The organism is Serratia sp. Res13-Sevr-LER1-36-b (assembly GCF_015673035.1).
GTDB lineage: Bacteria > Pseudomonadota > Gammaproteobacteria > Enterobacterales > Enterobacteriaceae > Chania > Chania fonticola_C.
In genome coordinates this window covers 461,373-576,715 of the sequence record NZ_JADACK010000020.1, presented here as the reverse complement: position 1 = coordinate 576,715, position 115,343 = coordinate 461,373, and the positions used below count along the sequence as shown (strand labels likewise).

Here is a 115,343-nt window from a genome sequence, read left to right as displayed (position 1 = left end):
ATGGATGAAGTATCCCGATGCTTCACCGGGGTTGCACTTGAGTTAATGCCCACCGCAAACTTTAAGAAGATCGAAGAAAAACAGACGGTATCCATGCTTACGCTGATTGGTAGCGTAATTGGCATCCGTTCTGCTTTTGCCCAAATCTTTATTTTATCTGTGGCGATGGAACTCTTCGCAATCCTTGGGCCATTCTATATGCAATGGGTCATGGATCAGGTCCTGGTTTCAGCAGACCGTGATTTACTGACTCTGCTGGGAATCGGATTCATATGCGTAGTTGTTATGCAGACCGCAATCTCTGTCATACGCTCCTGGGTGACGACATGGTTTTCGAGTTTACTCAGTGTTCAATGGACTGCTAACGTTTTCTCTCGTTTATTAGGTTTGCCGATGGCGTATTTCGAAACACGGCATGTGGGAGACATCGTTTCCAGGTTTGGGTCAATTGGTACAATTCAAAGCACCTTAACGAGTCGATTTATCAGTACCATACTTGATGGCATCATGGCTTTCGCCACGCTAGCACTGCTGTTTGTTTATAACACCACATTAACGTGGATTGTTATAGGCCTTTTTGTGGCTTATGCAATCATTCGCCTAGTGTCATTTCGTCCGTTCCGACAGGCAAATGAAGACCAAATTATTACCGGTGCACGTGCACAATCAATATTGCTTGAATCTATTCGTGGTGTACAAGCTGTAAAACTTAATAATAAGCAAGAGGTCCGTTTAACATCCTATGCAAACGCCGTCGTTGAAACAACCAACAAAGGGATTGTAATTCAACGTTTATCTATTGGTTTCAGTGCCCTTCAGGGGGTTATCAGTGGGATCGGAAGAGTTGTTTTAATCTGGCTAGCCGCCAGAGAAGTTCTTGATGGCAATTTCTCTGTAGGGATGTTAACCGCATTTGTCAGTTTTGCCGATCAATTCATCGGGCGCGCATCAGGGTTAATCGATGCTCTCATCGACTTTAGAATGCTTCGTCTACATGGTGAGCGATTGGCTGACATTGTACTAACCGATAAAGAAGAGGATATGGAAGCGACAATTGCGGTACCAGCCCAAGATGGTGAATCACCTGGACCTGGGCTTGATATTAAAGCATTGAGCTTCCGTTATGCAGAGACTGAACCTCTGGTGATTGATGAGTGTTCCTTCACTATAAATCCGGGGGAGTCGGTCGCCATCATTGGGCCATCAGGGCAAGGTAAAACCACGTTGGCCAAGTTGTTGCTTGGTTTATTGAAACCCGAGGCTGGTAGTATCGAGGTCGACGGCATTGATATTCGTAAACAAGGTATGCAACTGCACAGAGAGCGTATTGGTTGCGTTATGCAAGATGACATACTTTTTGCGGGTTCTATTGCTGATAATATTTGTTTCTTTGATACTAAACCAGATCAGGCCTTGATTGAAAAAGTTGCACAATTAGCTCAAATTCATGAGGATATCATGGCTATGCCAATGGCATATCAGAGTCTTGTCGGTGATATGGGCTCATCCTTATCTGGTGGCCAGAATCAGCGGGTGTTGCTAGCCAGGGCTCTTTATAGGCAACCTGATTTGTTAGTGCTAGACGAAGCTTCAAGCCATCTTGATGTCGAGCGTGAAAGGTTAATAAATCAGGAAATTAAAGCAATGCCGATAACGCGAGTGATCATTGCGCATAGGCCAGAAACCATTCGCAGTGCGGATCGTGTTTTACTATTAAATAAGGGGAAAGTTAGTGAGTTATTCTATGATAAAAACCATGAGTCATTTATGGATGATTCTCTAGCTAAATAACAGGCAGTATGGATTTTTACTGATATACCTCATGGGAAATACACATATAATGGCGGTCATGGATTACAACTGCTTCAGGTTTTAATCTATTATGGCTTTTTCATAAAGCGACATCGTGTAGTATCAAAATTGTAACTAAAATAACTTAAATATGGAGATTTAAAAATGCGTGAACTTAACATCATGGAAGTCGAAATGGTTTCTGGTGCTGGCTTCTTCTCTCGTATTGCAGCAGCAGCAGTAGGTGCTTTCGGTGTTGCAACTACAGGTATGATGAAAGTAGGTGTTGCGGGTGGTAGTACTGGCGGTATTCTTGGTGTTGGTGTTATCAGTGCATTAGTTGGTGTTGTCCTGGGTGGCGTGTTTGGCGCTATGCAGGGGGCTATCTACGGTTTCACTAATGACTGGGATAAAACAATCTCAGCAGTTAACTCCTCAACTGAAGAATGGCTAGGCCAGGGCTCTATTTTCCCTAAAGTCTAAGTAAATTATAATTAATCTCCTTGATGTGATAGGTATACATCAGGGAGATTTAGAGAATTTAATATGCGAGAACTTAAAACAGCAGAATTAACAACCGTTTCTGGTGGTGCATTTAATTTCTTGGATTCTGCCAAGGGGTTCTATAATTTCCTGCGCAGTGAAAAGAATCCACTAAATGGTACAGTTATAGGTAAAACCATTTCTGGTGCCATCGGAAACATTATGTACCCAATGATTAATTCGGTGATCACGGTATTATCATCATTTATTCGAAAATAAACTCGAGTGATGAAGTTCATTAAGGATCGATTGTAATGCGCGAATTAAGCGTTAACGAAATTGAAGCGGTTGCTGGTGCAGCATGGTGGTCACCGTCTAATATTATGAGTTTTATTAATAAGGTAACACATTCAACAAGCAAACCTAGCGAACCTGGGTCTTGGTTTGTTCCTGATGGTTCTTTATCCGGTAGTAGCCATATTGGGCAAGCTATTGGTATTGGGATGACAGTAGCCGCGGGTATTGTTGCTGCAGTTGCCTTATTTAGTGCCGCATCAGCAGGACTTGCAGGTGTCCTTGGTGTTGCCGCAGTAGCAAATAAACTCAAGTAATAAACGTGTTCTACGTTTAAATAACAGGAATATTAATATTTCTGTTTATATTAAAACTTTAAGGAAAAGGTATTAATTATGAACAAAACAATTATCGCTGCATCATTGACCGCTGCTATGACTTTCTTTGCTTCTACCGCAAATGCATCAGACGGTACCATCACCTTCAAAGGCTTGATTGACAGCTCAACCTGTAATGTAAGCATTAATGGTGCAAATAAAGATGCAACCGTAAACCTGCCAAAAGTCTCTGCTAATCTGCTTGCAGAGAAAAACAAGGTTGCTGGTTCAACTAATTTCAACATGATTTTGAGCAACTGTAGCGGTACTGCTGACTCTGTTCTGGCCTTCTTCGAAGCCGGTACAAACGTGGATTCTATTACCGGTAACCTGAAAAACAACGGTACTGCAGCCAACGTTCAGGTTCAGCTGATGGATGCCGATGGTAAAGTATTGAAAGCGGGTGATACATCCCAGACTACGGGTAAAATGGTAAAACTGACTGCTGGTAATGGCACATTGACTTATGCTGCCCAATACTTTGCTACCGGTAAAGTTGAAGCTGGTGATGTTGATACTTCAGTAACCTATTCTATCAACTACCTGTAATTAGTTTATAATACTTTTGAAACACAAGAGGTTTTATACTTCTTGTGTTTTTATTTAATTGAGTGTAAAAATAGTAAAGTTAATTTCCCCGGCGGATTCCATGAGTAAAACATTCTCCCGTATTAATATATTGTTGTTTGTGACGATTATTCTTCTATCTAAGTCTGTCTTCGCAAACGTAGTTACGCTTGGTACCAGAGTTATTTATCCTCAGGGTGAAAGGGAGGTGACAGTTCAGTTGAAAAATGATGGAGAACTCCCCTCTTTAATACAGGCCTGGATTGATGACGGCAATACTAATACACCAATAAATAAAATCAAGGTGCCTTTTGTTTTGATACCTCCTGTTTTCAGGATTGAACCCAATAAAGGTCAAACCTTACGCATCAGCTATACTGGAGGCACTTTACCAGAGGATAAAGAGTCGGTTTATTTTCTGAATATATTAGACATACCACCTAAGAATGCAAATTCAGGCCAAAATACGCTTCAGATGGCCATACGTTCTCGTATAAAAATATTCTTCAGACCTGGCTCTCTTGATGCTGACGGAGCCAGTGAAGCCTTGAAGAATGTACAATGGTCATTGACTAAAGATAGGCAATTACAGGGTAAAAACCCGTCGGCCTACTATGTCAATATTGCAGGCGTAGAAATTTCAGTTAATGGTAAAAAAATCAATACTACTGAAGGTGAAATGCTAGCCCCTAGGGAAATTAAAGTATTTAAAAGCGCTCCACTTACCGGGGTTTTAGCTGGTAGTAAACTAACCTATAAGGCGATAACCGATTTTGGCGGAGTGGCGGTATCCGATTCTTATATTAATGGGTTTTAGTAGCCATTAAATAATCAAATTGATAACTTTATTTTTATTTTCTTTACCATGGAAATAGGGATTTTTACCGGGTGATAATTATGAGAAGTTTATTAATAATAATACGTGATTGTTTAAGCGTGAGAAAAGTGAATGGCAGCTTTTGGAAGGTTGCTATCACTTCAGCGATTTCTCTTCAATCCCATAATGTTATCGCTCAAGAGGTTCAGGATGGGAGTCGTTCTGCGAAGGCCGTTTTTGACCCTGGTTTCCTTATGCAGGCAGCTGGTAATGAAGTTGATGTGGCGCGTTTTGAGTATGGCAACCAGTTAGAGCCAGGAGAATATCGAGCTGAGACATATCTCAATGAGAAATTTATTGGTCTGGAATCAGTCCCCGTCATTTTAATAGAGGGGAAACCGAAGGTTCTCATCAATAAGGGATTGTTTAATAAAATTGGGATCAAATCGAGTGCATTAAACACTAAGGCTTTCAATGAGTTGAATTCCTCGGATGACTATTATGAGCTGGGAAAGCTAACTACCGCGGCAAAAGTTCATTTTGACAGTACAGAAATGCGTCTTGATATACAAATACCTCAGGCCGACTTGCTGCAAACGGCTCGCGGCTCTGTTGATCCTGCCATGTGGGACGACGGAGCTAATGCACTATTATTAGGCTATAATACGAACTATTATGAATCAGTAGCCAATGGCAAAGAGTCTCAATCATTTTATGGTGGCACTAACGTCGGTTATAACCTGGCTGGTTGGATGTTTCGTCACAGCGGATCCTTAACCTGGCAGAAAAATGATCGTAGGGACTATAACAGCATACGAAATTATGTTGAGCATGATATAACCCCGCTCAAAGCCAGATTAACGGTTGGTGATGCATTTACTTCAGGTGAGCTGTTCGACACATTTGGTTTTCGCGGTGTTGCTCTTAACACCATCGATAAAATGTTGCCCGACTCCCAGCGAGGCTATGCACCCGTGGTGCGTGGAGTTGCACAGACCAACGCACGCGTCACTATCGAACAAAGTGGTGCAGTCCTTTATGATACGACCGTGCCGCCTGGGGCTTTCGTAATTAATGATTTGTACCCAACAGGCTATGGTGGCGATTTAAAGGTTAAAGTCACAGAAGCCGATGGGCGTCAAACTACGTTCAGCGTTCCTTATGCTTCTGTACCGCAGCTACTTCGTCCTGGAATGACACAATACAATGCTGCTATAGGTACTATCAGGGATTTAAATATCTCTTATACGCCAAGAGTTGCACAAGTAACACTCCAACATGGGCTGGCAAATAGCTTAACGGGTTATACGGGCTTTTTAGGAACCGGAGATTATAGCGCTGGTTTAGTCGGTGCAGCGATAGGTACCCAGTTTGGTGCGCTAGCCCTGGATGTTACTCATGCCAGAGCTTCAGCAGGAGGCAATACGAACCAGGGTAGCAGTTATAGAGCGACTTTCAGTAAGATGTTTGCGGAAACCGGCAGTAGCGTATCCATTGCTGCATATCGTTTCTCATCATCTGGCTATCTGGATCTAAAAAATGCGATGCTGTTTAGCGACCATTATCGTTATAATAATGATGACGCGGCTTTAACCCTTCAGCGCCCGCGTAATAGACTATCGCTAACTGCAAGTCAGTCTTTCTCTGAAGGTCTGGGGCAGTTATATGTCAGTGGTTTTAGTCAGAACTATTGGAATCAAAGTGGTAATGATAAGCAGTACCAAATTGGTTACAGCAATAATTTTGGGCGGTTATCTTATTCAATCTCAGCAAACCGCTTAAGAAACGTTGGTGGCGATCAAGAAACTCAGTATTTAGTCACTTTCACTGCTCCATTAGGTTCAGGAGGAAACTCACCAAATCTGAATATGAATCTTGGCCGTACATCTAACGGATTAAATAGCCAGGCAAGTATTAATGGCATGTTGGGGAGTGATGACCAGTTTAACTATAATCTGGCCGCCGGCAGAGATGAAAATAATAATAGCGCCGGGAGTGTTTCAGGGGTTTACCGTTCGCCTTACAGTTCCTTGCAAGGATCCTATGGTCAGGGTAAAAATTATCGTTCAGTCTCAACCGGGGCAACAGGGTCTGTTGTCGTACTTTCAGATAGTATCACTGCAAGCCCATACAGCTCTGATACATTAGCCATTATTAGCGCACCTAATGCCGAAGGTGCTAAAGTTGAAGGGTATTCGGGTGTTATTATCAATAATAGCGGTAATGCTTTGGTACCTTATTTGAACTCTTATCGTTTGAATGAAATCTCTCTGGATCCAAAAGGCTTACCTATGGATGTGGAATTACAAAACACGCGGCAACAGGTGATACCACGTTCCGGATCGGTTGTCCGGTTGAGATATCGCACGTCGGTTGGGCGTCCTGTACTGATAAATATTGGTACAAATGGGAAAGAACTTCCTCTTGGCGCGGCAGTAAGGGACGAAAAAGGAAATACTGTTGGAACTGTTGCTCAGGGGGGCACGATTTATGCCCGCTTACCAGTTGCAGTATCTCAATTAAACGTTGCGTGGGGGAAGGGGAAGCAAGAACGCTGTACATTTAAGGTTAGCGTACCGAAGAGTAATAATGGTGATAAAGCAAAGGTGGCTAATATATTAAGCATTAACAGTAAGTGCTTGTAAGATTTTACTGCGGTTTCTTTTTTAAATTTTAGGATTAAATCTTTAATGAATAATAACGGTGTAAAATAATAATGAAAACGTTAAATTTTAAATTGATATGCGTAAGAGCATCTCTTGTGATTATTTTGTTTTTTTTGGGGAATACTTCTGTCTATGCGGATTTAGTCTGCAGAGCGGCTGACGGGAGGAATGCTCTGTTTTCCCTTGGCATTGATACGCCGGCAATAAAAGTTACGCCAGGAATACCAATTGGTACCGTGCTTTTCAGTAAAACATATGAGTTTACAACATCCTGTAGCTTAAATAAGCTTACGGACAAAGCGCAGGTGATATATTTCAAGAGAAAAGATCTTTCTCAGGCTTTGGGATATGGGTTAACGTTAAATGTTAATTTTAATGGGAGTAATGGTAGTGCTGCCCAAACAATTTCCTCTGGTGTTTCAATTAACGACAAGACAGCCGTCGGAGGAGGGTCAACAAGTGGATATTGGCCTAAAAACACGTTTACTGTTGACGTTCAAATTATCAAAACGTCTAACAGTTCACAATCAGCTATTATTGCAAAAAGTGTAGACCTTTTTTCTATGGGAGGAGCTACGGCATATCCTACAGATAGTGCAATATTCATAATGCAAAATCCTAACAGTGTAGTTTATACAACTGAAACCTGTAAGATCAAAGGTCCAGCATCTTTCACTGTTTCTTTGGATAAAACAACCATAAATAAAAAGAGTGGTTTTGGTTCTGGTGTCGGTTCTAATAGTAAATCTAAGGGGTTTAATATTAGTTTGCTCTGTGATACGGAAATAATGAGTGCTTTTAAAATTATGTTACAATTGGATGGTGCAAGCCCTCAGGGTGGGGGAGTTTCGGGATTGTTGTCATTGTCTCCAAATACCGATAATGCACAAGGTGTGGCATTGCAAATACTATTTGGCGGCACCGAAAATCCAGTTAAGCTTGGGACTCCCTGGCAGATTGGTTCATTCCCAGTAAGTGGATCAGAAATAAGTATCCCTTTTTCAGTAAGATATTATCAAACGCAAGGTAATGTTACTCCAGGCACGGCCAATAGCACGATGGTCTATACGATATCATACATTTAGGTGCGTATTTGATACGCATTTCTATATTCTCGCTTGGTGGTTTTATGAATGCTTTTAATTTATCTAAAAAAAATATTATTTTAACTGACTTGACGCCAGTCAATGCATTTGGTGTGCGTAGTACACTCGAGTCGGTTAATGGGGGGGATTATACGGTAGTTAATATTAATAACGTGTGGGATATTGGCAATGAAACTGACAGAACGATTGCATTAGTTATTCTATCCATTTCGAAAGAGTGTGGTAACACGTTGGACTCTATAAAGAAGGCATGGAAAATATCGAGCTCAGGTATACCTGTTTTATTATTCTCTGATGTTTTAAACGCCAAGTTATACGCACTTATTGCCTCGTTGGGCATCAATGGAGTTATGTTCTATAAAGAGAGTAGTAGCGTTTTTCTTGATATTTTATTTTCTATTATGAATAAAGAAAGAAGATTCGGTCCTTATGTTTTGGAGCAAATGGACTGGAAGGTACCTGCGTTATTGACTCCGGCTGAAACCAACTTGGTTTTCGACTTGCTCGAAGGTAAAAGAGTTACAGATATAGCTAAAAAAAATGGACGTAACATAAAGACCATATCTACTCAAAAAACAAGTATAATGAAACGACTTAATATAAATAATAATAGTGAGTTTTCTGCTCTTGGCGGTGTGTTAAACAGATTTTCATTTTATACGTAATTATATAAATAAGGCCTCGGTGCGAAGCATGACTAGTATAGCTTTAATGAATCATTGTCCAATAACAGTGTTAGGAATTAAATCGGTTCTCGCTGGGTTGGGTGCGAGTGTTAATTACTCTACAAGTACCACTGTGGAGCTGTTAGCTTTTCTTAAAAAAAATACCGTTAGTTCGGTCATTTGTGATATTCCTGTTGTTGATAATTCAGCAACTAATACAACAAGTGATTTCTTATCTGAAGTTAATGAGTTAATTTCAGATGTGATAATTTTTACTTCATGTACTGACCGAAATGAAATATCACCAATTATTCGTGAGTATAGTTGTTCAATAATCTCCTCTCAAGAGGAGTGTGGTATTATTGAATTGCAATTAGATAAGGCATTAAGAGGATATGAAACACTAAGTCCGAAGATACTAACTATATTAAATTCAAAGAACAAGATGGAACTTGATGATCTTAACTTGCTTACCATCAAGGAGAGAGAAACATTATTCCACTTGTTGAGTGGTAGAAGTATTTCGCAAATTGCTATAGATTGTTCTAAGAGCGTAAAAACAATCAGTGCTCATAAAATAAAAATCATGAGAAAGCTAGGCGTAGATAATGTGACTCAGCTTTTCTCCAAGATAGTTAGATTGTAACCTGGTTGCTGTTTGAGTTTTTATTTGGTACAGTTGCGGCGATAGGCGTATTCAAAACATGTACCATTATCTAACCTCATGTTTTAGTAGTCATTTTAAGGTGTGCTTCATATCAATCTCAATCGGGCTTATAGGAACCCCAGGTGTTTATTAGTCTGGGGTTGTAATGATGTGGTATTCAGATATGCAATCAGTGTCTTCGTCCCTAATTTCTTTGTTACATCTTATTATTGATACTCTTTGCGAGAATTGGTGTCTTGTTAAGTAATTAAATTTGTATTCTTTGCAAGATTTATCATTGATTCTTATGTATTTCTCTGACTCATCGACCTTTGTCATCACGTTATCAGTATAAATCCTGCATTCTCCTATATTTTTCGCATACTTATACTTCATGAAGAAGTCACTTTGATTTTTCATGTTGCCTTCAATTATGAAATACATCGTAATAATAGCCGTCAATAATATAAACATCAATGTTAATCTGTTTGTTTTATTAGTCCTCTGTATTGATACCTGATTTTCAATTTTTATTTCAGGTGGTTGCTTTTGGTTGTTATCTTCCTTATCTCCTTCAGTTATTTCTTTAATATCTAGAAACTTGCTCAGTTGCAATCCTTTTCTGGGGATTGTATTAACAACTTCATTTCCCAAGCCTAGTTTTATAAAACCCCTACGGAGAATAGATATATTTTGGTAAAAAGTGTTTGCGGTGACATGTACACCATTTTTGTTCCATACCTCGTTAAAAAAGATGTCTTTATCTAATATTATGTCTCTGTTTTTGAGTAGTAGCATCAAACAACGTGCTGCAGGAACATACAGAAGTACTTTATTACTCGAATCATCAAGTGAGGTTAACGTTCTTTCTTTGGCATTGAATTCTACAGCGTTATTTATGATGTAGATAGTTGGCATCATGATTCTCCTGCTTTCCTTGAGGTAGATCTTTTATTCCCTGACAATAATACTAACATTATAGATGGTATTTTTCTTGGGTTTGAGAATAAAAAGGCACAATATAATTTTATTGATTATGAATATGTTAATGTTTTTTCATTTATGTCATGCTGATACATTATTTGATATTATCCTATTTCACGCGATTTTATAGTTAATCTGAAATTAGATTAACTGGTTTCAGATTTTTAGAGTGCGATTAAAAGGAAGGGTAATTACCTATAGGTTTTATCCTATCTCATTAATTTTGATTGTTATTACTCTACCAGTCATACTTTTCCCTAGTGCCGGTAAGCTATAATTTATCATATTATCAACTACTTATAAGTGATGGTAAATGTTGCACTCGCGTTAGCACTTCCTGCCGTTGGTGAGTCATTAGTTTTTATGTACCTGGCATCAAAATCAAGACTCATACTACCATCTGTGACTCTTTTCATTTTCACACTACGGCCAAGCGTCATCGGGATATTACTTCCTGCCTGTAAGATCTGCACTGCAACACCTTTTGCGGTAGACTTACTATTTAGCCCCAAAATACCTTTGTCTACATCTATGATAGTTGAACCTGAATTTCCACTTAAACTTAGATTGACATAGGACGAGGTGAAGTAATTATTTGAAACGCTAGGGTAACTTCCACTGATGCAATCCGTCAGTGGTATTTGAAAACTTTGCAACGTAGAACCTTCTGTTCCAGCCGGTTTAAGCTTAGAAATAGAAATGTTACCCATATACACAGAGATTTGCTTGCTTGTTACTGGTAGTACACACTCCGAACGAATAATAGTGGCATTCACTTTAAATTTTTCAATGACACCCGTACCGTCAGTAATAATCTGAGAGGAGGCATTAAGCTTCTGTAAACCCATTGATATATCAGCAGTTTTAACCAGTAGTACACTCACTGGAATATTAGGTGTTGTAAGTAGTGACAGGCGTCCTGTTCTAACGGTATAGGGAAAGTAAGGCGGGGTACCTGAAACCGTAGATACATTAATGCTACTGGTTTTAAATGCAATGCCAACACCTGGAATATTTGTGCTGAATAAGCTTCCAGTCGGTACCCTGTTATTTGCAACAGTTATATTGTTTATCACCGTGCCTCCGCTCACCATCGTTGTAATAGCTGCTTTGCTAAAACATGCAAGTTGCTTCATCGACGAGGTATTGATCGGTATATTTACCCAATCCTGTCCGATGATAGAACCTACAGGTGCATCACGTGGAATATATAGCGTTCCTAAATTGATCGTGCCTTCAAAGCTTGTAGCGTAAAATTTACCGTCTTCCGATTCCCAATTACAATTTCCAGGCATGGGAACATCCGCATAAGCTTGTTTATTGCTAAATAACATTATTAAAGTAACTATATATTGCATCCATTTCATATTGGTATTCCCTTATTTTTCGCTAATCAGTTGGCATTGAGCATCTATCATGTAGATACCATCACTCATTATTCCATTTGCCGTATCAATAGTAGTACGACAACGTTGATTTGTTTTTTTTCCCCACTTTATATTCATTGTTAAACGTGTTTGGTCTGAAGAGAAAAGTGCCTGACCGGCCTGACCAACCAAGGTCAAATCGTTGCCATTGCCATCTTTTACGTCTGCACCGAAAGGAACATAGCGTCCATCGGTCAATTTTAGGCTGACTAAAAGCTGCGTTGCTTTTACAACGTTAAATTGTATTTTAGCGATTGCACCACGACGTGGAACCAGTTCTGTTACCCCGCTGGCGATAACGGTATCGTTATCTGTATTACGGGTGTCTAAAATAATCCTATTTGAGCGGTATGGGCGCAAATAAGACACAACTGAGTATCCGCGCTGATTAGTTGGATTACCTGGGTTATTCTGCACTTCTACATTGGGTGTTCCTTCAACATGTATCAGGCCGATCGTTTCACCGAGGTATGGACCGGTTTCAATGCCGTCGGAATGAGCCAATAATGATCCGGACACGCCAATGTTGCCACTTTGTGTGTCCCGGCTTTGGGTCACGCCAGCGCTAAGTTGTGCCCAGGGAGTTCTATACCCGCCTGATGCTGAAATCTGATTTGAGCCTGTTTGATACTGTGATGCATCAACGTTGTAGTTTAGTTGGGTATGGTCGCCAGTTACGCCGCTGATGCCCAGTGTTTTAGCATATTGACCACGATTGTTACGGGCCAGCGTAGTATTTATACTCTTTTGCCCTAGTGGCATTGAGAGTGTGAGTGATACCTCCGCCCCCTGATTACCCGTATTCATACTTTTCAAACTTTTACTGGCATACATACCCACGTTTACCGTGCCCACCATGGTGTTAAAGCCTAGTTGTGCCTGGCTTTCCCTGAAGTTACTGCCCCAGTAATCCTGCTGGCTAATTACGGCATAAATAGAACTCCCCTTGCCGATATTTTGGGTGATGTTAGCCTCTAGTCGGTTACGACGACTTTCAGCGCGGCCATTGAACGCGGGCTGGCTACGTTCACTGATGGATTCTGTAAATGAGCGATAACCACTGGTTGAGTAGCGATAACCCGTAAAGCGTAGGTTAGTGCCACTGCTGAAGGCTTTGCCATAACGAATAGCGTAGCTTTGTCCGCTCTGATCGCTGTTTTCAAATTGTGATGCGGCATGGGTAATATCAACTGAAATAGCCCCCCACCTGCCTAATCCTTTTCCCACTCCTGCTTGTGCGGCACGATAAGTTTCGGCTGCAACTACGCCAACGGAGGCGGTGTAATCCCGTGGTAAGCCAAGGGCACCAACAAGCTGCACAAAATTGGGTTTTTGGCTTTGCTGCGGTGCGTTATAACTCCCGGCAGCTATGCTATAACGCCACGTATCCTGGCGTAGTAAGTTGCCCAACGTTGCATACGGTTGAGTGAAACGACGCTCTTCACCATTGGCCTCAGTGATGAGCAACTCAAGATCGCCATTGCCAGCTGCTGTATTCAAATCTGTAATTTCAAAAGGGCCTGGGGGGACAAAAGTGGTGTAAAGCGAATAGCCATGTTGACGAATTTCGACTTTGGCCTGGCTATTTGCTATGCCACGGATCACTGGAGCATACCCTTGCATTGCATCCGGCAGCATATCCGCATCGGAACTCGCCTGAACACCGCGGAACGGGATACTTTCCATTACGTTCCCCTGGGTAAAGAGTTCCCCCATCATCAGTCGCCCCAATGTGCCCGGCAGATCTCTCTCAATATAAGAATTGTATAGTTGGCTGGGCCTATTTTTCAGATAAGCGATGGATGAACGTGCTCTCCAGCCAGCAATATTGAGACCACTGTGCAGATAGGCGCTAGCCGTATTCGTATTATTTCCATTGGTAGAATGGCTTTGTCCTGCAGAAATCTGGTAATTTAGGCGTGCAGCATTAATGCCCTCATCCCATTCTGTTGGAGGAACATATCCTTTAGCAACAGTATCAATATAAATCTGAGGTATTGATATATTTAATGTCAGGGAGCGAGTTTTAAAAATCGTCTGACTCTCAGGAATGCTTGAGGTGATATCATCACTGATGATACCACTGCTATCTGTTCTTTGAGTAATAAGGCTCTCGGGTTTAACGCCAGCCAGATGTAATAAGGAAATTGGGATGAGTGGTACTAATACATCACCTTTTTGCTTAAATTCAACTTGTACTTGCCCATACTCCCGGTTATTGATAAACAGAAGCACAGGATAACGCCCTTCACCCAGGGTATTTTTTTGCAGGATATTATTTATTTCAGGTTTTATATCCGCACTTTGCCCCTCAGCTCTGTTCATAAAGTCGGTATCAAAGTAAAGATCTGTCTCGGCGGCATAGCCTTTCAGATTAAAAAAGAGGCATGCAGATACGGCGACCCTGAGTGAGTATTTAAACATATTTATGATCTCTAAGGTTCAGTCATTTCTGTATTGGTGTGTTGCTATAGTGTGTAATACCGCCATAGTCATTAATAATTGAAAAGTCGACGCTACCTTCAGCTGAGGAAGCTTTCTGGTTCAGCGGGTAGGATTGTGTGGAGAGTGGAGGTAACATTTCGGGATCGTGTGCATCCACTTTCTGCTTACCATTACGTAATGCCATCTCTGCAAAGGTAATATAATAGGGGGAGGGGTTGGTCACCTGCAGCCAGGTTTTTCCTTCTTTATCTACAGTTTTCCATTGTAAGGTAGCTGCTGCCTTTTGAGGTGCAATCGCTAAGTGACTTGGGCGATAGAACACTTTGATACGAGTGCGGATAGCCATCACCAACTTGTTATTATTATCAGCTTTATTGGTCGCAGGTATCTCTTGAGCATTAAAATAGAATACGGTCTCCCGGTCTTTCGGTAATGACGCCGGTAAACTGAGTATTTTGACAATTTGTTCCTGACCCGGATCAAGACGGAATATCGAAGGAGTCGCAACAAAGGCTGACTTCTCATCTGAACGATCAGATTCACCGTTTATCCACACTTGCACGGCATAGTGACCGTTAGTGACGTTTGTAAGCGTGACATTGGCACTTTTATGCTTTTGGTCGTAAATTATACGAGTGTTATTTATCATAACACCAGCGCTGGTATTTTTAATAACAGCAGTTGAGATAAGTAAAGATAGTATGATAAATAATTTTTTTCTATTGAATGTAAACATAATTTATTGCTCTGGGTAAAATTCTGGCTAGATATTTCTTTGTGTGGTAAATTCAGTTGGTATATATTTTCCTGGGAATATCTGAAGGGTATTCACCCCTCAGATATTATAGATTGCTATTTACTTATAACTAATGATAAAGCCTGCTTTAGCATCAGCTTTACCTGCAACCGCTTCACCAGTTGCAATATAGTTGGCAGTAAACCGAATTGGCTTAGTTAAATCATATTTCTGTGTAGTATCTGAACCGATATCCATGACATTATCATTTTCATCCATGATTCGAATCGCAACATTCTTAGCTACGCCGTCAACCGGCTTCAACGCAAGATATTGCTGTTTATCACCTGCAGTACCGCTCATAGTTGTGAATCGAACGCTACCTGTTTTCCCAGTTAAATCGCATTTGTCATCTTGTACAATACTAAGAACAAATGAAGCACCACCGGCGATGTCATTAGCTTTTTTTAGGCTGGATACCTGTACGGAACCCATATTTACTGTTGTTCCGCCATTACCATCATTAACACTAACGGCACAAGTATTACTGTTAATATCTCCAATGAATTCGATAGTGCCATCAATGGCCATAGAATAGGCAGAGAATAAGCCCAGTGAAATTGCCAAGGCTGCGGATGGGATAGTTTTCATTTCATAGTCCTTTAGATTAACGCTTAAATAAGTGGTCTTTTTAATTGCATAAGAAATGTCTGCATGCCTGGAGCACTAAAATCTCGAGGTGCTTGCTTGACGAGATGAATGATACAGCCACGGCAGCTCAAATCAATATATAGCTATACTCGCGTAATTATAGATTTTTATGCTGAAAAATAAATAAAATAAGATTTTTATTCTGAGCAGCTCTGTGCAGCGTAAGTTTTTTTTATATATTTTGGATGATAATGGGGCTTTTTAAATTCTTCATGCTAGCTTCTACAGATGATTTGAAATGATTTTATGAACATGGAAAGAAATCGTTCTTAAATTCAATGGCCTATAACAATTTTTGCTCAGGCCTGGAAAGTTGTGCTGACTATGATGGTATGGCCGTCATAGTATATTTGGTGGGGTTGGAAAAATCTTGGTTTAAATATTAATGGAAGCCACTGCTACCAGTGGGAAATAGCCTTGACGCTAAGAATGAGATCAATCCGCAGGGCGAGATCGACGACGAATACCGCATCAGCTACTTGCGTGAGCATATCAAAGCTATGGCAGACGCTATCGAGGATGGTATCCCGGTGATGGGTTACACCTCCTGGGGCTGTATCGATCTGGTTTCTGCCTCTACCGGGGAAATGAGTAAGCGCTATGGCTTTGTCTATGTGGACCGCGATGACCAGGGTAATGGCACTTTGGCCAGAACCAGAAAGAACTCGTTTTACTGGTATAAGAAGGTGATTGCCAGCAATGGGGCGGATTTGAGTTAGCAAAATGGGCACCGAAGTGCCCATTTAGACAACTGATAAACCTAAACTTTATGGGCGCTGCATGCAGCGCCCTCTGTTATCAACTCTCACACCTTCTTCTCAGCCATCTCAAAGCGAGGTGAAACCAGCCCATACAACGTCCAACCGAAGAAGGTGGCGATCGCGCCCCACATCATCGCTTCCTCGCCAGAACTGTAAAGCGCATAGAAGCTATACAGTGCACCAATCACGGCAATCACGTTGGCAATACGCGCCTTGTTCTCCGGTACTTTGGCCACTTTCTGGATAATAATCAGCGCGGCCATCGACAGGATATACGGAATGATATTGGTCACCACGGCCAGGTTAACCAGCACGTTAAACTGCTTATTAAGTGACGGGCTGATGGTCATCAGCGACATCACGCTCTGAATAATCACGATGGTCAGCATGCCTTTCACTGGCGCATCTGATTTACTGACTTTAGAGAAGATTTTCGGGAAGAAGCCGCTGTCGGCAGAGGATTTGAATACCTGGGCGATAGTGAACTGCCAGCCCAGCAGCGAACCCACGCAAGACATGATCATCAACGCCATGATGATTTTACCGACCGTTGGGTTGAACATATGTGAGAACGCCAGGCCAAACGGCGCGGTGGAGTTAGCCAGTTCCATATTTGGCACGATACCGGCGATCACGTTGGTGGAAACAATGTAGATCACTGCGGCACCCAGTGTGCCACCGAGTACGGCGATAGGTACGTTACGTTCCGGGTTTTCTACCACATCGGTATTGGCACAGGCAGATTCAAGACCGAGGAAAGCCCACAGAGTCATCGAGATAGAAGACCCGATGGCTTCAAAGGTTGGCACTGCATGCGGGTTCCAGGCCGCGAGATAAGCGGTGCCACTGAACCAATACCAACCGATAATCGAGATACCGACTACCGGAATAATCACCCCCCAGACGGTGATCCCGCTGATCTGCCCGGTGATGCGTGCGCCACCGAAGTTGGCAACCGTAGCCAGCCACAGCACTGCGATAGTGGCAATACAGATGCCCAATGGTGTCAGGGCAACCCCAAACAGCTCGGTGCCATAACCCACGGCAGAAATGGCGATGGCGATATTGGCGATCAGCAGCGAAACGCCATAGGTGTAGTTGGCCATAAAGTTGCCAGATTTACCGAAAGCGTACTCGGCATAGCCGCCCATCCCGCCGGATTTACGGCTGAACATGCCGCATTTGGCAAACGCATAGGCCAAGGCCATCGAGCCTACGGCAGTCACCAACCAGGAAACGATGGAGATTGTCCCCACTTCGGCCAGCTTGGTTGGCAGCATAATTATGCCGGACCCCATCATATTGACCGCTGTCAGGATCGTTAATTGCACAACCCCCATCTTATTATTGGATTTGCTCATGATTATTCTCGCTCTTATATTCCTCAAATTATACCCGTCGTCTTTCAAGCTGCAGCGTTGTTACCTACGCTATCTCACCCCAGTCACGTACAAAAACGTAAGCTCCTGGGGATGAGATAGCTTGTCGCCTAGCTGCAACTTGATATCCATAGGGTATGGATTCTTTTTGAAATTTGGGGAATAGCTAAATATGTCTGGCGGCAAGGAAATATGCCGCCTCCGGTAAAGTTAATTACGCTTTCATGACATAGCCGTAAGCCCGGTTCCAGCCATCTTCATCCTGCTGGATATACACGCCTTGTAATTCAGGGGCGAATCCGGGTAATAAATTAATCCCTTCTTCCAGTGCCAGGAAATAGCGTTGAGCAGAGCCTCCCCAGATTTCGCCCGGGACTACGCACAGCACGCCCGGTGGGTAAGGTAATGCCCCTTCAGCGGCAATGCGGCCTTCGGCTTTAGCGAGAGAAACCAGTTCTACCTTGCCACGTACGAATTCGGTATTGGCGGTTTGTGGATCCATGGCGACGCGTGGGAAATGGCTCTTACGGAACATTTCCTTCTGCAATTCTTTCACATTGTAGCTGACGTAGAGATCGTGCATCTCTTGGCACAGCTGGCGCAGGGTGTAGTTCTGGTAACGTTTTTCGTTGTTCTTGTACACGGTTGGCAGGACTTCACTCAGCAAGGAGTCTTGTTCGACGTGTTTTTCGAAGCGGGCAATCAGCGCCACCAGATGCTGCATTTTGGCGATATCTTCCGCCGGGGTGAGCAGGAACAGGATGGAGTTCAGGTCGCATTTTTCCGGCACAATACCGTTTTCGCGCAGGTAGTTAGCCAGAATGGTGGCTGGGATACCAAAGCTGCTGTACTCGCCGCTGGCGGTATCGATGCCCGGCGTGGTCAACAGCAGTTTGCAGGGATCCACAAAGTATTGTGATTCTTCATAACCTTCGAAGGCATGCCATTTTTCGCCAGGGACAAAGTTGAAGAAGCGCAGATCCTTGGCCATGGCTTCAGTGCTGTAGGATTGCCAAGGTTTACCGTCGATATGCTCCGGTACGAAAGGTTTGATCATGGTGCAGGTGTCCAACAGCATTTTGCGCGACTCAATGCCGATGCGCACACACTCTTTCCACAGGCGTTGGCCACTCTTGCCTTCGTGCATTTTGGCGTTCACATCCAGTGCGGCAAACAGTGGGTAGAACGGGCTGGTGGACGCGTGCAGCATAAAGGCGTTATTGAAACGTTTATGGTTGCAGTAACGATCTTGCCCTTTGATGTGCTTGTCTTTTTTATGGATCTGCGAAGTTTGTGAGAAACCGGCCTGCTGTTTGTGCACCGACTGGGTAACGATGATCCCCGGATCGTTTTCGTTCAGCTCCAGCAGCAGTGGCGAGCAGTCTTTCATCATTGGGATGAACTGCTCATAGCCGACCCAGGCAGAGTCAAACAGGATGTAATCACACAGGTGGCCAATCTTGTCGACGACCTGGCGGGCGTTATAGATTGTGCCGTCGTAGGTGCCCAGTTGGATAATCGCGAGGCGGAATGGGCGAGCGTCGTTAGCGCGTTCAGGTGCAGTTTCACGGATTTGCTGGCGCAGATAGTCTTCTTCAAAGCAGTGAGCATCGATGCCGCCGATAAAGCCGAACGGGTTACGTGCCGTTTCCAGATATACCGGCGTTGCCCCGGCCTGGATCAGCGCGCCATGGTGGTTTGACTTATGGTTGTTACGGTCGAACAGCACCAGATCGCCACGGCTCAGCAGGGCGTTGGTTACTACTTTGTTGGAAGCCGAAGTCCCGTTCAGCACGAAATAGGTTTTATCGGCGTTGAACACCTTGGCGGCGTGTTTTTGTGCATCGCAAGGCGCGCCTTCGTGGATTAGCAGATCGCCCAGCTTAACGTCGGCGTTGCACATATCGGAGCGGAACAGCGTTTCGCCATAGAAATCAAAGAACTGGCGGCCAGCGGGGTGCTTGCGGAAGAACTCACCGCCCTGATGGCCTGGGCAGGCGAAGGTGGCGTTACCCATTTCTACATATTGGGTCAGGGTATTAAAGAACGGCGGTAGCAGCTCGCTTTCATATTTTACCGCTGCGGCTTCCAACTGCTTGCCGTAGAACTGAGTGTTCTTACCACAGAGTTCAAAAACGCCGTTCAGCGCCGGTAATACGGCGTTATCCAGCTCTTCTTCACAGCAGACGGCAACAAAGATCGGAATGTTTAAACCGGTTTCTTCCAGCTGTGCCACCAGGCCTTGCTGTACGTCTTCCACGGAAAGCACGATGGCGGCTACGTCATTAAAGTCGCTGTGGTGCACATCGCTAATTTCACGTGTGGTTTCAAAACAAGAGAGAGTTTTTTGGTTCGCTGCAATTTTTAGTTTGTTCATTTTCATCATTCTTCAGGCGAAAATATCCCGCTGGCAAATAAGGTCTTTGCCAGGAAGTATTTTCGTTAAAATAAAGGTATGCGTGAGCGTAATCATGTTCATCGAACATAATTAGGTTACGAGTTTATTTTGACGAAATATTTTTTGGGTTCTTAAACGAGGTTGCAATTATGCCGGATCCACTCTGTTTTGAACAAAAACATAGCGATACCGTCGCCGTCAGGCGCAGGGAATGATCGTTGGCATAGGTCTGGCTGCAAGACGCAATAAGAACGCAGAGGAGGGAGTTTATCTGAAGTTAAAAAAGGCAAAGCTAAAGCAGCTGCGGTGAGCCATCATCATAATATGTGTAGTTCGTCGGATGTGAGCCATCTTTCTGTTGTTGTTTTCCATTTTCCATCTACCTATGGGTTTCGGACTTGGCGCTATTTTATCCCCTAAATGCGGAAATAAAGTGATGCAGATCACGTTAATCATGGGATTTATACTTAACTATTCAATTTCTATGCATCGAAGTGAATAGCTATGAATTCTGTAGCGAAGGCATATGTGAAGCAATTGCTACAAATGGAGCCAGCGGACTGGATAAATTTGGCTTAGGCTAACTCAACCCCTGAAAACCGCCTTTAATATAAACAGGTAATAGCAGGAATAGGGCTAGGATGTTTTTTATTTGTTATTACTGCGTTCAGGTTTATCTTGCATAAAGATGCATGGATTGCTAATGAATATGCTAGTTTTATGTTGGGCATAATTTGTCGCTAATTGTGACTGCCTTCAAATCTGCGGGTAAGATGGCGGAGGTGAAAAGGAGAACTTACGTTGAATCAGAGCGAAGATCGGCTGCACATTATCCGTTTTCTCAGTAAGCAGCATGTGCTCACGCTGTGTGCCGGTGATGGCACGGCGATGTGGTGCGCCAACTGCTTTTACGTATTCGATGCCGAGCGCATGGCGCTATGGCTGATGACCGAGCCGCATACCCGCCACGGCGAACTGATGCAAAGGAACATCCGGGTGGTTGGCACTATTGCCCCCCAGCCCAAGACCATTGCGTTGATCAAAGGGGTACAATATGCGGGGGAAATCACTCTGTTGGCGGGGGACGAGGCTGAACTTGCCCGAACGCGCTACTGCAAACGCTTCCCGGTGGCCAAGGTGATGAAAGCGCCTATTTGGCAGATCGCGTTGCAGGAAGTGAAGATGACCGATAACACCCTGGGCTTTGGCAAAAAGCTGCACTGGGCGCGTTGATAAACCAGCTAAATATTAAGGATCGATGGCATGAAAAACACCGAGATAGCCGCATTAGCGCTACTGGCGGTATTGGTTTCCCCGGCGATGGCGCAAGACAGCGGCGTTTCCTTTGGCCATAAGAACTGGGAACTTGCCTGTGACAACACCAATACCTGTCGAGCTGCGGGCTACGCTAATGAAGATGAGCCAAGCGATTCGAACGGTTCGGTACTGCTCACGCGCATTGCTGGCCCTGGCACCGTCCCAACGGGGGAAGTGACCTTGGCGGATTACGAAGGGGGCGACTCAGCCCCGGTGGCAAAGCTGACGTTGTGGATCAACGGCAAGGCGGCGGGTGCGCTCAAACCGACCAAGGATGGAAACTGGAACCTGTCAGCAAGCCAGACTCTGGCACTGATCGGCGCAATCAAAGGCAGCGGCTCGGTTGAATTTAAAGGCGGCCCCGCACCTTTCGTGCTGTCAGGCGATGGGGCTTCGGCCACCTTATTGAAGATGGATGATGTGCAGGGGCGTATCGGCACGCCCGGAGCCTTGACTAAAAAAGGCGACAAGCCGGAAAGCAGCGTGCCAGCCGCTATTCCTGCGCCGGTGATCCGGGCAGTGAAGGTGCCCAAGGCGGAAGAACGCCCGCTTACGGCACCCGAGATCGCCGCGCTGACCCCCAAACTGCTGGCGACGCTGAAACCGGATGATTGCGACCGCATGCAGTCCCCACAGGATAATGACGGCGCAAGCGAGGATGGCATCACGCTGACCCCGCTCGGCAATGGTCATGCCCTGATAACAGCCGTGTGTTGGCGGGCGGCCTATAACGAAGGTTACGGTTATTGGGTGATCGACAGTGCCCTGAAGCAGGCCCCGGTATTGGTGACCAATTCCGGCTCTGGCTATGATGAAGGGATAATCTCAATGGGGCAAAAGGGGCGTGGATTGGGCGATTGCTGGGCCACCGCCAGTTGGGTATGGGATGGCACGGCGTTTCGTCAAAGCAACGAGGCCACCACCGGCCTGTGTCGTTTAATCCATGCGGGCGGAACCTGGGATTTACCGACGTACGTCGCCGAGGTGAAAGCGGCGCAGTAAAGGAATTAGAGAGTCTCCACGGGCAGTTCTGTGCCTTGGGCATACAGAGGTGAGGGGGAAAACATATGGCACGGGTACTGATCACAGGCGCCAGCGGGCTGGTGGGGAGTGAACTGCTGCGTCTGCTGTTGGCAGATAGGCAGGTCACTTTAGTTATTGCTCCTACGCGTAAGGCGCTGCCGCCACACGCCAAATTACATAACCCGGTCGGCAGCGATCTGCACGAGTTGTTGACGCAACTGACACAGCCGGTGGATGCGGTATTCTGCTGCCTGGGTACCACGCGCAGTCAGGCTGGTAGCGCAGAGGCATTCCGCCACGTCGACTATCAGTTAGTGGTTGAAACGGCCCTTACCGGGCAGCGCCTTGGTGCACAGCATTGCCTGGTGGTGAGCGCTATTGGGGCTAATCCAGGCTCTGTATTCTTGTATAACCGCACCAAAGGGCAGATGGAGCAGGCGCTGCGTGAGCAGAACTGGCCACGCCTGACGTTGGTACGCCCTTCAATGTTGTTCGGTTCTCGTGCTGAGCCGCGTTTGCTGGAGCGACTCAGTCAACCGTTGTTTGGCCTGCTGCCAGGCAAATGGAAGGGCGTTGCCGCCAAAGACGTGGCGCAAACGTTGCTGACACAGGCCTTCAGCCCAGGCCGCGGGGTCAAGATTTTAGAATCCGACCAGTTACACTGCTCGCACCGTTTATAGCTCAACGCAGAGATTATCGAATGCCAGTTCCATGCCGGGCGGCAGTTCGTTGGCCATCAACCATAAATCGAGGTGATGGCTGATGTGCGTCAGCAGCGTACGCCGTGGTTGCAAGCGTTGCTGGATCTCCTGCGCACGGGGCAGATCGTTGTGATTACGCGGTGTCTGTGGCTGCGGCGGCAGGCTGCAATCCAACACCAGTAAATCGAGAGTGACCTGTTGCAGGTAGCGTGTGGTTTCTGGCGGCAGGCCGACGGTGTCGGTCAGGTATGCCAGGGTTTTGCCTGCCGCCTGGATCAGATAGCCGTGGGTGAGTTTGGAATGGATCAACGGCAGCGGCGTGACGTGCAGCCCGCCTAGTTCCACCGTTTCAAAGGGGCATAGTGGGGGTTGGAACGCCAGAATACCGGGGTGTTTGAACAGGTCGTCACAGCCTTGTTCATCGGCTGGGCCGTAGACCGGGATCGCATTTCCGCACCCCCAGCGCAAAGGAAATAACCCCTGAACGTGATCCATGTGGTAATGTGTCAGTAAAAAACGTTGAATTTCCCCCGCCGCAAAACGCCTTTCCAACGAGCTCAATCCCGCGTCCAACAACGTCGTTTCCCCTTGAAATTTGATCATCGCACTGCACGGTCGCCGCCGAAATGCCGGTTCATGCCGCGCCCGTTGGCACACCAGGCATTCGCAGCCAAAGGCTGGCACCTGTTGTGCCCCGCCGGTACCAAGAAAGGTCAGTTGCATGTTGGTTTCCTCTTGTTGACAGTATGGATCTCCCCTCACCCAAAGGGAGAGGGAGCTGGTACGGTGCCGTTTTGGTGCATTGAGCTCTCCATCAATCCCAACCGATACGGAGCTGAAGACAGGTTCGGAAGTTAATTTGTGGCACGTTCTGTCCCCTCTCCTTTTGGGAGAGGGCTAGGGTGAGGGGCGTCACTGTGCTCAAACTTGACTGCTCACCTCATCACAGCGTGTCCTGTGGTTGTTTTTCAGTTAAGGCCAGCAGGGCGTCGAGGGTATGTCCGAGATCGCCATTGTTATCCAGCAGGTGGCAGCCAATCGGTAGGGTCTGCTGATAGTCAGCCGCCCGCGCCAGCCGTTGCTCGATCTGTATCGCGTTTTCCCGCCCGCGCTGTTCCAGCCTTTTACGCAACACCGGTGGGGATACCTGTAGGCAGACCGGCAGCAGTTGGGCACCGTAGCGTTGTAGCGCCTGTGGCAGATGAGCGCGGGATCCGTTGACCACCACGTCGATCCCTTGCAATAACCACAGATCGACCTCGATACCAAAGGCGTAATGGTGTTCGTGCGCCTGCCAGTCCAGGGCGAATAATCCTTTGGCGCGGCGGCGCAGAAACTCCTGTTCGCTCAGGGCGATATGGTTCTCGCAGCCAGCATTGGCCGGGCGGGTGATGTAACGGTGCGCCACCAGCGGCCCGGCACCGGTGGCGGCCCGTAACCGTTCGAGCAGGCTGTCCTTGCCTGCTCCGGACGGGCCCATCAGGTAGATGAGATAGGCCATCAGAACACCTGCTTGCCCTGTCGCCAGACGTTTTGCACGTAGATATGCTCGCCGTGCGGCCTGGCTAATACCAGATCGGCGCGCAACCCCTCGGCGATCAGGCCACGATCCTTCAAGCCCAACGCCCGTGCAGGGTTGCGGGTGATCAGTTGTACCGCCTGCGGCAGGCTGAACGCGTTGCGATCGTCGTTTGCCAGACGAAACGCCGCATCCAACAGGCTGGCAGGGTAATAATCGGAAGAGAGGATATCCAGCACGCCAAGGGCCGCTAGATGATGTGCCGCAACGTTGCCGGAGTGTGAGCCCCCGCGCACGATATTCGGCGCGCCCATCAGCACCTGCAAACCTTGCTGATGTGAAGCCTGGGCTGCCGCTTCGGTGGTCGGGAATTCGGCAATCACACTGCCTAGCGCACTGGATTCGCTGACGTGTTCGGCGGTGGCGTCGTCGTGGCTGGCCAGGGCGATATTGCGTGCCCGGCAGTGGGCGGCGATCGCCTCGCGGTTCGGTGTTGCCCAGCGTTCGGACAGACCGATCTGCTCCACCTCAAACTCGCTCATCTGCTGGTCATTGAGGTGATATTTTCCCTGGTAGTATTCACGGTATTTCTCACGGGAAGCGAACTGTCGCTGGCCTGGTGAATGGTCCATCAGCGACACCAAGGACACGCCCGGTTTATCCATCAGCTGTTCGAACAGCGGCAGGGTGCTGCTATGGGGCAGCTCGCAGCGCAGGTGGAGCCGGTGTTCGGCCCGGTTCACTCCGGCTCGCTGGCTGTAGATCACCGCGTCGATCATTTTTTGCAGGTTTTCCAGCCGGTGCCCACCGTCGCGCACGTCACCGATCGCCACCGCATCCAGCACCGTGGTGATGCCGTTGGCGACCATCAGCGCGTCGTGGCTGCTCATGGCCGAATGCGCTGGCCAGTCCACGTTGGGGCGCGGAGTGAAAAACTTGTCCAGATTGTCGGTATGCAGTTCAATCAACCCAGGCAGCAACCAGCCGCCTTCACCATCCAGCGCCTGGGGTAGCTGGCTTGGGGTATCGGCAAAGTTGCGGATCACGCCATCGGTCATTTCCAGTGAACCTGCAACGATCTGGTGTTCCAGCACCAGCTTGACGTTATTGATAATCATGGCGTCTCCAGAACCTGTGGGGCCTGCATGGTATGTAAACGGTCTGCCACCTGCTGACGGGTGCTTTCGTCGTGGAAAATACCGACGATGGCTGCGCCACGCTGTTTGGCCTGTTCGATCAGGTTCACCACCGCCGCGCTGTTGCGGCTGTCGAGGGAGGCGGTAGGCTCGTCAAGCAGCAGGATGGGGTAATCCTTGATAAAGCCACGGGCGATATTCACCCGCTGTTGCTCACCACCGGAGAAGGTCGAAGGGGCCAATTGCCAGAGGCGCTGTGGCACGTTGAGCTGGCTGAGTAGGGCTTCGGCGCGTTCACGGCATTCGCTACGCTCAACGCCGGATTCCAGCAGCGGCTGCATCACCACTTCCAGCGCGCTGATGCGGGGTATCACCCGTAGAAACTGGCTGACCCATCCTATGGTGTGGCGGCGCACCGCCAGGATCTGACGAGCCTCGGCCTGAACCAGCTCCAGCCAGTCGTTTTGGTGATGGATCCAGATTTTGCCGCTGTCTGGCAGATAGTTGGCATACAGCGAGCGCAGCAGGGTGGATTTCCCGCTGCCGGAGTGGCCATGCAGCACCACGCATTCGCTGCTGTTGACGGTCAGGTTGGCATCCTGCAAAACCGGCAGGCGGGTGCCGTGCTGTTGGTGCAGGACAAAGGTTTTACTCAGGTGTTCAACCCGGATTTTAATTGTCATTATCTCACCTACGTTACGACAGAACCGAAGAGACCAGCAGTTGGGTGTACGGATGGTGCGGGTCGTCCAGCACCCGATCGGTCAGACCGCTTTCCACCACTTCACCTTCCTTCATCACCAGCAAACGGTGGGCCAGCAGGCGTGCGACCCCCAGATCGTGAGTGACGATCACCGCCGCCAGCTGCATTTCCACCACCAGATTGCGCAGCAGATCCAACAGGCGCGCCTGCACGGAAACGTCCAGCCCGCCGGTCGGCTCATCCATAAACACCAGCTTGGGATGGGTCACCAGATTGCGGGCGATCTGCAAGCGCTGCTGCATACCGCCGGAGAAGGTGGTGGGCAGATCATCCAGACGAGAAACCGGGATCTCCACGTCTTCCAGCCACTGTCTGGCCTGCTGGCGAATATCACCGTAATGGCGCTGGCCGATCGCCATCAGGCGCTCACCGATGTTGCCACCGGCAGACACCTGTGGCCGCAGACCATCGAGCGGATGCTGATGGACCACTCCCCAGTCGGTGCGCAACAGGCGGCGGCGATCGCTTTCTGCCATCGCGTACAGATCCTGCTGTTTCCCAGGTTGTGGGCGGTAAAGGATCTGCCCCTGCTGCGGGGCCAGCCGGGCGGAGATCGACTTGAGCAGCGTGGTTTTACCCGAGCCGGATTCGCCGACGATGCCCAGCACTTCACCGGGATAAATATCGAATGACACGTTGCTGAAACCCTTGCCCGGCGCGTAAAGGTGGGTGAGGTTGTCGACCGTCAGCAACGGCGTGGCACTCAATGGAGCGGAAGTCATCAGTGCGATACCTCTTGGTTGAGTTGTTGCTGGCAGAAATCGGTGTCTGAGCAGACGAACATTCGGCTGCCCTGGTCGTCGAGTACCACCTCATCCAGATAGCTGTGGCGTGAACCGCATAGAGCGCAAGGTTCTTCCCACTGCTGCACGCTGAACGGATGGTCGTCAAAGTCCAGGCTTTCCACCTTGGTAAACGGCGGCAGGGCGTAAATGCGTTTTTCACGCCCGGCCCCGAACAACTGCAATGCGGGCATCATGTGCATCTTCGGGTTATCGAATTTTGGGATCGGCGAAGGGTCCATCACATAGCGATCGTTAACCTTCACCGGATAGGCATAGGTGGTGGCAATATGGCCGTAGCGGGCGATATCTTCATACAGCTTCACCTGCATCACGCCGTACTCTTCCAGCGCGTGCATCTTGCGCGTCTCGGTCTCACGCGGTTCGATAAAGCGCAGTGGCTCGGGGATGGGCACCTGATAAATCAGGATTTGATCCGCCTGTAAGGGTGTTTCCGGAATACGGTGGCGGGTCTGGATCAGCGTGGCCTCTGGCGTGCGCTCGGTGGTAGCAACCCCGGCTACGCGCTGGAAGAAACGGCGGATAGAGACTGCGTTGGTGGTGTCGTCGGCACCCTGGTCGATAACCTTTAGCACGTCGGCACGGCCAATGATGCTGGCGGTGATCTGGATGCCACCGGTGCCCCAACCATAAGGCATCGGCATCTCACGGCCACCAAACGGCACCTGATAGCCGGGGATCGCCACCGCCTTGAGGATGGCGCGGCGGATCATGCGCTTGGTTTGTTCATCCAGATAACCGAGGTTATAGCCGGTCAATACTTCACTCATGGCGGTTCTCCTGAAGAGCGGCAAATTCCTGCTGCAGGCGTTTGAGCAGCTCCAGTTCAGCCTGGAAATCGACGTAGTGCGGCAGCTTGAGGTGGGAGACAAAACCGGCGGCCTCTACGTTATCGGCATGCGCCAGCACAAACTCTTCGTCCTGCGCCGGGCCTGCCACGGCTTCGCCGTACTCGGCGGTTTGCAGGGCGCGATCCACCAGCGCCATCGCCATGGCTTTACGTTCCGAGCGGCCAAACACCAGCCCATAGCCACGGGTGAAGTGCGGTGGGCGGTCCTGCGGGTCGACAAAACCGTTCACCATCTCGCACTCAGTCAGCAGGATCTCGCCGATATCGACGGCGAAACCCAACTCTTCCGGCACGATCTCCACGGTAACGTAACCGCTGCGGATCTCTCCAGCGAACGGATGGTTACGGCCATAGCCGCGCTGGGTGGAGTAGCTCAGTGCCAACAGAAAGCCCTCATCGCCACGCACCAGTTGCTGTAAGCGCGCCGAGCGGGAGCAGGGATAGACCGGCGGGTTGCGGGTAATATCGTCCGGAGTGCTGCCGTCATCTTCTTCTGCCAGCGCCAACCGTTGCTGATTAAGCAGGTCGAACACGTGGGCGCAGCTTTCTGGTAGCGGCTCATCGGCCTGTGGTGCCGGAGGTGTTTCACCGTTGGCCAACAGCGCAAAATCCAGCAGGCGGTGGGTATAGTCGTAGGTCGGGCCGAGCACCTGGCCGCCAGGCAAGTCTTTGTAAACCGCTGAGATGCGCCGCTCAAGCCGCATGTTCTCGCTAGCCAGCGGTTCGCTGACGGCCAGGCGCGGCAGGGTGGTACGATAGGCGCGCAGTAGGAAAATAGCCTCTACCAGATCGCCGCTGGCCTGCTTGATGGCCAGTGCAGCCAGTTGGCGATCGTAAATACCGCCCTCCGTCATTACCCGGTCAACCGCCAGGCCAAGCTGCTCACCGATTTGCTCTGCACTGAGCGCTGGGACAGTTTCGTCACCCCGGCGCAGATTTTCCTGTAGTTGATGGGCAGCCTCGATGGCCTTTTCGCCCCCTTTCACCGCAACGTACATCAGCACTCCTCCACGCGGGTGGTTCTTGGTAGCGCCATCAGGCGCTCACCGCAGGTCAAGATAATGTCCAGACCCAGCGGGAAGCGCTGAGGCCGTTCGAGTAGATAAGCCCGTAGTGCAGCTGGCAACGGCGGGGAGATTTCCCGTTGTTTTTCAATGCCGGGGCCGGAAAGGCGCAGTGTGTGGCTGCCTGCCAATGCGGCAATTTGCACTACCAACGTGGCACCGAACTCCGGTGAGACTTCACTGCCGTGGGGTAAAGCGCTCAGCTCGGCAGGCCGTAACTGGTCATCCCATACCGCCAGATGGATATCTTCCTGCCGGGTAGCCAGTGGAGCACCGGTATGAAAACGGATGTTAGTTAGCACTTGCTCACTTTTGAGGTCGGCACAGAGCTGAAGCGGGGTTTCCTGATCCGCCAGCGTCAGTATCACGGCGGTGCTGGCGGCGTTCAGCGCACCCCATGTCGGGCAACCAGGCAGTTCAACAATCACGCCAGGTTCACTCAACGCCTTTAAAATCAAACGGAAAGCAGACTGGGATTGCTCAATCGGCTGGTCAAAACCGGCTAATAACGTCATGGTTTAATCCCCTCGCACCAGCGTAAAGAAGTCTACCCGGCTGGCAGCTACGGCACGGGCGCGCAGTTGGCGCTGCTCCTGTTGCAGTGCGGCCAGGGGCTCGATCAGTTGAAGCTGTAGCAATTCATGGTTAGCGGGTTGTTGTAGCAAGGCGTCGATCAGCGCACAGAGTTCGGCATGCTCTTTGTCACGCCCGGTTACGTAGCTGTAGCCTTGGGCACCGTTTTCCAACTGCACCACGGCGCGGGTTACGGTCATATCGCCCAACACAAAGCGGCGGCCGGTCGCTCCCATCCGTCCTAGCAGCTGTGTCAGGCCAATCTCAGGGGCGCGCAGGCGCTGGTAGCTTGGGTTGAGGTTCAGCGCCTGCCAGTGGCTGCGCAACTGGGCGGGTTGGCTATGCGCCAGGACCGACATCCAGCGTTGTCTCTGCTGTAAGGATTGCATTCAGTGCTCCATCGTCAGTTCGATCATGTCGGCGCGCGCCAGGCTGACGGAGTATTCCGCCACCAAATCGCTGCCGATACAGGTATTTAGGGTGCGCACGCATAGCAAGGGGGCATGGGTGGCGATCTCCAGCAGGCGGCTCTCTTTGGCCTGGGCACGTCGTGCGCTGATGCGGGTTTGGCGGCGGGTCAGCGGCTGGTGGATCTGCTGTTGGATAAACTCATGCAGCGAACCGCTGTGGAACTGTTGTAAGGCGGGCCACCAGTCCAGATCGGGCAGATAGTGGTCGATCACGCTGAGAGGAACGCCGTTCACCCGGCGCAGGGTGCGTAAGTGGATAATAGTTTCCCCCTCTTCACGGTTGAGCGCGCTGGCGATATGCCCATTACACGGGCGTAAAACAGCAAGTAAGCGCTCACTGGTGGGATGGCTGCCCTGCTCGAACAGGTTCTGGCTGAAGCGGGTGTTGGCGTGCAGCGGATAGTTATACGGGCGTAGCAGCACCAGAATGCCGATGCCGTGGCGGCGCTGCAGCCAACCGCGTTCTACCAGCTCGTCTACGGCGCGGCGCAGCGTGTGGCGATTGACCTCAAAACGCTCGGCAAGCTGTTGTTCTGATGGCAGATAATCTCCACAGCGGTATTGACTGCACAGCTCCTGCTCCAGCTGGGCGGCGATCTGCTGATATCGGGTGGAATAACTGGTCGGATGTCTAGATAAGTGCGTCATAGCTAATACCTCGGCACTTCGGTTGAGGGAGAAAGCGAAAAAGCGGCGATAGCATTCATGATCGGCACTCGGTAACAAAGTTGGGCTAATGTTGCCGGGGGCAGATGACAATCAGGTGACGTGCAGGTGGCGAACTGATGAACTATTTGGGACAGGGAGATGATGGTGTGGGGGGTTAGGACGGGGTGATATTTTGAAAGGGAAGAAGGGGTGCAGCGTACGCTGCACCAAACGGACAAACTAACGCAACTTATGCACCACCTGATTAGCGCTACCGCGCCAGATCAGCGCCGGGTCTTTTAAATCCTGCACAAACTTGCCGTCTATCAACACGTTAATCCGATCGACGATCTGCATCTGCTCGTTATCCAGTTCATCCAGCTTATAACCGGTCCACAGCCAGATATCTTTGCCGGGGCATTCGGCGTGTACTCGCTTGACCAACTGCAATACGGCGGCGACGTTGGCCGGGTGCAGCGGATCGCCACCGGACAGCGACAACCCTTGGCGTGGAATACGCGTGTCGTTGAGATCGGAAATGATTTGGTCTTCCATCTGCTGGGTAAACGGCAGGCCGGAGTTCAACCGCCAGGTGCTTTTGTTATAGCAACCGGGGCATTGGTGCACGCAGCCTGCGACAAACAGCGTGCAGCGGGTGCCGGGGCCGTTGACCACGTCGATAGGATAATACTGGTGAAAATTCATAGTATTGCGTTCTTTTATATTGCCCCTCACCCCAACCCTCTCCCACAGGGAGAGGGAGCTGGTACGGTGCGGTGGTCAGGTATGGAAGTCACCTGTGACGCATCCACTCATCTCAAGCCTCTCCTTTAGTAAGAGGGAACTGGCCCGATGTTGTGCTTAGATGCAGAAGTTAATCTGTAGCTAGACTATGTTGAGGATGAATGCTGTCGTTAAGAGTGGCACATTCGGTCCCCTCTCCCTGTGGGAGAGGGGTAGGGTGAGGGGTCATTCGCTATAGTTAGCCGATCTGCCCATTGCCCAGGTGTTTCACCCGGCGTTTCACCTCTTCCTGCTTACCGGCGTTGAACGGCCGGGCATCCGGGCTGCCCAGATAGCCACACACGCGGCGGGTCACCGACACTTTTGCCGAATCATGGTTGCCACATTTCGGGCAGGTGAAGCCCTTGCTGGTGCAGGAGAACTCACCGGTGTAGCCACACTCGTAGCATTCATCGATCGGCGTGTTGGTGCCGTAATAAGGCACGCGGGTGTAGCTGTAATCCCACACGTCTTCCAGCGCCTTCAGGTTGTGCTGCAGGTTTGGGTATTCGCCGTAACAGATGAAACCGCCGTTGGCCAAAGGTGGATACGGTGCCTCGAAGTCCAGCTTGTCGTACGGGTTAACCTTTTTCTCCACGTCGAGGTGGAAACTGTTGGTGTAATAACCCTTGTCTGTCACCCCAGCGACTACGCCAAACTCGCTGGTATCCAGGCGGCAGAAGCGATCGCACAGGTTCTCACTTGGTGTGCTGTATAGGCTGAAGCCGTAGCCGGTTTCTTCTTTCCAGCTTTCGGTGGCGTTTTTCAGGCGCTCAACGATGGCGACAGCTTTGGCGCGCAGTTTCTCGTCGTCGTACACGTGTTTTTCTGCGCCAAACAGTGCATTGATGGTTTCATGCACGCCGATGTAGCCCAGCGAAATCGAGGCGCGGCCGTTCTTGAAGATCTCCGCGATATTGTCGTCGGCTTTCAACCTTACGCCGCAGGCTCCTTCCATATACAGGATCGGTGCCACGCGGGCCTTGATGCCTTCCAGGCGGGCAATGCGTGTCATCAGGGCTTTCTTGGCCAGCAGTAGACGCTCATCCAGCAACTGCCAGAAGCGCTCTTCGTTACCCTGAGCTTCCAGAGCAATACGCGGCAGGTTCAGGCTGATCACGCCGATATTGTTGCGGCCATCGTGGATTTGCTCGCCGTTCTCTTCATAGGTGCCAAGGAAGCTGCGGCAACCCATCGGCGTTTTAAACGAACCGGTGACCTTGACCACCTGATCGTAATTGAGAATGTCCGGATACATGCGTTTGCTGGCACATTCCAATGCCAGCTGTTTGATGTCGTAGTTGGCGTCACCAAATTTGTGATTCAGGCCGTCGCGGATAGCGAAGACCAGTTTCGGGAACACGGCGGTTTTACGGTTTTTACCCAGCCCGGCGATGCGATTTTTCAGGATCGACTGCTGGATCATGCGCGATTCCCAACTGGTGCCCAGGCCGAAACCGAAGGTGACAAACGGCGTCTGGCCGTTGGCGGTGTGCAGGGTATTGACTTCGTATTCCAGAGACTGGAAGGCGTCGTAGCACTCTTTCTCGGTGCGGGTCATCGCATAGCCAGCCACGTCAGGGATCTGCCACTGCTGCGCTACCTGCTGATGCTTGCGGAAGCTCTCGGTAACGAAGGGGGCCAGGATCTCATCGATGCGGTTGATGGTGGTGCCGCCATAAATATGGCTGGCGACCTGGGCGATGATCTGCGCGGTCACGGCGGTGGCGGTGGAAATTGACTTTGGCGGCTCGATCTCGGCGTTACCCATCTTGAAGCCGTTGGTCAGCATGCCTTTCAGATCGATCAGCATACAGTTGAACATCGGGAAGAACGGTGAGTAGTCGAGATCGTGATAGTGGATTTCGCCGCGCTCATGCGCCAACACCACGTCGCGCGGCAGGATATGCTGTTTGGCGTAGTGCTTGGCAACGATACCGGCCAGCAGATCGCGCTGGGTAGGGATCACCTTGCTGTCTTTATTGGCGTTCTCATTGAGCAGCGCGACGTTGCTTTGTTCCACCAGACCACGAATTTCCTGATTCAACCGCCCTCGCAGCTCACGCGAGACGTCACGATCGTGGCGATATTCGATGTAGGTACGTGCCAGTTGCTTATACGGGCCAGACATCAGCTGGTTTTCTACCGCCTGCTGGATTTCGTGGATGTCGACACGCGGTCGGTTTTCCATCTGTTGAGCGACCACGCGGGCGACGGTAGCACAGTAGTCGGCATCGACAACTTCAGCGGCCAAAGCGGCCCGCTCGATGGCCTGCTTGATCAGCATCTCGTCAAAAGATACCTGGCAACCGTCCCGTTTAATCACTACTGGTTTCACGTTGTAACTCCTGTCCCCATGGGGGAGCGTCGGCTTATCCACAGGGCAAAACCGCAGGGCGCAAGGGCTGCGGAGGGTGTGGATGATATTGTGGATAACTACTACATATAGGTGATTGAATCTCTATGGGCACTATATATGGGTGTGGTGCCGATTTTTTTGACGTGGGTCAAAGAATGGGGGGAGCAGTTTGAACCCTGTACAGTTACCCGTTACAGGAATATTTGTAACCCTTGCTATCAGCGGCTTGAATGGAAAATGCCGATTATCCGAAAGATTGTTAAAGCGTGATTGCGATCGCATCAAGCAGAAGGGCGACGAAAATGCGCCAGTAAAAAATCGACCCAGACGCGCACCCGTGGCGGCAGATCTGCCGAGGCATAGTAGAGCCAGATTTGCGTGGGTTTTGGCCAGTGATCTTGCAGCACTGGCAGCAAGGTTCCCTGGGTAAAATGTTGTTCCACATACCAGCGCGACAGGCAAGCTATGCCCAGCCCGGCCAGCGCGGAATCTAGCAACATCTCCGGGCTGTTGGCAGTCAGTCGGCCATGCAGATCCAGCGTTTTGTGTGCCAGTGGCCATTTTACATTACGCCCGGTGGCCGGATTGCGGTGCAGCAGGCAGCTATGTTGCAGCAGATCTTCCGGCACCAGCGGTGTGCCATGTTGGGCAAGGTAACCGGGGGCGGCAACCAATAGCATCTGCATCGGGTAGAGCGGGCGTGCTACCAGCCGGCTATCGGGATCGACCTGGCTGCCGATGCCCACATCAAAGCCTTCACCGACCAGGTTCACCACCCGGGCATCTAGCGACAGATCCAGATCGATCATCGGGTAGCGTTGTAAAAACTCAGGGATCAGCGGCATCAGTACCTGGCGGCCAAAGCCAGGGATCATGCTGACGCGTACGCTACCGGCAGGAGGGAGTTGTGCGCCCCCGGCCAGCTCCAGCGTGGCGGTCAGCGCTTGCCATAGCGGTGCTACCTGTTCCAGCAGGGCTTTGCCTTCGTCAGTCAGCACCACGCTGTGGGTGTTGCGTTGGAACAGCCGCAACGCCAGCTTCTCTTCCAGCACGCGGATATTTTTGCTGATCGCTGCCGGGGTCACGCCCAGTTGCCGTGCAGCAGCGGAGAAGTTTTGTGTCTGAGCGGCGCTGAGAAACGCCGGTAACAGGCGGTGCACGTCAATCGGCAGCGACATAGTGGTTGATACTTTAGGTTGAAGTTAATGTGCCTGTTTACAGACTACACCGGAAACGGAGTAAATGAAAAAATGGCTTACTTTCGATAAACAAGGATTTCCCCATGTCGCGTATTTTAGTGTTGGCCGCTCACCGTTTCCCTGACGACTCCCGTATCAATAAAGCGCTGATCGAGGCGCTGCGTCCTTTACCTAACGTCACCGTGCATGAACTGATGCGCGTTTACCCTGACTACCAGATTGATGTGGCCCGCGAGCAGGAACTGTTGCAGGCGCACGATGTGGTGGTGATGCTGTTTCCGTTCTATTGGTACAGCTCACCGGCGATCCTCAGCGAATGGCAGGATGCGGTATTAACCCATGGTTTCGCCTATGGCAGCGAAGGTACCCAACTGCAGGGTAAGCCTTTGCAACTGGTGGTCAGCACCGGGGGCAACGCGCAGGCCTATTCACCGGCAGGGTATAACCGCTATCCGGTGGCCGACCTGCTGCGGCCGTTTAACGCCGTCGCTAACCTGACTGGCATGGATTACCTGCCGCCACACCTGGTGCAGGGCGTATTTGATATGAGCGATGAAGTGTTGGCTCAGGAAGTGACGAAGGTAGTGAAACTGGTACAGAGTTTTTAAGTTCGGGGACATCGTGAACACTTAACACCGAAGTTTGCTGCTCGGTGGTAAGTGTGGCCCCCGCTTGATGACTAGCTCGGGCTACTCCCTCTCCCTTTGGGAGAGGGTTGAGGGTGAGGGGCCGTATTACAGAATACCCGCGCCGATTGGGAACAGCGGATCGACAGAATCGTGCGGCACGTCCTCTTTCTGGTCCAGCACCGCCTGCCAGCTGGATGGCAGCTCAAACGGTAATTTACCCTGTGCCTTGCTCTTGCCGGTGATCACATCCAGCACCGCCTCATCGGATGCGCCGAAGTTGGCCAGCAGTACGTCGGTTTTATCCACGATGTTGGTCAGGATTGCCGGGCGATCGAGGTAAACGGAAATCACCGTTGGAATGTTGAGCGCCTTCACCTGTTTGATCAACTGATAGTCTTCACTGCCGCTGTAAGTGCCAGCTTTCTGATCCAGCACCACGGTATCGGCATCGTCAAAGCCCAGTTGGCCGAAGTTGACCGAAACGCCAAACGGGTAGTGCGGATCGTTCTGATGCGGTGTATCTACTCGCAGGATGGCGATCTCTGCCTCCTCCGGCGTAGCGACGACTTCCAACCCATAGCGTGCCGCCACGGTAGCGTTGACGTTATGCAGGAACACCTTCTTGCCGCTCAGCGCCAATGGCAACAGGGAGTTATTATTCTGCAACAGGATCTGCGCACGGCGCTGTGCATCATCCCCTTTCTGCTGGAACTCCGCGTTGCCGACAATTTTCACCGCTTTGGCTTCGTCCACGTAAGGTTTCTCAAACAGCCCCAGCTCAAACTTCTGCTGCAAAATACGCGTGACGGAAGCGTCGATAGTGGCGATCGGCAGCTGTTGTTGGTTGATGGCTTCTATCAGATCGCTGGGATCGCTGGTACCACCGAACTGATCGATCCCGGCTTCCACCGCTTTCACTACACGTTCCTGGCGGGTGAGGTTCTCAACGCCCCACGACATGCCGATCCCGGCAGCCCAAGGCGAGACTCCGGCGGCGATGTCGGCATCGCTGATACCGGTGGCGCATTTACCTTCGCAGCTTTCCAGGATGCCCCAGTCACTCAGCACTACGCCGGTGAAGCCAAAGCGGCCACGCAGCATCTCGGTCAACACCTGCTTATTAAAGCCAAAACCCACTTCTTCAATCAGCTGATCCTTGTACCACAGGTTGATCGGTTGGCCGTAATAGGGCATCACCGAGGCCACATTGGCGGCAAACGCCCCTTCAAACGGTACCAGGTGGTATTCCAGATTCTCACCTGGGTAAACCTGCTCTTTGCCAAAGATGTTGTGTGGATCCAACCCGCCAAGCTGTGGACCGCCACCGGCAAAGTGTTTTACCACGGTGATGACGCTGTCTTGGGTCAAGCCTTTATCACCATGCTGGAAGCCTTCGATATAGGCTTGTACCTGGCGTTTGGCGAGCTGGTTATCCTCACCAAAGGTACCGTTGATACGGCCCCAGCGCGGTTCGGTGGCAAGGTCGGCCTGCGGTGATAACGCCATATGGATGCCAACGGCCCGGTATTCCTGACGGGCAATATCACCAAAGGTTTTGGACAGTGCCGTATCATCGATTGCCGCCAGGCCGAGCGGTTCCGGCCATTGTGAGAAACTGCCTGCCGCGACGCTGGTGGCATTAGGATCGTTAACGAAGTGGTTGCGCGGGTCGGTACTGATGGTCACCGGAATACCGAGGCGAGACTTCTCGGCCATTTCCTGCAGCGCATTGTTATCGGCGGAAATATGCTGTGGATCGCCTGCCATACGGGTAATGAAGGTGTTGACGAAGCGTTGGTTAACATCTTCTTCGGCGGCGCTGATATCGACGCGGCCAGCACCATCGAGGCCAATGGTACCATGCATCATGGCACCGGCTTTTTCTTCCACGTTCATGCGGGCGGTCAGGTCGCGGGCGCGGGTGGCGCTATCAAGACGCCAGTCTTCATAAGGGTCTAGCTGGCCGTTTTTATTCAGATCTTTAAATTTCAGCCCGTCGACGGTAAGCGTGGGAATATTTCTGCTCTCCAGCTCCGCCTGATTGCTCGGAGTAATCTTGGTGTCATTATTGTCACAGCCGGTCAATCCGGCGGCAAATAAACCACTGACTATAAATATCGACTTCCTTTTGATGGTCATAAAAATGCTCCATTTCACGAGAGGTAAAAAGGCCGATGGGAAAAATCAGTCTGGTGGTTTATTTAAAAATAGTTATATTTATTATGTATTTATTGTTTTAATATAATTTTTTCCTATTATTACATGTTTTTTTTACAGCGTGAAATAAATCTATTTACGATTTGAGATATCCTTCACATTTTGATTTGGATGCAGATCTTTTCACGCCTGAAATAGCGTAATGATGATTTAGGCAGAAATTTAGGGAAGTTAAGTGAAAGCAAGAATAATTGTACTGGGTGACTTATTTATTCGGGGAATAATAAAGGTCAGTTACTTGGTGTTAAATATATGATTCAACGGCAGGGCGTCGCGGTGTGATCCGCTGCTTGTTGGCCCCTGCCTGGCGCTGAGTAACAGAGAAAGTGTTCCCAGCGCCAATTTCATTGTTCGATCCATGCAAAATTATTGTTTTTAAAACAATTATGTATAGATTTTAGCAAACAACTCCCGGTGACCAATCAGGACTCCAGCAGCCACCAACTCGCTTCGAAAGGCCGCAAAACTCCGGCCCGTGGCTGCTCTACAGCATCCATATAGTTGCTGATCAGTGGGCGCCACAGTTCAGAAAATTCAACGCCTGCGGCATCCCATGCCAACGGTTCGCGGCTCAGGTTCGCAACGACCAGCAACCGTTGCCCATTCCAGCTACGTTGATAGCACCACAATGCCGGGTGAGCCGGGGCCAGATCCTGATAGTCACCGTGAGTCAGCAGCGGATACTGCTTGCGCAGGGCGATCAGATGGCGATAAGCGTAAAACACCGAATCCCGATCGGCCAATGCCGCCGTGGCATTAATCTGCGGGTAGTTCTCTGCACAGGCGATCCACGGCGTACCGGTGGTGAAGCCAGCGTGGGTTGTTGCGTCCCACTGCATCGGCGTACGGCCATTGTCCCGTGATTTGTTGGCCAGAATAGCCAACAGTTCGTCTTCGTTTCTTCCCTGAGCCTGCAGTTCGGCGTACATATTCAGGCTTTCCACATCGCGATAGCTTTCGATCTGCTGGAAGCCCGGATTGGTCATGCCGATCTCTTCACCCTGATAGATATACGGCGTGCCCTGCATACCGTGCAGCACCATCGCCAGCATCTTGGCAGCGGTGACTCGTAGCTCGCCCTCGTCGCCAAAGCGCGAAACGATGCGCGGCTGGTCGTGATTACACCAGAACAGCGCGTTCCAGGCGCGGTTATGCATGCCTTGCTGCCAGTGGTGGAAAATCTGCTTCAGTTCGACGTAATCCGGCGCGGCCAACGTCCATTTCTGCCCGTTGGCATAGTCCACTTTCAGGTGGTGGAAGTTGAAGGTCATCGACAGCTCGGCACCGCTTTGCGCCGCATACTGCTGGCAATGCTCTAGCGAGGTTGAAGACATCTCGCCCACGGTCATCAGGCCGCGTGGCTGGAACACGTCGCGGCTCATCTCCTGCAAAAACTCGTGAATGCGCGGGCCGTCGGTGTAGAAACGGCGGCCATCGCCCTGGCTATCGCTTGGGAAGTCCTGCTGCTTGGACACCAGGTTGATTACGTCAAGACGCAGCCCATCCACGCCTTTGTCTGCCCAGAACTGGCACACTTTTTTCAGTTCTTCGCGCACCGGCGGGTGTTCCCAGTTCAGGTCGGCCTGCTCGGTAGCAAACAGGTGCAGGTAGTATTGGCCGCTGTCGGCGTGCCATTGCCAGGCGTTGCCGCCAAACTTGGAACGCCAGTTGTTGGGCAGGGCATCACCTTCGCCATCGCGCCAGATGTAGAACTGGCGTCGCGGGCTGGCAGGATCCTGCGCAGCCTTAAACCACGGATGCTCGGTGGAGGTGTGGTTAAACACCATATCCATCACGATACGGATACTGCGCTGGTGGGCCTGCGCCACCAGGTGTTCGAAGTCGGCCATGGTGCCGTAAGCCGGATCGATGGCGCAGTAATCGGCGACGTCGTAGCCATTATCGACCTGAGGCGAGACATAGACCGGCGTTAGCCAGATGGCATCGACGCCCAGCTCTTGCAAATAGTCCAGCCGTTGGGTCACCCCGGCCAGATCGCCATAGCCGTTACCGGTGCTGTCCTGGAAGCTCTTCGGATAGATTTGATAAATAACGCCGTTCTGCCACCAGGGAATTACATTGCTCATAAAAAAATACCTTTCAGTTTAAACCGGTAACTCGCCGCGGCTGGCTTTGCGTTTGTAAACCATCATGGTCAGCAGCAGCGGGATCACCACGGCCACCAGGATGGCTACCGAGTAGATCAGCCAGAACTGCGGTTGGATAGACAGGATGCCAGGCAGGCCGCCCACGCCGATGCCGTTAGCCATCACGCCGGTCAGGCCACAAATCAAGCCTGCGAAGGCGGAGCCGATCATCGCGCACAGCATAGGGAAGCGATATTTCAGGTTGATACCGTACATGGCTGGCTCGGTCACGCCGAGATAGGCGGAGATAGCGGCCGGTACGGAAATCTCACGTTCGTTGGCCTTGCGGCTGACGATGATGATGCCCAGCACCGCCGAGGCCTGCGCAATATTGGACAGGGCAATCAGTGGCCAGACTGGGGTGCCGCCCATGCTTTGGATCATCTGCATATCGATCGCCAGCGTGGTCTGATGCACCCCGGTGATCACCAACGGTGCATACAGGAAGCCAAACAGTGCCGCGCCGATCGGGGCGAAACTGCCGGTCATCACCCACTTCACCGCCCAGGCTACGCCATCGCCGATCATGCGGCCAAACGGACCGATCAGCGTGTGTGCCAAGAACACGGCCAGCAGCAGAGAAACCACCGGCACCACCACCAGATACAGATAATCCGGCACGATCTTTTTTAGACGGGTTTCGATCCAGCCCAGCGCCATACCGGCGAGGATCGACGGGATCACCTGTGCCTGATAGCCCACTTTCTCAATGGTGAACCAGCCAAAGTTCCATACTTCCGGCACTTGCTGGCCGAGCAGGTAGGAGTTCATCAACTGCGGGGAGACCAGGGTGATCCCCATCACGATGCCGAGCACCGGGGTACCGCCCATCTTCTTCACCGTTGACCAACAGATGGCCACCGGCAGGAACATAAAGATGGCTTCGCCCAACAGCCACAGGAAGTCGTAAATGGTTTTCCAGGCTGGGTGCATTTGGGCCAGCGTTTGGCCGCCGGACATCGGGATATCGCCGATCACGTTGCGGAAACCCAAGATCAAACCGCCGCTGATTAACGCTGGCAGCAGTGGGAAGAAGATCTCGGCGAAGTGGGAGATGCCGCGTTCGAACCAGGTCATGTTTTGGCGAGCGGCCAGCTTGGCCTGCTCCTTATCAGCTTCGTTGATGCCGGTGGTGGCAATTAACGCCTGATAGTAATCACCAACTTCGGGGCCAATCACCACCTGGAACTGCCCGGCGTTGGTGAAGCAGCCTTTGACCATGCGCAACTGCTCAATCTCTTTCGGCTTGGCCTTGGCGGGATCGTTAAGAACGAAACGCAGGCGGGTAATGCAGTGGCTGACGGTGGCGATATTCTCGCGGCCACCCACCAGCACGATCAGGCGATCGATGTCCTGCTGCTGAACTTTGCTCATTATGGCACCTTTGTTATCAGTGAGGCTCAGAGGTATTGATGTTTTTAAGCTTAGTCACTTGGCCGTGGTTATTAAATGGGAACGTTCCCAACTTGCGGTAAGGATCACAAAACGAACAACAAAGCTTCAGGTAGCGTCACAACGAATTCTGGCTACGATACGAAGGGAGCACCGCATGGTGCACCCGTCGTCAGGCAAGTTTGCAGGGGATAATGATTTGGCGGATGCTCAGTTCACCACTCAACTGGCCCAGCAGCTGAAGGGCCGCCTGCTGCCCAGCGGTGCCATAGCCCAACTCAACGGAAAATGTCTCTGGGAACAAAAAGTTGAGCATCGGAGTGTTACCGATGGCGCACACCTGGATTGGCGTAATCTGTTGCTGTTGCAGGTACTTCATCGCACCTAGCGCGATGGTATCAGAGGCACATACCAGCGCGGTGGTTTGTGGTTCAATCACGTTGGCGGCCTGTTGGAAACCGCTCTGATAGCTCAGTTCTCCCAGTGCCACGACCGGCGAGATCTTCTGTTCGCGACAGGTATCCAGATAGGCCTGATGGCGACGCATCCCGGTAGTGGCATCGGATTCTTGTACGCCAAGGTAGCTGATATGGCTATGACCCTGCTTGCGTAAGCGCTGCATCAGCAGTTTCACGGCACCTTCATCGTCATAACAAACCGAGGAGATCCCCGGATATTCGCGGGCGACCACCACCATCTTTTCCTGCCACGGTTTGAGCATGGCGCCAGTCAGGCCGGTAAAACCGAACAGGATCACGCCGTCGACGTTACGCTGGCGCAGTACGTTGAGGTGCTCCTCTACCAGCCGGGTCTCAAACTGGCTTTCCATCACGATCGGATCGAAGCCCTGCTGATACAGCAGCGGCAGCATGGTGCGCACGGCCTGATTTTCCGAAGGGGAATCCAGACGGGAAACGATAATGGCGACCACTTTGTCGCTCTGGCCGCGCATGGCACGCGCCGATTTTGATGGGGTAAACCCCTGGCTGCGGATCACCGCCTCCACCCGTTCACGGGTTTGCGGGCTTACGCTGCCTTCGTTATTCATCACGCGTGAGACGGTAGACTTGCCTACCCCGCTCAGGCGGGCGATATCCTTGATTGTCAGCCGGTTTTGCATGGTTTACTTATCGTTTAGGTTATGAGGCTTAAACTTACAACATCCCACTTATGCTCGCTACCATAGCGCATTTTAACGCGCGGATCTTGGTGCGCAGCCCATAGTGTTGCAAAACGGAATGGCCGCCTTTGCCGTTCCCACTTTTTCTTTACCGGAGGTAAATCCCTGAATGGATCCTGATCCGAGCCCCGACACTACTCATTCGGTTCCCCGGTAAAACCTCTACGCTCTGCGTTGCTGTTTTACCGGTTTAGGTAAGCAGCGGCACTTGTTCGATAGTTCGCCTCTGTTGTGATTGAAAATCAGTGATCTGCTCCGGCGGAGGATTTTTGGCGCGTCCGAAAATCGTGCCAGCGGGCCGATCCGCCGTTCACCCACTGCCGTGAGGCGCTGGGCAATGAGGTGCGAACGATGAAATTTAAACAAATCCCCCGTCGGCTGCTGGGTCTGCTCAGCCGTAATTTGCCACGCCGCCTGGTACGGCGTGATGCGCTGTTGGAAAGCGTCAGTGGATCGGCGCAAGAGCTGCCTGCCGGTTTGGCGCAACAACGCCTGGAATGTGCCGCCGCCAGCGCGATGCAGCTGTATGAGCGTTTCAACAGCCACCCGGAAGGCATCACCGAGCAGGAAGCAGAAACCGCACGCGGCCAGTTTGGCAGCAACACCATCGAAAACCAGCTGGCCGAAAGTTGGTGGAAGCATTTGTGGCACTGCTACAGCAACCCCTTCAACCTGCTGTTGACCGTACTGGGGCTGATTTCCTATGCCACCGAAGATCTGATTGCCGCGCTGGTAATTGGGCTGATGGTGCTGATCTCCACGCTGCTGCACTTTATTCAGGAAGCCCGCTCCAACAAGGCGGCGGATGCGCTGAAGGCGATGGTCAGCAACACCGCAACGGTGTACCGCAGCGACGCGCATACCGGTAAAAGCGAGCATAGCGAGCTGCCGATCTCACAGCTGGTGCCTGGCGATATCATCAAGCTATCGGCTGGGGATATGATCCCGGCGGATCTGCGGTTGCTCTCTGCCAAAGATCTGTTTATCAGCCAGGCAGCGCTGACCGGTGAATCGCTGCCGGTAGAAAAAGTGGCGGATCCCCGTGGCCAGGTGAGCGATCCGTTGGAGTGCCAAAACCTGTGTTTCATGGGCACCAACGTCGTCAGCGGTACCGCGCTGGCCATGGTGATCGGCACTGGCAGCGAAACCTACTTCGGCCAGTTGGCGCAGCGGGTGACCAGCCAGGATGAGCAACCCAACGCCTTCCAGGCTGGGATCAGCAAAGTGAGCTGGTTGTTGATCCGCTTCATGTTGGTGATGACGCCGATCGTGCTGCTGATTAACGGCTTCACCAAAGGCGACTGGTGGGAGGCGGCGCTGTTTGCGCTCTCGGTGGCCGTGGGGCTGACGCCGGAAATGTTGCCGATGATCGTCACCTCTACCTTGGCGAAAGGGGCAGTCAAGCTGTCGCGCCAGAAGGTGATCGTCAAACGTCTGGACGCGATCCAGAATTTTGGCGCGATGGATATTCTGTGCACCGATAAAACCGGCACGCTGACCCAGGATAAAATTGTGCTGGAGCGCCATACCGACGTGTTTGGTGCCAACAGTGAGCGGGTGCTGCGCTATGCCTGGCTGAACAGCTTTTACCAGACCGGGCTGAAAAACCTGCTGGATGTGGCAGTGCTGACCTGTGCCGACGAAAGCCAACAGCCGGACGCGTTGCAGCATTACCGCAAAGTGGACGAGATCCCGTTCGATTTCGAACGCCGCCGCATGTCAGTGGTGGTAGCGAAAGAGGCGCAGTACCACGAACTGATCTGCAAGGGCGCACTGGAAGAGATGCTGTCGATCTGTAGCCACGTGCGGCAGGAAGATGAGGTGATCCCGCTCAGCGAAGCGCTGCTGGCGCGCATCCGTCGTGTTACCGACGAGCTTAACCAGCAAGGGCTGCGCGTGGTGGCTGTGGCCAACAAAATCCTGCCGGCGACGGATCATGAGTATGGCGTGGCGGATGAGTCGGATCTGATCCTCGAAGGTTATATCGCCTTCCTCGATCCGCCGAAGGAGAGCACCGCACCGGCATTGGCTGCGCTGAAAAAGAATGGCGTGACCGTCAAAATCCTCACCGGTGACAACGAACTGGTCGCCGCCAAGGTGTGTAAGGACGTGGGGCTGGATGCGGAGCATATCCTGCGTGGCAGCGAGATCGAACTGATGGACGACGCCACGCTGGTAGCAGCGGCTGCGCGTACCACGGTGTTTGCCAAGCTGACGCCGCTGCACAAAGAACGCATCGTCCAACTGCTGCGTAAGCAGGGTCACGTGGTGGGCTTTATGGGCGACGGTATCAACGATGCCCCGGCGCTGCGCGCGGCGGATATCGGCATATCGGTGGACTCGGCGGTGGATATCGCCAAGGAAGCGGCGGATATTATCCTGTTGGAAAAAAGCCTGATGGTGCTGGAGCAGGGGGTGATCGAAGGCCGCCGTACTTTTGCCAACATGCTGAAATACATCAAGATGACCGCCAGCTCCAACTTCGGTAACGTCTTCAGCGTGCTGATCGCCAGCGCCTTTTTACCTTTCCTACCGATGTTACCGCTGCATCTGTTGATCCAGAACCTGCTGTACGATATTTCACAGATTGCCATTCCGTTCGATAACGTCGATGACGATCAGATCACCAGGCCACAGCGTTGGAACTCCGGCGATCTGGGGCGCTTTATGGTGTTCTTCGGGCCGATCAGCTCGATCTTCGACGTGCTGACCTTTGCCCTGATGTGGTACGTGTTCCAGGCTAATACGCCGGAAATGCAGACGCTGTTCCAGTCTGGCTGGTTTGTGGAAGGGCTGCTGTCGCAGACGCTGATCGTCCATATGATCCGTACGCGCAAAATTCCGTTTATTCAGAGTCGCCCATCTTGGCCGCTGTGTGTGATGACGTTGGCGGTGATCGCCGTCGGTATCGGCCTGACCTTCTCGCCGCTGGCTGGCTTCCTGCAGTTGCAGGCGTTGCCGCTGAGCTACTTCCCTTGGCTGGTGCTGATCCTGGCAGGCTATATGGTGCTGACCCAGTGTGTGAAAGGCTGGTTTGTCCGCCGGTATGGCTGGCAGTAGAGCGTTCTAGAGCTAGCTAAATGCAAATGCCCAACAAACATGTGTTTGTTGGGCATCATTATTTATTGGGGCATTACCAAGAAGCCGGGTTTACTTACCTTTGACTGCGATATCAACAGCTTCTTTAATTGAAGCTATTAACCCTATTTTATCATGACGCCCTATGCTTTTTGTGTAAATTGGGTTGTCCCAATCAATACCAGAGATTACATAAACGCTTAAATCATTGCTGCTATCATGGAATGTCACATCGACGAAAAAATTATTAGCATACTCCACTAGCAACACGTCCTGGTCAATATAGCTATTAGGATCATCAAAATTCGTTATGTATAACGTATCATCAGTGACTTTTCCACCTTTGAAATCAATTGTTGAACGGCTGATATTCATTTCATAAGCTCCTTAACTTTTTGCTCCGATATTGGGTGGGAGTGGATAACTCCCTGTGATTCTTTAACAACAACCCATTGAGTTTCCTTCCCATCATAAGCGCCAATTATATGGTCATACTGCTTAACTTTCCAATCAGGATGTGTTTTTGTTGTTTGGCCTGTGCTCCATACATCGATATCAATTCTAGGAATATTTACATCGGGCTTAAATTTAGCTTTGCCTTTGTTAGCTGTAGTTCTGACGATATCCTTCCAAGGTACTCCTTTCGGTGGATAGTGCTTGTGATTATGTACAACTGATTTTGGAGGCGCACTCAACATCACATAAATCGGCTCAACACCGCTTCCTGTGGCATCAGGCTGCCAATAGATGAAATCTCGCAGTCCTTTGATATCTTCCGCCGGGAAGGTGGTGGTGACGATACTGTCGGCCTGTTTTATTGTCGTCCCTGCATGCACTGGCGTGACTGGTATTGGTAAACTGTTTCCAGTATTGGAAGGTGCTGTTGGTCCAACTGGAACAGGATTAATCAGGATCGTCCGCGACGGCGCTCCAGCTACAGCCGGAAGCGTGATCTTATCTAGCCCGGTTTTTTCATCACGCACTGCCCTCAATACTGGCACGTTTGCAGATACGCCAGCTATGCCCGTTTTAACCAAGCTAACGTTTTGTCGCCCGTTCTCTGTTACCAGTAAACCACGCACGGGCAAGTTGACCGACGTCATTTCAGGAGTAATGTTGACTTTTCCTGCGGCAAACAGTTGGGCCTGAGCAGCAAACAGCTCCATGTCGCGGCCAAGAACCTGATCGCTGCCCAGCCCCACTTCCTTTGGCCAGAATCCGATAACCAGAGTACCAACTGTCGCTCCAAGCGTGCTGACGGTGGCTATCCTACTCAGTTCTGCGGCTCCTCTCCATAAGGCACCAGCGACCGAGCCTGCTAGTTCACTCGCCGTGGTTAGAACTCCCTCTGCGGCAGCTGTCAATTGTAGCATCCCTGGGGCACGATTCAGTACCATACCCCCGGCAGCAACAAGTGAAGCCTGAGCCGATTTAACCATTTCCTGCGTATATGTTGGAGTTGGATTCACGCCCGCACGGGTCATAAGTGCCGCTAGTTTCGCCTTGGCCTCTGCTTCTACCTCAGCCCTTGCCTTGGCTTCCTCTGTCAAACGGTTAACATTTTGTTCTTTTACTCGGACGTCACTTTCCAATAGAGGTAAAGCTTGTTTGTCCTTCTCAATTTGTTCTTGAATAGCTCGCTCTTCAGCAAGTTTTTCACCCATTTTTACTCTGTTTTCTTTTTTTTGTTGTGCTACCGACGAGGGCTTTTCGCGAGCATAGAAATGCTCTTCATTATTTAGCTTTAGGTATTCCTCATGAACACGTCTTTTCTTTATTTCATCACATAAAATTTGTTGGTTTTTTTGCTCGAGCTTAAGTTTGGCAAGAGTTAGTTGATATTTACTCTTTTCAAGTTCAGATGATGTGCTTTGACTTTTTATATTTTGTAATTCAATTTTTCGAATGTCTTCCGTGATGGTTTTTAGACCAGATTTAATATCTCTTTCAATGTTTGATAAGTATTGTATTTTCTCATCAGATTCCTTTCGTGAGATGTCTTTTGCTCCTTCACTGACTGGGACGATAACATCATCATCAAATATATCTGTTTTTGATTGGTTCATGTCAGATATTTTCTGATCCCAGAGATGAGGTTTTTCAGTTATCTTAGGAGTCGTTGGAGGTGGCCCGTGCCACGCAGTAACAGTAATGGTATCACCATTAATTTCACCTTTTTGCCATGAACCATCATCTCGCGTTACCCAACGATATCCCAGAGATTACATCACCTGCCGCTCAAACGGATCTATTTTGTTGTAGTCGGTCATAAGTAATATACTCAATGTTAGAAGCTATTTTATTTATCAGCTTTTTTGCTGGTAATTTCTTTTTCCAACGACACCAATCGAAATTCCAGTTCACGTCTGGCTTCGCCTTCTTCTTTTAGCGCCTCAATGAGCAGAGCGACTACACCATTGATATTAATTCCACGTGCATCTTTCAGAAAGCTGCCGTCATTTAGTTTCAGTTCTGTCGTAGTCACGGACTGAGGTAAGATACTTTCTACTTCCTGTGCAATTACCCCGGCTTCCGGAACGCCTTGTTTCAAGTAGGTATAGCCGCTGATTTTTTCTAGCTTATCCAGTGCACCATCAATCTTTACGATGTCCGTTTTCATACGGGCATCTGAGCTACTGTGCCAGGCGCCGTTGGTGTAGGCATTACCTTTGTCCCGGAACTCATACCAGCCATCGCCTCCACCATTGGCAACACGAAGCCCCATCAGATGGTGTTGACCAATTCGTTCGTAATGGCAAAGTTCTGCAAATAGGCTCCCTTGCCCTTGAAGACGTAATCCGTAGGTGGTTCGGTCTGCATTGTTATTTACATTCTTATTGCCCTTGGCGACGATCCATCCATCGGGATCACTTTTTTCCAATCGCCCAGCTGACAGTTCGCTATTGGCTCTTACATGAATTTCATTCCAACGCCCCGATAAGTCACGGTAGGAAAGTAACCCGGTATCTTCTTTTCCAGGAATGACACGCGAACCCATCATCATGGTGGTGGTCACATTGCCGGTGTTGAAATTCGTATATACAGCTGGTGCGCCATATGTCTGTCCACTGATTAAGGGGGTAGGACCGGTATTCACTGCGCCAATACCAGCGTTATGAGATACCATTGCGCCACCCGATACATCGACGCCGTTAGACAGAGACACCCTACCGGTAGAGAGATTAAAAGCGAAAGGACGCAGAGTGTTCCACTGCCCGTCCTGAGCCTGACTGCTTGGTGTAGTTAGCACATAAAAAGCTTGCCCGTCATTACGCAGCATCACTCCAGTATTGCCGTTTGCCAGGCGGAAACCATTTGCCGATTTGGTCACGATCTCACCGTCACTGATGACGCGTTTACGGAGTGTGGTCAGTGATTTCAGTTCAGTAATGTCGTCATTAACACCGCCAAGCACTTGAGCATTTTTCTTTTCTTCAGCCATGATTACTTCCTCTTTAACAAGCCTGTATTCTGATGGCTAACAGCACTACTTAGCCCCCCTAACGGGTGGACAAGTATCGGAGTTCTTGTACTGTCGAACCAGGAAACATACAGCGATAAACTGTATGCATGACCAGTATTTTACGTTGATAAGCAGGAAGTGCCGATTGTCATTGGTTGTGTGGTGGCTGATACAAAATAGGGGGGTATTAGCCGATTAGGCAGAGACAGTTAAACGGGCGCAGCATGCGGCGCCCTTCAAATTGAGCAACATGGTGATTCTCACCAACTCCAACCAATCTGTGATCCATCGCACCGTTTTGCCCCTGCGGTTGGACATCTCTCCCCAGCTCAGTCTTTATCTACTTCCTTGGCTAGATTGATTTTTTCCTCTGAGGAATTTCCGATGCACAAATCCTTCAGTTATACGCTACTGGCTTCTTCGCTGTTATTTTCCCTGAATGCGCTGGCTCAACCGGCTGGCGATCTGCCGCTGATGCCCTGGCCGCAGCAGGTTGAGTTAGCTCAGCCGCAAGGCAAGCTGGTGCTGGATTACCGCTTATCGTTCAACGTTCAGGGGGACGATTTGAGCGAAGCGCAGGCTCGCTGGCGCGATCGCCTGGAACGCCAAACCGGTTGGACGTTGGCCCCACAGGGCGAGAAAAACCAAGCGGCAACGATCAACATCATCATCAAACATCAGGTTGCAGCCCAGCCGCTACCGGACAGCGATGAAAGCTACCAGCTCAAGGTCACGCCGCAGAGTGCCACGCTGACGGCCAACACACGCTTCGGTGCATTACGCGGTATGGAAACACTGCTGCAACTGGTGCAGACCGATGGCGAAAACACCTTTATGCCGTTGGTGAACATTACCGACGTTCCGCGTTTTCCTTGGCGAGGCGTGCTGCTGGATTCGGCGCGCCATTTCCTGCCGGTGGAGGATATTCTGCGGCAGCTTGATGGGATGGCGGCGGCCAAACTCAACGTATTCCACTGGCATCTGACCGACGATCAGGGTTGGCGCTTTGCTTCCGAACACTATCCAAAGCTACAGCAACTGGCCAGTGACGGTCATTTCTACACCCGTGAACAGATGAAGCAGGTCGTTGCCTACGCCACGGCGCGGGGTATCCGCGTGGTGCCAGAAATCGATCTGCCGGGTCATGCTTCTACCATTGCCGTGGCGTATCCAGAGCTGCTTAGTGCGCCGGGGCCGTATCAAATGGAACGCCATTGGGGGGTCCACAAGCCGACGCTCGATCCTTCGAACGACAAGGTTTATCAGTTTGTCGACAGCATCATTGGCGAACTGGTGGCGATCTTCCCCGATCCTTATCTGCATATCGGTGGCGATGAGGTGGATGCCACCCAGTGGAAAGCGTCAAAAACCATCCAGGCGTTTATGCAGCAGAACCAGCTGGCGGATGCCCATGCGTTGCAGGCTTTCTTCAACCAGAAGCTGGAAAAAATCCTCGAACAACATCAGCGCCGTATGGTGGGTTGGGATGAGATTTACCATCCTACCTTGCCGCGCACCATCGTGATCCAATCCTGGCGTGGGCCAGATTCTTTGGGGGCCAGTGCACAGGACGGCTACCAAGGCATTCTTTCCACCGGTTTCTATCTCGATCAGCCGCACAGCACCGCCTATCACTATCGCAATGAAATTTTGCCGCAACCACTGGGGGTAGATACCAACGTGCAGGCGGGGGAGCAGGCGCAGAGCTGGCAATTCAGCATGCCGCGTTTCAAGGGGAGCCCGGTAGAAGGCACCTTCACGCTGATCGAAGGCAAGCAAGGATGGCGTGGTTTTATCGATTTCAAAGACAAATCGCGGCGTGCAGTGCGGGACATCGAATGGCGCACTCCAGAACAGGTGACCTTCCGCATTGATACCTGGATGGGTGACACGCGCCCGGTATTTACTCTGCAGCAGGATCAACTGAGCGGTTACACGTTGGTGGGCAACGTGCGCTATCCAACCAGCGGCAGTAAATTGGCTGCGATCCCGCCGGGTGTGATGCCAGTGGTACCGGATGAACAGCATCAGGCCAATATTCTGGGGGGCGAAGCTGCCTTCTGGGCGGAAAACATTCGCGCACCGGTGCTCGATCTCAAGCTGTGGCCAAGAACCTTTGCCGTGGCGGAGCGTATGTGGTCGGCCAAGGATGTGACCAACGAGGACAATATGTACCAACGCCTGGCTGCGATAGATGCCTGGTCGGTGGTGTCTGTTGGCCTGCAACAGCACGTTGAAACGGCGCGTGAGTTTACCCGTTTGGCTAACAGCGTAGATATCACCCCATTGCAGATTTTGGCCGAAGCGGTGGAGCCGGGGCAGTATTACACCCGTCAGCACCTCAAGTTCAAGGCAGGTAATTACCATCAATTTGAGCCACTTAACCGCTTTGCTGATGCCATTCCCCCGGAAAGTGCGGCGGTACGCGATCTCGATCAGCAAGTGGCGTTGCTGCTCAAAGACAAGAACCATCGGGCGGCGGCGGAGGCGATCCGTGAACGGCTACAACGCTGGCAACGTAACGGTGCACCGGTGAAGCAGGTGATAGCCGGTAACGTGGTGATGAAGGATTTGGCTCCGGTGGCGCAGGATGTCAGCGCGTTGGCGGATTTGGGCTTGATGCTGCTGGAACGCTATCAGCAAGGAAAGCCCTTGAATAAAGCCGAGGCAGAACAGGCCCAGCAACAGCTGGACGCGGCAGCACAGATCAGGGATGAAGTCGTGATTGCGGCGGTGTACCCGCTGGAAATGCTGTTGCGCGCGGTGGCGGTGCAGTAACTGGGCAGGGATGGCGCGGTTAAGACTGCGCCAACCAACTATCCCAGATGGGCACTGGCTGTAGTTGCTCCAGCAGGAAATCGATAAAGGCACGCACCTTGGGGTTGCTGTAGCGGCTGGGAAAATACAGGGCATACAGGCCGTGGGTCGGGTGAGTCAGTTTATCGTCCAGCGCCAGCGGAACCAGGGCACCTTGCTCAATCAAATCGCCCAACAGATAAGTGGGCAGATAGGCAATGCCTTGGTTTTCCAGCACCGATTTCAACAGTACCAGGCTGCTGTTGGCCTGGATCGGGGTACGTGTCTTCAAGTGGTGGGCGACGCCCTGTTCATCAAGGGTTTTCCATACCGGGGTCAAGCCAGGATAAATCAGGCACTGATGATGGGTTAAATCCTGAATGGAATGCGGCGTACCGTAATTCTCGAGATATTTCGGGCTGGCGCAATAGGCCCAATTAACCGTGGCTAATTTACGCATTGCATAATTAATAGGCGGCTCCGAAGAAATGCGCAATGCGATATCAAAGTTAGTTTCATTAAGGTTAACAAAGTTGTCGTTAAGGTTAATATATAAATCAACATCGGGGCAACGCTCACGAAAATGATTCGCCAACGTTGCCAAATGGGAATAACCAAAAGCCATAGAGCAGGTTATCCGTAATTCACCATTGGGGTGATTATAGTAACCGGCGGTGGTGTTGAGCGATTCATTAAAGTCCAGCAATAGTTGCGTTGCACGATTGTATAAGTATTGGCCAGGTTCGGTGAGCGTAAAGCTGCGCGTGGTTCTCTTGATTAAGGTGGTGCCCAACTGACTTTCTAGCTGTGACAAGCTCTTGCTGACCGCCGAGGGTGAGACGTTCAGGTGTGCGGCAGCCTCCGACAGCCCACCACATTCCACAATTTTGACCAGAACTTCCAGTTGCTTTAACGACGCTGGGCTGCTCATTTTTTCCTTTAATTCACGAGTGATTTCATTAAACGGTACGAATGCGCTATTACATCGCTGCGAACAAGATGCCATTATTAATAGCAGAATACGCGGTACCGTACCGGATCACAACTAAACCCCAAGGGGTGACCTGTCTCACACAAGTCACATATTACTGTAGAGAAAAATAAAAAAGTGACTTAAGTCACATGAATAAAAATAAGGAATTGAATATGTGGAAACGTTTAGAACCCTACAAGTCATCATTTATTCTGTTATTTGCCTTAACGCTCGGAGGGATAGTCGGTATTTACGCGCCCGATATTGCGTTGAAATTACAGGCAATCGGTAAGATATTCCTTAACCTGCTGTTTATGATTATCGTGCCGTTGGTCAGTGTCAGCGTCATGTCCTCGATCGCCAGCATGACCGACCTGAAAAAGCTCGGGCGCATCATGGGGGTGATTTTCGCCGTTTCCATTGTGATGGCGCTGATACCTGCGGCCGGTATCGTCGGTTTGGCCACGCTGTTCAACCCCGCGCAGGGGGTCACCATCGAACTGGCGGAGAAGTTTAATGCCGGTGGTGGAGGTATGGACTTTGTCAGCATGGTGACCACCAACGACTTCGTCGGGCTACTGTCGAAATCCAACATCCTGGCGCTGATTATCATGTCCGTGATTGCCGGCATCGCTATCGGCCAGTCGGGTGAGCAGGGCAAGCGGGTGTCCAACTCGCTCAACGATCTCAACACCATCATCATGAAGATTGTGTCGATCATCATGAAGGGGGCACCCGTCGGGCTGGGCTGCTATTTTGCTTCCACCATGGCCAGCCAAGACTCACAGTTGCTGGTCACCTTTGCCAGAGCCATCGGTCTGTTCTTTGCTGCAACGCTTTTGTACTACGTTTTTGGCTCCATTTTTTACTCGTGGATTGGCGGCGGCATGCCTGCGATACGTGCCTTCTGGCGTAACGCCATCGAGCCTTCGGCCACCGCTCTGGGCACCTGTTCCTCTTTGGGCACCTTGCCAGCCAATATCCGCGCTGCCAAAGCGATGGGGATCAATCCGGAAATCGTGGACATCTCCCTGCCACTGCTGGTAAACCTGAATAAGGGCGGCGTGGCGATGATTGCGGCCCTGAAGATCGTGTTTATTTTCGCGGTACTGGGGCTGGATTTCACGATAGAGACATTCTTCCTGACGATGCTGATTTCCGTGCTGTCGGCGATTATCGTGGGTGGCGTCCCCGGCGGGGCTTTCCTGGGTGAGATTTTCATTGTCACCACGCTGGGGCTGCCGTTAGAAACCATCCCGATGCTGGTGGTTCTGGGCACCATAACCGACGCCCCGGCCACGCTGATCAACGTCATACACGATCTCAATGCCGCACAAATTGTTGAGCGCTTTGCGGGCAAAAAGCCGCAGCCGGTCTCTGAAAACGCAGGTATTACGGATATAGCAGAAAAAATCGCGTAAGGGTTGCTGCATAGCCCTACGCACCTGATTAACGATAAAAGCAGGCAAATTGTTATGACATCTAAAAAAATAGAAACCGCCCTGGTCACCGCTGGCCGTAAGCCTCGATTCACCCAAGGATCGGTCAACCCGGTGATCCAACGCGCCTCTTCCTTAACCTTCGATACGGTGAAGGCCAAAAAGTTTGCTACCGCCAACCGTGCCAAAGGGGAGTTATTCTACGGGCGTCGCGGCACCCTGACGCATTTCTCATTCCAGGACGCGATGGCCGAGCTGGAAGGCGGGGTAGGCTGCTCGCTTTACCCTTGTGGGGCGGCAGCTGTCACCAATGCTATCCTGGCGTTTGTTGCCAGTGGCGACCATATCCTGATGACCGGAGCCGCCTATGAGCCGACGCAGGATTTCTGCAACAAGATCCTGAGCAAGCTGGGCGTGGCAACCACCTATTATGACCCGCTGATCGGTGCCGGGATCGCCGAGCTGATCCAGCCCAATACCAAAGTGCTGTTCCTTGAATCTCCAAGCTCTATCACCATGGAAGTCCAGGACGTACCGGCAATGGTGAAGGCGGCCCGGGCGGTGAACCCAGATATCGTCATCATGATTGATAACACCTGGGCGGCGGGCATTCTGTTCAAGGCGCTGGATTATGACGTGGATATCTCTATTCAGGCCGGAACCAAATATATCATCGGCCATTCAGACGCGATGCTGGGTACCGCCGTGTCGAACGCCCGTTGCTGGGACCAACTGCGAGAGAACTCCTACCTGATGGGGCAAATGGCCGACGCGGATACCGCCTATAACGGCAGCCGTGGCCTGAGAACGCTGGGTGTCCGCCTCAAGCAACATGAGATCAGCAGCATCGCCATTGCCGAATGGTTGGCGGCGCGGCCAGAGGTGGAGCGGGTCAACCACCCGGCACTGCCTTCTTGCAAAGGGCATGAGTTCTTCCAGAGAGATTTCAGCGGTAGCTGCGGGTTATTCTCTTTTGTGCTGAAAGCCCGGTTGACGAACGAGCAGGTTGCCCACTATCTGGACCATTTTGAACACTTCAGCATGGCCTATTCGTGGGGGGGGTTTGAATCGCTGATCCTGGCCAACCAGCCGGAAGAACTGAACGAAATTCGTCCGGCGGCCAAGGTGGACTTTACCGGCACGTTAGTGCGCGTTCATATTGGTTTTGAGAATATTGACGACCTGATTGCCGATTTGGAAGCGGGATTTGCGCGTCTGAAGTGACCCCTCACCCTAACCCTCTCCCACAGGGAGAGGGGACCTACCGTGCCACAAATTGGACTTTGTGCCCGACGATAGCGACAGCTCTCAACGAGCCACAATTTGACTCCCGCACTCGACTACAACACCGATCTGGCTCCCTTACCTTGGGAAGAGGACGGAACATGTCACAGATTGACTCCTACACCTGACAACAGCACTGAACTGGCTCCCTCTCCTTGGGGAGAGGGTTGGGGTGAGGGAGAATGCACCTTGGTCAAGCTAGAACATTTGGCGAGTTGGTAGAACCCATCTAACCCGTGGCTTTGAACGAGAGTGATTTTGCGGATGAATGTTTCAGATTGATGATGATGAAAAAACAAACGGCCAGCAAAGGCTGGCCGCATTCGATCGCACCGGGTTGCCGATTAACGGCGAACGGCGATGGCTTCGATCTCGATTTTTACGTCTTTTGGCAAACGTGCCACTTCAACGCAAGAACGCGCTGGGAACGAGGCGTTGTGCTCGGTGAAGAATGCTTCGTAGGCCGCGTTAACGGTAGCGAAATCGTTGAGATCTTTGACGAAAACGGTGGTTTTAACGATGTCGCCCACTTTCAGGCCTGCGGCTTCCACGATCGCCTTCACGTTGGCCAATGACTGGCGAGCCTGAGCGGCAACGTCATCGGGTACGGCACCGGTTTTTGGATCGACCGGGATCTGGCCGGAGGTGATGATCATGCTGCCCAGGTCAACGCCCTGCACGTAAGGACCAATGGCGGCTGGCGCGAGTTCAGTGCTGATATTACGTGACATTTTTTCTCCTGATATCCTGTTGTTGTTCAAACGGCGAGTCGGCCCGCCGTAAACTCACATGGACGCAGCATGCAGCGCCCCTACGACGCACCATTATAAAGGGTACCCGCCAGATTAACAGCGGCATACCCTGGTAAAACGGAGGATTTTAGTCGGTCTGTAGAACCACCTGATGATCGAACTCTTTCTCGCAGTAACGGCACTTGAGGTGCACTTCCCCTGCATGGGATTTGACGCTGAAACTGGAGGCCACCGGTTCGCTGCGGCTGATGCAGTTGCTGTTCGGGCAGGTCAGCACGCCGTCGATATGATCCGGCAGGCTGAGCGTCAGCTTGCGGACTACTTCATAGTTATCGATACGGTTGACCGTAGCCTTGGGCGCGTACATCGCCAGCTGGTTGGCCTGCTGCTCGGTCAGGAAGGTGTTCTCGATCTTGATCAAATCCTTGCGGCCCAGCTCTTTAGAGGGCAGGTTCAGGCCGATGGTGATGCGCTGATCGGTGGCGGTCAGTTTGAACAGCGAGAGCAGCTTAAAGCCGATTTGCGCCGGAATATGGTCGATCACCGTGCCGCACTTGATCGCTTCAACCTGGAGTTTGTTATCGTGAGTCATGACGGTTCCCCCTTAAAGAGCCAAATCTGCGTTTAAAACCAGTGCCAACAGCGCCTGACGGGCGTAAATACCGTTGCCTGCCTGTTGGAAATAGTGGGCATACGGTGTCTTGTCCACCTCAATGGCAATCTCATCAATGCGCGGCAGCGGATGCAGCACCTTCATGTTGTCCCGAGCACCGGCCAAGTCAGAAGCTCGCAGGATGAACTGCGCCTTCACGTTGGCGTATTCGGACGGGTCCAGGCGCTCTTTCTGTACGCGGGTCATATACAGAATATCCAGTTCCGGCACCACTTCTTCAATGCTGTTGTGGCGGCTGTAGGAGATGCCTTTTTCGTCCAGCATCTTCAGGATATAGCTCGGCATCGCCAAAGCGTCTGGCGCGATGAAGAAGAAGTGGTTTCCTTCATATTTTGCCAGCGCCTGGGTGAGTGAGTGCACGGTGCGGCCATATTTCAGGTCACCGACCATGGCGATATTGATATTGCTCAGGCGGCCCTGGGTTTCCTGGATGGTGAACAGATCCAGCAGCGTTTGGGTCGGGTGCTGGTTCGAGCCGTCACCGGCGTTCAACACCGGGATACCGCCAGAGAATTCAGCGGCCAGTCGGGAAGCCCCTTCCTGCGGATGACGCATCACGATGGCATCAACGTAGGTGCTGATCACCGAGATGGTATCGGCCAGCGTTTCGCCCTTTTTGCCGAGGGAGGTGTTGCTGCTGTCGGAGAAGCCGACCACCGAAGCCCCCAGGCGCTGGATCGCGGTCTCAAACGACAGGCGGGTACGCGTAGACGCTTCAAAGAAGCAGCTGGCGATCACCAGGTGTTTGAGCAGCTCCGGCTGCGGGTTAGCTTTCAGGCTGGCGGCGGTGCTGAGCACCAGCTCCAGATCTTCACGGCTGAGATCGTTAATAGAGATGATGTTCTTGCGATACAGCGGATTGGCCATGTTCACTCTCCTCGACTCGGGCCCTTGGCGCGGGGCTTTTCAATGTAATAGCAATGCTTTGGACAAAAAAAAGCCCCTCAACGAGGGGCTTTAAATGATGGTTCATGCAACAGGGGAAATAACGGCAGTTGCCCGCCGATTGGCTGGCGGTTTTGTCGAGTGTGGCGAACAAAACAAAGGTCGTTTTTCATGCTTTCTCCTGGCAAATTGTCGCGCATTATACTCGCGCTTTTTTTCTCTGCAAGGGTAAAAACACCACTTTTTGCGATTTCGCAATCGATTGGCTTGGTGATTACCGCCGCGATCAGAACGCGGTGTCCAACTGTTCGATCACGTTGTACTGGTCGTCGATCAAAAACAGCGTTTTCCATTTATCAAACGTCAGGCACGGATGCGAGGTGGCAAATACCAGAATATCCCCCACCTGAACGTTGCTATCTGCTGGGCAGGTCAGCATGGCGTGTTGGTCCATGATGCCGATAGTGGTTAAGCCCGTGGTGCCGCCTTCCTGCGGTAGACCATTGCGATAATGGGCGATCGGCTGTGGCAGACCGGCATCGAAGGCCGCATCACGCTTGCCAAAGTTTACGATGAGACGGCCCGGCTCCGGCACGGACTGCACCAGCGCCACCAGCTCCAAGGCAGAGGTTAACTCACCGGCCAAATCGCAGGCATAGCTATCGCGCGCCAGCACGGCGTTTTGCGCTTCCTGATAGATACCTTGGTCGTGGGTGATGTAGCAGCCAGGCCTGATCACCACCCGGCAGTTGTCCGGCAGGCTTTCGCTGCCCCAGATGTTGCACACTACGTCGTACCAGGAGGAGCCAGCTCCGGTCAGGATCATCTCTTCCTCGCCAAAACGTTGCTGCTGGTGTAATTCACGCAACAAACCGGCGGCTTCACGCAGGAACAGTTCGATCTTCTGTTGGGCATCAGCACCGTGCATCACTCCCTCATACAACTCGATGCCTCTCAGGCATAAGCCCGGCAGCGTAGAGATCTCCTGAGCCAACTGTTGCGCCTGTGCCACGCTGCGGCAACCGCAACGCCCGCCGGGTACGCCCAGCTCCAGCAGAATATCCAGCGTTTGCCCACGGCCACGGAAAAACTCGTCCAGAGCCAGGGCGTTGCTGAGGCTGTCCACGCAGCAATAAAACGTGGTGGCCGAATGCTGTTCCTTGAGTTCGCTGATTAACTGCATGTTGGCTTTGCCCACCAACTGATTGGCCATCAGCACCCGTGGCAAACCGGCTTCCATTGCCACTTTGGCCTGCCAGGCCGATCCGACGCCAATCGCCCAGGCACCGTGCGCCAGCTGGCGTTGGAAAATCCAGGGTGTCATGGTGGTTTTACCGTGAGGGGCCAGGGAAACGCCGCGCGCATCGGCATAGTTTTGCATCCAGGCCATGTTGTTTTCCAGGCTAGAACGTTTGATGGCGCAGGCCGGTAGGCAGACGTCTTCATGCAGCAGGTTGGCGGTACCGTCCGCAGCCTGGAACATCATGGCCGCTTTGTGGCTGATTGCAGCGTTATTTTGGTATTTCATAACATTATCCTTGGCTGTTCTATCTTGTTTTAGATGTTGGTGTCTATATTTAACTATATGATTTAAATATAGTATAAAAATTTATTTAGCTATTTTGGGTACAAAGTATCAGTTTTAGATCTGCTTTTTGTGTAGTCTTCCACTGTTTTAGCAGCTTGTAAATGGCAGAATTTAACCACTATGAGGTTGGGTCATGAGTATTGAGATCGACATCATCTCGCGCATTACCGAACGATTTATCGAATTGAGCGGCACGGAAAAGCGCATTGCCCAGTTCATTCTGGACGACGTCGCGGCGGTAACGGCTCTGCCGATTGCCGAGTTCGCCCGGCAGGCAGAGGTCAGCCAGGCTTCGATCACCCGCTTTGCCAAGGCCGTAGGCTGCAAAGACGTGCGTGACCTGAAGGTGAAGCTGGCCCAGTCACTGGCGGTGGGGCAGCGCTTTATTCACGAAGAACCGGATCTGGAAGGTATCCAGGGCATTTATGAAACCATCATCAATGTGCTGAACATCAACCGCCGGGCCATTGATGAATCGGCGTTGGCCAAAGCTGTCGACTGGTTAAGCGGCGCACGCCAAATCCTGGCGATTGGCATGGGCGGTGGCTCCACCATCTGCGCGGCTGAAGTGCAACACCGTCTGTTCCGCCTGGGGCTGCCGGTGATTGCTCAGAGCGATGGGTTGTTGGTGCGCATGATGGCCGCTGCGGTCAGCAAGAACGACGTGGTGATCGCGTTGTCGCTGGGGGGTTATACCCAGGAAGTGGTGGAGAGTGCGGCGATCGCCCGGCAATACGGTGCCAAAGTGGTCGCGATTGCCCCGCCGGACACGCCGCTGGCCATGCAGGCCGATGTGCTGCTCGGCCTGGTGGTGCGTGAGAATGATTACATTTATAAACCCAGCACCTCGCGCTATGCCATGTTGGCAATGGTGGACGTGCTGGCCACCGAGTTGGCAATGGCGAATAAACGCCAATCCAGGGATCGGCTGCGGCGCATCAAACTGGCGCTAGACAGCCATCGCGGGGGGGCTAATCGGCAACCGTTAGGTGACTAGATGATGTCACCCCTGCGACAACCAGAAGGGCTAAGACGCATGCAGTATCAGTATTTGTTCAAGAATGTCACCGTGGTAGACGGCAGTGGCGGCCCGCAATATCGGGCCGACGTGGCGGTGCAGGGCGATCGCATCGCAGCCATTGCACCCGCGATTAACGCCGAGGCCCAGGTCGTGATCGACGGCACTGGCCGCGTATTGTCGCCAGGGTTTATCGATGTCCACACCCACGATGATACCAACGTGATCCGCATGCCGGAGATGTTGCCCAAAATCTCGCAGGGGGTCACCACGGTGATTGTCGGTAACTGCGGCATCAGTGCGGCGGGGGCGATGATTAACGATCGGGTGCCAGACCCGATGAACCTGCTGGGTGAAAAGGCCCACTTTGTCTACCCGACCGTAGCAGCCTATCGGCAGAAAGTGACCGAGGTTTGCCCTGCGGTAAACGTGGCGACGCTGGTGGGTCACACCATGTTGCGTAATAACCAGATGAGCGATTTGTATCAAGCTGCCAGCCCGCAGGAGATCGACGGCATGCGTGCACAGCTGCGCGTAGCGTTGCAGCAGGGGGCGTTGGGTTTAAGCACCGGTTTGGCCTATGCCACGGCCTTTGCCGCCCCTACCGAAGAGGTGATGGCGCTGGCGGAAGAACTGGCGGCAGAGCAGGGGATCTATACCACCCACCTGCGTTCCGAGTTTGAACCCATTTTAGAAGCGATGGATGAAGCCTTCCGCATCGGCCGCCACGGTAAAGTACCGGTGGTGATTTCCCACCACAAATGCGCCGGTGCCAGCAATTGGGGCCGCACCAAAGAAACGCTGAAGCTGTTTGACCAGGTGCGCCAGAGCCAGGATGTTTCCTGCGACTGTTACCCCTATTCGGCCAGCTCATCGACGCTGGATATGAAACAGATCACCGATGAGTTTGCGATCAATATCACCTGGTCAGAGCCGCATCCGGAAATGGCGGGCAAGTCGCTACAGGAGATTGCCCAACTTTGGCAGACGGATATCCACAGCGCAGGTAAACGTCTGATGCCAGCCGGGGCGATCTACTACAACATGGACGAGCAGGATGTGCGGCGGGTGCTAAGCTACCCGGTCACCATGGTCGGTTCGGATGGTTTGCCCAACGATCCGATGCCGCATCCCCGCCTGTGGGGAGCCTTTCCGCGAGTGTTGGGATATTACTGCCGTGAGCAAGGGCTGTTTCCGCTGACGATGGCGGTGCACAAGATGAGCGGGATGTCGGCGGCCCGTTACCAATTGCCGTTGCGCGGCTTGGTTAAAGCCGGTTATTACGCCGATCTGGTCTTGTTTGATGCGGATAAAGTGAAAGACAGCGCGACGTTCAGCCAGCCGCAGCAGCCCGCCGAGGGGATTGAGGCGGTGTGGGTGAACGGCGTGAAAAGTTATGAGCGGCAGGCCGTAACTGGCCAGCGTGCCGGGCGGTTTATCTGCCGCCAAGGTAAATAGATTGCTATTGATAAGGAGAACACATGACGATTAAACGCTACGGCGCAGCAGGCGCTACCGGCACCGGTGGACAACACCTGCCCTTTTCCCGTGCGGTAGAAGCCGGTGGCTGGTTGTATATTTCCGGCCAGACGCCGATGAAAAACGGTGAAGTGGTTGAAGGCGGCATTGTCGATCAGTCGCGGTTAGCGATCCAAAACTGCCTGGATATCATGGTTGAGGCCGGTTATGAGCTGAAAGACGTGGTTCACGTAAAGGTGATCCTGACCGACGCGCGTTATTTCCAGTCGTTCAATAAAGTGTTCAGCGAATTCTTTGCTGAGCATCCACCAGCACGTATTTGTGCCGTGGCCGATCTGGTGGTGGATTGTAAAGTTGAAGTGGATATTACCTGTTATAACGCTGCACGCATCAACAAATAATAGTCCTTCTAAAAAATAAATATATAGGGTGGTTTAGCCACCCTAATAACAAATGCCTGATATATATCAGGTGACGGAACGCTATTTCTCTAATTTTATTTTACCAGTACCCTACACTGACAGGACGTGAGCGATGAATAATTTATCTTTCCTTATATGGTTTGCCGTCTATGCCCTGGCCATGATTATTCTTGGCTGGTATGTTTCACGCCACCAAAAAAACGGTGATGATTTCCTGCTGGGCGGCCGCTCTTTGCCGATGTTTCTGACGCTGGGTTCAACGGTGGGGACCATGGTTGGTACGGGCTCCAGCGTAGGTGCAGTGGGCTTCGGCTATCTCAACGGTTGGGCCGGGATGCTCTACGGTATTGGCGGGGCGATTGGCATCTTATTGGTTGCTTGGCTGTTTGCACCGGTCAGAAAAATGCGCTTTATGACCATGAGTGAAGAGATCTCTTATTATACCGGCGGCAGTAAAATAGTTAAAAATGTGGTGGCTTTGCTGATATTTGTCGCCTCCATTGGTTGGCTGGGTGCCCATATTTTAGGGGGCGGATTGTATTTGGCTTGGGCCAGCGGGATTGATATTAACGTTGCTAAAGTGATTATTGCCTTGGCCTTCGTGGTTTATGTGGGGATTGGCGGCTATTCTGCCGTGGTATGGATCGATACGGTGCAGTCGATTGTATTATTCCTCGGTTTTATTTTAATGGCCGTGCTGGCGGTGCAACACGTTGGCGGTTGGGAAAATATTAAACAGGCGGTTGACCCTGCGGCACAAAGCCTGTTTGCCATCGATAAGCTGGGTATTTTGCCTGCGTTCTCCCTGGCATTGGTGATCGGCGTGGGCGTGCTGGCCACGCCTTCCTATCGTCAGCGCATCTACTCGGCCAAGACCGTTTCTTCTGTGCGTCAGTCATTTACCATTACCGGCATCCTGTATCTGTTCTTCTCCTTCTTGCCTGCCATCATCGGCATGGCGGTCTGGACGATGAACCTGAATCTGGAAAACAGCGGTTTTGCTTTCCTGTTTGGCACTCAGGTGCTGCCTCACGTTATCGCTATGGCGATCCTGGTGGCAGGGATGTCGGCGAATATGTCGTCTGGCAGCTCAGATGCCATCGCAGGGGTCTCTATTATCCTGCGCGATCTCTATACCTTGTTTACCGGGCGTATGCCGCAAGAGCAGCACGCGATCCGTCTTTCTCGCATCTTCCTGGTGCTGGTGATCGCTTTGGCGTTGGTGTTTGCCCTGACTTCTAACGACATCATTGGCTATATCACCAAGATGATCTCAATGATCATGTCTGGCCTGTTTATCTGCTCGATCCTCGGGCGTTTCTGGCACCGTTTTAACTGGCAAGGCGCGATTGCCGCACTGATCGGCGGAGCGGCCACCTCGATGACGGTGTTGATGAACAGCAGTTGGCTGGCCTTCTGGGGCAACCCTTGCTTCCCATCCGTGATGTTCAGCCTGCTCGCCGCCGTGGTGGTCACGCTGCTGACCCCAGCCAATCAAATGAGCCGCGAGGAAGCGCTGGACATGATCACCCGTGAGCGGGAAAACCGCCCAGCCATCAAGATTCCATTAGGCAAAAAACCGGTGGTCGCCCGCGACTGATGACTTGCTACGTAGGGGCGCTGCATGCTGCGCCCGTTAAGATAACCCGTAATTCGTGGACCAGAGGTACAGCATGAAGGCCGATTATGTCGCCGTTGATTGGGGCTCCAGCCAGCTACGCGCCTGGCGGATAGAAAACGGAGAGTGCACGGCACGGCAGAGCACCCCGCAAGGGATCAAGTTTGTGGGGAACGGGCAGCACGAGGCGGTGTTGCGAACGCTGCTGGCACCCTGGTGGGAGTGGATTGTGGCGCAGCAGGCGCCGGTATTGATGGCGGGCATGATTGGCAGCGACAGCGGTTGGCTGGACAGCGGCTATCAGGCCTTGCCATTGGAGATAAATGCAATTGCTGAGGGATGCATCCCGGTGCCCACATCGTTGCCCATTAAGCTGTGGCTAAGACCCGGCCTGGCGTTGCGCCACAAAGAGCGGGCCAACGTGATGCGCGGTGAAGAGGTGCAACTGTTAGGCGCTATGGCCTGCTTACAGGTGGATATCTATCTGTTCCCCGGCACCCACAGCAAATGGGTGAAACCACTGCGTAGTGAAGCGGCAATCACCATCGAAAGCTTTAGCACGGCGATGACTGGCGAGCTCTACCAACTGTTGTTACAGCACAGCCTTTTAGGTAAAGGGCTGCCAAGTGAAGGGGCGTTTGATTCATCGGCATTTAGCCAGGGTGTGGAAGAGACGCTGCAAAGCAACGAAGGGCTGATTAATCGCCTGTTCTATGCCCGTTCGCGCCGTCTCCTGGGCTATATGGCGCCGGAAGCGGTGGCCTCGTGGCTTTCGGGGGCGCTGATTGGCGAAGAACTGGCGCAACTGGCCCGCCACTGGCCAACCAGCAGCACCTTGGCGCTGGTGGGGGATGCCCCGCTGACCGGCCATTATCTTACCGCCTGCCAATTAGCAGGGCGTCAGGCCACGGTAATCGATGCGCAAACCGCAATGTTGAACGGATTCAGGAGGATTTATGCAGCCTTATAAATTGCCACTGGTGGCGATATTACGTGGGATCACCCCAGAAGAGGTGCTGGAACATGCCAGCGGCCTGCTCGCCGCCGGGTTTGAGATGATTGAAGTGCCGACCAACTCGCCGCGCTGGCAGGAAAGCGTGGAGTTATTACAGCGGCATTATGGCAGCAAGGCGCATATCGGGGCTGGAACGGTGATTGATGACGCTAAGCTGGATGCGTTGATTGCCAGCGGCGCGCCGCTGATGGTAACGCCGAACACCAATCCGGTGCTGATCAGCCGTGCTAAAGCGGCTGGATTGACTACCTGCATAGGTGCTATGACGCCCAGCGAAGTATTTGCCGCCTTGGAGGCTGGAGCGGATATCGTGAAGGTGTTCCCTGCGGCAATTATGGGTGTGGACTATGTACGCGCATTGGTGAGCGTGCTGCCTAAAACGACCCAGCTGTTTGCGGTAGGTGGCATCACCCCGGATAACCTGGCTGAGTATTTGGCGGCAGGGTATCGCGGGGCGGGATTGGGATCGGATTTGTATCGGGCGGGCCAAACGGCAGAGGAAACCCTGCAAAAGGCTCAGCGTTTTGCCGCCGCCTGGCGTGCTGCTAGCGCTTAATCCCGCATATGCTCACCGGCCTGTAAGGCAGACCGGTCGTAATGCTGCACGATGTGGCCGTTCTCCATCAGGGCGGCGCGTTCGGACATGTGGGCAATCACGTCACCGTCATGGCTGACCAGCAAGTAGGTCATGCCATGCTCGCGTTTGAGGTGGTTGAGCAGGTTGAGGATCTCCGCCTGCACCGACATATCCAGCGCCGAAGTGGGTTCATCCAAGAGCAGCAGCTTAGGCCGCAACAGCAGGGCACGGGCGATAGCGACGCGCTGGCGTTGGCCGCCTGAAAGCTGGTGGGGATAGCGCTGTGCCGTGGCCGCGCTCAGCCCTACCTGCCGCAAGGCTTCGTCGATCCGCGCCGTAATGTGTTTCTCACCGTGGATCTTCAACGGTTCACCCAGCGTACGGGCAATCTGATGCTGCGGATGTAACGAAGCATAGGGATCTTGAAACACCATCTGCACCTCGCGGCGTAATTGGCCGGTGAAGCGTTGCTGTGGTTGCAGAGGCTGGCCGAGCAAGCGTATTTCTCCATGCCATTCACGTTGCAAACCGGCCAGCACGCGCAGCACAGTGGACTTGCCACAGCCGGAAGCGCCAATCAGGCTGAAGGTTTCCCCCGCCTCAACGCCAAAGCTCACTGACTCCACGGCGATCTTATGGCCGTTGCCCTGCGGGAAGCTGACCTGCAAATTTTCAATTTCAATCAGCGCCATGTTCGCTCCGGGTAAAATCGATGCTGCGATCCAGCACCGGCAGATCCTGGCCGTAGGTGCTGGCATTGGGGCGGCAGGCCCACAGCGTGCGGGTGTAAGGATGGGTGGCTAGCGGCAGGTTGGCCGCGATCCCCTGATCCACCAGCTTGCCCTGATACATCACCAATACCCGGTCGCAACGTTCAGCCACCAGCGGCAGATCATGGCTGATCAGCAACAGCCCCATGTTACGCCGCGTGGTTTGTTCGACGATCAGATCGAGGATCTGATTACGTAATCTGGCATCCAGCGCCGAGGTTGGCTCATCGGCGATCAGCAGTTGCGGATCGTTGACCAGCGCAATCGCCAACATGGCGCGTTGCCCCATACCGCCGGAAAGCTGGCCGGGGTAGCTGTGATAGAGGCTCTCCGGCAAGCCGACGGCGGCCAGTGAGTTCAGCACCCGCTCATGGCGATCGGCCCGGGTTAGTGCGTTGTGCAGTACCAGGGATTCTTCGATCTGTTTACCGATGCTGCGTACCGGATTCAATGCGTAGCGCGGATCTTGCAGCACCATGGCGATTTTGGCGCCGCGTACCTCGTTCCATTGACGTGGCTGAAGCTTCAGTAAATCTGTCTCACGATAGTGCAGCTTATCGGCGGTGACGATGCCCGGCTTACGTACCAGCCCCATCAGGGCGCGGGCGGTCATGGATTTGCCGGAACCTGATTCCCCCACCAGCGCCACTTTCTCCCGGCCAATGCTGAAAGAAAGGCTATCCACCACCTTGTGGCCGTTAAATTCGATATTCAGGTTCTGTGCTGTCAGCAGTGGTTCAGTCATGATGCGGATCCAATAAGTCGCGCAGGCCGTCGCCCAGCAGGTTAAACGCCAGGCTGCTGATCAGGATCGCACAGCCAGGGATCGCTGCGATCCACCACTGATCGAAGATCACCTGCATCCCGTCGGCTACCATCGATCCCCATTCCGCCATTGGCGGTCGGGCACCCAGCCCCAGGAATCCCAGACCGGCGGCGGCCAGAATAATCCCCGCCAGATCCAATGCTAGCCGGACGACGGCAGAGGGCAGGCACATGGGCAGAATATGGCCCCATAGCAGGCGCGGCCCCTGAATGCCCATCATCTCGGCGGCGGCCAGGTAGTCGCTTTTACGCAGTAGTTGGATCTCGGCTCTGGCCTGGCGGGCATAGGCGGGCCAGGTGGTGAGCGCCAACGCCAGCGCGCCATTAACCAGCCCAGGGCCGAGCATCGCCACAAAGGCGAAGGCCAGGATCAGCCGTGGCATCGACATGACCACGTCGGTAAAGCGCATCAGCACGCGCTCCAGCCAGCCGCCGTAATAGCCGGATAGCACGCCAATCAGCAGGCCGAGCGGCAGGGTGATGGCCGTGACCAGCAGCACCAGCCCAAGGGTTGGCCGGGTGCCGTAGATCAGGCGGGAAAGGACGTCGCGGCCATAGCTGTCGGTGCCGAGCCAATGGCCAGCTCCCGGCGGTAATAGGCGGTTGGCAGCGTTCTGCCAGTTGGGATCGACCGGTGCCAACCAAGGCGCAAACAGCGCTATCAGCACCAGTAACAGCAGGATGGTGGCTCCGCAGGTGGCGGAAGGTGAGCGTTTAAGCAGCGTCATGGTCATTGGCGCGCCCTCGGATCGAGCAAGCGCACCAGCAGGTCGGTGAGATTGTTGATAATCACAAAGCACAGGCCGATCAGCAGCGTGCCGCCCATGATGGCGGTGGTGTCCCCGGCAAACAGCGCGGTGGTCAGATAGCGGCCAATGCCCGGCCAGGAGAACACGGTTTCGGTCAGAACCGCTCCCTCTAGCATGCTGGTATAGGCAAGCGCGATCACCGTCAGCAGGGTGCCGCTGATGTTGGGCAGCACGTGGCGGAACATGATGCGCATTTCGCTGGCCCCTTTGGCACGCGCCAGGGTGATGTACTCTTTATTCAATTCGCTCAGGCAGGCGGAGCGGGTTAGGCGGGTAATGCTGGCTAACGAATAATAGGCCAGCAGGCAAACCGGCAGCACCAGATGTGCCAACGCATTGCGCACGGCCCCCGTATCGCCGGAAAGCCAGGTGTCGATCAGCGCGAAGCCGGTTTTGGCCTCGACGGTGTATTGGTAGATATCGTCTAACCGCCCCGGCCCGGCGCTCCACTGTAGTTTGGCGTAGAACAGCAACAGCATCAGCAGCCCCAGCCAGAAGATGGGCACCGAATTGCCGAGCAGGGTAATAAAGCGCACGCCGATGTCCAGCTTGCTGCCGGCAAAACGCGCGCACAATACACCAGCCAGCACGCCGAGCGGGGCTCCAATCACCAACGACAGCGTGGCCAATTCCAACGTGGCCGGGAAGGCATGCAGCAGATCCTGCAATACCGGTTGGCCGGTGGCGCTGGCGGTGCCGAGATCGCCATGGGCCAGCCGCTCCAGATAGTGCCAGAACTGCACCGGCAAAGAGCGATCCAGGCCAAGCTGCTGTTTTACCTGCTCATAGGTGGCGGCGCTGGCGTGATCGCCGACGATCTGCAACACGCGATCCACCGGCGACAGGGCAGACAGCAGGAAGGTGATCAACAACAGGCCGAACAGGGTCAGCGCCAGCGTGAGCAGCCCCTGCGCCAATCCCCAAAGACGACGCCGGGAACGGCTTCCCGGCGTAGATTTTATTGCTACCGACATGGCAATCCTGATTATTTGCTAACGCGATCGTAATAGACCATATCTGCATTCAGGCCCTGTTGATAGCCTTTGACGTTATCGCGCAGCACCACCTGCGTTTTGGCCTGATCGATAAACACATACGGTGAACTGCGCTGCAATTCCTGTTGCATAGCGGTATAGAGCGCAGTGCGTTTGGCCGGATCGGCCTCTGCGACCGCTGCCAGCGTTTGTTTGCTTAGCTCAGGGATCTGCCAACTGTTCAGCCCGGCTACCGTGCTGCTTTTGCCGTCGTTATAGGCGAAAGCGCTGGCATTGGAGTGCGCATCGAAGTAATCCGGGATCCACAGGCGGATCGCCGCCTGATGCTGCTTGGCGCGTACGCGGGCATAGACCTGGCTACCGGCGGCAGGCAACAGATCGAGCTTCACGCCACCTTGGGCAAAGCTGGCCTGTAACGACTGGGCGATGGTGATAAACGGCGGTTTGTTTTCCACGTCCAGCGTCAGGCTGGCGTTGGTGATCCCGGCTTTTTCCAGGATCGCCTTGGCCTTGGCCGGATCGAAGCTGAACGGATTATCTTCCAGCGCTCCCGGCAGGCCGACCGGCAGGAAGCTCTGATGGACGAAGTATTGCCCTTTCAGCAGATCTTTGGTGATGCCCTGATAATCCACCAGATAGCGAGCTGCTTCCCAGAAGGCCGGGTTCTTCAGCAGCGGGTTGGCGGTATTACCGGTGTTGAACACCAGATAGTTTTGCTCGGCGGAAGGGATTTCCAGCACCTTCACGCCCGCCTGGCTTTTCAGCGCGGCGGTTTGATCCGGGCCGAGTTCACGCGCCACGTCGGCATCCCCTTGCTGGATCAGCAGGCGGCGCGCGCTTGGGTCTGGCACGTTCTTGATAATGATATTGCTCAGCAGTGGCTTATCGCCCGGTGAGGTTGGGTTGGCGTCCAGCACGATCGCCTGATGTGGCTGGTAAACCCGCATCTTGAACGGGCCGCTGCCCGCAGAGTGCATCTTCAACCAGGCGTTGCCGAAGTCATCACCCTTCACGTTAGGCTGCACGGCTTTGCTGTCGACGATTGAGGCGATCGGCGTCGAGAGGATATTCAGGGCAACCGCCGGGCTGACGTCTGCCGTCCAGCTCAGTTGCACGGTATGCTCGTCGATCTTTTTCAGCTGTTGTTCGATATTGTCCGGCTGCCAGCCGAGCACGTTGAGGATAAACGCCGGTGACTTGTTCATCTTCACTGCGCGGGTATAAGAAAAAATCACGTCGTCTGCAGTCAACGGGTTACCGGAGGAAAACGCTGCCTGTGGGCGCAGCTTGACCGTCAGGGTCTTGGCGGCGGCATCATCCTGCCAACTTTCCGCCAGCACCGGGATCACCTTGGCCGGATTGTCACGATCGGCCTGCACCAGACGCTGATAGAGGCTGGGGACGGTCTGGATGCTGGAAAGCTCATTGGCCTCAGCCGGATCCAGGCTGACGATATCGTCCAGTGACTGCACCACTACCAGCGTATTTGGCGGCGTGGCAGCCAGTGCGGTCGTGGAGAGGGCGGCAAGAATAAACAGCGGCAAGACTTTGGCTTTCATAGACGTTTTCCCTTAAATGTGCCGGTAAACCAGAACGGAGAAGAGGTTGTTCTCATTAGTTTTTTACGGCATTTCTGCCGCCAGAATGCCACGGTAGAACGTTGGTAAAAAACAGGCAAAGGCCAAGAAGTTATTTGATATGACGAAAAAGACTATAGAACCAGAAGGGGGGATTAACCAGAAGAAACCCTTCTATGAGAAGGGTTTTTTGAAAGGATGATTTACAAGGTTTTGCTTAACGTGGCGACCATCACCGCCTTAATGGTGTGCAGGCGGTTCTCTGCCTGATCAAACACGATGCTGTGCTCCGACTCGAACACCTCGTTGGTCACTTCCATACCGCCGTGCATGCCGTACTGTTCGGCCATCTGTTTACCCAGCGTGGTTTGATCGTCGTGGAATGCTGGCAGGCAGTGCAGGAATTTCACCTGTGGGTTGCCGGTCAGTTTCACCATCGCCATATTCACCTGATACGGCCTGAGCAGGGCAATCCGCTCCTGCCAGACTTCTTTGGCTTCCCCCATCGAGACCCAAACGTCGGTATACAGGAAATCGGCACCCTGTACGCCTTCGGCAATATCTTCCGTCAGGGTAATTTTGCCGCCGGTCTGCTGTGCGAGCGCCTGGCATTCTGCAACCAGCTCGGCCTGCGGCCAACAGGCCTTCGGCGCGACTAACCGCAGATCCATGCCTACCAGCGCGGCGGCTTCCAGCAGGGTATTGCCCATATTGTTACGTGCATCGCCAATGTAGGCGAATTTCACCTCGCTCAACGCTTTCCCCGGCAGGTGTTCACGCACGGTGAGCAGATCTGCCAGCAACTGAGTTGGGTGGAACTCGTTGGTCAGGCCATTCCACACTGGCACACCAGCGTGTTCTGCCAAGGTTTCCACCAGGCACTGGCCAAAACCACGATATTGAATACCGTCGTACATCCGGCCCAGCACGCGGGCGGTGTCTTTCATCGACTCTTTATGGCCGATCTGGCTGCCGCTCGGGCCAAGGTAGGTCACCTGAGCGCCCTGATCGAATGCGGCAACTTCGAAAGAGCATCGGGTACGGGTGGAGTCTTTTTCGAAGATGAGCGCAATGTTTTTGCCTTGCAGATGGCGGGTTTCCTGGCCTTGCTTCTTGGCCTGCTTCAAATCGGCGGCTAACTGCAACAAGGACTGGATCTCACTGGGGGTAAAATCCATTAATCTCAAAAAGTGACGACTGTAGAACGGGTTCATCTGGCTCATCTCCGTAAATCCCTATCGTTTTGATTGAATTTAAATTCACTTTATATGTATGAATATTCAATTTCAACCCCGAAGCAGAAATCTTTCACGTTTATCGTGGCAGCGGTGACAGCGGTGTGTGAAAATAGAAGTAACGAAGCCCATTTTATTGAGGATAGAGGCATGGCAAACCGCGAATTGCTGGAAGAACAACGTGAAGAAACCCGCCTGATCATCGAAGAACTGCTGGAAGACGGCAGCGATCCGGATGCGCTCTACACTATCGAGCACCATTTCTCTGCCGAAAAGTTTGAAGTTCTGGAGCAGGCCGCCGTGGAAGCCTTCAAGTTGGGCTACGAAGTGACCGATGCCGAAGAGCTGGAAGTGGAAGATGGCTCCATGGTGATGTGCTGTGACGTGATCAGCGAAGTTGCGCTGAATGCCGAGCTGATCGACAGCCAGGTAGAACAACTGGTGGCACTGGCAGAAAAATGCGGTGTCAATTACGACGGTTGGGGCACCTACTATGAAGATCCAAACGGTGAAGAAGGCGACGACGATGAAGAAGACGGCGACTTTATCGATGAAGACGACGACGGCAAACGTCATTAATTAAATCCTGCGGGCTGGCGCAAGCTGGCCCCTGATAGAACCCGATGAAATACCAATCTCTGTTATCCCCGATTTTAAACTTCTTGCACTGTGAAACCCCAGATGGCTGGATCGAAGCGGCCCGCCGCCCGGAAAACCTGCCCCTGTTGCTGACCGACCACCTGGTATGCGAGCTGAAAGCGGCGCAGACCGGCATGTGGCTGATCCGCCGCTACGTGGCCGATAAAGAGAGTGGTGATGCCCTGCTGGCACTGCTCAGGCCCTATGAGGCGTTTGTGCACGAGGCGCAGGAAGTGCCGGAAGAGCTGTTCCGCCAGAGCGCGTTTACCAGGAAGATCCTGCCGAAGAATGGCTCGGCCTATGGCCAGGATTTGGTCGACAAGATGGTGTTGCTGATCAAAGAGGAGTTGCATCATTTCTCGCAGGTGCTGGAGATCATGCAGGCCCGGCAGATCCCTTATAGAAAGATCACCGCCAGTCGCTATGCCAAAAGCATGATCCGCGAGGTGCGCACTCACGACCCGGCCACTCTGATCGATAAACTGATCTGCGGCGCGTATATCGAGGCCCGCTCCTGCGAACGCTTCGCCAAGCTGGCCCCGTTCCTGGACGATGAGCTGAACCGGTTTTATGTTTCGCTACTGCGTTCCGAAGCCCGCCATTATCAGGATTACCTGACGCTGGCAGAGCAGATCGCCGGCGGCGATATCAGCGAACGCGTGGCGTTTTTTGGCCAGTTGGAGGCGGAGCTGATCCGCTCACCGGACACCGAGTTCCGCTTCCACAGCGGCGTGCCGGTGGCGTAAAATCTCACAATCCGGCCCTTCCCACCTAGAGGCGAGGCCGGTCAGATTACTACCGAAAATCGGAGTACAACTGCTGGCCACGGTAGCCAATGCGTTGTGAGAGCTCCAGGGCAGTGTCAGAGATCATTTGCCCCAATGTGGCGATTTTCTCGGGTTGCTGGTTAATTTTGTTAAACAGGCTGGCGACGCTGATAGCGGCGTAGACCTTGCCCCGAAAGTTATAGACTGGAGCGGCAAGGCAGAACACCTCAGCATTATGTTCGCGATCGTCAACGGCGTAACCCTGCTGGCGTGCCTGATTTAAAATTGCGAAAAATTTCGCTTCATCAGTCACGGTATATGGCGTGATGGCTTGCAACCCACCGGTGCGGGCCAGAATGGTTTTTACCTCATCGTCAGGCAAGGTTGCCAGGATCGCTTTACCCAGCCCGGTGCAGTACAGCGGGTTGTTCGAACCAATTCTGGCGGAGGTTCTGACGGAGTTGGGGCTTTCCACTTTATCGAAATAAACCAACTCATCGTTATTGAGCAACGCCAGAAACACGGTTTCCCCCGCGATTTCGGCGAGCTTTTCAAGCATCGCATGTGCGACGTTGTGGAAAGGCGTTTGCTCCAGGTAACAGGCTCCTGTCTGGAACAGTTTTACGCCCAGCTTAAACGATTTCTGCTTTTCGTTGGCTTGCTCCAGATAACCTTTATCGAGCAGGGTGTAGAGAATATCAAAGGTAGTGCTCTTGGGGATGCCCAGTTGCTTGCTGATTTCGGTAATGGTCAGTTCGTTTTTGCTTGCTGCGACCAACTCCAGCATATCCAACGCCCGGGCAACCGAACGATTTATCTTTTCAGACACGGGCTTACCTCACCGTTATTGTTATAGCTGGCAGTATAACGAGGTAGCGAGGGTGAATACAGATCTGCTAAATAATAACCAAGCTACGGCTATTCACCGTAGCTTGTCTGTCCTGATTTCAGGACCGTTTTCCCTCATGAAACGCCTGGATAAAGGCTTGTGCTTGTTGGGTGATTGCCGCCCAGTTGCCTGCTTCGATCCATTGTTTATTAGTCAGTGCGCTCCCCACCCCCATCGCAAACGCACCAGCCTTGGCAAATTCGCGGGTATTTTCAAGCGTAATCCCGCCAACCGGGATCATCGATAGGTTATCCAACGGCCCTAACACCTCTTTCATATAATCAACGCCGAGGCTGTTGGCTGGGAACAGTTTTAACAAATCTACCCCCAGGCGGCAGGCCTGCAAAATCTCTGAGGGGGTCATCACCGCAGGGATCATCAGGCGTTGCTTTTCGTGCACCATCATCACCACATCGGGGTTGAAATCGGGGGAGAGGACAAAATCGGCACCGGCGTCCAGCACCAGCTGTGCCATTACCGGGTTTAATACCGTCCCCGCGCCTACACACATTCTGTTTCCCATCTCCTGCTTAAGCGCACTGATGCTTTCCAGGTGCCGGGTCGAGTTACAAGTGACCTCAACGACTCGAATGCCGCCGTCATACAGTGCATTGGCGAGGGGGATAATGCCCTCGGGCGCGACGCCGCGAACGATGGCAATCATGCCGGTTTCTTCTATGGCGCGAATCACGCGTTGTTTAATCATGGATAACCTCTTGGGAAATATCAGGGAGCGGGCTCCCCGATGACATCAATCCGTTACGGTCACCGGTTCTTTGACGATGAACCAATAACACAGTGCAGCACAGGCTGCGATAATCCCACCGCTGACAAATGCCAGGGTGTAAGAGCCAGTGACATCGGCAATCAGCCCGGTCACCAGCGGTGATAACGATCCGGCAAAATAGCCACCGAAGTTCTGGATGCTGCCAACCGAGGCCACCATGGACGCCGGGGCGACATCGCCAGGCAATGCCCAACCAGTTGCAGAAAGTGAAGAGAGCAGCGCCATGGCAATCACCAGCAAGGTCAGAGTGGCAGCCAGGCTATCCACCATTGGCACCGCAATAACAGCGACGCCGGCCAGCAGTGCCGAGACGCTGATGGTGACGCGTTTGGCTTTTAAGGATTCGGTGAAAATCTGTTTATCCACCAGCCACTTGGAGATGTAACCACCGGCAATGGCGCCGACAATCCCACCGAAATAGGGAATACTGGCGTAGATGCCTAATTCCTTGAACTGGATATTTTGGGTTTTCATTAAATAGAGCGGTAAGAATGTGGTGAAAATATTCATCATCCACACATAACAGAACCAACCTAAAATCATTCCCCAGATACAGCGATATTTAAACAGACCGCCCCAGCTGATTTTTTCAGCGTCTCCCGTCAGTTTTTGTGCTGTGCCGCCGCCGCCTTCTTTAATATAGTCCAGCTCTTCTTTGGTAATGTTTGGGTGCTGCTCTGGCTGGTGATAGGCGAAGATGAAAAACACTACGAAAAGAAAACCTATTGCCCCAGCAATATAAAACAGTGCACGCCAGCCGAATGGCACAATGATAGCGACCAGGATCGGCGGAGCGATGGCTGGCCCCCATTTGGACGCGGCATCCCAGAACCCGGTTGCCAACGCACGTTCACTTTTGGGGAACCATGAGGCGGTGATTTTCGCCGCTCCCGGCCAGCATGGGGCTTCTGTGATCCCCAACAGTCCACGGGCAAAAATCAGCGTCACCATACTGCTACAAGCACCGGTAAGCATGGTGGCACCGCTCCATAAGCCGACGGCCCAACCGTACACTTTTTTCGGGCCGAAGCGGTCAACCAGCCAACCGGCAGGGAGTTGGCAAAGCGCGTAGATCAGCGCAAAGACCGAGCCCAGCAATCCGATATCCGTATTCGATAATTCAAGTTCTTTCATCATGTCGGGCGCAGCAATGGAGAGGCTGGCACGATCGAGGTAGTTGACAATACCGCCAATCAATAAGAGGAATACAACAAACCAGCGCTTATTTCCTCGTTTTTTTGTTATAACTTTTTCATTAACGATGGTGTTCATAATCAGACCTTTTAATTTTGTGTAGGATACAAAGGAATTAAATAATCTGTCGGTGGTGAGCCAGGGCAAATAATCCAGAACTAGAAAGTGAACGATCTACCGATGCCAGGGTTACTTCCCCGTTAAACCACGGGTCATTTTTAATGAGGGTAGCGAAAGCGAATTTAAGCGTGTCTTTGCCGCATACTATGACGTGAGTATCCGGGGTAACCGTAAAGGCCTCGCTATTTTTGACCGCCTGTAGGTCATCTTGTAGCACGGCCCCTAACAGGACATTGGCTTTCTGGTTGAGCGTAAGTTGGCTGAACATATCCAGAACGCGTACAGAGAAACAAGTGCGGGACAAGCCCGTTTGCCGACATTGGTTCGCCCCTTGCAGCAGGGCTGGGGCTTCAATCTCCTGGGCGAATTGCCGCTCCAGGGAGTTGGCGAGGATCGTATGCCGGGTAATCACGTCCAGCAGTTCACCCCCGAGTGTTGTGACACAACCTTCAATGCGGTCCTGCGCATCTATCTTGACGAATTTAGAGTGCGAACCCGGCAGCACGATCAGCGCCGGGCCGTGGATGTCCAGGCTGGCGAGTACACCGATAGCTTCCGTCTCTTCGCCACGCATCATGTCCATCTGCTCGGCATTACCCAGCGTGACGGCAGAATCATGATTGCGAACTCCTGGTACAAACCAGATGGGTTCCTCGGCGATTTCTGGCAGATTGGCGCAGACCATGCCTTGAGCCAGTTCGCCAAGCCCGGCAGGCGCCAACAAATGCGGAATTTCGCATAATCCCACGTTGGAGGTGATCATACCCGATGACAGGTAAACCACGCGTTCAGCCGCTGGTATCGCGGCCAGATTTTTGGCTTCCTGAACGGCTTCGCGTACACCATCCATTAGCGTTGCAGTACTGCCAGAGATGGCGGTATCGCGTACGCCGATGGGGCGTGCCGCTTCAGCCAACAGCCGTTCGTCCTGCCAGGCACATACCCTGGTGTTGGTGGTGCCGGTATCGATAGTGATTATATACATGTCATTCTCGTTATTATTATCAGCGTAGGGTGCGGAGTGTATTAGCAATAGCGCTGGCGCCAGTTATCGCTAATAAATCTATTTGCTGTTCGTCGGAAATTATTCGCTGTGGGCTATCTATTTTTAACTGCTGTCGAATAACGTGCTGGTAAATCTCACAACGTTTCGCATGGCCAATTAAAAATATCTCGCCATGGAAATTAAACCCCTGGTGTTGGGCACGGGTAAAAACCTTGATATCGTCACCTGCCATGGCGCTTTCAAGGAACAGTTTGCGTTGCGGCGCTGTGGTCGGAAGCGCGAATTGTAAGAATCGGCTCATTAATATTGTGCGTAATAAACCACTCTCTTGCACGGCCTGGCAGGCGGCATCAATAATTTGCGGCTCTATTTTTGCCTGCGTCTCTTCTTCTGGCGTAGTGGCAACACTGGCTGCGACAAAGGTCTGCTTTAGGATTGCTGCATACACCTGGCCGCTTAAGGAGGTAATACTGCCGGCAATTTTCCCCTGTTGATTAATCGAAATCAGTTTGGTGGTGGAACCCAGCTCGATCAGGATACAGGGGAGCTTGGGCTGATAGCCCAACAGCAACCCGACAGCCTGAGTCTCTTCACCTCGCATCAGATCAATACCGCTGAGATTTTCCCATGAGGGGGCCGTCTGGTTACGAACGCCAGGGATCAGCATGACGGGAATATCCAACGCTAGGAGCTCATTGGCAGCAAATGGCACAGTATGCTGTGCCAATTCGTCAATCCCGACCGGTGCAACCAGATGGGGAACCTCATGCAAACCCAGGTTTGACGTGATCATGCCTGAGGCAATAATAAAGGTGATGTCCTGCTGAGCCTTACCGTTTCTTGCCAATAATTCCGTTACGCCTCGCACCATCTCCTGACGTAATAGATTATTACTTCCATGAGTGACGGTGGAGTTTACCCCTTCGCCGATCGTGATCTTGTCAATAATCTTATTGTCGGTGAATGCCAGCAGATAAATACGTGTCGTGGACGAACCTGAATCAATGACAATAAACATGCTCACTCCTTTAAATAGCGCTGCTGAGGCTGGTGTTTTTCATTAAAGGCTACGTTGTAAAATATCGCGCAGGGTGTCGGCATCTGGCACTCGTGGATTATTCTCCAGCACCACTTTCATGGTGGTTTGCACGTTATTGATAATCCAGTCGAAGTGTTCTTCTTTCACCCCCAGTTCAGTCAAGGAAGGGAGCATATTGATTGATGACAGCAATGACGTGACGGCCTGTACGCTGCTGTAAGCGGCTTGTGCAAGGGACATATCGCGAGTGTCCACCCCCATGGCATAGGCAATGGCGGCAAATTTTTCGGGGGCGGCCGACCAAGTGTATTCCATAAAAGCAGGATAAACCGCGGCGATCCCTTCTGCATGAACGACGTCAAGCAGCCCGCCCATTGGATGTTGCAGAGCATGTGGCAGCGCCGTACCGGCACAGTCGATCGCCATTCCGGCAAGCGTACTCGCCACGCAAACCTGCTCCCATGCTGCCAAATCGGTCACATCGGCATACACGCGTGGCAGGTTCTGTGTCAGCAGGGTAATCGCACGCAGAGAGAGCATTTCACTGACTGGGTGCGCATTGCGGGAGATATATGACTCCAGGGCATGGAACAAGACGTCGGCACCTGGCCCGGCGATCACGCGTTTTGGCAGAGTGAGCATCAGTTCGGGGTCAACAATCGAGGCTACCGGGTAGATTAACGGGTTAACCAAACCTTTTTTATCATGCGTTTCCGGGTTGGTGAACACGGCGGTACGGTTAGCCTCGCTGCCTGTGCCTGCCGTGGTCGGCACCAAGATATTTGGCAGCGCGTTCTGTGCCTGGGCTTTGCCAAATACATAATCCCAGATGCTGCCTGGATTGCAGGCACAAAACGCGATGCCTTTGGCCATATCCATTGCGCTGCCACCACCAATACCAATCACCAGATCGCATTGCTCCTGGCGTGCCATTTCAGCACCGGCTTCCACCAGTGTGGAGAGCGGGTTTTGCATAAATTTGTCATAGACGGCAAATGCCACCCCGGCGGCAGCCAGGGTTTCCTGTGCCCGAGCGAGTAGGCCCGTGGACTTGGTGTTATCAGAGACGACCAACAGTGCTTTCTTCCCGTACTGGTGAGCGATGCTACCAAGCAGAGCAAATTTGCCAGGGCCAACGTGAAGTTTGACAGGGTTGTTGAAGATAAAACTGTTCATTAGTTATCCTTTTCGTCCGCATATTCGGATCGTGTTCGCATTTGTGATTATACTGGCCGTGTTTCATCCTGCATTCAACCCTTTTTGCTGGATTAATGAGCGCAATCACATTTTTTCTAGTTGTTGGTGAATTAGGGGGAAGTAAACAGGGGGGATTTTTTAACGTGATTTGCAGCTATGGTTAACTGACAGCAAGCCAACATCGGCTTGCTGTCTATTTGGGCTATTCACCCAGTATCAAATCCACCGCCTTCTCGGCCAGCATAATGGTGGGGGCATTGGTGTTGCCGCTGGTGACCTGCGGCATCACCGAACAGTCGACCACTCGCAGCCGCTCAAAGCCATGCACCCGCAACTGCAAGTCGGTCACCGAGTCCTCCGTATTTTGCCCCATACGGCAACTGCCCACCGGGTGATAGACCGTCTTGCAGAAGTTGCGCACAAACTCCTCCATCTGCGCCTCATCGTTTACCCACGCTGGTTGTGGCATCAGCAGATCTTTAATCAGCGGCTTGAGAGAGGCGGTTTCCAGGAAGCGCAGGCCAAATTTCACCGCGCGAATGCTGCCCGCCAGATCGTCTGGATGACCAAGATAGTTGGCCTGGAGCTTGACGGGATCGGCGGGGTTACGGCTGCGTAACTGCACCTGGCCACGCGCTTTGGGTTGTAGATAACCGACCTTGAGCGACATGCCGTGGATCGCCGGTAGCGGTTCGCCGGGCACGTCGTCCCAACTGTCGAGTATCGGCAGGAAATGTACCTGCACGTCTGGCCTGCCATTGCCTTGGGAATCGGCGAAGGCGGCCCCCTCCAGTACGTTAGAGGTCAAGACGCCGCTGCGAAAAGCCAGCCACTCGGCACCGTGACGCAGCGCCTGCAAGCCCCGATCGGCACCGAACAGGCTGACAGGTTCACGGGTGCTGACGTTAATCGATATATGCAGATGGTCGTGGAAGTTTTTGCCCACCGGCAGATCGGCCAGCGGTGTAATACCCAATTGCTCCAGATGTTCGCGTGGGCCGATGCCGGACAGCATCAGGAGCTTCGGTGAGCCAACTGCCCCGGCGCTGAGGATCACTTCCTGGCTGGCGTGGGCGACGATCTCATTGCCACCGTTCAGGCTGTAGACTACTCCAGTTGCCACGTTGTTTTCGAAGGTGACGCGATGCACCAGCGCGTTGAGTTTCACCACTAGGCGCGAGTTATCGCGTACGGCTTGCAGATAGGTACGGGAGGTGCTGGCGCGTTCGCCATTATGGGTGGTGGTTTGGTAGAAACCCACGCCGTGCTGGCTTGCGCCGTTAAAGTCGTTGCGATAGGGCAGATCCAACTCTTGGCCTGCGCGGATAAACGCCATGCTGAGCGGATGGCGGTAGCGGTTCTCGCTGACCGGCAGCAACCCTTCGTTGCCGTGATACTCATCCGCCAGGCTTTCATTGGCTTCGGCGCGTCTGAAGTAGGGCAGCACGTCCTGATAGCTCCAGCCGGTACAGCCATACTGTTGCGCCCAGTCGTCGTAATCCTGCGGTTGGCCGCGCAGATAGATCATACCGTTTACCGAGCTACTGCCGCCCAGCACCTTGCCCTGGGCGATTTGCATGCGGCGGTTATTGGCGTGCGGCTCTGGTTCGGTTTCATACGGCCAGCTTTTCTTGGCGATGATCTTGGCAACCCCGGCGGGCATTTTGATAAACAGATTATTGTCGTCGCCGCCGGCTTCCAGCAGCAGGATGCGGGCCTGGGTACGGCGGATGAGCTGTGCCGCCAACACGCAACCCGCCGAGCCTGCGCCAACAATAATATAATCGAAGTTATTTTCTGACATGACCGTTCCCTGTGCGTGGTGGTTAGAGACTGTCATGGCAGAGTAACTCAGAGGAATAGTAGGTCAATTTGCGATCGTTAATTTATTAACGAATATCACAATAAATTTACATTAAAGAATTCAGCATCAGTTTAACTGGCTGAAATATAAAAATACCGTGCGTTTTTTTGAATAATGTTGATGTTAATGATTTTTTGAGGGTGATGTGTTCTCTCCCTCACCCCAACCCTCTCCCCAAGGATAGGGAGCCAGTTCAGTGATGCGATTAGTCATCAGATTAAAATTATGGCTAGGGAGTTGTTGCGAAATTAAGGTCAGGCGTAGGAGCTAATCTATGGCACATTCGGTCCCCTCTCCCTGTGGGAGAGGGTTAGGGCGAGGGGGCATTGCGGCGGTTAAAGTGACTTTAGCATGGTGACTTCGCAGTCGCCGTGGCCGGTATTGCCCATGGCACAATCGATATGCTCAAAACCAAGATGCTCATACAGGCTAATCGCCTGCTGCAACGTGGCGGTCGTTTCCAGATAGCAGCGGTTGAACCCTTGCTGGCGTGCAAACTCCATCGCCTGTAGCGCCAGGCGTTTTGCCAAACCTTTGCCACGCAGCACCGGCAGGAAATACATTTTCTGTAATTCGCATACGTCGATCTCACCGCCTTGCAGCGGCGCAACACCACCACCACCGGCAATCTGACCGTCTATCTCCACGACCCAGTAGGCGCTGCGCGGTTGACTATAGAGTTGGAACAAGGCATCCAGATTGGGATCGGAAACGGTATAACCTTTATCCGCCGTCAGGCCATGTTCGGCGGAGACTTCGCGAATAACGTGAGCAATAGCGGCATTATCGTCGGCCGTGATTGGGCGTACCAGAAGACGCACTGGGGTGGCTGTTGTCATGTTTATACTCACCATCAAAGGGAACCTGAGGGGACCCGGAATTTCGTTGTTATTACGGAATGCACCGCATCAATATTACTTTGTAATACCACTTAAGCCAGGCTCTTGGCAATGCCGATAAAAAAACAGCGGGGAAAAATCACCCGCTGTTTTTAATCGGTAGTTTGCAGAATTACAGTGCAGCGATAGTCGCCTGCTGCTCCTGTAGCTTCAGCTTGCCTTCTTTGCAGGCTGCCAGGCGTTCACGCTCTTTGGCCACTACCGCTTCCGGTGCGCGAGCCACAAAGCCTTCGTTGGACAGTTTGCCTTCGATAGAAGCAATCTCACCATCCAGTTTGCCCATCTCTTTCGACAGACGCGCGATTTCCGCATCCTTGTCGATAAAGCCCGCCATCGGGATCAGCAGTTCGGCACCGTCGACCAGCTTGGTGACTGAAACCGGGCCTTTCTCGCCCGCAGGCAGCAGGGTGATGGAGCTCAGGCGCGCCAGGCGTTCGATAAAGCTCTGGTTTTCCTGCACGCGACGTTGGGCATCACCATTGGCGTTACGCAGCAGCACTTCCAGCTGTTTGCTTGGCGCGATGTTCATCTCGGCGCGGATGTTACGTACCGCGATGATCGCCTGCTTGATCCATTCCAGATCGTTCAATGCCTGCTGGTCTTCCAGCGCGGCGTCAAAGGCCGGGAACGGCTGCAGCATGATGGTGTCTGCTGTTTCACCGGTCAGAGGCTTGACGCGCTGCCAGATGGTTTCGGTGATAAATGGAATGATTGGGTGCGCCAGGCGCAGCAATGCTTCCAGCACGGTGATCAGCGTATTACGTGTGCCACGCTGTTCCGCTTCGCTGCCGTTGATCACGACCGGTTTGGTCAATTCCAGATACCAGTCGCAGAATTGGTTCCAGGTGAATTCGTACAGGATGCCCGCCGCGATATCGAAGCGATAGGTGTCCAGCGCCTCACGGTAGGCTTTCACCGTGCGGTTGAATTCGGCCAGGATCCAGCGATCGGCCAGCGACAGCTGCATTTCGCCACCGTTGAAGCCGCAGTCGTGCGCTTCGGTGTTCATCAGCACAAAGCGGCTGGCGTTCCACAGCTTGTTACAGAAGTTGCGGTAGCCTTCCAGGCGCTTCATATCCCAGTTGATGTCACGGCCAGTAGAGGCCAGTGCTGCCAGGGTAAAGCGCAAGGCGTCGGTGCCGTGCGGTTCGATGCCGTTCGGGAACTGCTTCTCAGTGCGCTTGCGGATTTTCTCTGCCAGCTGCGGCTGCATCATGTTGCCGGTACGTTTCTCCAGCAGATCTTCCAGCGAGATACCGTCAACCATATCCAGCGGATCGATGACGTTACCCTTCGACTTGGACATCTTCTGCCCTTCGTCGTCGCGGATCAGGCCGGTCATGTACACGGTTTTGAACGGAACCTGTGGTTTGCCGTTTTCATCTTTAACGAAGTGCATGGTCAGCATGATCATGCGGGCAATCCAGAAGAAGATGATGTCGAAGCCGCTGACCAGCACGCTGGTCGGGTGGAAGGTCTTCAGATCCGGGGTCTGCTCTGGCCAACCCAGGGTCGAGAAGGTCCACAGGCCGGAAGAGAACCAGGTATCCAGCACGTCTTCGTCCTGGTTCAGCGCCACGTCGGCACCCAGGTTGTTTTCGCGACGAACTTCTTCTTCGGTGCGGCCAACGTACACTTTGCCTTCGGCGTCGTACCAGGCCGGGATGCGGTGGCCCCACCACAGCTGACGGGAGATACACCAGTCCTGGATATCGCGCATCCAGCTGAAGTACATGTTTTCGTACTGCTTAGGCACGAACTGGATCTCACCTTGCTCAACCGCTTCAACCGCGACTTTGGCCAGCGGTGCGGTACGCACGTACCATTGGTCGGTCAGCATTGGCTCGATAACCACGCCGCCACGGTCACCGTAAGGCACGGTCAGATCGTGAGGTTTGATCTCTTCCAGCAGGCCGAGTTCGTCAAAGGCGGCAACCACGGCTTTACGCGCAGCAAAGCGCTCCAGGCCACGGAACTGCGCTGGCAGCTCGCCGCTGTAGGCGGTGCTGGCTTCGCCCAGGGTGTCGAACACCTCGGCTACTTCGAGGATGTCACCGTCGAAGCTCAGGATGTTGATCATCGGCAGGCCGTGACGCTTACCCACCTCATAGTCGTTGAAGTCGTGTGCCGGGGTGATTTTCACGCAGCCGGTGCCTTTCTCCATATCGGCGTGCTCGTCACCCACGATGCGGATGCGGCGGCCCACCAACGGCAGAATGATCTCTTTGCCAATCAGATCCTTGTAGCGTGGATCTTCCGGGTTTACCGCTACGCCGGTATCACCCAGCACGGTTTCCGGACGGGTGGTGGCAACCACCAGGTAGTCTTTGCCTTCCGCCGTTTTTGCTCCATCGGCCAGCGGATAGCGCAGGTGCCACATGGAACCTTTGGACTCGCGGTTTTCCACTTCCAGATCGGAGATGGCGGTGCGCAGTTTTGGATCCCAGTTCACCAGGCGTTTGCCACGGTAGATCAGATCTTCTTTGTACAGGCGGACAAACACTTCTTTCACCGCGTTGGACAGGCCTTCATCCATGGTGAAGCGCTCGCGCTCCCAATCCACGGAGTTGCCCAGACGGCGCATCTGGCGGGTGATGGTGCCGCCGGACTCGTCCTTCCACTGCCAGATTTTATCGATGAACGCATCGCGGCCATAATCATGGCGGGTTTTATTTTCTTCTGCGGCGATCTTGCGCTCAACCACCATCTGGGTCGCGATACCGGCATGGTCGGTACCGGCTTGCCACAGGGTATTTTTACCCTGCATGCGCTGGTAGCGGGTCATGGTGTCCATGATGGTCTGCTGGAACGCGTGGCCCATATGCAGGCTGCCGGTGACGTTCGGCGGCGGGATCATGATGCAGAAACTTTCCTGGCTGGTATCGCCATTCGGTTTGAAATAGCCCTGGCTTTCCCAGTGATCGTACAGCTTCTGTTCGATCTGGGTTGGGTCATAGGCGGTATCGAGATCGGTGTTGGTCTTTTCCATTTTTATTTCAAGGTTCAGTTAGTTGGCGGCGTGGCCGTGGTCAAATGGAAGCCGACGCTGCGATAGGCTTTGTAACGTTCGCGCGCCAACTGTTTCAAGGTGTCTTCGTAAGGGACGAAGTCTACCACTTCATGGAAAGCAGTAGCAAAATCTGCAAACTGCGGCAGCAGGGCGATCAGCAGATCGCGCGGGGCATTGCCGCGTTTGCCTGGCCAGCACAGCTCGACCGGCGCGCCAAAGTTTGGCCCTTCGCCTGCGAGATTGTGCGGCACAAATTGGTGTGGTTCACGTTGCCACAGGGCTTCATCCAGCCGCTGGGCCTGCTCCTGGCTTTCACAGGCGATCAGCACCCGCTTGCCAGCGCGCCATCTTTCGGCGGCAACGGCACAGGCCACAGCCTCGTGTGCACTGAGCGCACCAGCGGGTTCTGCGTGTTCAAGAAGGTAGAACGTTGCCTGTTTCATGATTCAATTCACCGTGGCCAAAAAATGTAAGGGCACAGCGTGCTGTGCCCTCGGTGATTATACCTGAATTACCGCGCGGATTTAATCGTCGCCGTTCAAGCCGGCACGATTGAGCAGGAACTGCGCCAGCAGGGCTACCGGGCGGCCAGTGGCCCCTTTGGCCTTGCCGGAGCGCCAGGCGGTACCGGCGATATCCAGGTGCGCCCAGCTGTACTTGCGGGTAAAGCGTGAAAGGAAGCACGCGGCGGTGATAGCACCACCAGGGCGACCGCCGATGTTGGCCATATCCGCAAAGTTGGAATCCAGCTGCTCGTAATACTCATCGCTCATCGGCAAGCGCCACGCACGGTCACCCGATTGCTCGGAAGCGCCAATCAGCTCGTGAGCCAGCGGGTTGTGGTTCGACATCAGGCCGGTGATGTGGTGGCCTAATGCGATCACGCAGGCACCGGTCAGGGTAGCGATATCAATCACCAGCTCTGGCTCGAAACGTTCCACGTAGGTCAGGGTATCGCACAGTACCAGGCGGCCTTCGGCGTCGGTGTTCAGCACTTCTACCGTCTGGCCCGACATGGTGGTCAGCACGTCACCTGGGCGATAGGCACGTCCGCCCGGCATGTTTTCACAGCCAGCCAGCACGCCGATCACGTTCAGCGGCAGGTTCAGTTCTGCTACCACACGCATGACGCCGTACACGGTTGCCGCACCGCACATGTCGTATTTCATCTCGTCCATGCCATCGGCAGGTTTGATCGAGATGCCGCCGGAGTCGAAGGTCAGCCCTTTGCCTACCAGCACGATCGGCTTAGCGTCCGGGTTAGGATTTCCCTTATATTCCATCACCGACATCAGCGATTCATTTTGCGAACCGGCACCGACCGCCAGATAGGCGTTCATCCCCAGCTCTTTCATCTGTTGTTCACCGATGACACGGGTGGTGATGTGGGTGCTGAAGGCGTCGGCCAACTGACGAGCCTGTGAGGCCAGATAACCGGCGTTACAGATGTTTGGTGGCATATTGCCGAGATCTTTGGCGGCCTTGATGCCGGAAGCCACGGCCAGGCCGTGTTGGATGGCGCGTTCACCGCTGGTCAGTTCACGGCGGGTTGGCACGTTGAACACCATTTTACGCAGCGGGCGACGTGGCTCCACCTTGTTACTCTTCAACTGATCGAAGGTGTAGAGCGTTTCTTTGGCCGTTTCTACCGCCTGGCGCACTTTCCAGTAAGTATTGCGGCCTTTTACGTGCAGCTCGGTCAGGAAGCAGACTGCCTCCATGGAACCGGTGTCGTTAAGGGTATTGATGGTTTTCTGGATCACCTGCTTGTACTGGCGTTCATCGAGCTCGCGCTCTTTGCCACAGCCAATCAGCAAAATGCGTTCGGAGAGAATGTTCGGCACATGGTGCAGCAGTAATGTCTGCCCGACTTTGCCTTCCAGTTCGCCCCGGCGCAGTAGTGCGCTGATATAACCATCACTGATTTTGTCGAGTTGTTCTGCGATAGGTGACAGGCGGCGTGGTTCGAAAACACCTACTACAATACAGGCGCTGCGCTGTTTTTCCGGGCTACCGCTTTTTACACTGAACTCCATGCACTCTCCTGAATCTTAAAGACAACGACGAAAGCTACGGCTAGAATGACCTGCTCCGCCAAGATCTTCCGTCATTGAGTTAACTAACTAGGTTAACCTGAACGGCGTAAACGTTCTGTTTTGGCTACTATAGGTCTGTTCCTATAGGATGGCCAAACAGCTTGATGTTCTAATACTATTTTAGCTGTGAAGGTTGCCACATGATGAGAAAAAATGGCGGATTAGCGATGAAACTATCGATTTTCCTGCAAAAAGACAAGTTTTCACAGGCGTAATAAGCGTGATCATCATTAGATATCTGGTACGGGAAACGCTGAAGAGCCAAATTGCCATCCTGTTTATCCTGCTTCTGATCTTCTTTTGTCAGAACCTGGTCAGGGTGTTAGGTGATGCGGTCGACGGCAATATCCCGACAAATTTAGTCTTATCCCTGCTTGCATTGGGTGTGCCGAAGATGGCACAGCTAATCTTGCCCTTAAGCCTGTTTCTTGGCCTCTTGATGACGCTTGGTCGGTTGTATACCGAAAGCGAAATCACCGTTATGCACGCCTGCGGTCTGGGGAAACGGACCCTGATCATTGCCGCTATGGTGTTGGCGATCTTTACCTCGGCGGTGGCTGCGGTAAACGTCTTCTGGGTCGGGCCATGGGCGGCCAGCCATCAGGACGAAGTGATTGCCGAAGCCAAAGCCAACCCCAGCATTGCCGGGCTGGCTGAAGGGCAGTTCCAGCCCTCACAGGATGGTAACGCCGTACTGTTTGTCGGCAGCGTAAAGGGCAACACCTTCAACGACGTGTTCCTGGCGCAGCTACGCCCGAACGGTAACCAACGCCCTTCGGTGGTGGTGGCCGAGCATGGAATGATCAATCAGGGCCGCGACGGATCGCAGGTTGTCACGCTGGACAAAGGCACCCGGTTTGAAGGCACCGCATTACTGCGTGATTTCCGCATTACCGACTTCAACGACTATAAAGCGGTTATCGGCCATCAGTCGGTCACTATCGATAATACCCAGTCCGAGCAGATGTCGATGCGCACGCTGTGGGAATCGAATGAACCGGATGCGCGCGCCGAATTCCACTGGCGTCTGACGCTGGTGGTTTCCGTGGTGCTGATGGCGCTGCTGGTGGTGCCGCTCAGCGTGGTCAATCCGCGCCAAGGCCGTGTGCTGAGCATGTTGCCAGCGATGTTGCTGTATCTGATCTTCTTCCTGTTGCAGACCTCGCTGCGTTCCAATGCCGGTAAGGGCAAGCTGGATCCGCTGGTGTGGATGTGGCTGGTGAACCTGGCGTACTTCGCGATTGCTCTGGCACTTAACCTGTGGGATACCGTGCCGATGCGCAAACTGCGTGCACGCCTGAGAGGAGCGGCCTGATGTTTGGTGTACTGGACCGTTATATCGGTAAAACGATTTTCAACACCATCATGATGACGCTGTTCATGCTGGTTTCGCTTTCCGGCATCATCAAGTTTGTCGATCAGCTGCGTAAAGTCGGGCAGGGTGAATACTCGGCGCTGGGTGCGGGGGTGTATACCCTGCTCAGCGTGCCAAAGGATATTGAGATCTTCTTCCCGATGGCGGCGCTGCTAGGGGCATTGCTCGGTTTGGGCACCCTGGCTACGCGTAGCGAACTGGTGGTGATGCAAGCTTCTGGCTTCACCCGGCTGCAGATTGCTGGGTCGGTGATGAAAACCGCTATTCCGCTGGTCTTGCTGACGATGGCAATTGGCGAATGGGTGGCGCCGCAAGGCGAACAGATGGCGCGAAACTACCGTGCGCAGCAGATGTACGGTGGCTCGCTGCTCTCTACCAAGAGCGGCCTGTGGGCGAAGGACGGCAACGACTTTATCTACATCGAACGGGTGGCGGGTGAAAAAGAGCTGGCTGGCGTCAACATTTACCACTTCAACGATCAGCGCCGTTTAGAGACCGTCCGCTATGCCGGTACCGCAGATTTTGAAGACGGTGCGTGGCAGCTTTCGCAGGTGGATACCTCCGATCTGACCAATCCGAATCAGGTGACCAGTACCCAGACGCTGACCGGGGTGTGGAAAACCAACCTGACGCCGGACAAGCTGGGCGTGGTAGCGTTGGATCCGGATTCGCTTTCCATCAGCGGTTTGCACAACTATGTGAAGTACCTCAAGCAGAGTGGCCAGGAGGCCAGCCGTTATCAGCTGAATATGTGGAGCAAGATCTTCTCGCCGCTGTCGGTGGCGGTGATGATGCTGATGGCGCTGTCGTTTATCTTTGGCCCGCTGCGTAGCGTGCCGATGGGTGTGCGAGTGGTGATCGGTATCAGCTTCGGCTTCCTGTTCTACGTGCTGGATCAAATTTTCGGCCCGCTGAGCATGGTGTACAGCATGCCGCCAATTCTGGGGGCCCTGTTGCCAAGCTTGCTGTTCCTGTTGATCAGCCTTGTTTTGCTGCTGAAGCGGAAATAGTCAGGCCCAATAGACTGGGCCTGTATGCAAATCAAAGCCGCGATGCGTTAAGTCACCGCAGCAGAGGAAAGACGGGTGGGAGAGATCCCACCCGTTTTTCGCTTAGAGTGCAGAGGCTGTAGAAGGGAACAGTGCAAAGGCTTCACTGCAATCGTAAGGCTCCTCGGATCCATTACGGTTATCCAGCACTTCAAACTCTGCGGCACCGTTGTCCGCGGCTTCCAACAGCAGATCCGCCAAGGATACCGGGCCAGGTCCCATCAGTATCTGGGCATAAGAAGGCGCGGCAGGGATTGTTGCCGAGGCTTTGCTAGCCAACTGTGGTGAGCTGTCAAACACGGTGTTATCGAGCACAATGTTTCTTAATGGCAGATCCTGGCCATCAGAGCTGAAGCCCCGTAAGGTGACCCGAACGTTATCTCCGTTGTAAATGGAGTCTGGCGTATCCACATAGTGGTAATTCTTGATGGTGACATCTTGAATATCGGGGTAGGCCTGGCCGGTTTTTTTGCTGTAGTAGGTATCTATGGTCAGTGCTTCCTGAGCGCGGCGGATGCAAATGCCATCATAGTTGATGTTCCTCACTTCTCCTCCAACGCTCATGTCGGTTTTGATACGCACGCCGACGGCAAAGTCAGCATCATGGCCGTCAATGCTCATATCCCGAATTTCCACGTCTTTGACCGCGCAGTCGGTTTCACTGCCGATTGACATACCATGGGTGAAGTAGAGGCGGTTATGCAGAATTTTGACGTTGCTGACGGTGTAAATAGGCAACTGCCCTGCATACTTCTCGGCAATCGGTGGGACACAGGCATTGCTGCTGTGGGCTTTGATGGCGATACCGTCATCACCGGTACTGATGTGGTTGTAGGCAATCAGGACATTCTGCGATTGGCCAGGATCGATCGCATCGGTGTTCTTGGTCGTATCCGGGGTAAAGCAGGTGCTTGCTCGGGTATAGTTAGGGGAACCCGATGTCGCAGGGGTTGTCCCTTTCGGGCAATCATAGCCTGGAATCGTATAGGCCAGTGAAGGCGTTAACACCTTCACGCCCCAGACGACCACTCCATTGACCCCACTGGGGACAAAGTGGAATTTGGGCGCATTCTGTAAGGTGATCTTATACAGCGTGAAGTTCTGGCTGGTCGGCTTGGCGGAATTCTTGTTGGTGACCTGAATTAGCCGCGGGTTGTTCTGATTGGCGCCGGAAACGGTTTTGGTTAATGCGCCCACATCCCACCAGGTAAGGATATCGGCATATTTTCCGCTGGTGAGCACTGCCCCCCCTCGCCCGTCGATAATGCCTTCGCCAATCACGCCGCTGTTTATTGCATCGGTGGCGGTAATCAATGCGTTACAGCCATTATCGGCACTGGCGGTTTCGCCACAGTTATTCTTACCGGCAATCTGGTAATCCACCGGGCTACGTGAGGCAAACAGGGTGATCCCTTGATCTACCCAGAGCGTTACGCCGCTTTTCAGCGTAAGTGGACCGCTCAAGAACGCATTCTCTTCGTTGCTGCCTGCGACCAATTTAACGGCACCGGTGTTGCAGGCGTCGATCGCGGCTTGAATACGCTGGGTATCGGGTTGGGAATTATTCACGTCAGCATCAATGGCTTCATCCAGTAGCCCTTTGGCATTCTGGTTCAGTTCGGCTGAGAGTGTTTGGCAGACTTCAGGCATTACCGGTTCTTTCCCGGCTAATTCTGGATCGTTAATGGCTGAGGCTGGCCAGGCACCACTGCGATCAGCGACAGGTTTCTCAGTTTCAGGGGGAACAACGGGTTTAACTGGCTCAACAGGAGAGGCGATACTACCATCCGAGTTATCACAACCCGTCAGGGCCAGCAGAAAAATCGCCATAGCTGATAATGACTTGATATTTCTTTGCATGATTTATCCCTAATAATGAAACAGTGTTCCGAAATTAGATATTGTCTTGCAAAATACGTGACTGCAACTATTACATATCTGGATTATGCAGTGTCGAATCATTAGCCAGCATTACTTATTTATGGCGTCAATCAGCCCCTTACAGCGCTACCTTGCCGCTGCGCTGTAAGGGGCTGAGATCTTACATCTGCGAGAAGATGTTCATAATGACGCCGCCACCGATGATCAGCGCCATGGCGAATATGGCTGGGAGATCCGGTTTCTGCTTGTAGAGCAGCATCGAAACGAAGGTCACCCCGACGATGCCAAAGCCGCACCACAGCGAGTAAGCGACGCCCACCGGGATAAAGCCCATCGCCTTGGTCAGGGCGAAATAGCACAGGCAGTAAGCGCTAATCACCAGCACCGAAGGCCCCAGCTTTTTAAAGTTGTTGGTTTTTTTGATCATCGAGGTCCCGGTGATTTCTGAACCAATCGACAGTGCCAGCCACAAGAAGCCAATGTTAAACATAGTTGATACCCTTATTCTTCGGAGGAGCCCATTTTGGAGAAGAGGTTCATGATCACGATGCCGCTGGCAATCACGATCATGCCGATAATGGCTGGCATATCAGGGTGTTGGCCGTAAAACACCATGCCCAGGCTTGAGACCAGTAAAATCCCGGTGCCTGACCAGGTGGCGTAAGCCAGGCCGACAGGGATGTATTTCACCGCGTTGGATAACGAGTAATAACAAACGCAATACAACACCACGATCAAGCCGAGTAATAACGTCTTGGTGGTACCTTCGCTGTTATCAAACATTTTTAAGATAGAGGTGGCCGAGGTCTCGGAGAAGATGACCAATAACATCCATACCCATGCTTTTGCCTTGGAAGACATAGAGTTCGCTCCTGATAAGTAATGATTTATATAAATTTTAAATTTGAGACTTATATTAATTACCCCTCACCCCAACCCTCTCCCACGGGGAGAGGGAGCCGAGTGTGCAACAACTTGGCTACGGTGCTGGTTTTTTTAATCACTCTTGTTACAGATTAACTTTGGTACCTGAATATCACGCCGCTCCAGCTCACTTGAAAATAAAGAGGAAATCTCAGCAAACTCGATCGTCCACTCATCCAACTTGCGTCACCGAGTTTTCAGACCCACTCGATCGGTCCCCTCTCCCTATGGGAGAGGGTTAGGGTGAGGGGACTCTCTTCGGGGTAAAAGCCCTCACCTAGCTCTGTATTATTTTTTTCCTCGGCTATATTCCAATGCCAAATCGGTCAGCTTGGCTCCCGGTGGTGAACGACCATTGAGCCGCTTGAGTTCGCTTAGCGTTACGTAAGCCTGTGGCGGCGCTGCCAACGGCTCCGTGGCGGCAGGCTGGGCCGATAGCATCCGATCCAACGTACAGAGCTCAATGCCCTGGGCCGCCAGTTTTGGCAGATAATCTGCCTGTGGAGCGCGGCTCAGGCCTTTCAGCTGATTTAATTCGCTGGTCGGGTTGCAGTTATAATCCAGCGCCATAATTGGCCTGCCGCTCATGCGGGCCAGATGAATAAACCGGGCAGCATCAGACTGTAATAAACCATTGGCCACTTCTGCCGCCGTCGCGAAATCGAGAAAAGGAATTAATACCCGCTCAATATTATCCAACGCGCCGGTTTGACTGATTTCCGCCAACGAAGTTATTGGCCCTAGTTGGCTCCAATCTGTTTCTGCGTGAAACTGCCGGGCATTATCGCTAAACAGGATCACCGGCGAGAACGCCTGGCAGTGCTGCAAGCGCGCGCGGATAATTTCGTGGTAACCATCCGCTGCGGTTAACAACACCAACGCCCGTGGCCGCATCCGTGCGAGCACTTCACTGACCAACTTATCGATGATTTCACGCTGCATCATATTTGCCGCCTTAGGGAACGATAACCACGTTGTCACCGGAAGCCAGCCCGGCGGCGTTGGCTTCATCGGTATCAATGTGCAGTTCCAGAGCAAAACTGGCTTTGATCCGCACGATGACTTCGTCAAAGATCAGCCCACGCACGCCTGCCGCTTTCACCCGCACCTTCTGTCCGTTCTGCACGCCCAACCTGGCGGCATCCTGCGGGTTCATATGGATATGGCGCTGGGCACAAATCACCTGTGAATGCAGTGAAACATAGCCCGCCGGGCCAGCCAGCATGGCGTCACCGGAGGCGTTCAGATTGCCGGATTCGCGTACCGGAGCCTTCAGCCCCAGGGTAAAGCAGTCCGCCTTGGAGATTTCCAACTGAGTACATTCGCGCGCTGGCCCCAACACCCGCACCTTGGAGAGCGAGCCTTTCGGGCCGACGATCATCACGCACTCTTTCGCGGCGAACTGCCCCGGCTGGCGTAGCTCTTTGCATGGCGTCAGCCGATAACCGGTACCAAACAGCGTTTCAATATCCTGCTGCGACAGATGGACATGCCGGTTAGAGACCCCAACCGGGATGGCTAGGCCGGTGGGAGAAGAATAGTTCTCTGCCAGGTTATGGCGGATCCTTTCCAGTAACGACTCATTAAACATACTGTTATTCCTACCCGATCTCAGAAGCTGTACGGTTATTTAGACTCTTTCTTGCCGTTGGTACGTGCGGGTTTGTTGTCGGCAACAGGGGTTTCGACTACCGGCGCTGCGGCCTCTGCCTGCGGGGCGGCCACTTCCGCTACTGGCGCTGGCGGTTCTTGCTGTACCTTGGCCGCTGGCGGCGTAAGTTCCTTGCCTTTCAGCCCGGTCAGCAGCGCGACGACCTGTTTTTCCGGGCGGGCAATCACCAACTGGCCTTTGATAAACGCCGGTTGCTTGATCACTGCCACACCGCTGTCGATGGCGGTTTTCACCGCGCTGATTTCGCCGGCAAAGAACACGCTAACCAGGCCAGAACCAATCTTCTTGTACCCAAGGACCGTTACCGCTGCGGATTTACAGGCCGCATCGGCCGCGTGGATCGCGGCGGTCAGGCCATAGGTTTCAATCACTCCCAGGCTTAAGTTCATCTCAATCTCCTTAGTGCCTTACCAGGCGGATATCAAAGTCAAAGCGCTGGAAAAAAGCCGCCAGTTGGTCCAGTTCTTCACTGCTGTAACTTGGGTCGTCCTTGATCGGATAGATCATGTCGAGCCGCTGGTATTTGTTTTTACCCAGTTGGTGATAAGGCAACACGTCGATACGGCTGATATTGCCTTTGCGTGCCAGGGCCATGACATAGTCAATGGCACCGGTGATGGCATCGTAAGAATCGTTATAGCCGCGTACCAAAGGCATGCGCACCACGATATGGCTGCCCAACTCCACCAGGCGCTCCAGGTTTCTTTTTACGCCTTCGTTGCCGACGCCAAACAACGCTTTATGCCGTGCGCTATCGATATGTTTAATATCGAACAGGAACATATCGGTGCAGGTCGCCAGCTTTTCATAATTGGCTAGCGAGGTGGTGCCATTGGTTTCGATGGCGGTGTTGATCATCTGTTTTTTGCATTCGGTCAGCAGCGCGGCCGCAAAGTCGGTTTGCAGGCTCAGCTCGCCACCGCCCAGAGTGACGCCACCGCCAGAGGCATGATAGAAATCGACGTCCTGCAGGATGATATCCATCAGCTCCTGCACCGTGACGTCCTTGCCCATGATGTCCAGCGCGCCGGAGATGCAGACTTCTTCGCACTTGCGGCAACCGATGCAGTCTATGTTGCGATCGAGGTGGTGCTTGAGATCGCCTTGTGCGTTTTGGCGCTGGGAATGGATCCCCACCGGGCAGACATCAACACATTGCCCACAGTCAACGCACTTATCATGTGAATACATCACCTGGAAATTGCTGGTGAGCCCCTCGGGGTTGGCGCACCAGGCGCAGAGGATGTTACAACCTTTGAAAAAAATCAGGGTGCGAATACCGTCTCCGTCGTAGATCGAGTATTTCTGGATATTGAATATCCGACCCTTTTTCTCCAGCGTGTTATCCATTCTATTTTCCCCTTTCTTCGAAGGCTGATGGGATAAGACATCCCTGTCTTATCCAAGGCTAAGGTCAGAACTTCTCAATGACCGTACGGCTGATAATTTCGTCCTGAACTTCTTTGCACAACTCGACGAAGTACGCGCTGTAACCCGCTACGCGGACGATCAGGTCGCGATATTTCTCTGGCTCCACCTGTGCCTGCTTCAGCACTTCGTTATCCACGTAGCTGAACTGCATCTGGCCGTTGCCCAGAATGGACGCGGTACGCAGCAGGGTGATCAGCCCGTTCTTGCCTTCCGGGGTATCGAGCAGCCCTTTGAGGAACTTGAAGTTGTGCACCATGCCGATGTTCATGGTTTCCACGTTCATCTTGCTGACGGACTTGATGATGGCGGTTGGGCCCTGTTTGTCCGCACCTTGCGTCGGGCTGATCCCGTCGGAAAGCGGCATCCAGGCCAGGCGGCCGTTTGGCGTCGCGGCGGTCAGTTCACCGATCGGCGTATTGTTGGAGATCGACAGGGTGCCGTGGCTCAGCGTGGAGTAGAGCATCTTGTACTTGCGGCACTCGCGCTCGGTCCACTCGGTGATGTCCAGCGCGTACTGATCGACCGTGTCATCGTCGTTGCCGTACTTCGGCGCGTTCAGACAGTCGCGGCGCAGCTGTTCAAAGCCTTCAAAATTGGCTAGCAGCGCGTCACGGATCTGCTCCAGGGTGTATTTGCCATCCTGATACACCAGCTTGCGGATCGCGGCCATGGAGTCGACATAGGTCGCCAGACCGGAGAAGATCAGCCCAGGGCCGTGGTTGATCACTGCGCCACCGGCGGCCACGTCTTTACCCTGTTCCATACAGCCTTCCACCAGCAGCGACATCAGTGGTTTTGGTGCAACGTCGCGGTGGACACGCTGGCTGATCACGGTGCCAATAGCCGACAGTTTGACGATGTGCGCGATCTGCGCCTTCACCGCATTGTCGAACTCTTCGTAGGTTTTCAGGGTACTCAGCTCACCGGTATCCAACCCTTGATAGCTGTCGAACAGCACCATGCGGCCACGGTTGAGCACGAACTCGATGGCGATCGGCCACTGGGTATAACCGGTAGAGGTCCACTGATAGATGCGGCCGGATTTTTGCGGCTCTACGCAGCCCATCAGGCAGTAGTCGCGCGCGTCTTCAAAGTCGAAGCCTTTGCGCAGCATCATCTTGATGTGGGAATCATCAAAGTGGCAGGCCGGGAAGCCCATACCCGCTTTCACCACGTCGACGATCTTCTCCATGTACTTCTGCGGTGACTGGTTATGGATACGGCAGGCCAGCGACGGCTGGTACACTTTGACAAAGCGCACGGCGTCCATGATCAGATAGGTCAGGTCGTTACAGGCATCGCCGCCGCTGCGTTTCTGCCCGCCGATGGTCAGGTTGATAAACGGCTGGTAGCCAGCGAAGTACTTGGCACCCAGTTCGCTGGACATCCACATCAGTTCGGCACATTTGATGATGAAGGCCTGCAACAGTTCCAACGCCTGTTCCTGCGTCAGGCGGCCAGAGGCGATATCGGCCTGATACATCGGGTAGCAATACTGATCCAGACGGCCCAGCGACAGCCCGGTCTGGTTCTCTTCCACTTCAAACAGTGACTCCACCGTCCAGATGCTTTGCAGCGCTTCTTGCAGGGTTTTCGGTGGGTTGGCTGGGACGTTCTCGTTGGTTTCTGCGATGGTCAGCAGTTCCGCACGGCGTGCCGGATCTTGCTCAATGGCGGCCAGTTCACGGGCCTTGTCCGCGATGCGCTTGGCATAGGCCACCACGCCGTCACAGGTTTCAATGGCCGCTTTGTAGAAGTAGATCTTGTCGATATCCGCCGGATTTTCCATGCTCAGCGCCGCGAGGTGCTGTTGGGCATCGGCCTTGATGCCGTTCATCCCTTTGGTGAACAGCAGGATGTCGTAGCCTGGGCAGGTGTCGCCGCCGCCGTTAATCTGGTGGTAGGAGAGGTCGCTGACAAAGGTTTCGCCGCTGAAGGCCCACACGCCCGCTTCGCGATACTGTGCCTCGCAGATCTCATCGAGCGAACGGCCTTCCCAGAACGGTACGATCTCTTCGCGGATCGTCTTCTTGTCGGCCTCGGAGATAACAAACGGATCCTGCGGGCGGGTGCCCATGGTATCCAGCTCGTCACGCACCCAGCGCCAGGCGATATCCGGTGAGAACGCCCCGGCACGCGGTTTGCCGCACGGATGGCCGACGATCAGCTCATCTTGCTGGATCAGGATCGGTGCGGTTTCACAGGCGGCGCGGAAAGACTTGGCGCGCAGCAGAATGGTTGGCAGACCCGGGTTGTTTTTCGCCATCTCGGTAAAGGTGATGGCGCGATAGATAGACACACTTGGGCGAGCATCGAGGTAGTTGTCACGCAGGCGTTGCAGGCGTGGTGTCAGCCCCTCCATCAGTTTGTGGGTTGCCACGTCTTGCGCCGAGGCTGCCACGAACGGGGCCGATGGCGCACTGTACTGTGGGCGAGCACCCGCCTGGCCAGCGAACAGTTTCACCTGCAGGTTGCTGTTGAGCGTCATCAGATTGCTACGGGCTGCCAGCAACATGGCGGAAAGATCGTTGATCACCAGTGCCGGATCGTCGAGGCGCACGCCGTGCAGCATGCCGTCAAACATCGGGTAGCCGTCCAGCTCACGCGGTGCGCGCACTTCGGAAAGCTCACAAAGTTTCAGCCACAGGCACTCGACGATTTCGTAAGCCTGCTCCGGCGTCAGCACGCCACGGGTAATGTCCTGTTGATAGAAGCTGTACAGCAGCTTGTCGAAGCCGCCTGGGTAAACCGCATAGCTGCCGTTTTCCAGGTGCAGCGCCAGTTGGAAGAAGTAGAACGACTGGCAAGCCTCTTTAAAGCTGCTGGCCCCGTAAGCCGGGACTTTTTTCAGCATGGTAGCCGCTTCTTGCAGCTCCGCTTTGCGGTACGGATGGTTTTCTACCGCCGCCATGTTTTCTGCCTTGCTGGCCAGCTTCTGCGCCAGATGCATCGCCGCATTGCAGGCGTAGATCATGGCGCGGCATTGGTTGACTTCGTCTAGTCCAGAACGGCTGACGGCGCTGCCGATGCTTCTGGCACGGTCTTCCATTTCGGCTTCGATGGCGAACAATCCTTTAGTGATCACCGCCAGATAGTCTGGTGAGGTCTGGCCAAACGCGGTGAAGGCCGAAGGACTGCGCAGTTCGCTTTCGCTGTGGAACACGGCGGCGCGCGGCGTGGAGGATTGGCTGCCGATGATTAACTCATCGGGGCCTATGTAGCCGGGCAGTTGCTTGACCAGCTCATTGAACAGCTTGGCATTCTTGACCAACTGCGGCATGCCGGCCACATCGCCACCCAGCGTTTCCAGAATGGCGGCACGTTCGGTGCTGATGGTGCTGTTTTGGGATAAGAGTCTTTCTGCCAGCAGTTTTACGCGTGGCGTCAGTGAATAATGGGCCATGTTCAAATCTCTCCTGATGTCCTGCGGCTTTCACACAAATTGGCAAAATCCGTTGGCTGTAATGAGTGCGTTATTGAAGCTGTACCGGGCCGCCGCTGTAGGCGAGGCGGAACAGTTTCTCCAAATCTGCCGCGTTAACGTCGCGCGGGTTGGTTGGCGTGCAACTGTCGTGCAGCGCCTGCGTGGCCAGTTCGCCAAGGCAAACCTGAAAGCGGTGTTCCTCTACCCCTGCGGCTTGCAGATTGGCCGGTAGCTGCATTTCCTGTTTCAGCGTTTCGATCGCCACCAGCAGGCTGTTAACGCCATCACGAACTGAGGTGCTTGGCAGCCCCAACAGGCGAGCCAGGGCGGCATACTTGTGTGCGGCCGGGGTGTCGCAGTTGCCGTCAACGTCGGCATTGAAGGCGACCACCGATGTCATCAGCAGCGCATTGGCCCGGCCATGGGGGATGCCAAACATACCGCCGAGGGCGTGCGCCAGACTGTGGGTAATGCCCAACGAGGCATTGGTGAACGCCATCCCGGCCATGCATGAAGCGTTGTGCATTTTTTCCCGCGCTGGCAGGTTGCTGCCCTGTTGGTAGCAGGTCAGCAGGTGGCCGAACACCATCTGCACCACTTTTTCGGCCATTGCATCGCTGAAGTCGCTGGCCTTGCGGGAGACATAGGCCTCCAGGGCATGGCACAGCACATCCATCCCGGTATCGGCGGTAATGCTGGCCGGCACCGACTTCACTAACTGAGGATCGAGGATGGCGATGTCGGGCAGCATGAACTCGTCCACCAACACCAGCTTTTGGCTGCGGGACTTGATCACCGAGAAGCTGGTGACTTCGGAACCGGTGCCGCTGGTGGTGGGGATGGCGACAAAGCAAGGCTTGCTACGGCCGCTGTCTTTACGGCAATGCCACAGCGCATACATCACCGCCTTGGCGGCATCAATCACCGAGCCGCCACCCAAGGCAATCACCAGGTCCGGATAGTCGTCATCCATCAGCTTCATGCCGCTGACGATGGCGGAGATATCCGGGTCGGAGGCCACCTCGTCATACTGACGACAGCGGATCTGCTGCTGTTTGAGCAGGCTGGTTACCCGCTCGGCCAAGCCAAACTTCACCATCGCCTGATCGGTGACCAAAAACGCCGAGCGTCCAGGCAAGCTGCTCAGAGCGAGCAGCGCATCCTCACCGAAATGGATTTTTGGCTTAATCAGAAACTCATTCATGCCTACTTCCTCTTACTCTTAACGCTCCCGGTGAACCTTCTCGACAATGGCAACGATCGACATGGCCTTGTAGCGGTCTTTACTCAGTGCGAAATACTCTTCCACCAACACCAGATCGTTTTCACCGGCACCGACGCTGTCGACGGCGACGTAAGTGCGATCTTTGATGGCTTCCAGGTCGTCACCCAGCGCCGTGACCAGCAGCAGATTGCTGCCGCGTAGCTCGTCACTTTTCTGCGTGGCCACCACATGGCCGGTTACCTTTGCGAGGATCATGTTTTCACCCTTGGTTGATGTGTTACCGGGACAGGCGTCCAAGCACTTCCGTAATGATCCGTTCGACGTTCTCTTCGGTGATGTCATTCGCCGCGGCGTTAACCACTGCGCGGGTGACCGCCCCGAAACGATCGTCGCCCTGGGCATACAGCGGTGCTGGTGCGGCCTGTGGGGCTACCGTCGCCGTTGGAGCTGCAAAGCGGTTATCGTCGAAGATGCTGGTGCTATGGTTGGTTGGCGCACTGCACTTTTGAGCTGCGGGTTGTGGTTGGCGCAGATCCTCGATGCTACGAACGCCATAGCCGACTTTACGTACGTTCAGCAGGTTCATCGGGCCGACGTTGTCCGAGCTGGAGCCGCCACCGACGGCACCGCAACCGAGCGTCAACGCAGGTATAAGATTCGTGGTTGCGCCAATGCCTCCAAGCGCGGCGGGCGTATTGATCAGGATGCGGTGCACCGGTTTTTGCAGCGCAAACTCGCGGATCACCTGCTGGTTCTGGGTGTGGATGACCAGCGTATGCCCCAGACCTTCGTTGGTGAGTAACTCCACCACGCGGTCACAGGCGCTCATCCAGTCTTCTTCGATGTACAGCCCCAACACCGGGCAGAGTTTTTCACGGGCGTAAGGGTTTTTACGCGAGACGCTGTTTTGTAACGAAATCAGCACCCTGGTAGTCGCAGGTACGCAGAATCCGGCGCGTTCGCTGAGGTAGATGGCGGTCTTGCCCACCACTTCAGGATTAATCATGCCGTTCGGGCGTAACAGGATGTTGGCCAGGCGGGCAGACTCATCGTCGTTCATGAAGTAGCAGCCCTGGGCCAGTAACTCGCGGTGTACGTCCTGATAGATGCACTTTTCCACGATGATCGACTGTTCAGAGGCGCAGATCACGCCGTTATCGAAGGTCTTGCTGGTGATGATGTCCTTCACCGCCTGCTGGATATTGGCGCTGCGTTCAATAAACGCCGGGCCGTTGCCTGGGCCGCCGCTGATGGTTGGCGTGCCGGAACTGTAAGCTGCACGGACCATGCCTTCGCCGCCGGTAGCCAGGATCAGTGCGACGTCTTTGCTGTGCATCAGGGCTTTGGTGGCTTCCAGCGTCAGCTGGGTCAGGCCATCAACGATACCCGCTGGGGCACCGGCCTGGAGCGCGGCCTGTTTGACGATCTCAATCGCCCGCTGGCTGCACTGGCGTGCATTAGGGTGCGGGGAGAAAATAATGGCGTTCCCGGCCTTCAGCGCGATGAGCGTCTTATAGAAAATGGTTGAGGTTGGGTTGGTGGACGGCACCAGGGCGGTAATAACCCCTAACGGGACGCCCACGTCCATGACTTTATTCTGCTGATCGTCACGAATAATACCGACGGTTTTTAAATCCTTAATATGCTCAAAAACTTTTTCAGAGGCGAAAATGTTTTTTAACACCTTGTCTTGCCAATTGCCGAAGCCGGTTTCTTCATGGGCCATCTTCGCCAATTCTTCGGCATGCCTGGCCGCTTCGCTGGCAATATGTTTAATAATGCCGTCGATCTTTTCCTGTGAATACTTGGCAAACAGCAATTGCGCCTGTTTGGCATTTTTAATCAGCGTGCGAGCCTGCTGAATGGATTGTAAATCCGGATCTAATGTGGTCATTAGTCTATTCCCCTGAATAGGAGTTTAATTTTTTACTTGCTGTAATCGGGTAGAGTACTTATCTGCCACTGCCGGTAATCAGGCTGAATTACGCCTTATGCTGTGAGGCGATTTTCTCAATATCATTATGTGGGCGTGCAATAACCCGTGATGAAATGACTTCGCCAATCCGGCTGGCGGCTTCTATACCGGATTCCACCGCCGCATTAACGGCACCCACGTCGCCTTTCACCATCACGGTGACCAGGCCGGAGCCGACGTTTTCATAGCCAATCAGTTCAATATTGGCAGCCTTACACATGGCATCGGCGGCTTCGATAGCTGGCACCAACCCTTTGGTTTCGATCAATCCGAGTGCATCTTTCATCAGTGAATTCCTTGTTATTCGGTGATTTTGTACTGCGAGATGATTTTCTGGATATCGTTATGCGGGCGGGCAATCACCAGTGAGGTAACCACTTCACCCACGCGCTTGGCCGATTCGATACCGGAATCCACCGCCGCCTTGACCGCGCCAACGTCGCCTTTCACCATCGCAGTGACCAGACCGGAACCGACGTTCTCATAGCCGATCAGTTCCACGTTGGCCGCTTTGCACATCGCATCGGCGGCTTCAATACAGGCCACCAGCCCTTTGGTTTCAATCAATCCTAATGCGTCACCCATGATCCGTTCTCCTCAGAAGCGTTGTTTACGCTTTATGCTTAATCACGATTTTGTTGATGTCGTTGTGTGGGCGGGCGATAACCAGTGAAGTCACTACTTCACCCACGCGTTGTGCGGATTCCACGCCGGAATCGACGGCGGCTTTTACCGCACCGACGTCACCTTTCACCATGGCGGTGACCAGGCCGGAACCGACGTTTTCATAGCCAATCAGTTCGACGTTGGCCGCCTTGCACATGGCATCCGCCGCTTCAATACAGGCCACCAACCCTTTGGTTTCGATTAAGCCTAATGCATCACCCATTGTTGTTTCCTCCACAAAGCCGGTTTATGAGTTGTCATCTGCTGTGCCGTTCGGCCATGAGGGGATCAAGGTTTCCGACGGCTAAGGGCACTATACCCCTCCGGTAGTTATTCAAAATATAAATTCATTAATCGATATCTATTTAGTTTTTTGTTCTAATAATAAGCGTTAATTTATCCTGTTTTTATCTGTTTACTCTGATAATCAGCCCGATAATAGTTCTGCTCCCTGGCAAGAAATGGCGGGTTTTGGCATTCACTCAAGGGCGGAAAATAATGTTAAATCTATGGTTATCAAATGGGTTTTTTAGGTAGCGGAGGGGCTTGCAGACTGTGGGGCAGCGCAGGTTTTTGCTGTGACTGTTTGAGGGGCTTCACGTGCTACATATTGACCGCCGTTGTTGCTGATAGCACCGTACTGGCTCCCTCTCCTTTTTGGAGATAGGGTTGGGGTGAGGGGAAATAGCGATCGCCGAATAACCGACAGGCATTATGACTATCAGGGGTATTTTTAGGGGATTGTAAGAGCTAAGGGAGGCTGGCCAGAGGCTTATGACAAGTGGGAACAGCTTTGCTGGGAAACGGGCGCTACTCTAACTGGCTGCCGGGCTTCAACGCGCAGATAAACAGTGGGGAGTTGATCGAACTGAGCAGCACGGTATCGGCGTTGATTTTTTCCATCGCCAATTGCAGGCCGTCGTGGCTGTCTGACATTTCCCGCATAAAGTAATCAAAGATCACGTCGGGTGATTGATCGATAGAGGACTTGCTGGAGACCCAGCGGTTGATCTGATAATAACGGGCACTTGGGGAAACGCGCTTGCTGGTATAATCAAACTGTACGTAGCGTTGTAAATAAAGCCAGCCTGCCTCTGAGTCTGAATATCCTTCCACCACGATGGAACCTTTACCTTTGACATTAAAGTTAAAGTGGATATTGACGTTGACGGATTCAGTGACGGTGTCTTCAAAATGCATAATGGCTTTGGTTGAGCAATTTAAAATATCATCGCGCCGGATAACATTATGCTTAACGGTGATAAATAGTGAGACCAGTAGCAATATGATAGAGACGGCAAACAGCCTTCTCCCCCAGCCCAGTGTTTTCATAATTTATTTCCATGAATAATAAAAATAGTTATCGCAGTAGCTGAATGTATTATCTTGGTGTTTGGCGCAATGTGCGAGAAATGTCCGGCCTAAACCGTTGGATTGCAGCTTATCACCATAAAAGAACAGAAAACGTTCGTCTTTATCATACTTTATGTTCTTTTTTTCTTTGACGGCAATAAAGTTTTTCAGGTAATTCTCGCGCATTCTTGGATTTATCATTGCGTCGGTGGATAACACCTCAATGGGTTCCTGCGCGACGGGGGTGAAGACGAGCGGGGTCAGGCTGCCGTTGTTACTCCACGACCAGCCGATCAGCGCGATGGCCAATAGGGATATCATCGCCCCGGCATAACCCCAGTAGCGATCGTTGCTGGTGATGGCCGCTTCAACCGGTACTGGCTCTGGAGCTACCTCGGCAGGGGATAACTGTTCGCTGGCATGTATTACCGGATGCAACAAGGAGTCATCGATCACTTCGATCGTCAGCTCTGGGTTGATTTCCAGCCGGCCCCGGGCCACGGTGACGATCACGTTCTCAATGCCGTAACGGCGGAAGGCTTTGCGCAGGATGCTCAGATACTGGTTCAGATTGCTGTTGGAGGACATCAGCCCGTTGTCGTCCCAAACCCGCTGCATCACCGTATCGCGGCTGATCACGCCAGGATGCTGGATCATGAAGAACAGCAGGGCGTTGGCAGTGATGGTGAGCTGGCTATCTGACTTGCCGCCGTCGTCCAGCTTTAGCGAGCCTTCGGTGGCGTCATAAATAAGAAAGGCATTAATTTTATATTTCATTATCGCCCCTGGGTGATTGGCTGCCCGCGAACCGCGGAGGTTAAAGCTCCTCGAAGGTCATTGCCGCCAGCCTCGTCACCAATGCAAGCCGCTCTTCCGGCGTCATAGTGACTCCTTCCGTGAGTTCAGAAAGCCACAGGCCGTCTGCACCATAGCGCACCAAGTTACCTACGTAGCTGCGATCCAGTTCATCGGCGTTAGCCAGATGTTGCAGCACCCAGTCCCGCCAGCATTTACGCAACACCATTTCATGCGGCATGGCCAGCGACAGCAGGGCCAATTGACGGCTGGTGTCGGTTTCACTGATGCCTGCCAGGTACATCAGATAGGCCCGGGAGAAGCGCCCGCGCGGGTTATCGTCCACGGCCATCAGTGCCATAATGCCGCGATCCATCACCGCCAACAGGCGAATAAACAGTGCGTGGATCAGCTCCTGCCTGCCGGGAAAGTGGTGCAGCAGCCCGCCCTTGCTGACCCCAGCCTGTTTGGCAACGGCGTTTAGCGACAGCGCGGCAATCCCATCTTTGGCTGCGATGATACTAGCGGCTTCCAGCAACTGCTCTTGCAGCCGTTCCGGGTCTTTCTTGCGATGCACGTGGGTATTCATGCGGCGATCATACCGACCAGCCGGTATGTCATTTTTGATCGAGGTCAATCCGCTTCCCCTAAAGGTCTGACCAATCCTGAATAATGATAGGTAGGTCAAACTATTTTAGTTATCAAGGAATTAGGAAAGTTTTTGCTAGCTTTATCGGGGGCTAACTGGAGCGTTAAGGCTGACAAGTGGCTCGGGCGGCTCCCTCTCCCTGCGGGAGAGGGTTGAGGTGAGGGGCTACAAGATCCAGTCCAGCAGCAAAATACCGACCAGGCTGATCGCCCAGGCTATAGTCGTGGGCACTGACCAGACCATCATCTGCTGCTTAACCTCCTTAATCCCCATCATCCTGTTGACTACCCAAAACATGCTGTCGTTAAAGTAGCTGAAGAACAGCGCGCCCATGGTGGCGGCCTGCGCGGCGGCGAGCATATTGACGCCGGGCAACTGGCTGACGATGGGGGCCGAGATGGACGCTGCGGTGATCATGGCAACGGTGCCCGACCCCTGTATCAAGCGCACCAGCGTAGCGATAAAGAAGGGGATCAACACCGGAGACAGCGGCAGATTGGCGACGTGCTGAGCCAGCAAGGTGCCAGTGCCACTTTCACGCAATACCGCCCCTAGCGCGCCACCGGCACCGGTCACCAGCAGGATAATCCCGGCGGCCTGCAAGCCTTCCTCCAGTCTCTCCAGCGTCTCGTGTTTGTCTACCTTGGGCATCAGGGTGTAAACCGCCAACAGCACGCTGATGGCCAACGCAATCACCGGTGCACCGAGGAAGGCAAAGGCTTGCCCCCACAGGCTTTCCCCCAGCCAGGCCATTCCTTCAGCCTTGGCCAGCATAGTGTTCACCGCGTTGATAAAGATCAGCACGATGGGTGCGATGATTGGCAACAGCGATAGCGTTAAGCTCGGCAGCACCTTGGCCTCTTTCTCGGCCAGATAGCGCTGGTGGGCGGTCCGCAGATCTTCCGGCTCCTCATCCTGGTTTTCCGGCGTAAAATCAGGGTAATAGGTACCGAGCCAGCGCGCATAGATCACGATGCCGATCACGCAGGGAATGGCCAGCACCAGCCCGGCAAGCATCATGGCGCCGATATCCACGCCGAAGATCCCCGCGACGCCTAATGGGCCAGGGGTTGGCGGCACCGCGTGGTGGGTAATGATCAGGCCGCCAGCCAAGGCTACACCGAGCGTCAACAGGTTGCGTTGCCCCTTCTTGGCCAGCGCTTTGACCAGCGGATAAAGGATGACGAAGGCAGAATCGACAAAGATCGGGATGCTGACGATATAGCCGGTGATCGCCAACGCCCACTCTTCGCGCTTTTTACCCAGCCACTTGATAAAGCTGAAGGCGATCTGCTCCGCCGCGCCAGAAACTTCCAGCACGCGGCCCATCATCACCCCCAGACCAATGACAATTCCGATGCTGCCGAGCGTGCTGCCAAACCCTTTGGAGATGGTATCTACCGTTTGCATGGCGCTCAGCCCGCCGCTGATCCCGGCGATAGAAGCCGCCGCCAGCATGGCGATCAGTGCATGAACCCGGGTGCGCAATACCAGCCACACCAGTACGAATACGGCCACCGCCAAACCAATGATGGGAGTATAAAGTGCCATAATCAGCTCCCGGCCTGTGGCATCTCATCGCGCATAAAGGCGCGGATGACCTGTTGGAAGTTCTCATCGGCGAAGAACCCTAACGCCAATGCGCGTTGCACATCGAAGTTGCCTGGCCAACTGGCGACAATGCGGTTGATGGCTTCATCCGGCACAAAGCTCACCTTGGCACGAGCCTGCTCACCGGCCACCTCCCCCAGCGCGGTCAGCATCTGTTGCACCGTGACGCTGATGCCGGGCAGGTTGACGATGCGTGAGGTACCAAACTGCGCGGCGGGCAGCGTGGCAGCATGGATAAAGTTGCGTACCACGGTGCCGGGGCTGGACAGCCACAAAGCCAACTCCGGGGAGACCGGGCAGACGGAAGGCTCCCCGTGCAGCGGTTCACGGATGATGCCGCTGGCAAAGGAGGAGGCCGCCTTATTCGGCTTGCCGGGGCGCACGCTGATGGTAGGCAGACGCAGCACCCGCGCATCGACAAATCCTTTGCGGGCGTAATCGTTGATCAACAGCTCACACAGCGCCTTTTGTGCGCCATAGGAGGATTGCGGCTGCAAGGCGCAATCATCAGTAACGGTGTCCGGAAGCTGGCCACCAAACACTGCCAACGAACTGGTGAAGATAAACTTCATCGCTGGGGCATGGCGGCGAGCGGCCTCCAGTAGCTGGCGAGTCGCGTCGAAGTTCACCTGCATCCCGAGATCGAAGTCGCTTTCTGCATGGCTGCTGACGATGGCGGCCAGGTGATAGAGCACGCTGCACTCACTGTCGATCAACCGATCGGCGGCATCGGGTTGAGTGAGGTCGAGTGCCAGGCAGCGAACTCGTGGATCCGCTAGCGGGGCGTTTGGTTGCTGGATATCAGCCAGAACCAGTTCGTCAAAAGGCAGCGTATTGTCTTGCAGCAGCGCGGCTGCCAAGCGTTGACCCAAAAAACCTGCTCCACCGGTAATGATGACCTTCATGGTTTTATTCCTTTTCCTGTAGGGGTTGCTATCAGAGGTTGATGCTGTGCAGCCGCACGCCACGCTCTTGGAGTTGTTGCTGCGTTTCTGGCGGCAGGGCGGCATCGCAGATGATGTCGTCGAGCGCCGTCAGTGGGCAGATGCGAAACATGCCGTACTTGCCGTATTTACTGCTGTCGGAGACCAGCACCTTGCGCCGGGCCACGTCCAGCAGCGCCTGTTTCACCAGCACTTTCTCCTCGTGCGGGGTAGATAGGCCATGCTCTAAATCCCAGGAGCTGGTGCTGATAAAGGCCACGTCGATATTCAAGGTGCGCAATAGCATGGCGGCGCAGCTGCCGACGCAGGAATAGTTGCGTTGATCGACCCGCCCACCGGTGTGAAACAGGTTGAGCTGTGGGCGATTCATCAGGTGCTGGATAATGGAAAAATCGTTGGTGACTACCGTCAGGTTGAAGCGTTCGGCCAGTTGGCGGGCGATCTCGAAGCTGGTGGTGCCCGCGTCCAGGTAGACTACCTGGCCATCCTCGACCAGCCCGGCGGCATATTTGCCGATAGCCCGTTTTTGCCGGTGATGCAGTTGGGCCTTCTCTTTGTAGGCCAGTTCCTGGCGTAGCGCGTCACTCAGGCGCACGCCGCCGCTGACGCTGATCACCTTGCCTTCTTCTTCCAGTTGATGAATGTCACGCCTGACGGTCATATGTGAAACGCTCATCAACTCGGCCAGGGCCACGATGGTGACCAACTGATACTCATGTACATAGCGATAGATAAAATCGCGGCGTTCCGATGGGATCATGCTCAACTCCGGGTCGGTAGCGATGGTGCCGCTGGATAGCTGTTATTTTTTGTTATGTTATTAATATTCAATCATTTGATTTAACAAATAAACGAGGGTTGTCACAGAAGGGTGGGTGGGGAACTGTAGAGTATTTTGGTGAAAAATTATTTGTATTCAATTGGTTGCTATTTTTATTTGCGATAATGGGAGTCACAGAAGGTTGTGATTAAAAGTGTGAGGTGTAACAAAAAAGTGCAGGATGGTGGTGCAGCAGCAGAGTAGATTGGCTGATGACAGCCTACCTGCCCACTGCATAAAATCTGCTTCTTGGAGAATTGTCCAGCCACTCACAAATCGGCTCGGACGGCTCCCTCTCCCTGCGGGTGTACAGACCGGGGACAGGGTTGGGGTGAGGGGCGATCGCGGTCGCTGATGAACTCAATTTAGAGTGATAAATGAGCAGAGTAAGCCGAGAAAATCGACGGGTGACGTTTTTTTCAACATTCAACTCGTTGAATGCTTGATAAGTGTTGCGCGAGGCAAGTGGGAAGGTATAATGCCCACGTTTTCCGCATACTACTTCAGTGCCGAAGTGGCGAAATCGGTAGACGCAGTTGATTCAAAATCAACCGTAGAGATACGTGCCGGTTCGAGTCCGGCCTTCGGCACCATTAGTATGTAAATAGACCTCAACTGAGGTCTTTTTTTGTGCCTAAAATCCAGCATTTACCTACCTTTCTCGCTATATTAACTCTCTCAAGGTCAACCGACTTCAACGTACATCTACCAACACATGTTGGTACAGATGATGGTATTTCCGGTTCGATAATGCTTGTACCAACAGGGAGGGGATAAGCATGGCTCTAACAGATATCAAAGTCAGAACAGCCAAGCCAACGGATAAGCAATACAAGCTGACCGATGGCAGCGGCATGCATCTTCTCGTCCACCCAAATGGTTCAAGATACTGGCGTCTGCAGTACCGCTTTGGCGGGAAGCAAAAGATGCTGGCTTTAGGCGTTTATCCTGAAGTTTCTCTTGCAGATGCCAGGGCTCGTCGTGATGAGGCTCGTAAGCTGTTGGCGAACAGCATCGATCCGGGAGACAAAAAGAAAAATGATAAGGTTGAGCTGGAAGAAGCGCGTACTTTCGAAGAGCTTGCTGTTGAATGGCACGCCACAAATAAAAAGTGGTCGGAAGAACATAGCCGACGAGTGCTGAAAAGCCTGGAGGACAACCTCTTTCCTGCCATTGGTAAACGCAACATTGCCGAGTTAAAAACGCGGGACCTTTTAGCCCCTATAAAAGCTGTAGAGATATCGGGGCGACTTGAAGTGGCTTCTCGGCTACAACAGCGCACCACGGCAATAATGCGTTATGCCGTCCAGAGCGGTTTGCTTGACTACAATCCCGCGCAGGAGATGGTTGGTGCCGTTGCTTCAAGTAACCGGCAGCATCGACCAGCATTAGAGTTGAAGCGTACTCCCGAACTTCTCCAGCGAATTGACAGTTATACCGGTAGGCCTTTGACTCGTCTTGCCGTTGAGCTAACCCTCCTTGTCTTCATTCGTTCCAGTGAACTACGTTTTGCTCGTTGGTCTGAGATCGATTTTTAAACATCGATGTGGACGATCCCAGCAGAGCGAGAAGCTATTGAAGGGGTGAAGCACTCCCAGCGTGGTTCAAAAATGCGTACGCCTCATTTGGTGCCGTTATCTCGTCAGGCGTTAGCAATCCTTAAACAGGTACACAAACTTAGTGGCGATCGCGATTTTGTTTTCATTGGCGATCACGACCATCGCAAACCGATGAGTGAGAACACTGTGAACAAGGCGCTGCGCGTTATGGGTTATGACACGAAGGTAGAGGTTTGTGGACATGGTTTCAGAACAATGGCCTGTAGTTCATTGATAGAATCGGGATTGTGGTCGAGGGATGCGGTTGAACGGCAGATGAGCCATATGGAGCGTAACTCTGTACGTGCGGCTTATATTCATAAGGCCGAGCATCTGGATGAGCGCAGACTGATGCTGCAGTGGTGGGCTGATTTTCTTGATGCGAACCGGGAGAAGGCGGTGAGTCCGTTTGATTTTGCAAAAATTAATGCAGGAGAATAGATAAACATAATGGGAAATGGTATTTATCCCCAGTACGCATCGTGGGAACGCTATCTTCAAAACGATCTTTGATGGAAATAGATGTTTGGACATTAAGATGTTCAGACGTCTATTTTGTGGGGATAATATTTTTATCTTAAGATATTATCTCTGTGCCACTTTAGATAGTAATGATATTTTTCTGTAAATGGCGGGATACTCTCAGGTAAATTTAGTTGTTTTTTTAATTCTGTGTCAAGTTCAGTACTAACTATTAGGTACCCATCATCATTAAATGACAGCCATCCTTGATCAAACAGAGCATCAATATGAACTGCCAGTATGATTCCATTATAAGGATCTAGCCGCTCATAACCGCTCTGGCAAGCGGCCCATGGCTTAATATGACTGGCCCTTAAAAGTGATGGGAATGAAATACTAGTTATAGGGCAAGCAGGGAATAATTTCAGACATTTTTTCCTGAACTCACCTTGCCCGAGTCGTGATGCGATTAATCGCTCTCTCATTGTTTCATCCATACTTTTATCCTGCTGTATAGGTAATATATCAGCCAATCTTTGAGCTGAATGGTTTAACGACAGCCAGGATAGAATTTTTTGTTCAATAAGAGTCTCTGGTAGTTTGTTCATTCTATTCATCACAGTCTGAGCAGACAATGAGAGTTCTCCAGGTGTACCATCAGCATTCCGCCAGCCTGTGCGTACATCACTTAGCCAAGAATCAAAACGATCACGGTGGTTTTTTAGACTGTTATAAAATTCAATTCTCGTCTTACCTGCACCAAATGTTGAATAAAATAGTGATATTGCTGCTTTCCATGTGTCAACACCCAGAGATTCAGGAGGCTTTTTTTTTCCATACTTAGCCAGATACCAAGCTACTTCTAATAATCCACTTTCAGATGTATTCAATTTTTTATCCTAAGCACGAAGATTCATTTTTATATTAGGCTGTATAAATCAAATCAGACTAATGATATTTGTATTTATAAGGGAGTGCAGATGCTCACTGAGAGCTTCTGGAATCCCTCTGCCAGTAATAAGCACCCCTGCTTCAATGTTTCTCTCCATTGCATACCCAGTTAGATTTGCGCTTGTAATAAAACAAGTGTGACCATCGGCAACAATTACTTTTGCATGCACACGACCTTCTGAAAAATCATCATTTTTATTATTCCAGGCGTAAATATGTGCCCCGGGTATAAGCGCCAGCATCTTACCGATTATATCAATGTTGATACTGCCACCATGCTCTTGTGAAGATTCCAGCAACATTGTAATGGTAACCCCACGTTTTATAGCTGTATTCAATGCATTCACAATACTCGACACGTCATAGGCAACAAAGCTGGTAATAAATAAAGACTGTTTTGCCGCATTGATTATTTGTAGCAACACTTGTTCTGTACGGCGAACAGATACAAAAGGTGTTGTTGGACCAGTCCATACAAGTTCAGTACTTTGCTCAGAGTTAACTTTAAAGTAAACATGGCTTGCTGCAAGAAGCATAGATGCTAGTTCATCTGAACTGACCATGGTGTTTTGCCATGCAATTGCTAGTTTCTCAATAGCGTTACTTGCCTTGGGAGTTCCTACTGCACCTGGCAGTACCAGCAGAGCCTTGCAGGCTTCAGTCCGTCGAATTCGGCCAGCGATCGCTTGTATCTTTTCAGGAGAAACCAGACAAACTAGCTCGGCAACAGCATCTAAGAGTTCATCCATGTTAAAAACCCTTAAAAAATGCAGCGTGAATACGCTCAAGTGTTGGTACTAATAGTGATCGATCCAAATAGCGATTGCCTTGCTCACAGGAGGTTTCTGCTACCAGAGTACATGCATGGCAGGCTGCGGCATGTAATGACCGATCTTTCTCCGGGTTATGTTCAGAACATAGTGGGTCAGAAGAACAGATCTTAGAACGATTTAATGCTTGTACCAACAGGCGACCAAGATTCTCTGGTTTACCAAGATCTACAAGACCACCCAGTGTGCCATCAGAATCAGCTGCTGCTGTGTAGATCAAAATACCAGCTTGTGGACTGCCGTTTGATGTATCAGCATAGATACGTTCGCGAATACTTGCTGCGTTGTATCCACATTCTAGGGCTAGTTCACGGATCAACAAATGAGATAGGGTATGCAGCATGGCATATCTGATACCTGGGTAATCTTCATTCGGATCGAGATTACGAGAGTTACGCCAACCGGTATGACCACCACGAAGCATCTCGTCCACTTGCTTGACGGCATCCAGTGATTCCCAAGCTATAAGAGCCTTTTCATTGAATTGGATGAAGATACCTTCCCCATGCACCTGGTTCGCTGGCACCCATTCAGGTTTATTGCGTGCCAAGCTAGCCATCTGAGGACGTTCATTTATCTCTCCGGATCCTTCTGGTGCCTCTACTCGAGTAAAACCAAGCAGAGCATTGACCTCACGTAGTCGCTCAAGTAGTAATACACGGCTGATGTACGGTATGAATTGTGCTGGTGTTCCGATCTTCTTACTCATGAAGTGTGGATAATCCGTGGGAGGGTTGGCCTCCGTCAGCACTTCCCATTCAGGACCTTTGATATCGGCTTCACCGACAAATTCGCTATCGCCACCAGAACGATGCATTTCGATGGCTGACCAGATGTCTGACACGCTATATTTGTCGATTCCAGGGAGACCACCAGTTAGCTTGAGTGTTTGCACAACGATGGGAACCATGACTTCAGCTGTAATTGCTTCAAATAACGGCCATCCGTCTTGAATCAACTGACTGAGAGGATTCTTTGATTGGGGTATGGCCAATGCAGAAAGTGTGATCGGAAACCAGCTGTTTGTGGCTCCTAACAGTACTGCCCGTGGTTCTTCACCGCAGTCAATATCGAATTGATCCAAATGTGGGTGTCGACCTCGGCAAGCTGGAAGATTTTCTTTACCTGCTTTGCCGAAGGCATGGGCCATGCTTCGTGACGCCTCACAGCTATCACACCGTACCCACAGGTTTTCGGTTTGTAAGGATGCACCACTCTCAAAGAAGCGCAGTGTCCCTTTGCATGTACTATTGCCACCATGGACAAAGTAGTGCCATGGAAAATCATCTAGGTGACCGTCACGACAGGCTAGCAGAAAACGTGCAGGAACGGCATCAGCATCCTTAGCTGGTAGATTCCCTTTAGAACCTGTACAACCTTTGTGAACAAAGCGAGTTCGTTCGGCTCTGAATCGATCCTCTTTGATCTCAAGCAGACCATCATCAAATGGCGATAGCAAGCCACACTTTACACAGCGCATCCAGCGGGGAAATGGTCGAACAGGTACACCTATGTTGGCCTCGGCTGACCAAGGGTCAACGAGCTCGCTTTTCTGAAAGGGTGGCATTCGCAAATTTTCGACTTGTGGACCTAATACCTTTCGCACAGCAGCAAGAAGCCGGGCCTCTTGAATTGGCTGGCAGCGCTCTCGCTCCCACCGGTCAATACCTAGTGTCACTACAGATAGGCTTGGTAGATCGATTAGCGCGCCAGGCCCATAAGTCCATAGCAACTGGCTAGGGCGTACTTCGCCGACTGGAGTTTTGTTATTGATGATCATATTCAATCCTCGTCTTTCGTTACAGGACGAGGTTTCCAATCGTGATCGTCCTTGATAAATTTGGTGTCCATAATCAGACGTACACCAGACTCAACTTCTCGCATTGACATAGGTACAGTCCAGT

General features: G+C 52.6%; 102 protein-coding genes, 1 tRNA gene and 2 pseudogenes (2 of these 105 cut by a window edge). 31 read left to right on the top strand and 74 right to left on the bottom strand.

Translation table 11 applies throughout. The annotated features are described in order from the left end of the window. From IMQ33_RS16735 to IMQ33_RS16690, 10 genes are all read left to right on the top strand, one after another. Positions 1–1,791, top strand: the 3' portion of a protein-coding gene (locus IMQ33_RS16735; protein WP_196062098.1) for a peptidase domain-containing ABC transporter. Its footprint begins 372 nt before the window's first position; the window shows 1,791 of its 2,163 coding nt (coding positions 373–2,163); its start codon lies off the left edge, out of view; it ends in the stop codon at positions 1,789–1,791. A 165-nt stretch (positions 1,792–1,956) separates the two neighbouring features. Next, complete coding sequence (locus IMQ33_RS16730) at positions 1,957–2,274, top strand: hypothetical protein (protein ID WP_121608584.1); 318 nt, start codon at positions 1,957–1,959, stop codon at positions 2,272–2,274. 63 nt (positions 2,275–2,337) lie between these two features. Beyond that, on the top strand, positions 2,338–2,553 hold the full coding sequence (locus IMQ33_RS16725; RefSeq protein ID WP_162304315.1) for a hypothetical protein: 216 nt from the start codon (positions 2,338–2,340) through the stop codon (positions 2,551–2,553). Positions 2,554–2,588: 35 nt separating this feature from the next. Next, positions 2,589–2,885 (top strand): hypothetical protein, encoded by a 297-nt coding sequence (locus IMQ33_RS16720; protein WP_162304316.1) that lies wholly within the window; start codon positions 2,589–2,591, stop codon positions 2,883–2,885. Between the two features lie 78 nt (positions 2,886–2,963). Beyond that, on the top strand, positions 2,964–3,494 hold the full coding sequence (locus IMQ33_RS16715) for a fimbrial protein (RefSeq protein ID WP_121608585.1): 531 nt from the start codon (positions 2,964–2,966) through the stop codon (positions 3,492–3,494). A 100-nt stretch (positions 3,495–3,594) separates the two neighbouring features. After that, the gene (locus tag IMQ33_RS16710; RefSeq protein ID WP_173409918.1) at positions 3,595–4,329 is read left to right on the top strand and encodes a fimbria/pilus periplasmic chaperone; all 735 of its coding nucleotides are present in this window, start codon (positions 3,595–3,597) and stop codon (positions 4,327–4,329) included. An 80-nt stretch (positions 4,330–4,409) separates the two neighbouring features. Continuing rightward, the gene (locus tag IMQ33_RS16705; RefSeq protein ID WP_121608587.1) at positions 4,410–6,974 is read left to right on the top strand and encodes a fimbria/pilus outer membrane usher protein; all 2,565 of its coding nucleotides are present in this window, start codon (positions 4,410–4,412) and stop codon (positions 6,972–6,974) included. A gap of 71 nt (positions 6,975–7,045) precedes the next feature. Next, a complete protein-coding gene (locus tag IMQ33_RS16700; protein WP_121608588.1) occupies positions 7,046–8,080 on the top strand; it encodes a fimbrial protein in 1,035 nt (344 codons plus the stop codon). A 44-nt stretch (positions 8,081–8,124) separates the two neighbouring features. Further along, positions 8,125–8,766, top strand: coding sequence for a LuxR C-terminal-related transcriptional regulator (locus IMQ33_RS16695; RefSeq protein WP_196067760.1), 642 nt, complete (start codon positions 8,125–8,127; stop codon positions 8,764–8,766). A gap of 28 nt (positions 8,767–8,794) precedes the next feature. After that, complete coding sequence (locus IMQ33_RS16690; protein WP_196062126.1) at positions 8,795–9,412, top strand: LuxR C-terminal-related transcriptional regulator; 618 nt, start codon at positions 8,795–8,797, stop codon at positions 9,410–9,412. Positions 9,413–9,562: 150 nt separating this feature from the next. Here the strand turns inward: IMQ33_RS16690 and IMQ33_RS16685 are convergent, their stop codons facing one another. The 5 genes from IMQ33_RS16685 to IMQ33_RS16665 all read right to left on the bottom strand — a co-directional run bounded on the left by IMQ33_RS16685 (position 9,563) and on the right by IMQ33_RS16665 (position 15,655). Continuing rightward, positions 9,563–10,333: a hypothetical protein gene (locus IMQ33_RS16685; RefSeq protein ID WP_196062127.1), complete on the bottom strand. Its 771-nt coding sequence runs from the start codon at positions 10,331–10,333 to the stop codon at positions 9,563–9,565. A gap of 356 nt (positions 10,334–10,689) precedes the next feature. After that, positions 10,690–11,763, bottom strand: coding sequence for a fimbrial protein (locus IMQ33_RS16680; protein ID WP_173409913.1), 1,074 nt, complete (start codon positions 11,761–11,763; stop codon positions 10,690–10,692). Positions 11,764–11,775: 12 nt separating this feature from the next. Beyond that, complete coding sequence (locus IMQ33_RS16675; RefSeq protein ID WP_196062128.1) at positions 11,776–14,247, bottom strand: fimbria/pilus outer membrane usher protein; 2,472 nt, start codon at positions 14,245–14,247, stop codon at positions 11,776–11,778. 22 nt (positions 14,248–14,269) lie between these two features. Further along, complete coding sequence (locus IMQ33_RS16670) at positions 14,270–15,004, bottom strand: molecular chaperone (RefSeq protein WP_173409911.1); 735 nt, start codon at positions 15,002–15,004, stop codon at positions 14,270–14,272. 120 nt (positions 15,005–15,124) lie between these two features. Next, a complete protein-coding gene (locus tag IMQ33_RS16665) occupies positions 15,125–15,655 on the bottom strand; it encodes a fimbrial protein (RefSeq protein ID WP_196062129.1) in 531 nt (176 codons plus the stop codon). Between the two features lie 449 nt (positions 15,656–16,104). Here IMQ33_RS16665 and IMQ33_RS16660 point away from each other — a divergent pair. After that, positions 16,105–16,434 (top strand): annotated as a pseudogene (locus IMQ33_RS16660) (family 1 glycosylhydrolase); the annotation flags it as partial. 86 nt (positions 16,435–16,520) lie between these two features. Here IMQ33_RS16660 and potE read toward each other — a convergent pair. The 3 genes from potE to speFL all read right to left on the bottom strand — a co-directional run bounded on the left by potE (position 16,521) and on the right by speFL (position 20,625). Next, the gene (gene potE / locus IMQ33_RS16655) at positions 16,521–17,837 is read right to left on the bottom strand and encodes a putrescine-ornithine antiporter (RefSeq protein WP_196062130.1); all 1,317 of its coding nucleotides are present in this window, start codon (positions 17,835–17,837) and stop codon (positions 16,521–16,523) included. A 232-nt stretch (positions 17,838–18,069) separates the two neighbouring features. After that, positions 18,070–20,232, bottom strand: coding sequence for an ornithine decarboxylase SpeF (gene speF, locus IMQ33_RS16650; protein WP_196062131.1), 2,163 nt, complete (start codon positions 20,230–20,232; stop codon positions 18,070–18,072). A gap of 288 nt (positions 20,233–20,520) precedes the next feature. Continuing rightward, positions 20,521–20,625, bottom strand: coding sequence for a leader peptide SpeFL (gene speFL / locus IMQ33_RS16645; protein ID WP_112363015.1), 105 nt, complete (start codon positions 20,623–20,625; stop codon positions 20,521–20,523). A gap of 429 nt (positions 20,626–21,054) precedes the next feature. On the opposite strand from speFL, the gene IMQ33_RS16640 reads away from it, so the two are divergent. From IMQ33_RS16640 to IMQ33_RS16630, 3 genes are all read left to right on the top strand, one after another. After that, entirely contained in the window at positions 21,055–21,486 is a 432-nt protein-coding gene (locus tag IMQ33_RS16640) for a YhbP family protein (RefSeq protein WP_196062132.1), read from the top strand. A 30-nt stretch (positions 21,487–21,516) separates the two neighbouring features. After that, complete coding sequence (locus IMQ33_RS16635; protein ID WP_196062133.1) at positions 21,517–22,572, top strand: DUF1176 domain-containing protein; 1,056 nt, start codon at positions 21,517–21,519, stop codon at positions 22,570–22,572. Positions 22,573–22,637: 65 nt separating this feature from the next. After that, the gene (locus IMQ33_RS16630; protein WP_196062134.1) at positions 22,638–23,273 is read left to right on the top strand and encodes an NAD(P)H-binding protein; all 636 of its coding nucleotides are present in this window, start codon (positions 22,638–22,640) and stop codon (positions 23,271–23,273) included. Here the strand turns inward: IMQ33_RS16630 and phnP are convergent. The 13 genes from phnP to IMQ33_RS16565 all read right to left on the bottom strand — a co-directional run bounded on the left by phnP (position 23,268) and on the right by IMQ33_RS16565 (position 35,440). Next, positions 23,268–24,017: a phosphonate metabolism protein PhnP gene (gene phnP, locus IMQ33_RS16625; RefSeq protein ID WP_196062135.1), complete on the bottom strand. Its 750-nt coding sequence runs from the start codon at positions 24,015–24,017 to the stop codon at positions 23,268–23,270. The two genes, IMQ33_RS16630 and phnP, sit on opposite strands and share 6 nt — an antisense overlap. A gap of 220 nt (positions 24,018–24,237) precedes the next feature. Further along, a complete protein-coding gene (phnN, locus tag IMQ33_RS16620; protein WP_161712711.1) occupies positions 24,238–24,795 on the bottom strand; it encodes a ribose 1,5-bisphosphokinase in 558 nt (185 codons plus the stop codon). Then, on the bottom strand, positions 24,795–25,931 hold the full coding sequence (gene phnM / locus IMQ33_RS16615) for an alpha-D-ribose 1-methylphosphonate 5-triphosphate diphosphatase (RefSeq protein ID WP_196062136.1): 1,137 nt from the start codon (positions 25,929–25,931) through the stop codon (positions 24,795–24,797). The genes phnN and phnM overlap by 1 nt, the downstream gene beginning before the upstream one ends. After that, positions 25,928–26,632 (bottom strand): phosphonate C-P lyase system protein PhnL, encoded by a 705-nt coding sequence (gene phnL / locus IMQ33_RS16610; protein WP_196062137.1) that lies wholly within the window; start codon positions 26,630–26,632, stop codon positions 25,928–25,930. Before phnL ends, phnM begins: the two co-directional genes overlap by 4 nt. A gap of 13 nt (positions 26,633–26,645) precedes the next feature. Continuing rightward, positions 26,646–27,434 carry a phosphonate C-P lyase system protein PhnK gene (phnK, locus tag IMQ33_RS16605; protein ID WP_161739911.1) on the bottom strand — a complete coding sequence of 263 codons (789 nt, stop codon included), beginning with the start codon at positions 27,432–27,434 and terminating at the stop codon, positions 26,646–26,648. Further along, positions 27,434–28,285 (bottom strand): alpha-D-ribose 1-methylphosphonate 5-phosphate C-P-lyase PhnJ, encoded by an 852-nt coding sequence (locus tag IMQ33_RS16600; protein WP_024529442.1) that lies wholly within the window; start codon positions 28,283–28,285, stop codon positions 27,434–27,436. Before IMQ33_RS16600 ends, phnK begins: the two co-directional genes overlap by 1 nt. Beyond that, complete coding sequence (locus IMQ33_RS16595; protein ID WP_196062138.1) at positions 28,278–29,363, bottom strand: carbon-phosphorus lyase complex subunit PhnI; 1,086 nt, start codon at positions 29,361–29,363, stop codon at positions 28,278–28,280. Before IMQ33_RS16595 ends, IMQ33_RS16600 begins: the two co-directional genes overlap by 8 nt. Further along, entirely contained in the window at positions 29,363–29,944 is a 582-nt protein-coding gene (gene phnH / locus IMQ33_RS16590; RefSeq protein WP_173409902.1) for a phosphonate C-P lyase system protein PhnH, read from the bottom strand. The genes IMQ33_RS16595 and phnH overlap by 1 nt, the downstream gene beginning before the upstream one ends. A 3-nt stretch (positions 29,945–29,947) precedes the next feature. After that, entirely contained in the window at positions 29,948–30,391 is a 444-nt protein-coding gene (phnG, locus tag IMQ33_RS16585) for a phosphonate C-P lyase system protein PhnG (RefSeq protein ID WP_074028341.1), read from the bottom strand. Beyond that, positions 30,392–31,120, bottom strand: a complete 729-nt coding sequence (gene phnF, locus IMQ33_RS16580; RefSeq protein ID WP_196062139.1) for a phosphonate metabolism transcriptional regulator PhnF — start codon at positions 31,118–31,120, stop codon at positions 30,392–30,394. It abuts the gene before it with no gap. A gap of 240 nt (positions 31,121–31,360) precedes the next feature. Then, positions 31,361–31,825 carry an anaerobic ribonucleoside-triphosphate reductase-activating protein gene (nrdG, locus tag IMQ33_RS16575; protein ID WP_196062140.1) on the bottom strand — a complete coding sequence of 155 codons (465 nt, stop codon included), beginning with the start codon at positions 31,823–31,825 and terminating at the stop codon, positions 31,361–31,363. A 277-nt stretch (positions 31,826–32,102) separates the two neighbouring features. Beyond that, positions 32,103–34,241 carry an anaerobic ribonucleoside-triphosphate reductase gene (gene nrdD / locus IMQ33_RS16570; RefSeq protein WP_186529890.1) on the bottom strand — a complete coding sequence of 713 codons (2,139 nt, stop codon included), beginning with the start codon at positions 34,239–34,241 and terminating at the stop codon, positions 32,103–32,105. A gap of 302 nt (positions 34,242–34,543) precedes the next feature. Continuing rightward, positions 34,544–35,440: a LysR family transcriptional regulator gene (locus tag IMQ33_RS16565; protein ID WP_196062141.1), complete on the bottom strand. Its 897-nt coding sequence runs from the start codon at positions 35,438–35,440 to the stop codon at positions 34,544–34,546. A gap of 104 nt (positions 35,441–35,544) precedes the next feature. Between IMQ33_RS16565 and IMQ33_RS16560 the strand changes: the two genes are divergently transcribed. Further along, positions 35,545–36,069, top strand: a complete 525-nt coding sequence (locus tag IMQ33_RS16560; protein ID WP_065684294.1) for an NAD(P)H-dependent oxidoreductase — start codon at positions 35,545–35,547, stop codon at positions 36,067–36,069. A 126-nt stretch (positions 36,070–36,195) separates the two neighbouring features. Here the strand turns inward: IMQ33_RS16560 and IMQ33_RS16555 are convergent, their stop codons facing one another. The 4 genes from IMQ33_RS16555 to treR all read right to left on the bottom strand — a co-directional run bounded on the left by IMQ33_RS16555 (position 36,196) and on the right by treR (position 42,966). Beyond that, the gene (locus IMQ33_RS16555; protein WP_196062142.1) at positions 36,196–38,229 is read right to left on the bottom strand and encodes a glycoside hydrolase family 3 N-terminal domain-containing protein; all 2,034 of its coding nucleotides are present in this window, start codon (positions 38,227–38,229) and stop codon (positions 36,196–36,198) included. Positions 38,230–38,729: 500 nt separating this feature from the next. After that, entirely contained in the window at positions 38,730–40,394 is a 1,665-nt protein-coding gene (gene treC / locus IMQ33_RS16550) for an alpha,alpha-phosphotrehalase (protein WP_161712720.1), read from the bottom strand. Between the two features lie 18 nt (positions 40,395–40,412). Further along, positions 40,413–41,828 carry a PTS trehalose transporter subunit IIBC gene (treB, locus tag IMQ33_RS16545; protein WP_059199570.1) on the bottom strand — a complete coding sequence of 472 codons (1,416 nt, stop codon included), beginning with the start codon at positions 41,826–41,828 and terminating at the stop codon, positions 40,413–40,415. Positions 41,829–42,018: 190 nt separating this feature from the next. Continuing rightward, positions 42,019–42,966 carry a trehalose operon repressor TreR gene (gene treR, locus IMQ33_RS16540; RefSeq protein WP_065684297.1) on the bottom strand — a complete coding sequence of 316 codons (948 nt, stop codon included), beginning with the start codon at positions 42,964–42,966 and terminating at the stop codon, positions 42,019–42,021. A gap of 411 nt (positions 42,967–43,377) precedes the next feature. Between treR and mgtA the strand changes: the two genes are divergently transcribed. Then, the gene (gene mgtA, locus IMQ33_RS16535; protein ID WP_173409895.1) at positions 43,378–46,086 is read left to right on the top strand and encodes a magnesium-translocating P-type ATPase; all 2,709 of its coding nucleotides are present in this window, start codon (positions 43,378–43,380) and stop codon (positions 46,084–46,086) included. A 90-nt stretch (positions 46,087–46,176) separates the two neighbouring features. Here mgtA and IMQ33_RS16530 read toward each other — a convergent pair whose 3' ends face one another. The 3 genes from IMQ33_RS16530 to IMQ33_RS16520 all read right to left on the bottom strand — a co-directional run bounded on the left by IMQ33_RS16530 (position 46,177) and on the right by IMQ33_RS16520 (position 49,546). Beyond that, complete coding sequence (locus IMQ33_RS16530) at positions 46,177–46,479, bottom strand: hypothetical protein (RefSeq protein ID WP_098928952.1); 303 nt, start codon at positions 46,477–46,479, stop codon at positions 46,177–46,179. Continuing rightward, positions 46,476–48,170 carry an S-type pyocin domain-containing protein gene (locus IMQ33_RS26200; protein WP_230326738.1) on the bottom strand — a complete coding sequence of 565 codons (1,695 nt, stop codon included), beginning with the start codon at positions 48,168–48,170 and terminating at the stop codon, positions 46,476–46,478. Before IMQ33_RS26200 ends, IMQ33_RS16530 begins: the two co-directional genes overlap by 4 nt. A 233-nt stretch (positions 48,171–48,403) precedes the next feature. Continuing rightward, complete coding sequence (locus IMQ33_RS16520; protein WP_196062143.1) at positions 48,404–49,546, bottom strand: tail fiber domain-containing protein; 1,143 nt, start codon at positions 49,544–49,546, stop codon at positions 48,404–48,406. A gap of 405 nt (positions 49,547–49,951) precedes the next feature. Between IMQ33_RS16520 and IMQ33_RS16515 the strand changes: the two genes are divergently transcribed. Beyond that, positions 49,952–52,345, top strand: a complete 2,394-nt coding sequence (locus IMQ33_RS16515) for a beta-N-acetylhexosaminidase (protein WP_196062144.1) — start codon at positions 49,952–49,954, stop codon at positions 52,343–52,345. A 19-nt stretch (positions 52,346–52,364) separates the two neighbouring features. Here the strand turns inward: IMQ33_RS16515 and IMQ33_RS16510 are convergent, their stop codons facing one another. Next, positions 52,365–53,294 (bottom strand): LysR family transcriptional regulator, encoded by a 930-nt coding sequence (locus IMQ33_RS16510; protein WP_161712724.1) that lies wholly within the window; start codon positions 53,292–53,294, stop codon positions 52,365–52,367. Between the two features lie 215 nt (positions 53,295–53,509). Between IMQ33_RS16510 and IMQ33_RS16505 the strand changes: the two genes are divergently transcribed. Further along, positions 53,510–54,757 (top strand): dicarboxylate/amino acid:cation symporter, encoded by a 1,248-nt coding sequence (locus IMQ33_RS16505; protein WP_065684301.1) that lies wholly within the window; start codon positions 53,510–53,512, stop codon positions 54,755–54,757. A gap of 54 nt (positions 54,758–54,811) precedes the next feature. Beyond that, the gene (gene metC, locus IMQ33_RS16500; RefSeq protein WP_161739900.1) at positions 54,812–55,999 is read left to right on the top strand and encodes a cystathionine beta-lyase; all 1,188 of its coding nucleotides are present in this window, start codon (positions 54,812–54,814) and stop codon (positions 55,997–55,999) included. A 404-nt stretch (positions 56,000–56,403) separates the two neighbouring features. Here metC and ridA read toward each other — a convergent pair whose 3' ends face one another. From ridA to IMQ33_RS16480, 4 genes are all read right to left on the bottom strand, one after another. Beyond that, positions 56,404–56,790, bottom strand: coding sequence for a 2-iminobutanoate/2-iminopropanoate deaminase (gene ridA, locus IMQ33_RS16495; protein ID WP_021179099.1), 387 nt, complete (start codon positions 56,788–56,790; stop codon positions 56,404–56,406). A 148-nt stretch (positions 56,791–56,938) separates the two neighbouring features. Next, entirely contained in the window at positions 56,939–57,403 is a 465-nt protein-coding gene (pyrI, locus tag IMQ33_RS16490) for an aspartate carbamoyltransferase regulatory subunit (RefSeq protein WP_021807800.1), read from the bottom strand. Positions 57,404–57,415: 12 nt separating this feature from the next. Continuing rightward, complete coding sequence (gene pyrB / locus IMQ33_RS16485) at positions 57,416–58,351, bottom strand: aspartate carbamoyltransferase (RefSeq protein WP_024483414.1); 936 nt, start codon at positions 58,349–58,351, stop codon at positions 57,416–57,418. 304 nt (positions 58,352–58,655) lie between these two features. Then, positions 58,656–59,897, bottom strand: coding sequence for an amino acid deaminase (locus IMQ33_RS16480; protein ID WP_196062145.1), 1,242 nt, complete (start codon positions 59,895–59,897; stop codon positions 58,656–58,658). A 193-nt stretch (positions 59,898–60,090) separates the two neighbouring features. Between IMQ33_RS16480 and IMQ33_RS16475 the strand changes: the two genes are divergently transcribed. From IMQ33_RS16475 to IMQ33_RS16450, 6 genes are all read left to right on the top strand, one after another. Next, positions 60,091–60,954 carry a MurR/RpiR family transcriptional regulator gene (locus tag IMQ33_RS16475; protein ID WP_196062146.1) on the top strand — a complete coding sequence of 288 codons (864 nt, stop codon included), beginning with the start codon at positions 60,091–60,093 and terminating at the stop codon, positions 60,952–60,954. 39 nt (positions 60,955–60,993) lie between these two features. Next, positions 60,994–62,433 carry an amidohydrolase family protein gene (locus IMQ33_RS16470; protein WP_065684306.1) on the top strand — a complete coding sequence of 480 codons (1,440 nt, stop codon included), beginning with the start codon at positions 60,994–60,996 and terminating at the stop codon, positions 62,431–62,433. A 23-nt stretch (positions 62,434–62,456) separates the two neighbouring features. Next, positions 62,457–62,855, top strand: a complete 399-nt coding sequence (locus tag IMQ33_RS16465; RefSeq protein WP_065684307.1) for a RidA family protein — start codon at positions 62,457–62,459, stop codon at positions 62,853–62,855. Between the two features lie 133 nt (positions 62,856–62,988). Beyond that, positions 62,989–64,476, top strand: a complete 1,488-nt coding sequence (locus IMQ33_RS16460) for a sodium:solute symporter family protein (RefSeq protein ID WP_196062147.1) — start codon at positions 62,989–62,991, stop codon at positions 64,474–64,476. A gap of 73 nt (positions 64,477–64,549) precedes the next feature. Further along, positions 64,550–65,464, top strand: coding sequence for a 2-dehydro-3-deoxygalactonokinase (locus IMQ33_RS16455; protein WP_196062148.1), 915 nt, complete (start codon positions 64,550–64,552; stop codon positions 65,462–65,464). Further along, positions 65,451–66,065 carry a 2-dehydro-3-deoxy-6-phosphogalactonate aldolase gene (locus tag IMQ33_RS16450; RefSeq protein ID WP_196062149.1) on the top strand — a complete coding sequence of 205 codons (615 nt, stop codon included), beginning with the start codon at positions 65,451–65,453 and terminating at the stop codon, positions 66,063–66,065. Before IMQ33_RS16455 ends, IMQ33_RS16450 begins: the two co-directional genes overlap by 14 nt. On the opposite strand, the gene IMQ33_RS16445 is transcribed toward IMQ33_RS16450, so the two are convergent. The 6 genes from IMQ33_RS16445 to argF form a co-directional block, all read right to left on the bottom strand. After that, positions 66,062–66,778, bottom strand: coding sequence for an ABC transporter ATP-binding protein (locus tag IMQ33_RS16445; RefSeq protein ID WP_196062150.1), 717 nt, complete (start codon positions 66,776–66,778; stop codon positions 66,062–66,064). The genes IMQ33_RS16450 and IMQ33_RS16445 overlap by 4 nt on opposite strands. Further along, the gene (locus tag IMQ33_RS16440; RefSeq protein ID WP_098928944.1) at positions 66,765–67,601 is read right to left on the bottom strand and encodes an ABC transporter ATP-binding protein; all 837 of its coding nucleotides are present in this window, start codon (positions 67,599–67,601) and stop codon (positions 66,765–66,767) included. The genes IMQ33_RS16445 and IMQ33_RS16440 overlap by 14 nt, the downstream gene beginning before the upstream one ends. Further along, the gene (locus tag IMQ33_RS16435; RefSeq protein WP_024483417.1) at positions 67,594–68,415 is read right to left on the bottom strand and encodes an ABC transporter permease; all 822 of its coding nucleotides are present in this window, start codon (positions 68,413–68,415) and stop codon (positions 67,594–67,596) included. The genes IMQ33_RS16440 and IMQ33_RS16435 overlap by 8 nt, the downstream gene beginning before the upstream one ends. Then, positions 68,412–69,464: an ABC transporter permease gene (locus tag IMQ33_RS16430; RefSeq protein WP_161712729.1), complete on the bottom strand. Its 1,053-nt coding sequence runs from the start codon at positions 69,462–69,464 to the stop codon at positions 68,412–68,414. The genes IMQ33_RS16435 and IMQ33_RS16430 overlap by 4 nt, the downstream gene beginning before the upstream one ends. An 11-nt stretch (positions 69,465–69,475) precedes the next feature. Beyond that, complete coding sequence (locus IMQ33_RS16425; protein ID WP_024529419.1) at positions 69,476–71,044, bottom strand: ABC transporter substrate-binding protein; 1,569 nt, start codon at positions 71,042–71,044, stop codon at positions 69,476–69,478. A gap of 221 nt (positions 71,045–71,265) precedes the next feature. Then, positions 71,266–72,285, bottom strand: a complete 1,020-nt coding sequence (gene argF, locus IMQ33_RS16420) for an ornithine carbamoyltransferase (protein ID WP_024485837.1) — start codon at positions 72,283–72,285, stop codon at positions 71,266–71,268. 162 nt (positions 72,286–72,447) lie between these two features. Between argF and rraB the strand changes: the two genes are divergently transcribed. Beyond that, complete coding sequence (gene rraB, locus IMQ33_RS16415; RefSeq protein WP_024529417.1) at positions 72,448–72,876, top strand: ribonuclease E inhibitor RraB; 429 nt, start codon at positions 72,448–72,450, stop codon at positions 72,874–72,876. Positions 72,877–72,920: 44 nt separating this feature from the next. Next, on the top strand, positions 72,921–73,682 hold the full coding sequence (miaE, locus tag IMQ33_RS16410) for a tRNA isopentenyl-2-thiomethyl-A-37 hydroxylase MiaE (RefSeq protein WP_021807809.1): 762 nt from the start codon (positions 72,921–72,923) through the stop codon (positions 73,680–73,682). Between the two features lie 49 nt (positions 73,683–73,731). On the opposite strand, the gene IMQ33_RS16405 is transcribed toward miaE, so the two are convergent. The 11 genes from IMQ33_RS16405 to pepA all read right to left on the bottom strand — a co-directional run bounded on the left by IMQ33_RS16405 (position 73,732) and on the right by pepA (position 87,744). Continuing rightward, positions 73,732–74,532 (bottom strand): IclR family transcriptional regulator, encoded by an 801-nt coding sequence (locus tag IMQ33_RS16405; RefSeq protein ID WP_065684316.1) that lies wholly within the window; start codon positions 74,530–74,532, stop codon positions 73,732–73,734. A 118-nt stretch (positions 74,533–74,650) separates the two neighbouring features. Further along, positions 74,651–75,298: a bifunctional 4-hydroxy-2-oxoglutarate aldolase/2-dehydro-3-deoxy-phosphogluconate aldolase gene (locus IMQ33_RS16400; protein WP_196062151.1), complete on the bottom strand. Its 648-nt coding sequence runs from the start codon at positions 75,296–75,298 to the stop codon at positions 74,651–74,653. Between the two features lie 45 nt (positions 75,299–75,343). Further along, positions 75,344–76,651 carry an MFS transporter gene (locus IMQ33_RS16395; protein WP_065684318.1) on the bottom strand — a complete coding sequence of 436 codons (1,308 nt, stop codon included), beginning with the start codon at positions 76,649–76,651 and terminating at the stop codon, positions 75,344–75,346. A 37-nt stretch (positions 76,652–76,688) separates the two neighbouring features. After that, positions 76,689–77,678, bottom strand: coding sequence for a 2-dehydro-3-deoxygalactonokinase (locus IMQ33_RS16390; protein WP_196062152.1), 990 nt, complete (start codon positions 77,676–77,678; stop codon positions 76,689–76,691). A 19-nt stretch (positions 77,679–77,697) separates the two neighbouring features. Beyond that, entirely contained in the window at positions 77,698–78,717 is a 1,020-nt protein-coding gene (locus IMQ33_RS16385; protein WP_065684320.1) for a 2-dehydro-3-deoxygalactonokinase, read from the bottom strand. Between the two features lie 42 nt (positions 78,718–78,759). Continuing rightward, on the bottom strand, positions 78,760–79,914 hold the full coding sequence (locus tag IMQ33_RS16380) for an iron-containing alcohol dehydrogenase (protein ID WP_065684321.1): 1,155 nt from the start codon (positions 79,912–79,914) through the stop codon (positions 78,760–78,762). Positions 79,915–80,137: 223 nt separating this feature from the next. Further along, the gene (locus IMQ33_RS16375) at positions 80,138–81,739 is read right to left on the bottom strand and encodes a GMC family oxidoreductase (protein ID WP_065684322.1); all 1,602 of its coding nucleotides are present in this window, start codon (positions 81,737–81,739) and stop codon (positions 80,138–80,140) included. Positions 81,740–82,134: 395 nt separating this feature from the next. Further along, on the bottom strand, positions 82,135–82,638 hold the full coding sequence (locus IMQ33_RS16370) for a GNAT family N-acetyltransferase (RefSeq protein ID WP_161712732.1): 504 nt from the start codon (positions 82,636–82,638) through the stop codon (positions 82,135–82,137). A gap of 172 nt (positions 82,639–82,810) precedes the next feature. Beyond that, positions 82,811–85,687: a valine--tRNA ligase gene (locus IMQ33_RS16365; RefSeq protein WP_024529413.1), complete on the bottom strand. Its 2,877-nt coding sequence runs from the start codon at positions 85,685–85,687 to the stop codon at positions 82,811–82,813. Positions 85,688–85,701: 14 nt separating this feature from the next. Further along, positions 85,702–86,151, bottom strand: coding sequence for a DNA polymerase III subunit chi (locus IMQ33_RS16360; RefSeq protein ID WP_021179113.1), 450 nt, complete (start codon positions 86,149–86,151; stop codon positions 85,702–85,704). 81 nt (positions 86,152–86,232) lie between these two features. Beyond that, entirely contained in the window at positions 86,233–87,744 is a 1,512-nt protein-coding gene (pepA, locus tag IMQ33_RS16355) for a leucyl aminopeptidase (protein WP_024486368.1), read from the bottom strand. 280 nt (positions 87,745–88,024) lie between these two features. Here pepA and lptF point away from each other — a divergent pair, with 280 nt between their 5' ends. Together lptF and lptG are read left to right on the top strand one after the other, a co-directional pair. Further along, on the top strand, positions 88,025–89,119 hold the full coding sequence (gene lptF, locus IMQ33_RS16350; RefSeq protein WP_065684324.1) for an LPS export ABC transporter permease LptF: 1,095 nt from the start codon (positions 88,025–88,027) through the stop codon (positions 89,117–89,119). Then, positions 89,119–90,189 (top strand): LPS export ABC transporter permease LptG, encoded by a 1,071-nt coding sequence (gene lptG / locus IMQ33_RS16345; protein ID WP_021807815.1) that lies wholly within the window; start codon positions 89,119–89,121, stop codon positions 90,187–90,189. The genes lptF and lptG overlap by 1 nt, the downstream gene beginning before the upstream one ends. Before the next feature lie 102 nt (positions 90,190–90,291). On the opposite strand, the gene IMQ33_RS16340 is transcribed toward lptG, so the two are convergent. The 20 genes from IMQ33_RS16340 to IMQ33_RS16245 form a co-directional block, all read right to left on the bottom strand. Further along, a complete protein-coding gene (locus IMQ33_RS16340; protein ID WP_196062153.1) occupies positions 90,292–92,088 on the bottom strand; it encodes a glycoside hydrolase family 28 protein in 1,797 nt (598 codons plus the stop codon). Positions 92,089–92,269: 181 nt separating this feature from the next. Then, entirely contained in the window at positions 92,270–92,599 is a 330-nt protein-coding gene (locus tag IMQ33_RS16335; RefSeq protein WP_021179117.1) for a multidrug efflux SMR transporter, read from the bottom strand. An 11-nt stretch (positions 92,600–92,610) separates the two neighbouring features. Further along, on the bottom strand, positions 92,611–92,970 hold the full coding sequence (locus IMQ33_RS16330; RefSeq protein ID WP_196062154.1) for a multidrug efflux SMR transporter: 360 nt from the start codon (positions 92,968–92,970) through the stop codon (positions 92,611–92,613). Between the two features lie 351 nt (positions 92,971–93,321). Further along, positions 93,322–93,978, bottom strand: coding sequence for a hypothetical protein (locus IMQ33_RS16325; RefSeq protein ID WP_196062155.1), 657 nt, complete (start codon positions 93,976–93,978; stop codon positions 93,322–93,324). Between the two features lie 10 nt (positions 93,979–93,988). Continuing rightward, positions 93,989–94,624 carry a phosphate propanoyltransferase gene (locus tag IMQ33_RS16320; protein ID WP_065684329.1) on the bottom strand — a complete coding sequence of 212 codons (636 nt, stop codon included), beginning with the start codon at positions 94,622–94,624 and terminating at the stop codon, positions 93,989–93,991. A gap of 35 nt (positions 94,625–94,659) precedes the next feature. Beyond that, a complete protein-coding gene (locus IMQ33_RS16315) occupies positions 94,660–95,094 on the bottom strand; it encodes a BMC domain-containing protein (protein ID WP_161712737.1) in 435 nt (144 codons plus the stop codon). A gap of 10 nt (positions 95,095–95,104) precedes the next feature. Continuing rightward, complete coding sequence (gene cutD / locus IMQ33_RS16310; RefSeq protein ID WP_196062156.1) at positions 95,105–96,055, bottom strand: choline TMA-lyase-activating enzyme; 951 nt, start codon at positions 96,053–96,055, stop codon at positions 95,105–95,107. A gap of 64 nt (positions 96,056–96,119) precedes the next feature. Continuing rightward, positions 96,120–99,539, bottom strand: coding sequence for a choline trimethylamine-lyase (cutC, locus tag IMQ33_RS16305; RefSeq protein ID WP_074028375.1), 3,420 nt, complete (start codon positions 99,537–99,539; stop codon positions 96,120–96,122). 70 nt (positions 99,540–99,609) lie between these two features. Beyond that, positions 99,610–100,764: a 1-propanol dehydrogenase PduQ gene (locus tag IMQ33_RS16300; RefSeq protein ID WP_065684333.1), complete on the bottom strand. Its 1,155-nt coding sequence runs from the start codon at positions 100,762–100,764 to the stop codon at positions 99,610–99,612. Positions 100,765–100,782: 18 nt separating this feature from the next. Continuing rightward, positions 100,783–101,040, bottom strand: a complete 258-nt coding sequence (locus IMQ33_RS16295) for a EutN/CcmL family microcompartment protein (protein WP_021179125.1) — start codon at positions 101,038–101,040, stop codon at positions 100,783–100,785. A 22-nt stretch (positions 101,041–101,062) separates the two neighbouring features. Then, entirely contained in the window at positions 101,063–102,679 is a 1,617-nt protein-coding gene (locus IMQ33_RS16290; protein ID WP_196062157.1) for an acetaldehyde dehydrogenase (acetylating), read from the bottom strand. An 88-nt stretch (positions 102,680–102,767) separates the two neighbouring features. Then, positions 102,768–103,046, bottom strand: coding sequence for a BMC domain-containing protein (locus tag IMQ33_RS16285; protein ID WP_021179127.1), 279 nt, complete (start codon positions 103,044–103,046; stop codon positions 102,768–102,770). 14 nt (positions 103,047–103,060) lie between these two features. Next, positions 103,061–103,345 (bottom strand): BMC domain-containing protein, encoded by a 285-nt coding sequence (locus tag IMQ33_RS16280; protein WP_021807825.1) that lies wholly within the window; start codon positions 103,343–103,345, stop codon positions 103,061–103,063. 25 nt (positions 103,346–103,370) lie between these two features. Then, positions 103,371–103,649, bottom strand: coding sequence for a BMC domain-containing protein (locus IMQ33_RS16275; protein ID WP_004249182.1), 279 nt, complete (start codon positions 103,647–103,649; stop codon positions 103,371–103,373). Between the two features lie 587 nt (positions 103,650–104,236). Further along, positions 104,237–104,758: a FidL-like protein gene (locus tag IMQ33_RS16270; protein WP_024529401.1), complete on the bottom strand. Its 522-nt coding sequence runs from the start codon at positions 104,756–104,758 to the stop codon at positions 104,237–104,239. A 3-nt stretch (positions 104,759–104,761) separates the two neighbouring features. After that, complete coding sequence (locus IMQ33_RS16265) at positions 104,762–105,556, bottom strand: winged helix-turn-helix domain-containing protein (protein ID WP_196062158.1); 795 nt, start codon at positions 105,554–105,556, stop codon at positions 104,762–104,764. A 40-nt stretch (positions 105,557–105,596) separates the two neighbouring features. Next, entirely contained in the window at positions 105,597–106,163 is a 567-nt protein-coding gene (locus tag IMQ33_RS16260) for a TetR/AcrR family transcriptional regulator (protein ID WP_024484717.1), read from the bottom strand. Positions 106,164–106,388: 225 nt separating this feature from the next. Beyond that, positions 106,389–107,777: a GntP family permease gene (locus tag IMQ33_RS16255; RefSeq protein ID WP_226906684.1), complete on the bottom strand. Its 1,389-nt coding sequence runs from the start codon at positions 107,775–107,777 to the stop codon at positions 106,389–106,391. Then, on the bottom strand, positions 107,777–108,739 hold the full coding sequence (denD, locus tag IMQ33_RS16250; protein WP_196062159.1) for a D-erythronate dehydrogenase: 963 nt from the start codon (positions 108,737–108,739) through the stop codon (positions 107,777–107,779). The genes IMQ33_RS16255 and denD overlap by 1 nt, the downstream gene beginning before the upstream one ends. Before the next feature lie 31 nt (positions 108,740–108,770). Beyond that, positions 108,771–109,538 (bottom strand): DeoR/GlpR family DNA-binding transcription regulator, encoded by a 768-nt coding sequence (locus IMQ33_RS16245; RefSeq protein ID WP_196062160.1) that lies wholly within the window; start codon positions 109,536–109,538, stop codon positions 108,771–108,773. Between the two features lie 568 nt (positions 109,539–110,106). On the opposite strand from IMQ33_RS16245, the gene IMQ33_RS16240 reads away from it, so the two are divergent. Both IMQ33_RS16240 and IMQ33_RS16235 read left to right on the top strand, forming a co-directional pair. Then, a tRNA-Leu gene (locus IMQ33_RS16240) sits at positions 110,107–110,191 on the top strand. A gap of 186 nt (positions 110,192–110,377) precedes the next feature. Then, a pseudogene (locus tag IMQ33_RS16235) lies at positions 110,378–111,637 on the top strand (tyrosine-type recombinase/integrase). A gap of 131 nt (positions 111,638–111,768) precedes the next feature. Here IMQ33_RS16235 and IMQ33_RS16230 read toward each other — a convergent pair. The 4 genes in view from IMQ33_RS16230 to drmA are tightly spaced (at most 48 nt apart) and all read right to left on the bottom strand, a layout consistent with a single transcriptional unit that may run on beyond the window. Then, on the bottom strand, positions 111,769–112,548 hold the full coding sequence (locus IMQ33_RS16230) for an HNH endonuclease (protein WP_196062161.1): 780 nt from the start codon (positions 112,546–112,548) through the stop codon (positions 111,769–111,771). 48 nt (positions 112,549–112,596) lie between these two features. Beyond that, the gene (gene drmC, locus IMQ33_RS16225; protein WP_196062162.1) at positions 112,597–113,358 is read right to left on the bottom strand and encodes a DISARM system phospholipase D-like protein DrmC; all 762 of its coding nucleotides are present in this window, start codon (positions 113,356–113,358) and stop codon (positions 112,597–112,599) included. A gap of 1 nt (position 113,359) precedes the next feature. Continuing rightward, a complete protein-coding gene (drmB, locus tag IMQ33_RS16220; protein ID WP_196062163.1) occupies positions 113,360–115,219 on the bottom strand; it encodes a DUF1998 domain-containing protein in 1,860 nt (619 codons plus the stop codon). A gap of 2 nt (positions 115,220–115,221) precedes the next feature. Beyond that, positions 115,222–115,343 carry the 3' end of a DISARM system helicase DrmA gene (gene drmA / locus IMQ33_RS16215; RefSeq protein ID WP_196062164.1) on the bottom strand. Its footprint extends 3,853 nt past the window's final position, so only the last 122 of its 3,975 coding nucleotides appear in the window; its start codon lies beyond the right edge, outside the window; its stop codon occupies positions 115,222–115,224.

Coding starts and splice junctions, on each gene's coding strand:
- IMQ33_RS16730 (WP_121608584.1), top strand. CDS start 1,957: ATGCGTGAACTTAACATCATGGAAGTCGAAATGGTTTCTGGTGCTGGC.
- IMQ33_RS16725 (WP_162304315.1), top strand. CDS start 2,338: ATGCGAGAACTTAAAACAGCAGAATTAACAACCGTTTCTGGTGGTGCA.
- IMQ33_RS16720 (WP_162304316.1), top strand. CDS start 2,589: ATGCGCGAATTAAGCGTTAACGAAATTGAAGCGGTTGCTGGTGCAGCA.
- IMQ33_RS16715 (WP_121608585.1), top strand. CDS start 2,964: ATGAACAAAACAATTATCGCTGCATCATTGACCGCTGCTATGACTTTC.
- IMQ33_RS16710 (WP_173409918.1), top strand. CDS start 3,595: ATGAGTAAAACATTCTCCCGTATTAATATATTGTTGTTTGTGACGATT.
- IMQ33_RS16705 (WP_121608587.1), top strand. CDS start 4,410: ATGAGAAGTTTATTAATAATAATACGTGATTGTTTAAGCGTGAGAAAA.
- IMQ33_RS16700 (WP_121608588.1), top strand. CDS start 7,046: ATGAAAACGTTAAATTTTAAATTGATATGCGTAAGAGCATCTCTTGTG.
- IMQ33_RS16695 (WP_196067760.1), top strand. CDS start 8,125: ATGAATGCTTTTAATTTATCTAAAAAAAATATTATTTTAACTGACTTG.
- IMQ33_RS16690 (WP_196062126.1), top strand. CDS start 8,795: ATGACTAGTATAGCTTTAATGAATCATTGTCCAATAACAGTGTTAGGA.
- IMQ33_RS16685 (WP_196062127.1), bottom strand. CDS start 10,333: ATGATGCCAACTATCTACATCATAAATAACGCTGTAGAATTCAATGCC.
- IMQ33_RS16680 (WP_173409913.1), bottom strand. CDS start 11,763: ATGAAATGGATGCAATATATAGTTACTTTAATAATGTTATTTAGCAAT.
- IMQ33_RS16675 (WP_196062128.1), bottom strand. CDS start 14,247: ATGTTTAAATACTCACTCAGGGTCGCCGTATCTGCATGCCTCTTTTTT.
- IMQ33_RS16670 (WP_173409911.1), bottom strand. CDS start 15,004: ATGTTTACATTCAATAGAAAAAAATTATTTATCATACTATCTTTACTT.
- IMQ33_RS16665 (WP_196062129.1), bottom strand. CDS start 15,655: ATGAAAACTATCCCATCCGCAGCCTTGGCAATTTCACTGGGCTTATTC.
- potE (WP_196062130.1), bottom strand. CDS start 17,837: ATGAGCAAATCCAATAATAAGATGGGGGTTGTGCAATTAACGATCCTG.
- speF (WP_196062131.1), bottom strand. CDS start 20,232: ATGAACAAACTAAAAATTGCAGCGAACCAAAAAACTCTCTCTTGTTTT.
- speFL (WP_112363015.1), bottom strand. CDS start 20,625: ATGGAAAACAACAACAGAAAGATGGCTCACATCCGACGAACTACACAT.
- IMQ33_RS16635 (WP_196062133.1), top strand. CDS start 21,517: ATGAAAAACACCGAGATAGCCGCATTAGCGCTACTGGCGGTATTGGTT.
- IMQ33_RS16630 (WP_196062134.1), top strand. CDS start 22,638: ATGGCACGGGTACTGATCACAGGCGCCAGCGGGCTGGTGGGGAGTGAA.
- phnP (WP_196062135.1), bottom strand. CDS start 24,017: ATGCAACTGACCTTTCTTGGTACCGGCGGGGCACAACAGGTGCCAGCC.
- phnN (WP_161712711.1), bottom strand. CDS start 24,795: ATGGCCTATCTCATCTACCTGATGGGCCCGTCCGGAGCAGGCAAGGAC.
- phnM (WP_196062136.1), bottom strand. CDS start 25,931: ATGATTATCAATAACGTCAAGCTGGTGCTGGAACACCAGATCGTTGCA.
- phnL (WP_196062137.1), bottom strand. CDS start 26,632: ATGACAATTAAAATCCGGGTTGAACACCTGAGTAAAACCTTTGTCCTG.
- phnK (WP_161739911.1), bottom strand. CDS start 27,434: ATGACTTCCGCTCCATTGAGTGCCACGCCGTTGCTGACGGTCGACAAC.
- IMQ33_RS16600 (WP_024529442.1), bottom strand. CDS start 28,285: ATGAGTGAAGTATTGACCGGCTATAACCTCGGTTATCTGGATGAACAA.
- IMQ33_RS16595 (WP_196062138.1), bottom strand. CDS start 29,363: ATGTACGTTGCGGTGAAAGGGGGCGAAAAGGCCATCGAGGCTGCCCAT.
- phnH (WP_173409902.1), bottom strand. CDS start 29,944: ATGACGTTATTAGCCGGTTTTGACCAGCCGATTGAGCAATCCCAGTCT.
- phnG (WP_074028341.1), bottom strand. CDS start 30,391: ATGCAATCCTTACAGCAGAGACAACGCTGGATGTCGGTCCTGGCGCAT.
- phnF (WP_196062139.1), bottom strand. CDS start 31,120: ATGACGCACTTATCTAGACATCCGACCAGTTATTCCACCCGATATCAG.
- nrdG (WP_196062140.1), bottom strand. CDS start 31,825: ATGAATTTTCACCAGTATTATCCTATCGACGTGGTCAACGGCCCCGGC.
- IMQ33_RS16565 (WP_196062141.1), bottom strand. CDS start 35,440: ATGTCGCTGCCGATTGACGTGCACCGCCTGTTACCGGCGTTTCTCAGC.
- IMQ33_RS16560 (WP_065684294.1), top strand. CDS start 35,545: ATGTCGCGTATTTTAGTGTTGGCCGCTCACCGTTTCCCTGACGACTCC.
- IMQ33_RS16555 (WP_196062142.1), bottom strand. CDS start 38,229: ATGACCATCAAAAGGAAGTCGATATTTATAGTCAGTGGTTTATTTGCC.
- treC (WP_161712720.1), bottom strand. CDS start 40,394: ATGAGCAATGTAATTCCCTGGTGGCAGAACGGCGTTATTTATCAAATC.
- treB (WP_059199570.1), bottom strand. CDS start 41,828: ATGAGCAAAGTTCAGCAGCAGGACATCGATCGCCTGATCGTGCTGGTG.
- treR (WP_065684297.1), bottom strand. CDS start 42,966: ATGCAAAACCGGCTGACAATCAAGGATATCGCCCGCCTGAGCGGGGTA.
- mgtA (WP_173409895.1), top strand. CDS start 43,378: ATGAAATTTAAACAAATCCCCCGTCGGCTGCTGGGTCTGCTCAGCCGT.
- IMQ33_RS16530 (WP_098928952.1), bottom strand. CDS start 46,479: ATGAATATCAGCCGTTCAACAATTGATTTCAAAGGTGGAAAAGTCACT.
- IMQ33_RS26200 (WP_230326738.1), bottom strand. CDS start 48,170: ATGAACCAATCAAAAACAGATATATTTGATGATGATGTTATCGTCCCA.
- IMQ33_RS16520 (WP_196062143.1), bottom strand. CDS start 49,546: ATGGCTGAAGAAAAGAAAAATGCTCAAGTGCTTGGCGGTGTTAATGAC.
- IMQ33_RS16515 (WP_196062144.1), top strand. CDS start 49,952: ATGCACAAATCCTTCAGTTATACGCTACTGGCTTCTTCGCTGTTATTT.
- IMQ33_RS16510 (WP_161712724.1), bottom strand. CDS start 53,294: ATGAGCAGCCCAGCGTCGTTAAAGCAACTGGAAGTTCTGGTCAAAATT.
- IMQ33_RS16505 (WP_065684301.1), top strand. CDS start 53,510: ATGTGGAAACGTTTAGAACCCTACAAGTCATCATTTATTCTGTTATTT.
- metC (WP_161739900.1), top strand. CDS start 54,812: ATGACATCTAAAAAAATAGAAACCGCCCTGGTCACCGCTGGCCGTAAG.
- ridA (WP_021179099.1), bottom strand. CDS start 56,790: ATGTCACGTAATATCAGCACTGAACTCGCGCCAGCCGCCATTGGTCCT.
- pyrI (WP_021807800.1), bottom strand. CDS start 57,403: ATGACTCACGATAACAAACTCCAGGTTGAAGCGATCAAGTGCGGCACG.
- pyrB (WP_024483414.1), bottom strand. CDS start 58,351: ATGGCCAATCCGCTGTATCGCAAGAACATCATCTCTATTAACGATCTC.
- IMQ33_RS16480 (WP_196062145.1), bottom strand. CDS start 59,897: ATGAAATACCAAAATAACGCTGCAATCAGCCACAAAGCGGCCATGATG.
- IMQ33_RS16475 (WP_196062146.1), top strand. CDS start 60,091: ATGAGTATTGAGATCGACATCATCTCGCGCATTACCGAACGATTTATC.
- IMQ33_RS16470 (WP_065684306.1), top strand. CDS start 60,994: ATGCAGTATCAGTATTTGTTCAAGAATGTCACCGTGGTAGACGGCAGT.
- IMQ33_RS16465 (WP_065684307.1), top strand. CDS start 62,457: ATGACGATTAAACGCTACGGCGCAGCAGGCGCTACCGGCACCGGTGGA.
- IMQ33_RS16460 (WP_196062147.1), top strand. CDS start 62,989: ATGAATAATTTATCTTTCCTTATATGGTTTGCCGTCTATGCCCTGGCC.
- IMQ33_RS16455 (WP_196062148.1), top strand. CDS start 64,550: ATGAAGGCCGATTATGTCGCCGTTGATTGGGGCTCCAGCCAGCTACGC.
- IMQ33_RS16450 (WP_196062149.1), top strand. CDS start 65,451: ATGCAGCCTTATAAATTGCCACTGGTGGCGATATTACGTGGGATCACC.
- IMQ33_RS16445 (WP_196062150.1), bottom strand. CDS start 66,778: ATGGCGCTGATTGAAATTGAAAATTTGCAGGTCAGCTTCCCGCAGGGC.
- IMQ33_RS16440 (WP_098928944.1), bottom strand. CDS start 67,601: ATGACTGAACCACTGCTGACAGCACAGAACCTGAATATCGAATTTAAC.
- IMQ33_RS16435 (WP_024483417.1), bottom strand. CDS start 68,415: ATGACCATGACGCTGCTTAAACGCTCACCTTCCGCCACCTGCGGAGCC.
- IMQ33_RS16430 (WP_161712729.1), bottom strand. CDS start 69,464: ATGTCGGTAGCAATAAAATCTACGCCGGGAAGCCGTTCCCGGCGTCGT.
- IMQ33_RS16425 (WP_024529419.1), bottom strand. CDS start 71,044: ATGAAAGCCAAAGTCTTGCCGCTGTTTATTCTTGCCGCCCTCTCCACG.
- argF (WP_024485837.1), bottom strand. CDS start 72,285: ATGAGCCAGATGAACCCGTTCTACAGTCGTCACTTTTTGAGATTAATG.
- rraB (WP_024529417.1), top strand. CDS start 72,448: ATGGCAAACCGCGAATTGCTGGAAGAACAACGTGAAGAAACCCGCCTG.
- miaE (WP_021807809.1), top strand. CDS start 72,921: ATGAAATACCAATCTCTGTTATCCCCGATTTTAAACTTCTTGCACTGT.
- IMQ33_RS16400 (WP_196062151.1), bottom strand. CDS start 75,298: ATGATTAAACAACGCGTGATTCGCGCCATAGAAGAAACCGGCATGATT.
- IMQ33_RS16395 (WP_065684318.1), bottom strand. CDS start 76,651: ATGAACACCATCGTTAATGAAAAAGTTATAACAAAAAAACGAGGAAAT.
- IMQ33_RS16390 (WP_196062152.1), bottom strand. CDS start 77,678: ATGTATATAATCACTATCGATACCGGCACCACCAACACCAGGGTATGT.
- IMQ33_RS16385 (WP_065684320.1), bottom strand. CDS start 78,717: ATGTTTATTGTCATTGATTCAGGTTCGTCCACGACACGTATTTATCTG.
- IMQ33_RS16380 (WP_065684321.1), bottom strand. CDS start 79,914: ATGAACAGTTTTATCTTCAACAACCCTGTCAAACTTCACGTTGGCCCT.
- IMQ33_RS16375 (WP_065684322.1), bottom strand. CDS start 81,739: ATGTCAGAAAATAACTTCGATTATATTATTGTTGGCGCAGGCTCGGCG.
- IMQ33_RS16370 (WP_161712732.1), bottom strand. CDS start 82,638: ATGACAACAGCCACCCCAGTGCGTCTTCTGGTACGCCCAATCACGGCC.
- IMQ33_RS16365 (WP_024529413.1), bottom strand. CDS start 85,687: ATGGAAAAGACCAACACCGATCTCGATACCGCCTATGACCCAACCCAG.
- IMQ33_RS16360 (WP_021179113.1), bottom strand. CDS start 86,151: ATGAAACAGGCAACGTTCTACCTTCTTGAACACGCAGAACCCGCTGGT.
- pepA (WP_024486368.1), bottom strand. CDS start 87,744: ATGGAGTTCAGTGTAAAAAGCGGTAGCCCGGAAAAACAGCGCAGCGCC.
- lptG (WP_021807815.1), top strand. CDS start 89,119: ATGTTTGGTGTACTGGACCGTTATATCGGTAAAACGATTTTCAACACC.
- IMQ33_RS16340 (WP_196062153.1), bottom strand. CDS start 92,088: ATGCAAAGAAATATCAAGTCATTATCAGCTATGGCGATTTTTCTGCTG.
- IMQ33_RS16335 (WP_021179117.1), bottom strand. CDS start 92,599: ATGTTTAACATTGGCTTCTTGTGGCTGGCACTGTCGATTGGTTCAGAA.
- IMQ33_RS16330 (WP_196062154.1), bottom strand. CDS start 92,970: ATGTCTTCCAAGGCAAAAGCATGGGTATGGATGTTATTGGTCATCTTC.
- IMQ33_RS16325 (WP_196062155.1), bottom strand. CDS start 93,978: ATGATGCAGCGTGAAATCATCGATAAGTTGGTCAGTGAAGTGCTCGCA.
- IMQ33_RS16320 (WP_065684329.1), bottom strand. CDS start 94,624: ATGTTTAATGAGTCGTTACTGGAAAGGATCCGCCATAACCTGGCAGAG.
- IMQ33_RS16315 (WP_161712737.1), bottom strand. CDS start 95,094: ATGAACTTAAGCCTGGGAGTGATTGAAACCTATGGCCTGACCGCCGCG.
- cutD (WP_196062156.1), bottom strand. CDS start 96,055: ATGGATAACACGCTGGAGAAAAAGGGTCGGATATTCAATATCCAGAAA.
- cutC (WP_074028375.1), bottom strand. CDS start 99,539: ATGGCCCATTATTCACTGACGCCACGCGTAAAACTGCTGGCAGAAAGA.
- IMQ33_RS16300 (WP_065684333.1), bottom strand. CDS start 100,764: ATGAATGAGTTTCTGATTAAGCCAAAAATCCATTTCGGTGAGGATGCG.
- IMQ33_RS16295 (WP_021179125.1), bottom strand. CDS start 101,040: ATGATCCTCGCAAAGGTAACCGGCCATGTGGTGGCCACGCAGAAAAGT.
- IMQ33_RS16290 (WP_196062157.1), bottom strand. CDS start 102,679: ATGACCACATTAGATCCGGATTTACAATCCATTCAGCAGGCTCGCACG.
- IMQ33_RS16285 (WP_021179127.1), bottom strand. CDS start 103,046: ATGAAAGATGCACTCGGATTGATCGAAACCAAAGGGTTGGTGCCAGCT.
- IMQ33_RS16280 (WP_021807825.1), bottom strand. CDS start 103,345: ATGGGTGACGCATTAGGATTGATTGAAACCAAAGGGCTGGTGGCCTGT.
- IMQ33_RS16275 (WP_004249182.1), bottom strand. CDS start 103,649: ATGGGTGATGCATTAGGCTTAATCGAAACCAAAGGGTTGGTGGCCTGT.
- IMQ33_RS16270 (WP_024529401.1), bottom strand. CDS start 104,758: ATGAAAACACTGGGCTGGGGGAGAAGGCTGTTTGCCGTCTCTATCATA.
- IMQ33_RS16265 (WP_196062158.1), bottom strand. CDS start 105,556: ATGAAATATAAAATTAATGCCTTTCTTATTTATGACGCCACCGAAGGC.
- IMQ33_RS16260 (WP_024484717.1), bottom strand. CDS start 106,163: ATGAATACCCACGTGCATCGCAAGAAAGACCCGGAACGGCTGCAAGAG.
- denD (WP_196062159.1), bottom strand. CDS start 108,739: ATGAAGGTCATCATTACCGGTGGAGCAGGTTTTTTGGGTCAACGCTTG.
- IMQ33_RS16245 (WP_196062160.1), bottom strand. CDS start 109,538: ATGATCCCATCGGAACGCCGCGATTTTATCTATCGCTATGTACATGAG.
- drmC (WP_196062162.1), bottom strand. CDS start 113,358: ATGGATGAACTCTTAGATGCTGTTGCCGAGCTAGTTTGTCTGGTTTCT.
- drmB (WP_196062163.1), bottom strand. CDS start 115,219: ATGATCATCAATAACAAAACTCCAGTCGGCGAAGTACGCCCTAGCCAG.